Origin of the sequence: Allosphingosinicella deserti (genome assembly GCF_003012735.1) — a bacterium.
GTDB lineage: Bacteria > Pseudomonadota > Alphaproteobacteria > Sphingomonadales > Sphingomonadaceae > Allosphingosinicella > Allosphingosinicella deserti.
The window spans coordinates 391272-505039 of sequence record NZ_PXYI01000002.1; the positions used below are offsets into that span (position 1 = coordinate 391272).

Annotated in this window: 106 protein-coding genes, 1 tRNA gene and 1 pseudogene (1 of these 108 only partly in view); 53 read left to right on the forward strand and 55 right to left on the reverse strand. The window is 65.8% G+C overall.

Features of this window, described 5'->3' with window-relative positions; translation table 11 throughout:
- Positions 1-42: 42 nt before the first annotated feature.
- Positions 43-2118 carry a S9 family peptidase gene (locus C7I55_RS06155; protein ID WP_106512452.1) on the reverse strand — a complete coding sequence of 692 codons (2076 nt, stop codon included), beginning with the start codon at positions 2116-2118 and terminating at the stop codon, positions 43-45.
- Positions 2119-2284: 166 nt separating this feature from the next.
- On the opposite strand from C7I55_RS06155, the gene C7I55_RS06160 reads away from it, so the two are divergent.
- From C7I55_RS06160 to infA, 4 genes are all read left to right on the forward strand, one after another.
- Positions 2285-4078 (forward strand): aminopeptidase P family protein, encoded by a 1794-nt coding sequence (locus C7I55_RS06160; protein ID WP_106512015.1) that lies wholly within the window; start codon positions 2285-2287, stop codon positions 4076-4078.
- A 259-nt stretch (positions 4079-4337) separates the two neighbouring features.
- A tRNA-Thr gene (locus tag C7I55_RS06165) sits at positions 4338-4412 on the forward strand.
- Between the two features lie 578 nt (positions 4413-4990).
- Positions 4991-5200: a cold-shock protein gene (locus tag C7I55_RS06175; RefSeq protein ID WP_106512017.1), complete on the forward strand. Its 210-nt coding sequence runs from the start codon at positions 4991-4993 to the stop codon at positions 5198-5200.
- Positions 5201-5203: 3 nt separating this feature from the next.
- The gene (infA, locus tag C7I55_RS06180) at positions 5204-5467 is read left to right on the forward strand and encodes a translation initiation factor IF-1 (RefSeq protein WP_106512018.1); all 264 of its coding nucleotides are present in this window, start codon (positions 5204-5206) and stop codon (positions 5465-5467) included.
- A 163-nt stretch (positions 5468-5630) separates the two neighbouring features.
- Here the strand turns inward: infA and C7I55_RS28040 are convergent, their stop codons facing one another.
- The 3 genes from C7I55_RS28040 to C7I55_RS06190 all read right to left on the reverse strand — a co-directional run bounded on the left by C7I55_RS28040 (position 5631) and on the right by C7I55_RS06190 (position 6459).
- Positions 5631-5804 carry a hypothetical protein gene (locus C7I55_RS28040; RefSeq protein WP_158266302.1) on the reverse strand — a complete coding sequence of 58 codons (174 nt, stop codon included), beginning with the start codon at positions 5802-5804 and terminating at the stop codon, positions 5631-5633.
- A 166-nt stretch (positions 5805-5970) separates the two neighbouring features.
- Positions 5971-6171, reverse strand: coding sequence for a hypothetical protein (locus C7I55_RS06185; RefSeq protein ID WP_106512019.1), 201 nt, complete (start codon positions 6169-6171; stop codon positions 5971-5973).
- An 81-nt stretch (positions 6172-6252) separates the two neighbouring features.
- On the reverse strand, positions 6253-6459 hold the full coding sequence (locus tag C7I55_RS06190; protein ID WP_106512020.1) for a cold-shock protein: 207 nt from the start codon (positions 6457-6459) through the stop codon (positions 6253-6255).
- A gap of 380 nt (positions 6460-6839) precedes the next feature.
- Here C7I55_RS06190 and C7I55_RS06195 point away from each other — a divergent pair, with 380 nt between their 5' ends.
- Together C7I55_RS06195 and C7I55_RS28045 are read left to right on the forward strand one after the other, a co-directional pair.
- Positions 6840-7568: a Crp/Fnr family transcriptional regulator gene (locus tag C7I55_RS06195; protein WP_106512021.1), complete on the forward strand. Its 729-nt coding sequence runs from the start codon at positions 6840-6842 to the stop codon at positions 7566-7568.
- A 112-nt stretch (positions 7569-7680) separates the two neighbouring features.
- Positions 7681-7857, forward strand: a complete 177-nt coding sequence (locus C7I55_RS28045; protein WP_158266303.1) for a hypothetical protein — start codon at positions 7681-7683, stop codon at positions 7855-7857.
- Positions 7858-7878: 21 nt separating this feature from the next.
- Here C7I55_RS28045 and C7I55_RS06200 read toward each other — a convergent pair whose 3' ends face one another.
- Positions 7879-8202, reverse strand: coding sequence for a PilZ domain-containing protein (locus tag C7I55_RS06200; protein WP_106512022.1), 324 nt, complete (start codon positions 8200-8202; stop codon positions 7879-7881).
- A 3-nt stretch (positions 8203-8205) separates the two neighbouring features.
- Positions 8206-8634 (reverse strand): PilZ domain-containing protein, encoded by a 429-nt coding sequence (locus C7I55_RS06205; RefSeq protein ID WP_158266304.1) that lies wholly within the window; start codon positions 8632-8634, stop codon positions 8206-8208.
- Between the two features lie 155 nt (positions 8635-8789).
- On the opposite strand from C7I55_RS06205, the gene C7I55_RS06210 reads away from it, so the two are divergent.
- Together C7I55_RS06210 and C7I55_RS06215 are read left to right on the forward strand one after the other, a co-directional pair.
- A complete protein-coding gene (locus C7I55_RS06210) occupies positions 8790-9791 on the forward strand; it encodes a threonine aldolase family protein (protein WP_106512024.1) in 1002 nt (333 codons plus the stop codon).
- A gap of 10 nt (positions 9792-9801) precedes the next feature.
- A complete protein-coding gene (locus C7I55_RS06215) occupies positions 9802-10701 on the forward strand; it encodes a DMT family transporter (RefSeq protein ID WP_106512453.1) in 900 nt (299 codons plus the stop codon).
- Between the two features lie 11 nt (positions 10702-10712).
- On the opposite strand, the gene C7I55_RS28050 is transcribed toward C7I55_RS06215, so the two are convergent.
- The 6 genes from C7I55_RS28050 to C7I55_RS06240 form a co-directional block, all read right to left on the reverse strand.
- Complete coding sequence (locus C7I55_RS28050) at positions 10713-10871, reverse strand: hypothetical protein (protein ID WP_158266305.1); 159 nt, start codon at positions 10869-10871, stop codon at positions 10713-10715.
- Positions 10872-10890: 19 nt separating this feature from the next.
- Positions 10891-12162 carry a M48 family metalloprotease gene (locus C7I55_RS06220; RefSeq protein ID WP_106512025.1) on the reverse strand — a complete coding sequence of 424 codons (1272 nt, stop codon included), beginning with the start codon at positions 12160-12162 and terminating at the stop codon, positions 10891-10893.
- Between the two features lie 54 nt (positions 12163-12216).
- On the reverse strand, positions 12217-13275 hold the full coding sequence (gene recF, locus C7I55_RS06225) for a DNA replication/repair protein RecF (protein WP_106512026.1): 1059 nt from the start codon (positions 13273-13275) through the stop codon (positions 12217-12219).
- A gap of 106 nt (positions 13276-13381) precedes the next feature.
- The gene (locus C7I55_RS06230) at positions 13382-14041 is read right to left on the reverse strand and encodes a hypothetical protein (RefSeq protein ID WP_106512027.1); all 660 of its coding nucleotides are present in this window, start codon (positions 14039-14041) and stop codon (positions 13382-13384) included.
- Between the two features lie 116 nt (positions 14042-14157).
- Entirely contained in the window at positions 14158-15270 is a 1113-nt protein-coding gene (gene dnaN / locus C7I55_RS06235) for a DNA polymerase III subunit beta (protein WP_106512028.1), read from the reverse strand.
- Between the two features lie 142 nt (positions 15271-15412).
- Positions 15413-16090, reverse strand: coding sequence for an outer membrane protein (locus tag C7I55_RS06240; protein WP_106512029.1), 678 nt, complete (start codon positions 16088-16090; stop codon positions 15413-15415).
- Between C7I55_RS06240 and C7I55_RS06245 the strand changes: the two genes are divergently transcribed.
- From C7I55_RS06245 to C7I55_RS06270, 6 genes are all read left to right on the forward strand, one after another.
- Positions 16089-16709 carry a hypothetical protein gene (locus C7I55_RS06245; RefSeq protein WP_233222075.1) on the forward strand — a complete coding sequence of 207 codons (621 nt, stop codon included), beginning with the start codon at positions 16089-16091 and terminating at the stop codon, positions 16707-16709. The genes C7I55_RS06240 and C7I55_RS06245 overlap by 2 nt on opposite strands.
- Positions 16706-17356 carry a histidine phosphatase family protein gene (locus C7I55_RS06250; protein WP_106512030.1) on the forward strand — a complete coding sequence of 217 codons (651 nt, stop codon included), beginning with the start codon at positions 16706-16708 and terminating at the stop codon, positions 17354-17356. The genes C7I55_RS06245 and C7I55_RS06250 overlap by 4 nt, the downstream gene beginning before the upstream one ends.
- Positions 17357-17434: 78 nt before the next feature.
- Positions 17435-18619: a 23S rRNA (adenine(2503)-C(2))-methyltransferase RlmN gene (gene rlmN, locus C7I55_RS06255; RefSeq protein ID WP_106512031.1), complete on the forward strand. Its 1185-nt coding sequence runs from the start codon at positions 17435-17437 to the stop codon at positions 18617-18619.
- An 83-nt stretch (positions 18620-18702) separates the two neighbouring features.
- Positions 18703-19578, forward strand: a complete 876-nt coding sequence (locus tag C7I55_RS06260; RefSeq protein WP_158266306.1) for a septation protein IspZ — start codon at positions 18703-18705, stop codon at positions 19576-19578.
- Positions 19579-19705: 127 nt separating this feature from the next.
- Positions 19706-21658 (forward strand): sensor histidine kinase, encoded by a 1953-nt coding sequence (locus C7I55_RS06265; RefSeq protein WP_106512033.1) that lies wholly within the window; start codon positions 19706-19708, stop codon positions 21656-21658.
- Positions 21659-21790: 132 nt separating this feature from the next.
- Positions 21791-23056 (forward strand): SAM-dependent methyltransferase, encoded by a 1266-nt coding sequence (locus C7I55_RS06270; RefSeq protein ID WP_106512034.1) that lies wholly within the window; start codon positions 21791-21793, stop codon positions 23054-23056.
- Positions 23057-23112: 56 nt separating this feature from the next.
- Here C7I55_RS06270 and C7I55_RS06275 read toward each other — a convergent pair whose 3' ends face one another.
- On the reverse strand, positions 23113-23730 hold the full coding sequence (locus tag C7I55_RS06275; protein ID WP_106512035.1) for an EF-hand domain-containing protein: 618 nt from the start codon (positions 23728-23730) through the stop codon (positions 23113-23115).
- A gap of 267 nt (positions 23731-23997) precedes the next feature.
- On the opposite strand from C7I55_RS06275, the gene C7I55_RS06280 reads away from it, so the two are divergent.
- Together C7I55_RS06280 and C7I55_RS06285 are read left to right on the forward strand one after the other, a co-directional pair.
- The gene (locus tag C7I55_RS06280; protein ID WP_106512036.1) at positions 23998-25563 is read left to right on the forward strand and encodes a hypothetical protein; all 1566 of its coding nucleotides are present in this window, start codon (positions 23998-24000) and stop codon (positions 25561-25563) included.
- Positions 25563-26633 carry a glycosyltransferase family 2 protein gene (locus C7I55_RS06285; protein WP_199192743.1) on the forward strand — a complete coding sequence of 357 codons (1071 nt, stop codon included), beginning with the start codon at positions 25563-25565 and terminating at the stop codon, positions 26631-26633. Before C7I55_RS06280 ends, C7I55_RS06285 begins: the two co-directional genes overlap by 1 nt.
- Here the strand turns inward: C7I55_RS06285 and C7I55_RS06290 are convergent.
- Positions 26567-27295, reverse strand: a complete 729-nt coding sequence (locus tag C7I55_RS06290) for a class I SAM-dependent methyltransferase (RefSeq protein ID WP_106512038.1) — start codon at positions 27293-27295, stop codon at positions 26567-26569. The genes C7I55_RS06285 and C7I55_RS06290 overlap by 67 nt on opposite strands.
- Positions 27295-27696 carry a GtrA family protein gene (locus tag C7I55_RS06295; protein WP_106512039.1) on the reverse strand — a complete coding sequence of 134 codons (402 nt, stop codon included), beginning with the start codon at positions 27694-27696 and terminating at the stop codon, positions 27295-27297. Before C7I55_RS06295 ends, C7I55_RS06290 begins: the two co-directional genes overlap by 1 nt.
- 85 nt (positions 27697-27781) lie before the next feature.
- Between C7I55_RS06295 and C7I55_RS06300 the strand changes: the two genes are divergently transcribed.
- On the forward strand, positions 27782-29575 hold the full coding sequence (locus tag C7I55_RS06300; RefSeq protein WP_106512040.1) for a hypothetical protein: 1794 nt from the start codon (positions 27782-27784) through the stop codon (positions 29573-29575).
- On the opposite strand, the gene C7I55_RS06305 is transcribed toward C7I55_RS06300, so the two are convergent.
- From C7I55_RS06305 to gluQRS, 8 genes are read right to left on the reverse strand one after another with little or no spacing between them, the layout of a single operon-like run.
- Entirely contained in the window at positions 29565-30188 is a 624-nt protein-coding gene (locus C7I55_RS06305) for a MarC family protein (RefSeq protein ID WP_106512455.1), read from the reverse strand. The two genes, C7I55_RS06300 and C7I55_RS06305, sit on opposite strands and share 11 nt — an antisense overlap.
- A gap of 16 nt (positions 30189-30204) precedes the next feature.
- Entirely contained in the window at positions 30205-31095 is an 891-nt protein-coding gene (gene folD / locus C7I55_RS06310) for a bifunctional methylenetetrahydrofolate dehydrogenase/methenyltetrahydrofolate cyclohydrolase FolD (protein WP_106512041.1), read from the reverse strand.
- Positions 31096-31102: 7 nt separating this feature from the next.
- Positions 31103-31408 carry a YggT family protein gene (locus C7I55_RS06315; RefSeq protein ID WP_106512042.1) on the reverse strand — a complete coding sequence of 102 codons (306 nt, stop codon included), beginning with the start codon at positions 31406-31408 and terminating at the stop codon, positions 31103-31105.
- 59 nt (positions 31409-31467) lie between these two features.
- Positions 31468-32430: an L-histidine N(alpha)-methyltransferase gene (egtD, locus tag C7I55_RS06320; RefSeq protein WP_106512043.1), complete on the reverse strand. Its 963-nt coding sequence runs from the start codon at positions 32428-32430 to the stop codon at positions 31468-31470.
- On the reverse strand, positions 32430-33695 hold the full coding sequence (gene egtB, locus C7I55_RS06325) for an ergothioneine biosynthesis protein EgtB (protein WP_106512044.1): 1266 nt from the start codon (positions 33693-33695) through the stop codon (positions 32430-32432). The genes egtD and egtB overlap by 1 nt, the downstream gene beginning before the upstream one ends.
- 45 nt (positions 33696-33740) lie before the next feature.
- Entirely contained in the window at positions 33741-34313 is a 573-nt protein-coding gene (locus C7I55_RS06330; RefSeq protein ID WP_106512045.1) for a cob(I)yrinic acid a,c-diamide adenosyltransferase, read from the reverse strand.
- Between the two features lie 3 nt (positions 34314-34316).
- Positions 34317-34520 carry a twin transmembrane helix small protein gene (locus tag C7I55_RS06335; RefSeq protein WP_106512046.1) on the reverse strand — a complete coding sequence of 68 codons (204 nt, stop codon included), beginning with the start codon at positions 34518-34520 and terminating at the stop codon, positions 34317-34319.
- 9 nt (positions 34521-34529) lie between these two features.
- A complete protein-coding gene (gluQRS, locus tag C7I55_RS06340; RefSeq protein WP_106512456.1) occupies positions 34530-35396 on the reverse strand; it encodes a tRNA glutamyl-Q(34) synthetase GluQRS in 867 nt (288 codons plus the stop codon).
- Positions 35397-35562: 166 nt separating this feature from the next.
- Between gluQRS and C7I55_RS06345 the strand changes: the two genes are divergently transcribed.
- Positions 35563-36129, forward strand: a complete 567-nt coding sequence (locus C7I55_RS06345; RefSeq protein ID WP_106512047.1) for an HNH endonuclease — start codon at positions 35563-35565, stop codon at positions 36127-36129.
- A 41-nt stretch (positions 36130-36170) separates the two neighbouring features.
- On the opposite strand, the gene C7I55_RS29420 is transcribed toward C7I55_RS06345, so the two are convergent.
- On the reverse strand, positions 36171-36584 hold the full coding sequence (locus C7I55_RS29420; RefSeq protein WP_408640585.1) for an HNH endonuclease: 414 nt from the start codon (positions 36582-36584) through the stop codon (positions 36171-36173).
- Between the two features lie 48 nt (positions 36585-36632).
- Here C7I55_RS29420 and C7I55_RS06355 point away from each other — a divergent pair, with 48 nt between their 5' ends.
- On the forward strand, positions 36633-37523 hold the full coding sequence (locus tag C7I55_RS06355; RefSeq protein WP_106512049.1) for a DMT family transporter: 891 nt from the start codon (positions 36633-36635) through the stop codon (positions 37521-37523).
- Positions 37524-37556: 33 nt separating this feature from the next.
- Here C7I55_RS06355 and C7I55_RS06360 read toward each other — a convergent pair whose 3' ends face one another.
- The 3 genes from C7I55_RS06360 to C7I55_RS06365 form a co-directional block, all read right to left on the reverse strand.
- Complete coding sequence (locus C7I55_RS06360; RefSeq protein ID WP_106512050.1) at positions 37557-37757, reverse strand: hypothetical protein; 201 nt, start codon at positions 37755-37757, stop codon at positions 37557-37559.
- 109 nt (positions 37758-37866) lie between these two features.
- A complete protein-coding gene (locus C7I55_RS27695) occupies positions 37867-38049 on the reverse strand; it encodes a hypothetical protein (protein ID WP_146150940.1) in 183 nt (60 codons plus the stop codon).
- An 84-nt stretch (positions 38050-38133) separates the two neighbouring features.
- A complete protein-coding gene (locus tag C7I55_RS06365) occupies positions 38134-38880 on the reverse strand; it encodes a Crp/Fnr family transcriptional regulator (protein ID WP_233222077.1) in 747 nt (248 codons plus the stop codon).
- A 419-nt stretch (positions 38881-39299) separates the two neighbouring features.
- Between C7I55_RS06365 and C7I55_RS06370 the strand changes: the two genes are divergently transcribed.
- A complete protein-coding gene (locus C7I55_RS06370) occupies positions 39300-42170 on the forward strand; it encodes a M16 family metallopeptidase (protein WP_106512051.1) in 2871 nt (956 codons plus the stop codon).
- Between the two features lie 66 nt (positions 42171-42236).
- Complete coding sequence (locus C7I55_RS06375) at positions 42237-42482, forward strand: hypothetical protein (protein ID WP_199192744.1); 246 nt, start codon at positions 42237-42239, stop codon at positions 42480-42482.
- A gap of 8 nt (positions 42483-42490) precedes the next feature.
- Here the strand turns inward: C7I55_RS06375 and C7I55_RS27700 are convergent, their stop codons facing one another.
- From C7I55_RS27700 to C7I55_RS06400, 6 genes are all read right to left on the reverse strand, one after another.
- Complete coding sequence (locus C7I55_RS27700) at positions 42491-44374, reverse strand: ShlB/FhaC/HecB family hemolysin secretion/activation protein (protein ID WP_146150941.1); 1884 nt, start codon at positions 44372-44374, stop codon at positions 42491-42493.
- Positions 44371-47622: a two-partner secretion domain-containing protein gene (locus C7I55_RS06380; protein ID WP_158266307.1), complete on the reverse strand. Its 3252-nt coding sequence runs from the start codon at positions 47620-47622 to the stop codon at positions 44371-44373. The genes C7I55_RS27700 and C7I55_RS06380 overlap by 4 nt, the downstream gene beginning before the upstream one ends.
- Positions 47619-49973: a CHAT domain-containing protein gene (locus C7I55_RS06385; protein WP_158266308.1), complete on the reverse strand. Its 2355-nt coding sequence runs from the start codon at positions 49971-49973 to the stop codon at positions 47619-47621. The genes C7I55_RS06380 and C7I55_RS06385 overlap by 4 nt, the downstream gene beginning before the upstream one ends.
- A 152-nt stretch (positions 49974-50125) precedes the next feature.
- Entirely contained in the window at positions 50126-51634 is a 1509-nt protein-coding gene (locus C7I55_RS06390) for an aldehyde dehydrogenase family protein (protein ID WP_106512055.1), read from the reverse strand.
- Positions 51635-51679: 45 nt separating this feature from the next.
- Complete coding sequence (locus C7I55_RS06395) at positions 51680-54151, reverse strand: ABC transporter permease (protein WP_106512056.1); 2472 nt, start codon at positions 54149-54151, stop codon at positions 51680-51682.
- A gap of 149 nt (positions 54152-54300) precedes the next feature.
- Positions 54301-54984: an ABC transporter ATP-binding protein gene (locus C7I55_RS06400; protein WP_106512057.1), complete on the reverse strand. Its 684-nt coding sequence runs from the start codon at positions 54982-54984 to the stop codon at positions 54301-54303.
- Between the two features lie 18 nt (positions 54985-55002).
- Here C7I55_RS06400 and C7I55_RS06405 point away from each other — a divergent pair, with 18 nt between their 5' ends.
- Positions 55003-55659, forward strand: a complete 657-nt coding sequence (locus C7I55_RS06405; protein WP_106512058.1) for an arylesterase — start codon at positions 55003-55005, stop codon at positions 55657-55659.
- A gap of 48 nt (positions 55660-55707) precedes the next feature.
- A complete protein-coding gene (locus C7I55_RS06410; RefSeq protein WP_106512059.1) occupies positions 55708-57306 on the forward strand; it encodes an AMP-binding protein in 1599 nt (532 codons plus the stop codon).
- On the opposite strand, the gene phoU is transcribed toward C7I55_RS06410, so the two are convergent.
- The 6 genes from phoU to C7I55_RS06440 form a co-directional block, all read right to left on the reverse strand.
- Positions 57299-58000, reverse strand: coding sequence for a phosphate signaling complex protein PhoU (gene phoU / locus C7I55_RS06415; RefSeq protein ID WP_106512060.1), 702 nt, complete (start codon positions 57998-58000; stop codon positions 57299-57301). The two genes, C7I55_RS06410 and phoU, sit on opposite strands and share 8 nt — an antisense overlap.
- Positions 58001-58011: 11 nt before the next feature.
- Positions 58012-58809 carry a phosphate ABC transporter ATP-binding protein PstB gene (pstB, locus tag C7I55_RS06420; protein WP_408640586.1) on the reverse strand — a complete coding sequence of 266 codons (798 nt, stop codon included), beginning with the start codon at positions 58807-58809 and terminating at the stop codon, positions 58012-58014.
- A 14-nt stretch (positions 58810-58823) separates the two neighbouring features.
- Positions 58824-60053: a phosphate ABC transporter permease PstA gene (pstA, locus tag C7I55_RS06425; RefSeq protein WP_233222078.1), complete on the reverse strand. Its 1230-nt coding sequence runs from the start codon at positions 60051-60053 to the stop codon at positions 58824-58826.
- Complete coding sequence (gene pstC, locus C7I55_RS06430) at positions 60046-61434, reverse strand: phosphate ABC transporter permease subunit PstC (protein WP_106512061.1); 1389 nt, start codon at positions 61432-61434, stop codon at positions 60046-60048. The genes pstA and pstC overlap by 8 nt, the downstream gene beginning before the upstream one ends.
- A gap of 83 nt (positions 61435-61517) precedes the next feature.
- Positions 61518-62561, reverse strand: coding sequence for a substrate-binding domain-containing protein (locus C7I55_RS06435; RefSeq protein WP_233222079.1), 1044 nt, complete (start codon positions 62559-62561; stop codon positions 61518-61520).
- Between the two features lie 88 nt (positions 62562-62649).
- A complete protein-coding gene (locus C7I55_RS06440) occupies positions 62650-63867 on the reverse strand; it encodes an ATP-binding protein (RefSeq protein ID WP_106512063.1) in 1218 nt (405 codons plus the stop codon).
- Positions 63868-64001: 134 nt separating this feature from the next.
- Between C7I55_RS06440 and C7I55_RS06445 the strand changes: the two genes are divergently transcribed.
- From C7I55_RS06445 to C7I55_RS06490, 10 genes are all read left to right on the forward strand, one after another.
- Entirely contained in the window at positions 64002-65525 is a 1524-nt protein-coding gene (locus C7I55_RS06445; RefSeq protein ID WP_106512064.1) for a porin, read from the forward strand.
- A 17-nt stretch (positions 65526-65542) separates the two neighbouring features.
- Positions 65543-65731: a hypothetical protein gene (locus C7I55_RS06450; RefSeq protein ID WP_106512065.1), complete on the forward strand. Its 189-nt coding sequence runs from the start codon at positions 65543-65545 to the stop codon at positions 65729-65731.
- A 103-nt stretch (positions 65732-65834) separates the two neighbouring features.
- Positions 65835-66110, forward strand: coding sequence for an acyl carrier protein (locus C7I55_RS28055; protein ID WP_233222080.1), 276 nt, complete (start codon positions 65835-65837; stop codon positions 66108-66110).
- Between the two features lie 31 nt (positions 66111-66141).
- Positions 66142-66462: a hypothetical protein gene (locus tag C7I55_RS06460; RefSeq protein ID WP_106512067.1), complete on the forward strand. Its 321-nt coding sequence runs from the start codon at positions 66142-66144 to the stop codon at positions 66460-66462.
- Between the two features lie 88 nt (positions 66463-66550).
- Positions 66551-68005 (forward strand): circularly permuted type 2 ATP-grasp protein, encoded by a 1455-nt coding sequence (locus tag C7I55_RS06465; protein ID WP_106512068.1) that lies wholly within the window; start codon positions 66551-66553, stop codon positions 68003-68005.
- Positions 68005-68934, forward strand: a complete 930-nt coding sequence (locus C7I55_RS06470) for an alpha-E domain-containing protein (protein ID WP_106512069.1) — start codon at positions 68005-68007, stop codon at positions 68932-68934. The genes C7I55_RS06465 and C7I55_RS06470 overlap by 1 nt, the downstream gene beginning before the upstream one ends.
- Positions 68934-69770, forward strand: coding sequence for a transglutaminase family protein (locus tag C7I55_RS06475; RefSeq protein ID WP_106512070.1), 837 nt, complete (start codon positions 68934-68936; stop codon positions 69768-69770). The genes C7I55_RS06470 and C7I55_RS06475 overlap by 1 nt, the downstream gene beginning before the upstream one ends.
- 1 nt (position 69771) lies before the next feature.
- Positions 69772-70515 carry a peptidase gene (locus C7I55_RS06480; RefSeq protein WP_106512071.1) on the forward strand — a complete coding sequence of 248 codons (744 nt, stop codon included), beginning with the start codon at positions 69772-69774 and terminating at the stop codon, positions 70513-70515.
- Positions 70516-70672: 157 nt separating this feature from the next.
- Complete coding sequence (locus tag C7I55_RS06485) at positions 70673-71551, forward strand: DUF2306 domain-containing protein (protein WP_233222081.1); 879 nt, start codon at positions 70673-70675, stop codon at positions 71549-71551.
- An 81-nt stretch (positions 71552-71632) separates the two neighbouring features.
- Positions 71633-72244, forward strand: coding sequence for a GyrI-like domain-containing protein (locus tag C7I55_RS06490; protein WP_106512072.1), 612 nt, complete (start codon positions 71633-71635; stop codon positions 72242-72244).
- On the opposite strand, the gene C7I55_RS06495 is transcribed toward C7I55_RS06490, so the two are convergent.
- Complete coding sequence (locus tag C7I55_RS06495; RefSeq protein WP_106512073.1) at positions 72231-73808, reverse strand: winged helix-turn-helix domain-containing protein; 1578 nt, start codon at positions 73806-73808, stop codon at positions 72231-72233. The two genes, C7I55_RS06490 and C7I55_RS06495, sit on opposite strands and share 14 nt — an antisense overlap.
- 188 nt (positions 73809-73996) lie before the next feature.
- Between C7I55_RS06495 and C7I55_RS06500 the strand changes: the two genes are divergently transcribed.
- Both C7I55_RS06500 and C7I55_RS06505 read left to right on the forward strand, forming a co-directional pair.
- Positions 73997-74293 carry a UrcA family protein gene (locus C7I55_RS06500; RefSeq protein ID WP_158266310.1) on the forward strand — a complete coding sequence of 99 codons (297 nt, stop codon included), beginning with the start codon at positions 73997-73999 and terminating at the stop codon, positions 74291-74293.
- Positions 74294-74634: 341 nt separating this feature from the next.
- Positions 74635-76191 (forward strand): GH12 family glycosyl hydrolase domain-containing protein, encoded by a 1557-nt coding sequence (locus C7I55_RS06505; protein ID WP_158266311.1) that lies wholly within the window; start codon positions 74635-74637, stop codon positions 76189-76191.
- A gap of 81 nt (positions 76192-76272) precedes the next feature.
- Here the strand turns inward: C7I55_RS06505 and C7I55_RS06510 are convergent, their stop codons facing one another.
- From C7I55_RS06510 to C7I55_RS06525, 4 genes are all read right to left on the reverse strand, one after another.
- Positions 76273-76842 carry a peptidase S14 gene (locus C7I55_RS06510; protein ID WP_106512076.1) on the reverse strand — a complete coding sequence of 190 codons (570 nt, stop codon included), beginning with the start codon at positions 76840-76842 and terminating at the stop codon, positions 76273-76275.
- A gap of 370 nt (positions 76843-77212) precedes the next feature.
- Entirely contained in the window at positions 77213-78451 is a 1239-nt protein-coding gene (locus C7I55_RS06515) for a Gfo/Idh/MocA family protein (RefSeq protein ID WP_106512461.1), read from the reverse strand.
- 219 nt (positions 78452-78670) lie between these two features.
- Positions 78671-79552, reverse strand: coding sequence for a LysR family transcriptional regulator (locus tag C7I55_RS06520; protein ID WP_106512077.1), 882 nt, complete (start codon positions 79550-79552; stop codon positions 78671-78673).
- Complete coding sequence (locus C7I55_RS06525; RefSeq protein WP_106512078.1) at positions 79549-79761, reverse strand: hypothetical protein; 213 nt, start codon at positions 79759-79761, stop codon at positions 79549-79551. The genes C7I55_RS06520 and C7I55_RS06525 overlap by 4 nt, the downstream gene beginning before the upstream one ends.
- On the opposite strand from C7I55_RS06525, the gene C7I55_RS28060 reads away from it, so the two are divergent.
- Together C7I55_RS28060 and C7I55_RS06530 are read left to right on the forward strand one after the other, a co-directional pair.
- A complete protein-coding gene (locus C7I55_RS28060) occupies positions 79760-79900 on the forward strand; it encodes a hypothetical protein (protein ID WP_158266312.1) in 141 nt (46 codons plus the stop codon). The genes C7I55_RS06525 and C7I55_RS28060 overlap by 2 nt on opposite strands.
- 455 nt (positions 79901-80355) lie before the next feature.
- Complete coding sequence (locus C7I55_RS06530; RefSeq protein WP_146150942.1) at positions 80356-80670, forward strand: hypothetical protein; 315 nt, start codon at positions 80356-80358, stop codon at positions 80668-80670.
- 170 nt (positions 80671-80840) lie between these two features.
- On the opposite strand, the gene C7I55_RS06535 is transcribed toward C7I55_RS06530, so the two are convergent.
- Both C7I55_RS06535 and C7I55_RS06540 read right to left on the reverse strand, forming a co-directional pair.
- The gene (locus C7I55_RS06535; RefSeq protein ID WP_146150943.1) at positions 80841-81419 is read right to left on the reverse strand and encodes a hypothetical protein; all 579 of its coding nucleotides are present in this window, start codon (positions 81417-81419) and stop codon (positions 80841-80843) included.
- A gap of 72 nt (positions 81420-81491) precedes the next feature.
- Entirely contained in the window at positions 81492-81830 is a 339-nt protein-coding gene (locus tag C7I55_RS06540) for an acyl-CoA thioesterase (protein WP_106512462.1), read from the reverse strand.
- A 221-nt stretch (positions 81831-82051) separates the two neighbouring features.
- Here C7I55_RS06540 and C7I55_RS06545 point away from each other — a divergent pair, with 221 nt between their 5' ends.
- The 3 genes and pseudogenes from C7I55_RS06545 (at position 82052) to C7I55_RS29185 (ending at position 85600) form a co-directional block, all read left to right on the forward strand.
- Positions 82052-83362 (forward strand): NAD(P)/FAD-dependent oxidoreductase, encoded by a 1311-nt coding sequence (locus C7I55_RS06545; protein ID WP_106512081.1) that lies wholly within the window; start codon positions 82052-82054, stop codon positions 83360-83362.
- Between the two features lie 1517 nt (positions 83363-84879).
- Positions 84880-85167: pseudogene (locus C7I55_RS29180) on the forward strand (alpha/beta hydrolase family protein); the annotation flags it as partial.
- Between the two features lie 100 nt (positions 85168-85267).
- The gene (locus C7I55_RS29185) at positions 85268-85600 is read left to right on the forward strand and encodes an alpha/beta hydrolase family protein (RefSeq protein WP_269845198.1); all 333 of its coding nucleotides are present in this window, start codon (positions 85268-85270) and stop codon (positions 85598-85600) included.
- A 28-nt stretch (positions 85601-85628) separates the two neighbouring features.
- Here the strand turns inward: C7I55_RS29185 and C7I55_RS06555 are convergent, their stop codons facing one another.
- On the reverse strand, positions 85629-87530 hold the full coding sequence (locus C7I55_RS06555) for a UvrD-helicase domain-containing protein (RefSeq protein ID WP_106512082.1): 1902 nt from the start codon (positions 87528-87530) through the stop codon (positions 85629-85631).
- The gene (locus C7I55_RS06560) at positions 87527-89872 is read right to left on the reverse strand and encodes an AAA family ATPase (RefSeq protein ID WP_106512083.1); all 2346 of its coding nucleotides are present in this window, start codon (positions 89870-89872) and stop codon (positions 87527-87529) included. The genes C7I55_RS06555 and C7I55_RS06560 overlap by 4 nt, the downstream gene beginning before the upstream one ends.
- 449 nt (positions 89873-90321) lie before the next feature.
- On the opposite strand from C7I55_RS06560, the gene C7I55_RS06565 reads away from it, so the two are divergent.
- Complete coding sequence (locus C7I55_RS06565) at positions 90322-91728, forward strand: 3' terminal RNA ribose 2'-O-methyltransferase Hen1 (RefSeq protein WP_106512084.1); 1407 nt, start codon at positions 90322-90324, stop codon at positions 91726-91728.
- Positions 91725-94265, forward strand: a complete 2541-nt coding sequence (locus C7I55_RS06570) for a polynucleotide kinase-phosphatase (RefSeq protein ID WP_106512085.1) — start codon at positions 91725-91727, stop codon at positions 94263-94265. The genes C7I55_RS06565 and C7I55_RS06570 overlap by 4 nt, the downstream gene beginning before the upstream one ends.
- A gap of 657 nt (positions 94266-94922) precedes the next feature.
- On the opposite strand, the gene C7I55_RS06575 is transcribed toward C7I55_RS06570, so the two are convergent.
- Together C7I55_RS06575 and C7I55_RS06580 are read right to left on the reverse strand one after the other, a co-directional pair.
- A complete protein-coding gene (locus tag C7I55_RS06575; RefSeq protein ID WP_106512086.1) occupies positions 94923-95438 on the reverse strand; it encodes a hypothetical protein in 516 nt (171 codons plus the stop codon).
- A gap of 303 nt (positions 95439-95741) precedes the next feature.
- Positions 95742-96167: a hypothetical protein gene (locus tag C7I55_RS06580; RefSeq protein WP_106512087.1), complete on the reverse strand. Its 426-nt coding sequence runs from the start codon at positions 96165-96167 to the stop codon at positions 95742-95744.
- Positions 96168-96766: 599 nt separating this feature from the next.
- Between C7I55_RS06580 and C7I55_RS27705 the strand changes: the two genes are divergently transcribed.
- Positions 96767-97303, forward strand: a complete 537-nt coding sequence (locus tag C7I55_RS27705) for a hypothetical protein (protein ID WP_146150944.1) — start codon at positions 96767-96769, stop codon at positions 97301-97303.
- A gap of 474 nt (positions 97304-97777) precedes the next feature.
- On the opposite strand, the gene C7I55_RS06590 is transcribed toward C7I55_RS27705, so the two are convergent.
- Positions 97778-98029, reverse strand: coding sequence for a DUF6894 family protein (locus C7I55_RS06590; protein WP_146150945.1), 252 nt, complete (start codon positions 98027-98029; stop codon positions 97778-97780).
- Positions 98030-98253: 224 nt separating this feature from the next.
- On the opposite strand from C7I55_RS06590, the gene C7I55_RS06595 reads away from it, so the two are divergent.
- The gene (locus C7I55_RS06595; RefSeq protein ID WP_106512090.1) at positions 98254-98985 is read left to right on the forward strand and encodes a Crp/Fnr family transcriptional regulator; all 732 of its coding nucleotides are present in this window, start codon (positions 98254-98256) and stop codon (positions 98983-98985) included.
- 710 nt (positions 98986-99695) lie between these two features.
- Here C7I55_RS06595 and C7I55_RS06600 read toward each other — a convergent pair.
- Together C7I55_RS06600 and C7I55_RS06605 are read right to left on the reverse strand one after the other, a co-directional pair.
- Positions 99696-100142, reverse strand: a complete 447-nt coding sequence (locus C7I55_RS06600; protein ID WP_233222082.1) for a hypothetical protein — start codon at positions 100140-100142, stop codon at positions 99696-99698.
- A 469-nt stretch (positions 100143-100611) separates the two neighbouring features.
- Positions 100612-101079 carry an Lrp/AsnC family transcriptional regulator gene (locus C7I55_RS06605; protein ID WP_106512091.1) on the reverse strand — a complete coding sequence of 156 codons (468 nt, stop codon included), beginning with the start codon at positions 101077-101079 and terminating at the stop codon, positions 100612-100614.
- A gap of 224 nt (positions 101080-101303) precedes the next feature.
- On the opposite strand from C7I55_RS06605, the gene C7I55_RS06610 reads away from it, so the two are divergent.
- From C7I55_RS06610 to cysI, 6 genes are all read left to right on the forward strand, one after another.
- Positions 101304-102143: a phosphoadenylyl-sulfate reductase gene (locus tag C7I55_RS06610; RefSeq protein ID WP_106512464.1), complete on the forward strand. Its 840-nt coding sequence runs from the start codon at positions 101304-101306 to the stop codon at positions 102141-102143.
- A complete protein-coding gene (gene cysG / locus C7I55_RS06615; protein ID WP_158266313.1) occupies positions 102143-103540 on the forward strand; it encodes a siroheme synthase CysG in 1398 nt (465 codons plus the stop codon). Before C7I55_RS06610 ends, cysG begins: the two co-directional genes overlap by 1 nt.
- The gene (cysD, locus tag C7I55_RS06620) at positions 103537-104463 is read left to right on the forward strand and encodes a sulfate adenylyltransferase subunit CysD (RefSeq protein ID WP_106512093.1); all 927 of its coding nucleotides are present in this window, start codon (positions 103537-103539) and stop codon (positions 104461-104463) included. Before cysG ends, cysD begins: the two co-directional genes overlap by 4 nt.
- A 139-nt stretch (positions 104464-104602) precedes the next feature.
- Positions 104603-106273, forward strand: a complete 1671-nt coding sequence (cysN, locus tag C7I55_RS06625; protein WP_106512094.1) for a sulfate adenylyltransferase subunit CysN — start codon at positions 104603-104605, stop codon at positions 106271-106273.
- Positions 106274-106313: 40 nt separating this feature from the next.
- Positions 106314-108140 (forward strand): assimilatory sulfite reductase (NADPH) flavoprotein subunit, encoded by a 1827-nt coding sequence (locus C7I55_RS06630; protein WP_106512095.1) that lies wholly within the window; start codon positions 106314-106316, stop codon positions 108138-108140.
- A gap of 16 nt (positions 108141-108156) precedes the next feature.
- Positions 108157-109869, forward strand: coding sequence for an assimilatory sulfite reductase (NADPH) hemoprotein subunit (gene cysI / locus C7I55_RS06635; RefSeq protein WP_106512096.1), 1713 nt, complete (start codon positions 108157-108159; stop codon positions 109867-109869).
- A 54-nt stretch (positions 109870-109923) separates the two neighbouring features.
- On the opposite strand, the gene C7I55_RS06640 is transcribed toward cysI, so the two are convergent.
- The gene (locus C7I55_RS06640) at positions 109924-110355 is read right to left on the reverse strand and encodes a BLUF domain-containing protein (RefSeq protein ID WP_106512097.1); all 432 of its coding nucleotides are present in this window, start codon (positions 110353-110355) and stop codon (positions 109924-109926) included.
- Between the two features lie 219 nt (positions 110356-110574).
- On the opposite strand from C7I55_RS06640, the gene C7I55_RS06645 reads away from it, so the two are divergent.
- From C7I55_RS06645 to C7I55_RS06655, 3 genes are all read left to right on the forward strand, one after another.
- The gene (locus tag C7I55_RS06645) at positions 110575-111222 is read left to right on the forward strand and encodes a response regulator transcription factor (protein WP_233222083.1); all 648 of its coding nucleotides are present in this window, start codon (positions 110575-110577) and stop codon (positions 111220-111222) included.
- A gap of 152 nt (positions 111223-111374) precedes the next feature.
- Complete coding sequence (locus tag C7I55_RS06650) at positions 111375-111761, forward strand: response regulator transcription factor (protein ID WP_106512099.1); 387 nt, start codon at positions 111375-111377, stop codon at positions 111759-111761.
- Positions 111762-111989: 228 nt separating this feature from the next.
- Positions 111990-112625, forward strand: a complete 636-nt coding sequence (locus C7I55_RS06655; protein ID WP_106512100.1) for a response regulator transcription factor — start codon at positions 111990-111992, stop codon at positions 112623-112625.
- Between the two features lie 49 nt (positions 112626-112674).
- Here the strand turns inward: C7I55_RS06655 and C7I55_RS06660 are convergent, their stop codons facing one another.
- Positions 112675-113768, reverse strand: partial view of a sensor domain-containing protein gene (locus C7I55_RS06660; RefSeq protein ID WP_106512101.1) — the 3' end only. It continues 1489 nt past the right edge of the window; only the last 1094 of its 2583 coding nucleotides appear in the window; its start codon lies off the right edge, out of view — the gene reads right to left on this strand; the stop codon is at positions 112675-112677.

Genomic DNA, 113768 nt, shown 5'->3' on the forward strand with positions numbered 1-113768 from the left:
CGCAGGGGACGGCCCGCCCCTCGGCGGGCCGTCCTTGCCCGATCATTTCTTCGTGTCGTCGCCGATCTGGGTCAGCACGAATGCATAGGCTTCCGCCACTTCCTGGAGGCGGTCCCAGCGGCCGGATTTGCCGCCATGGCCTGCGCCCATGTTGATCTTGAGCAGCAGCAGGTTGTCGTCGGTCTTGGTGTTCCGCAGCTTCGCGGCCCATTTGGCCGGTTCCCAATAAGTGACGCGCGGATCGTTGAGGCCGCCGGTGATCAGCATCGGCGGATAGGCTTGCGGCTTCACCTGATCGTAGGGACTGTAGGACCGAATATATTCGAACGCCGCCTTGTCGGTGATCGGATTGCCCCATTCCGGCCACTCGCCCGGGGTGAGCGGCAGGCTTTCATCCTGCATCGTGTTGAGCACGTCGACGAACGGCACGTCCGCGACGACCGCACCCCAAAGCTCCGGATTCATGTTGGCGACAGCCCCCATCAGCTCGCCACCCGCCGATCCGCCCTGGATCCCGATCTTGCCCGGAGCGGTGTAGCCCTCGGCAATCAGGCCCTTGGCCGCGTCGACGAAATCGTTGAACGTGTTGGTGCGCTTGTCGAGCTTGCCGTCGAGGAACCAGCCGTAGCCGAGGTCGTCGCCGCCGCGGATGTGCGCAATCGCATAGGCATAACCGCGGTCGAGCAGGCTGACGCGGGAGGTCGAGAAGCTCGGCGGGATCGCATGGCCGTAGGCGCCATAGGCGTACAGGAACAATTTGCCCTGGCCGCTCTTCTCGAATCCCTTCTTGTAGACGACCGAGACCGGCACCTTCTTGCCGTCGCGAGTCGGCAGCATCAGCCGCTCGGTCGTATATTGGCCGGCGTCGTAGCCGGACGGGATCTCCTGAACCTTCAGCGTCTCGAGCCGATCGTCGGCGGGATGGTAATCGTAGACGGTCTGCGGCGTGACCATCGACGAATAGCCGAGGCGATAGGCGGCGGGCGCATATTCGGCATTGCCGGCGAAGGCGGCGCTGTAGCTCGCTTCCTTGAACGGAATTCGCTCCTCCTTTCCATCATAGGTGCGAAGCACCAATTGATCGAGGCCGTCGACCCGTTCCGACAGGGCAAGATGATCGAGATAGGATGTGACGCCGCGCAGATAGACCCGGTCTGAGCCGGGGATCACCGTCTTCCAGGCATCGGGTATCGCCGGATCGGCTTCGGCAAGTCGGAAATTGACGTGCTCGTCATTGGTGACGATCCACAACTTCCCGTGCGCCGCGTCCACGGAATATTGCCTTTTCTCCTTGCGCGGAGAGATCAGGACGAGCGGCTTCAGCGGATCGGCTGCGGAGACGAAGCGGACCTCGTTGGTGGCATTGTCGCCGGTCGAAACGAAGATCAGGCTGCGATCCTGCGAGCGCGACACGCCGACGCTGAAGCCGAGCTCCTTAGTCTCCTCGTACAGCGTCCTGTCCTCGGCCACGGGGGTTCCGAGTCGGTGGTAGCGTGCCCGATAGGAACGCCAATTGTCGTTCACCTCGGTGAACACGACGCCCTTGCTGTCGCTGGTCCACACCGGCGATCCGATGCCGACGTCGGTGACCGTCTCGATGTCCTTGCCGGTGGCGAGATCGCGGATCCGGAGCTGGAAACGTTCCGAGCCATTATCGTCGACCAGCGTCGCGCCGAGCCGTCCGTCGGGACTGACCTCGAGCGCGCCAAGCCGGTAATATTCCTTGCCTTCGGCCTCGGCGGCCTCGTCGAGGATCACCTGATCGGCGCCGCCGGCGACCGGCTTGCGATACCAGGTGCGATATTGCGCGCCGGGCTTGAAGGCCCACCAATAGAGATAGTCGCCGTCGCGGGCCGGAACGGAGGATTCGTCCTCCTTCAGGCGGCCCTTCATCTCCTCGAACAGGGTCGTCACCAGTTTCTGGTGCGGCGCCATCGCGGCTTCGAAATAGGCGTTCTCGGCCTTGAGGTAGGCGAGCACGTCCGCATCGTCGACCTTCGGATAGCCCTGGTCCTTCAGCCAGAAATAGGGATCTTCGATCGTGTAGCCGTGGCGGCTGTAGCTGTGCGGCCGCTGCTCGGCCTTGGGGGGCGCTGGAAGGTTCGAGGCTGTGGTCATGATGGCTTTCTGAGGCTGCGCGAGCGCCGCGGTCGGCGCGGCAAGCGCAAGGATGGGCAGGAACAAGAGTGGCTTCAAGATGCGATCCCCCGCTGGGCGCCAGACTGGCGCTGCTTCCCGATAGGGCTTACTTAGCGCCGGATCATCAGCCGAGGGAAGATTGCACATGTCGACGTACGAAGCCCGCCTCCAGGCCTTGCGCGAGCAGCTGAAGGCCGATCGGCTCGATGGCTTCGTCGTGCCGCTCACCGACGAACATATGAGCGAATATGTCGGCAGCTACGCGCAGCGGCTCGCCTGGCTGACGGGCTTCCAGGGATCGGCGGGCTCGGCCGCGGTGCTGCCGCAGGAGGCCGCGATCTTCACCGACGGACGCTACACGCTGCAGGTCCGCGACCAGGTCGACGGCCAGCATTGGAGCTATGAATCGGTGCCGCAGACCAGCGTCGCCGACTGGCTCAAGGAGCATGCTCCGAACGGCGCGCGGATCGGCTACGATCCCTGGCTCCACACCAACGACTGGGTCGTCCGGGCCCGCGAGGCGCTGGCCGCCAAGGGCGCCGAACTCGTTGCCGTCGAACGCAACCCGATCGATCGGGTGTGGTCGGATAAGCCGGAGCCCTCCAAGGCGCGGCTCGTCGTCCATGGTGACGATCTTGCCGGCAAGTCATCTGCGGCCAAGCGGCAGGACATCGCCGATTGGCTCAGGGCCGAGCAGGCCGACGCCGCGGTGCTCTCGGCGCTCGATTCGATCGCCTGGACGTTCAACGTGCGTGGTCAGGACGTCGAGCATACGCCGGTCGCTTTGTCCTTCGCCCTCGTCCACCAGGACGGCACCGCGGACCTGTTCGTCGCCTCGGAGAAACTGGGCGAGGACGTCCGCCAGCATCTCGGCAACGGCGTTCGCATCCACGAGCGGAATGCGTTCGAGCCGCATCTGCGCGGCATGCGGGGCAAGACCGTGGTCGCCGATCCTGAACGTGCCGTCTCGGCGATCTTCGGGGCGCTCGAGGCCGCTGGCGCCAGGATCGTCACCAAGCGCGATCCCGCCGTGCTCCCCAAGGCGATCAAGAACCAGGTCGAGATCGGAGGCCACCATGCGGCGCAGGCGCGCGACGGTGCTGCTCTGACCCGCTTCCTCCATTGGCTGTCGATCGAGGCGCCGAAGGGCAGCGTCGACGAGCTCTCCGCCGCGGCAAAGCTGCAGGAATTCCGCGAGGCCTGCGGAGATCTCCGCGACACCAGCTTCGACACCATCTCCGGCGCCGGCCCGAATGGCGCGATCGTCCATTATCGCGTGACCGAGGAGACCAACCGCGCGATCGAGATGGATTCGCTTTATCTCGTCGATTCCGGCGGACAGTATCCGGACGGCACCACCGACGTCACCCGCACCGTCGCGATCGGCACGCCAACCGCCGAGATGCGCGATCGTTTCACCCGGGTGCTCAAGGGTCATATCGCGGTGTCGGCCGCGCTCTTCCCCGACGGCACTCGGGGCAGCCAGCTCGACACGCTGGCCCGGCAATTTCTGTGGCAGGCGGGCGTCGATTATGCCCATGGCACCGGCCATGGCGTCGGTTCCTACCTCGCGGTCCATGAGGGGCCGCAGCGAATTGCGCCCGTCGGCAGCGGCCAATCCGGCGGCGACGAACCGTTGCGCGCCGGCATGATCCTTTCGAACGAACCCGGTTACTACAAGGCTGGTGCCTATGGCATCCGCATCGAGAATCTGGTGTTGGTCGTGCCGAGGCCGGTCGCCGGCGCCGAGAAGGACATGCTCGGTTTCCAAAATCTCACCTGGGCACCGATCGACAGGACGCTGATCGATCTCGCCTTGCTCTCGCCGCAGGAGCGCGCCTGGGTCGACGATTATCACGCCCGCGTTCTGGAGATCGTCGGTCCGCAGTTGAGCGGCGAGGTTCTGGAGTGGACCAGGGCGGCCTGCGCCCCGCTCTGAGTGGAAAGCGGATCGCGCGGGAGCGCGGTCTACTCGCTTCCCTTCGGCCCATCTGCCTCGCTCGGTGCCGGCTCACCACGGGCCTGCGCCTTGCGACGCTTGAGATTGTCTCGGAGCGCTTCGGCGAGGCGGCGGGCGCGGTCTTCGGTGGGTTTCGACATTAGGGAAAAATACGACGGGGCGTGGACTTGGCGCAAGCCGCCTTGACAGGGCGGGCCGCCGCAGCCAATAGGGCCGCCGTCTCCCGACAGGCGATGATGCTGCCGTAGCTCAGTGGTAGAGCGCATCCTTGGTAAGGCTGAGGTCGTGAGTTCAATCCTCACCGGCAGCACCATCGCCCGTCGGAGACACCGCGCCCGCCGCAAGACGCGTTCCGCCGCGAACCTCCCCGTTTTCTGATCCCGCCGCGCCACGGCATGGCTCTCGCCCCCATGATTGGGGGCTTGTGCGACAAATTCGTATTGGCTTTCCGGTCGGCGGAGCCCATCTCCGGCGGATGAGCAGTGTCACCATTCTCGAACGAGCCTTCGCTCTCGCCCGCTCGGGCGAACATACTTCCGTTCAAAGCATCAGAGCCCGTTTGAAGGGCGAGGGCTTCGCCAATGTCGAGGCCCATCTGTCCGGTCACTCGATCAGCCGCCAGCTCCGAAAGATCTGCCTGGAGGCACGCGCGGGGAGCCCCGAACCTACGGCCTGAGGCGATCCCCAAGGCGTGTGGCTGCCGCGAGCGTCTTCCGATCGAAACCCGACGCGGGTCGGCGCATCGCTTGTATCTGGCTGCCTTATGCCCCATCTGGGCAGCGCTATCAGTCGCAACGGACGGTCACTGGCGCTTTGCGGCTCCTTTTCCTTCTTCCCGCTTCTCCTAGCCGAGTGGGCCGGGTGGCGGTCCGCCAAAGAAGGGAAAGTATATTGATCACCGGAACCGTGAAATTCTTCAGTGCCGATCGCGGCTATGGCTTCATCCAGCCGGACGCCGGCGGGGCGGACGCATTCGTTCACATCTCGGCGCTCGAAGCGGCGGGGCTGGACATGCTCTCGCCGGACCAGCGTATCTCCTACGATTTGGAGGCCGATCGTGGCGGCAAGACCTGCGCCGTGAACCTCCAGGCGGCTGCCTGAAGCATGGCCAAGGAAGAATTGCTGACCCTCGAAGGTCTGATCGATGAAATCTATCCGGACGGGCGCTTCGGCGTGAGCCTCGACAACAATCACCGGATCATCGCTTACACAGCCGGCAAGATGCGGAGATTTCGCATCAAGTCCGTGGTCGGTGATCGCGTACACGTGGAAATGACTCCTTACGACCTCAGCAAGGGCCGTATCGTGTTCCGAGAGCGCACTCCGGGTCAGGGACCGGGCGGTCCTCGGCGCTCCTTCCGCCGCTGATTCTGCGCCGCGCTCCAGAGCCTGGTCACGTTCGGGTAGAGCGGCCTGGGGCGGCGCGAGGTCTGGAAAGGGCATTCAGCAAACCCCCGAGACGGGCGCGTCGAACGATCCTTCCTGTGCACGAACGTCGCTGCGGTGAGACATTCTCGCCGCGGCGGCGGCGTCAGGCGCGCTGCACCGGGCCGTGGGCCTGCTCGGGCGCGGACGCCCAACGCGCCTGGCGTTCATAATAAGCTGCGAGCTGTTCCAGCTGCCGACGAGCCTGCGGCGCGATCGCGGCGGCGGCATCCTTGCGGCACTGATCGGCTTGCTGACGATAATAATCGGCTTCGATCATTTGGCGGCCTATGGTGTGAGCTGCCGGCTCAAAGCCTCTTGTTCGAGATCGTTCCATGTCAAGACGCTGCGCCGCGATAAAAGCGCGCTTGGTCCCGCATCTGCGGCCGGGATCGCCTGTCTGATGTGAAGAAAAGTGCGGGTGTGTCCACGCCCGTCCGCCGAGATCACGCGTCGAGACGGGTCGCGGCTTTCTCTTCTTCCTGCTTGGCCCGGAACACTTCGCTGCGATGGGCCCGTGCCGCCATCGCTTCCCATGCCTCGGCGGAGCGAAGACACCGATCGCGGACATTGTCGAGCTTGGCCGAGTTCGCGTCCGCACGCGCTTCGGCGGCGCGTGCGCTGTAGAAATCATGATTGGAGGACATAGTGCATTCGTTCCTTTTGCCCCCCGGTCCTCAAGGACGGGAGCCGCGGCCAGACCGCCGCTCCCGTCAGATCCCTCGGGATCAGGCTGCCTGGATGTTCACAGCGCTGGTCTTGCCGCGACGATCCGTCTCGAGCTCGTAGGAAACACGCTGATCGCGATCGAGCGTGGTCATGCCCGCCGCCTGAACCGCGCTGATGTGCACAAAGGCATCATTGCCGCCGCTCTCCGGCTGGATGAAACCATAGCCCTTGTCGGCATTGAAAAACTTGACGGTTCCGATGGTCATTAGCTTTTTCCTTCTTAGGGGGAGAACCGAACGCCGGCCCTCCGATGCTAGGAGAGGCGAGAGAGAAGGAAAAAGGTGCCGCAAAGCGCCAGAAACCGTCAATTTGCGACTAGTAGCGGGTCCATTTACTCTCTTGATGCGGATTTTGCAACCGAAGGCGATCTCCGGGATCCTTCGATGCAAGGCGGTTTGCGCCTGAAAGGGAGGCCGAGAGCGGCACCGCGGGTTCCGATTCCCCCGGCCGTGCCCGTCACGTGGTGCCTGAAGTCGCCGGTCTCCGGTGCACCGTCTGGCTGTCCCATGCGGAACTTGATCCACATCAATGAGTATCTAACCCTGCAATGTTAGCTTGGGAGAATAGCGCGCCACTAGAGGAGTTTATGGGGCTCGAAGAAGTCGAGGGGATGAACCCTCTCGCCCGTAAGCTTCAACGCCTCGGACGCGTGTCCGAGGAGGATGTGCAGCACGTCCTGGCTTTGCCGGCGATCGTCAAGGCGGTGCCAACCGGGCATTATCTTGTTCGCGAAGGGCGACCGGCGACGGAATGTTGCGTCCTGCTGTCGGGCTTCGCCTGTCGGCACAAGCTCGCTGCCACCGGCGCACGCCAGATCGTGTCCTTTCATCTGCCTGGGGATCTGCTCGATCTGCAGCATTTGCTGCTCTCGGTCGCCGATCACAACGTGCAGACGATCACCGAAGCGGTGGTCGCGTGGGTCCCGATGGCGGCGATCAGGAAGCTCACCGCACAGAGTCAGGCGATCAGCGATGCGCTGTGGCGCGATACGCTGATCGACGCCTCGATCTTTCGCGAATGGGTGCTCAACGTTGGCCGGCGCGATGCCAAGACCCGCATTGCTCATATGCTGTGCGAATTCGCTGCGCGCTGCGAGTCCGCCGGCCTGGGTTCGGCGAGCGCGTTCGAGCTGCCGATGACACAGGAACAGATTGCAGACGCGACCGGGCTGACCAGCGTGCACGTCAACCGGATGCTGCGGGCGCTCGAAGCGGACGGCGCGATCGCTCGCGATCGCAGGCACATTCGGATCGCGGACTGGCAGAACATGCGATCGATTGCGGACTTCGATCCGGCGTACCTGCACGCTGCCTGAGCTCACCCCGTAAGCGCTGTCTTCCGTTCTTGCACCTTGATGTGGATTAAGGTTAGGTGCGCGTGGCTCGGGTGGTTGCCGCCATCGGTCAGATCAGGGCGACGGTTCTCGGATGACTCACGACAATTCCGCCGATTCATTCCGCAATCTGGCGACGGTGTGCCGCCGGCAGGCGGCCGCATCGACCACACCGGGCGTCGCGGAACTGCTGCGCGAAATGGCGGAAAAATACGACAACCGCGCCGAACGGCTGGAGGAGAAGCTGCTTCATCCAAGTCCGCGGGTCTGACCGCACCCGGGATCCGACCGCTCAGCGGGCGATCTTGCCGACCATCATGTCGAGCACTGCGGGGTGGAGCGGTCTCACGAATTCGCATCCGAGCAGATGACCGCGCATCCAGACGACGCGGCTGTGCCACGTCTCCAGTCCAGGCAGCTTCAGCCACACATCGGTACCCTCGGGCAGCTCGAGATGGGTTGCGGCGCGGAAGCCGTGGGTGGAAAGATCCAGGATCTGCACCGTGATGGCGGTGGCGCCGCGCTGCCGCAGGCCGGCGCCGAGCACGATTTCCTTGCGCGCGGCCTTGCGGATCTCGCCATAAGGTTGCGTCGAAAGCTCGCCGATCAGGCCCATAGCTCATTCTCCCGGAATGGAGATGCCCACTGAGACGCCCCACAAGCGGGCGAGCTTCTTGTCCTGCGCGCTCATGTCCTCGCCGAGGGCTGGACGGCGGAACCGGGGCTGGTTCTGGTCGGTGGTGGTGCGCTTCAGCTGCACCAGCACTTCGCTCTCGTCGACCATGTAGGCGAATTCGAGACCCGCTCGGCCCTCGCCGACCCATGCGACCCGCGCAGGGACGGTGAGCGATCCGCGCGTGAACGTGACTTCGGCGCCTTGCGGGGGAACACGCTGCGCTTCAATCAGGGCGCCTTGCCGCGACAGGTCTCGCAATCGCACATCGATCTCGATGGACCCGATCTGAAGCTTTGCGGCCAGCAGGACGCGCGCTCGCTTCGCCGTGCGCTTGCCGGCAACCGAACCGTCCACGAAATTCTGTACGCCCATCCGAACACGTCCTCGAAAAATCCTTGCGAGCAGCGTTACACCTCGCCCACTAACCCATGGTAAACGCGCCATTGGAATTTGCGCGTGGCGCGGTCCGTCGCTCCTGTCGCGGGAGCTCGCTTCCACCACCGGCTTCGAGCCTCTATGCGCGCCTCATGCGATTCTTCTCCGACAACGCCGCTGCCGTCTGCCCCGAGGTCATGGCGGCCCTGGCCGCCGCCAACAGTCTCGACACCGCCTATGACGGCGATCGCTGGAGCCAGCGTCTCGACACCGTCTTCTCCGAATTGTTCGAAACCCAGGTCACCGCCTTGTGGGTGGCAACCGGCACCGCCGCGAATGCGCTTGCCTTGGCCGCCTTGTGCCCGCCCTGGGGGAGCGTCGTCTGCCACCGCGATGCGCACATCCAGAACGACGAATGCGGCGCGCCGGAATTCTACACGCACGGCGCCAAGCTGCTGCTCGGCGACGGCAAGGGCGCGAAGCTGACCCCGGACATCGTTCACGGACTGATCGACACCATTCGCAACGACGTCCATCAGGTTCAGCCCGCGGCGATCTCGATCACCAACGCAACCGAATATGGTCTCGTCTACACGCCGGATGAAGTCGGGGCGCTCGGAAGCCTGGCGCGGGAGCGCGGGCTTGGGCTGCATATGGACGGTGCCCGCTTCGCGAATGCCATCGTCCGGCTCGGCTGCTCCGTGGCGGATGTCACCTGGAAAGCCGGGGTCGATGCGCTGAGCTTCGGCTTTGCGAAGAATGGCGGCATGTCCGCGGAAGTGCTCGTCTTCTTCGGCGACAAGCATCGGCAGACGACGCTCTATCGCCGCAAGCGTGCGGGCCACCTGCTCTCCAAGGGCCGCTTCATGGCGGCGCAGGTCCTGGCCATGCTTGACAACGACGTGTGGCTGCGAAACGCCCGCGCCGCCAACGATGCCGCCACGCGCCTCGCCGCAGCGGCGGGGGATCGGCTCGTCTTGCCGGTCGAGGCGAACGAGGTGTTCCTCCGGGTCGGCGCGGACGAGGCCAGAAGCCTGCGCGATCAGGGCTTCGACTTCTACGATTGGGGAGTCGGCGAGGCCCGCCTCGTCACCAGCTGGGATTCGGATCACGGCGCCGTCGATCGGCTTGCCGCTGCGATCGCCGCCTTATGAAGATCGCGCCGTGAGGGCTGGGCTGCTCCAGCCGAAAGTCCTTTTTCCGTTCCTGCTGGTCACCTGCATTTGGGGTTCGACCTGGCTGGTGATTCGGGATCAGCTGGGCATCGTCCCGGCCGCCTGGTCGGTCACCTACCGCTTCACAATCGCTGCCGCCGCGATGTTTGCTTATGCGCGATGGACCGGCGCGTCGCTGCGGATCGGCCGTGAAGGCCATATGCTCGCCTTGCTGTTCGGCATTCCGCAATTCTGCCTCAACTTCAATTTCGTCTATGCGGCGGAGCATCACATCACCTCGGGGCTGGTCGCGGTGGTGTTCGCATTGCTGCTCGTCCCCAATTCCATCTTCGGCTGGCTGTTCCTGAAGCAGCGCCTCACCGGAGGCTTTCTGGTCGGCTCACTGGTGGCCGTGGCCGGTGTTGCCTTGCTGTTCGTGCAGGAGCTGAGAGCCAGCGCGACGTCGCGCAGCGAGGTGCTGATCGGGATCGGCGTGACGCTCCTCGGCGTGCTGTCCGCGTCGTCCTCCAACGTGCTGCAGGGCACCGAGCGCCTGCGGACCAGGCCGATTTCGGCCATGCTCGCCTGGGGCATGTTCTACGGCGTTCTGTGCGACGCGGCGATCGCCTGGATCCTGCACGGAGCCCCGGTTGTGGAGATGCGCGCCGGTTACTGGGCCGGGCTCGTCTATCTCGGTCTGCTCGCCTCGGCGATCGCCTTCACGCTTTATTTCGGGATCATTCGTGCGATCGGGCCGGCGCGCGCCGCCTATTCAAGCGTGCTGATCCCGATCATCGCGATGGCGCTGTCGACATTGTTCGAGGATTATCACTGGTCGCCTCTCGCCGTCGCGGGAGGCGTCCTCGCGCTCGCCGGCCTTGTCATCGCGCTCAGATCCCGGCCCGCCTGACCGCCGTCGCTTCAGCCCCCATCGCCGGTTCCGGCATGGTCGTTGCCGCTCTTCTGGATTTCCTCCACCGCTTCCCGGGCGGCATCGTCGATCGTGTCGCCGCTGCCTGGCGGCTCGGCATGGACGGCTTCGCCGGGTTTCTTGTCGCCCCCAAGTTTCTGGTCACCCATGCTCGGTCTCCTTTGCCGGTCAACGTGCGGAGGAGGCCACCGTTGCAGGGGCGGGGCGAACAATGGCCCGCTGCTCGGGCGGAAGCTCCGCGAGGTGCGCGGCCTTCCATTCCATCGCGGCTCGCACCCGGGTTCGGCCGGACGGATGATCGAAGAAGATCGCCTCCTCGATCGCGCTCGGCTCGATCTTGCGATATTCGGACAGCTTCATCGCCGTCGACGCGAACGCGTCCGGCTCGCGCGCCGCGTCGAGCCCGAAGCGATCGGCGGAGATCTCTTCCGTCCGCACCAAAGTGTTGATCGCCGGAGTCATTGCCAGGGTGTAGATCGCGAGGATCGCGGTGAAGAGCGGCATGACCGCGGGATCCGAGACGGTCGCGACGCCCCACGCTTTCGCCCGCCGCGCGAGAATGCGCGGGGCCAGCCACCACAGCAGAAGGAAGCCGCCAAGGAAGACCAGGCTGACACAGCCGATCAGCACCCAGATATGGCCGAGCACGTAATGGCCGAGCTCGTGGCCCATCACCGCCTTGACCTCCGCCGAGGTGCCGCGCCGGAGCAGATTGTCGTTGAGCGAGATCCGGATCGTTGGCCCGAGCCCTGAAACGTTGGCCGAGATGCGGTCATGCTGCTTCGACTGATCGAAGACGGTGACGTTGCCCGCGGGCACGTGGTACGCCTTGGCCATGCCGAGGATCTGGTCGCGCAGCGGTCCCGCCGGCATCTCCCGATACGTGTTGAACAAGGGCGCGACAAAGACCGGTGTGATCAGCGCCCCGAACGCGATGAACAACGCCATCGTACCGGTCGCCCACAGCCACCAGCTGCGCGGAGCCTTGCGGATGACCGCGAAGATGATGACGAGCGCAATTGCGGTGACCACCATCGTGAGGGCAAGGCCGATGGCCTGCTCGCCGAGCCACGCCGGGAAGCCCAGGTTCATCAGCCCATATTGCTTCTCGCGATACCAGCCGGTGTAGATCGTCCAAGGCAGCACGATCAGCGTCGAGACCAGCACGAAGGGAAGGGCATAGAGTGCCGGCTGCAGCCAGCGACGGTGGGTCACACGCTGCGCCCAGCGAGACCAGGACGCCGACCAGCCGAAGCGAAGCACGGCCCAGGCACTGGCGATCGAGACCAGGGTTCCCCACAACAATAGCCAGTAGCCGCCTTCGAAATAGGCATCCGAGCGCTCGCGTACGGGCCCGACGAGACTGTCGAGATAGGCGCGAGTCGCCGCGTCCACGTCGAACGGGGCCGCACTCGCGGCGGCAAATAGGTCGATGATCATGTCCAGCCCTCCCGCAGGAAGGCTAGGCCCGAACAGGCCTGAAAGGAAAGGTCATCAATGCGCCTGCACCGCACCGTCGACGACATCGAACCGGCTCGCGATCGGGCCCACCTCGTCGAACAAGGCGGGTTCGGTGCCCGTCATCCACACCTGACCGCCCCCGGCTCGAAGCCGCTCGAACAAGGCGGCGCGGCGCCTCGGATCGAGGTGGGCGGCGACCTCGTCGAGCAGCAGGATCGGCCGGCGTCCGGCACGGTCGGTGACGAGATCGGCATGGGCGAGAACGATCGACAGCAGCAGGGCCTTCTGTTCGCCGGTCGAGCACAAAGCGGCCGGCTGGCCCTTGGCGATATGGGTGACGAGCAGATCGGTGCGGTGCGGCCCCGTCAGCGTCCGACCGGCGGCGGCGTCTCGGGCACGCCCGGCGCGAAGAGTCGTCGCCAGCTTTTCTTCCCCGCCGTCGATCTGCAGGCCGGCGCGGGCGAACGGCCCTTCAGGGGCTTCCGCCAGCCGCGCCCCGAGGGCTTCCACCGTGGCCCGCCGGGCGGCGCTAAGGGCAGCCCCGTGCTCGATCATCCGCGCCTCGAGCGCCGTCAGCCAGTCGGCATCCGGGCGTTCCTCGGCGAGCAGCTTGTTGCGCGCGCGCATCGCCGCTTCGTAGCGCGCGGCATGCACCGCATGTCCGGGCTCCAGCGCGAGCACCAGCCGGTCGAGGAAGCGCCGGCGGCCGCTCGCTCCCTCCTGGAACAGGCGGTCCATCGCCGGCGTCAGCCACAACACCGCGAGCCATTCGGAAAGGGAGGTTGCGGAGGCCGCAACCCCGTTGATGCGGACCTGCCGGCGCTCGGGGGCGGCGGCTGTGGTGCCCGTCCCGATCTCGATGTCGTCGATCCGGGCCGCCACCGCAAAGCCGCCCGATCCCGCCGACCGCGCCATCTCGGAGAGGCTTGCGCCCCGAAGGCCGCGGCCGGGCGACAGCAGGGAGACCGCTTCCAGGATGTTGGTCTTGCCCGCTCCATTCTCCCCGGTGAGCACGACCAGGCCGCAGCCCGGCGCAACGAGGGCGTCGGCATAGGAGCGGAAATCGGTAAGCGAGAGGCGGGTCAGTGGCACGCGCGAGGGATGGGCATCAACGGCGTCTCAGGCAAGCCCCGTGAACCCCTCGAGCCGGTTCTTCGGTGCGCCGTTGCGATGCACTCGAAGCGAGGTACCCGATAGGCTACTCGGCGGATGGCTTGCTGCGGGTGATGAACCCGAGCATCGCCTCCCGCATTATCGTCTGCTGCTTCGCTATCCACGCCGGATCTGGAGCGTTCACGTCCGCCAGGGTGCGCCTCTCAATCTCATTGCGTGCCGCGACGAGCTTCGGGAACCATGGTGTCTGCTGGAACCGCATCATCGTGGCATGCTCGGCAGCCGTGAGCTTCGCCGCTGTCTGGGCGAGCGCCGTCTGCTCGACACGCTTCATCGCTGCCGGATCGACGCTTCCGGTTCCGGTCGCCACAGCGTCGTTCGCCATGCTCGTGCTAAGCGGATCGAGATCTGCCCCTTCGAGAACCGAAAGGAGTATTCTGCGGACCACGGGGTCGCGGTACATGTTCGCAGCCGCCTTCATCTCCGTTGCGGTCAGCCGCTCGGCGAAGATCCCGGCGTTGCGCTCCAGCATTCTTGCCACGAATTGCTCGATGCCGAGCTGCGCGGTTGGTCGGGCCGCGCTCAGCGCCGCGTCGCCAACGCCGGGATATTCCTGTTCCAGCGCCGCCGAAGCCGGATCGATCGCGAGCGCACGCCGAGACGCGACTTCCCAAGACCGCATGTTCATTGCCCGGTACGTCTCGGCCGGATAGGCGAGCCGCGCGAGCTCGCGCGCAATCGCCATTGTCGCATCGGACGCCTGTCCGGGAGATGCCTGCGAAGGCAGGCGCTGAGCTGTCGCCGGAGCCGCGGTCTCAACCCCGGCGAGCGCCGTCAGCGCTCCAAAAAGGAGCGCCCGCCTCACACCCGCATCGGCATCAGCACGTACAGCGCCGGGGCCTTGTCATTCTCGCGCAACAGCGTCGGCGCCGCGGCGTCGGCGAGGTGCATCTCCACGGTATCGCCCTCGATCTGGCCGAGGATGTCGAGCAGGTAGCGCGCGTTGAAGCCGATCTCGATTCCGTCCGACGTATAATCGCCCGACACTTCCTCGGCCGCCGTTCCGTTTTCCGGGCTGGTGACCGAAAGGGTTACCCGGTCGCGGTCGAGGGTCATCTTGACCGCCCGCGTCTTCTCGCTGGCGATCGTGGCGACGCGGTCGACGCCTTCCTCGAAGCTGCGCGGATCGATGCGCAGCAGCTTGTCGTTCGCGGTCGGGATGACCCGGCTGTAATCCGGGAAGGTGCCGTCGATCAGCTTCGATGTCAGGATCGCGGTGCCCAGGCCGAAGCGGATCTTGGTCTCGGAAAGCGACACCTGGACGCTGCCATCGACTTCGTCGAGCAGTTTGCGGAGCTCGGCCACGCATTTGCGCGGGATGATTACGTCCGGCATGCCTTCGGCGCCGCCCGGCCGCGGCACCGTCACGCGCGCCAGTCGGTGTCCGTCGGTCGCCGCGGCCTTCAGCACCGGCTGTGCCTCGTCCGACACGTGCAGGAAGATGCCGTTCAGATAATAACGCGTCTCTTCGGTCGAGATCGCAAACCGCGTCTTGTCGATGATCTGCTTCAGCGTCGTCGCGGGAAGCTCGAAGCGGGTCGGCAGCTCGCCTTCCGCGATCACCGGGAAATCGTCGCGCGGCAAGGTTGCCAGGTTGAAGCGGGCACGGCCGGCGAGCACCTGCATCTTGCCTTCCGACGCGCTGAGCTCGACCTGGCTTCCTTCGGGCAGCTTGCGCGCAATGTCGAACAAGGTGTGTGCCGAAACGGTGGTGGCCCCTGCCTGGAGCACCTGCGCCTCGACGGTCTCGTTGATCTGGAGATCGAGATCGGTCGCCATCAGGCGCAATCCGCCACCCTCGCTCGCCTCGATCAGCACGTTCGACAGGATCGGGATGGTGTTCCTGCGCTCCACCACGGATTGGACGTGGCCGAGGCTCCTCAGGAGCGTAGCCCGTTCGATCGTCGCCTTCATGGAATCCCCCGAAAATGGTACTTGTCCGCGGGTTGTAAAGCGGCGCCGCCTTTCTCGCTAGAGGGTAGTGCGGCGCATGCGAAAACGGCCGGGGATAAAACCCGGCCGTTCGAGTCTCGGCTCCCGAGCCAAGAGCGTGCGATCAGAAGCGGACGCCGAATGCGGCGACGACCTGGTGACGATCGAGGTTGATGTCGGTGTCGAAATTGTCGGCATCGAAATCATCGAGATCGAAATCGTCGCTGAAATCGAGATTGGTGTAGTTCGAATAGCGGTATTCGAGCTTGCCGTAGGCGTTGGGGCCGAACAGCTGCTCGATCCCCGCGCCCAGCCGCCAGCCGTCCGCATTGGTGTCGAACTCGAAGCGATCGTCGGTGGTCCGGAAACCGGCTTCGATGCTCGTGTTGGTGTAACCGCCCTTTGCGTAGAGCAAGGTCCGCGGCGTCACGGCGTAGCCGAGCCGTGCGCCGACATAGATGTCACGCCCGGTGGCGACACGGGAGGTAAAGGCGATACCGTCGAGGCTCTCGTCCGACTCCTGCTTGCCGCTCGAATCCGAATATTCCGCCTCGACACCGGCGACCACGCCGCCAAGATCGAAATCGTAGCCGACGCCGACACCGTAGGTGACGCCTTCGATGGATTCGTCGCCATTGTCGCCGCTGGTGTCGACACTGTCGTCGTTGCTGTCGCCGGATTTCAGCACGTCATAGCCGACGATGCCTTCGATGCGAGGGCCGGTGAAGGGGGACGCTTCTTGGGCAAGCGCGGGGGTGGCGAAGCTGCCGGCAAGAAGGGCGGCGACGAGATAGGTACGCATGGAAACACTCCGTTATGCAAGTTCGTGGGAACGGACCGCCCAGCGTCTCCTTGGGAGAAAGGTTTCATTAACCGTACCTAAACAGCGATTCTTGTTGCATTTGTGCAACAGCCGCGTTCATGCTCCGGTGATGCATCGCCTCACCATGTTTGTCGTTGTTTTTCTGTGTCTTGCGGTCCCCGCCTTGGCGCAGAAAGCGAGCCTCGGGGTGTTCGGCCTGTGGGGCGCCTTCGCGGAAAAAGATCGTTGCTACGCCATTTCAGAGCCGCAGCGGACGGCGCGGAACAATCCTCGGGGCGCTTTCGCATCGATCAGCTGGTGGCCCGGGCGCGATGCCAACGGGCAGGTCTACTTCCGGCTCAGCCAGGCCAAGCGCCCCGGCTCGGCCGTGTTGCTCCGGATTGATGCGCGCACGTTTCAGCTCGCCGGTGGCGCGAGCAACGCCTGGGCGCCGGATGCCCTCGCCGACGCCGATATTCTCGCCACGATCCGCACGGGCGTCGAGATGACGATCGAATCCCGCTCCGAGCGCGGTCTCCTGATCCGCGATTCCTATGCCCTGCGCGGGGCTGCGACGGCGATCGATGCAGCTGCGATCGGCTGCGCGCGTCGGCGATGATTGCCGGCACCTTCTATATCGCACGGCATGGCGAGACCGTGTTCAACGCCGCGATGCGGATGCAGGGCCGCACGGTCCACACGCCGCTGACGCGCGCGGGGTTCGACCAGGCCGAGGAAATCGGGGTTGCCCTCCGCGACGCGCTCGGGGGCGGGCCATCGCTCCACCTGTGGGCGTCCCCCACCGGCCGCGCGCTGCAGACGCTGGCGATCGTCGCCGAGCATCTCGATCTCGATTGGCATTCGGCGCGAATGGATCCGCGGCTCGACGAAATGGACATGGGCGACTGGGGCGGCCGCTCCTACCAGGAGATCCACGATGCCGAAGGGCCGCTCGTCGATCGCCGGAGCGGTCTGTTCACGCGCCGTCCCCCCGCCGGCGAATGGTATGACGACATCGCGCTGCGTTTGTCGCGCTGGCTCGATGATCAGGCTGACGATGCCTGCGACAGGCTCGTCATCATGCACGGCATTTCCTCGCGTGTGCTCCGCGGCCTGCTGACCGGCGGCGCGCCGCGTCCGGAATGCGGCGCGCCGGTGGCCCCCTCGTTGCCGCAGGGATCGATCGTGCGAATCGCCGACGGCGTGGAGACGTTGCTCCACCGCGCCGTCGGCGGCTTCGGCGCGTCGCGGCCACTGACCGCCTGACCTTCCATCGGTGCGGCCCGCGATGGTCTAGAAAAAACCACGTTTCTCGCCTACATAGACGTCCTCATGACAGCTCCCATGCCAATCCCCGGTCTGATCGACCCGGTTCCCGTCCCGCGTCCCGCTTTCGAGAGCGACGACGGTCGCGTCGATCTCGTCGGCCTGCCGCGCGATCAGATTCGTGATGCGCTCGTCGAGGCCGGCCTCGACCTCAGGCAGGCGAAGCTGCGGGCGAAGCAGATCTGGCACCAGATCTATAATCGCGGCGCCACCGAGTTCGATGCGATGAGCGACATCGCCAAGCCGCAGCGCGCCTGGCTTTCGGAACGCTTCAAGGTCGGCCGTCCCGACATCGTCGTCCAGCAGGTCTCGACCGACGGCACCCGCAAATGGTTGCTCAAGACCGACGACGGGCATGATTTTGAAATGGTGTTCATCCCCGATGCGGACCGCGGCACGCTGTGCGTGTCGTCGCAGGTGGGGTGCACGCTGAATTGCCGCTTCTGCCATACCGGCACGATGCGGCTGGTCCGCAATCTGCGTCCGAACGAGATCGTCGGCCAGGTGATGTTGGCGCGCGACGCGCTCGGCGAATGGCCGTCCCAGCCGGAGGGCCGGATGCTGTCCAACATCGTCATGATGGGCATGGGTGAGCCGCTCTACAATTTCGACAATGTCCGCGACGCGCTGAAGATCGTCATGGACGGCGACGGCCTCGGCCTATCCCGGCGCCGGATCACGCTGTCGACGTCCGGCGTGGTGCCGATGATGGCCAAAGCGGGCGAGGAGATCGGGGTCAATCTCGCCGTTTCGCTCCATGCGGTGACCAAGGAGGTGCGCGACGAGATCGTGCCCTTGAATCGCAAATACGGCATTGAGGAGCTGCTTCAGGCCTGCGCCGATTATCCAGGCGCCAACAATGCGCGCCGCATCACCTTCGAATATGTGATGCTGAAGGATAAGAATGACAGCGACGAGGATGCGCGCGAGCTCGTCCGGCTGATCCGCAAGTACAAGTTGCCGGCCAAGGTGAACCTCATCCCGTTCAATCCCTGGCCGGGGGCGCTGTACGAATGCTCGTCGGACGAGCGAGTCCAGCGTTTCTCGGACATCGTCTACGAAGGCGGCATCTCGGCGCCGATCCGCCGCCCCCGCGGCCGCGACATCATGGCCGCATGCGGCCAGCTCAAGTCGGCCGCGGAAAAGAAGAGCCGCGCCGAGCTCGACCGCATCGCCGAGGAAAAGCAGGCGGCGCTCGCTTGAGCGAGGTGCGTGCGCAGGCGTCGCGCGGGATTGCGATCGCCAGGTACCGTCGGCCCTTCAGAGTCGCCGGAAGCGCGTGTCTGGTGGTCTTCACGGTCCGGCTCAGCGGGCTCGACAGCATTCTGTACGTGGACGGCGAAGCCGTCGCCGAGGACTCGACTCCGGCAGCCGGGCTCGAAGCCGTGCGTAACCATCGACTGGCCGCGCGGCTTCCCGACGGAAGCGCGATCGACGTCGAGGCGGGTTATATCAGCTGGGTGAACGTCGGCATCTCGGTGCGCCGCGACGGATATCTCGTCCATCAGAGCCACCCGGGCAGAACGATCGCCTACCCGGAGCGTGCGCGCGAAATGGTGCTAAACGCCAAGGATCCCCAGCTGCCGCCGGGCTACGACCCCGGCGTTCTCAGCCGCAACAAGGTCCCGATTCTCGTCGACGTCGCGCTCGGGTTGCTCTTCTACGTCGTCGCCAAGCTCACCGATCTCAGCACGGCCGCCTTGGTCGGAGCCGCGGCGGGGCTGGCGCTCGTCCTCGTCCAACGCTTCGTGAAGGTGGACTTGCTTGGCGGCCTGGCCCTGTTCGGCGTGTTCATGCTGCTCGTCTCCGCGGGCCTCGCTCTGCTCTTTCAGGACGACATGGCGGTGAAGCTGCGTACCAGCATCGTCGGCGTGATCAGCGCGATCCTGTTCCTCGGCGACGGGCTGCTCGGCGGAAACCGGCTCGGCAAGGGCCTTTGCCGCTATCTCCCTTACAGCGACATCGATCCGGGCCGACTCGGCATCGGCATGGGTACGGTCGGTCTGTTGATGGCCGCCCTCAATTATGCCGTAGCGAAGCTTGCCAGCACCTCCGCCTGGCTATTCTATTCGACGTTCGTCGACTTCTTCCTGATGATGGGCTTGATCATCCTGGTCTTTCGTTACGCTCGCGGACAGATGTTTGCGCGCCATCAGGGTTAATCTTCGCCGCCGTTAGGGGCAAATCTTCTCCGAATGGGGGGAAAGCCCATTCCGGGCTATGTTGGCGCTTTCTCAGCCATTGCGCACCCGCTAGACTGCGGCTCCTGTTCGGGGGAGCGTCGCGTTCATGGCTGTCCATTCGTCTATTCAGCCGGCCTCCCGCGTCTGCAGGATGGGTGAGGCGATCCGCGCCCGCGACTGGGCCGAGACCCCGTTGGGACCGATCGATCAATGGCCCGATCGCCTCCGCTTCGCGCTCGAGATCTGCCTCCGCTCGAGTACGGCAAGCGCCGTCTATTGGGGTCCGGACCTCACCTTGCTCTACAATGACGCCTTTGCGGACGTCCTCGGGCAACCCGAATTGCGACTGCTCGGCCTCCCGGCGGCCGAGGCCTATGCCACGCTTTGGGATTGGCTCGGGCCGCAATTCGCCCAGGTGATCGACACCGGCGAGGGCTTGCTCGTGGCGGAGCAGAGAATCCCGATCGTCCGGAACGGCATCCTCGAGGAGACCTACTGGACCTATACGCTCAACCCGCTCGTCGCCGAAGACGGAACGGTCTGCGGGGTCATGACCCAGCGCGACGACGTCACGCGCGCGGTTCTTGCCGAGCGCAGGCTCTCTTTCCAGATCCGCCTCGCCGATGCGATGCGCGGAGAGGGGGATCCGCAGCAGGTGAAACACGTCGCCACCGCTCTGCTCGGCGAATATCTGAAGGCGCCGCGGGTCGGCTATGCGGAGGTGGACGAAGCCAAGGGACGGGCGATCGTCGGCAGCGACTGGTCGCGTGAGCCTGGTACGGGCCTCGCCGGTCAGCGGGTCGAGCTCGCCGCCTTCGGCGAGGAAGCGCTTGCCTATCTGCGCAGCGGGGAAGTGCTGGTGCTTTCCGACATCCGTCACGTGCCGACCGAGCGCCCGAACATCGTCGGCATGTGGGAGGCGCTGGGGGTCCGTGCACTGATCACCGTGCCGCTGGTCCGCGATGGCGAACTCAAGGCCTTGCTCTACGTCCATGAGCCGCAGCCGCGTCACTGGCGCCGGTCGGAGGCGGCGATCGCCCGCGACGTCGCCGAGCGCACTTGGGCGGCGGTGGAGCGTGCGCAGGCGGAGCGTTCGCTGCGCGAGAGCGAGGACCATTATCGCCGGACCGTCGAGTTCAATCCGCAGGTCACCTGGACCGCTCTGCCGGATGGAACCCTGAACCGGGTGGCGAGCCGATGGGAGGAGTGGACCGGCACCAAGGGGCTTGGCGACACCTGGACCAGCGGGCTGCACGCCGACGATGTCATGCCGTCCCTGGAAGCGTGGGGCCGTTCCGTGGCGACCGGGACTCCCTTTGACGTCGAGCATCGCCTGAAGATGCGCGACGGCAGCCTTCGTTGGGCGCGTTCGCGGGCCTTCCCGCAGCGTGGCGAGCAGGGCGAGATCGTGCTGTGGTACGGATCGACCGAGGATATTCACGAGCGCAAGATCGGTGAGGAGCATCAGCGGCTGCTGATCAACGAGCTCAATCACCGGGTGAAGAATACGCTCGCCAGCGTTCAGGCGATCGCCTTCCAGACGCTGAAGGGCGACATCACGCTTGGCGAGGCGCGGAACCGCTTCGAATCGCGGCTGATGGCGCTCGCGCGGGCGCATACGTTGCTGACCGAGCAGAATTGGGAACGCGCCGGCCTCGAACATGTCGTCCGAGACGCCACCGAGCACCTCGCCGAAAATCCCGGACGTTTCCTGGTCGCCGGCGATCCGCTCTGGCTCACTCCGCGCGCATCGCTGGCGCTTGCGCTGGCGCTGCACGAACTCGGCACCAACGCTGCCAAATATGGTGCCCTGTCCAACGAGACCGGCACGGTCTCGATCGGTTGGAGGATCGAGCGCGGCAGCCTGCTGCTCGATTGGAAGGAGCATGGCGGCCCGCCGGTGACGGCCCCGCTCCGCCGCGGGTTCGGCTCGCGGCTCATCGAGAAGGGGCTTGGCTCCGATCTGAACGGCCACGCGGATCTGATCTTCGAAGCGGACGGAGTTCGCTGCACGATCGATGCGGCACTGCTCACCGTTCGCGCGCCCGAGCTTGGCTGAACAGGGCGGCATCTTCCGAGCGCCAACCTTCGAAGACCGGCCGCGGGCGCGGAAACTTCCGCGCCGATTTACAATAAAGTCCTGAGTAGTTGGCGGGTTGCGCATCCGAAACGTTCGGATATTCTCTTTCGAATGTGGCTGCTCGACAAAATGCTTCGCCGGCTCCTCAAGAAGGGTGAGCTCATCGTCGTCGACCATGACGGCAAGGAATATTTCTACGGAAGCCCGGAGCCCGGCTGGACGCCGTTGCGGATACGCCTGACCGATCGCGGGGCGGCGCTCCATATCGCCAAGGATCCGCGCGTGGGTGCCGGCGAAACCTATATGGACGGGCGGTTGGTCGTCGAGGGCGGCGGTGACATCCGCGACCTCGTCTTGCTGATCCGGATGAACGCGCCGTGGGAGAAACCGGGCGCGCTCCGCCCGCGCGGGCCGCTGCGCAAGGCCGTGCACCGGATGGTCGGGAGGCTCGATCAGATCAACTGGAAAAGCCGGTCGCGCCGAAATGCCGAGCACACCTACAATCTTACCCGCCGCCTCTACGAACTCTTCCTTGACGAGGACCGGCAATATACCTGCGCTTATTATCTTGATCCCAAAGACGATCTCGAGAAGGCCCAGCTCGACAAGAAGGCGCATCTCGCCGCGAAGTTGCATCTGAAACCGGGCATGAAGGTGCTCGATATCGGCTGCGGCTGGGGCGGACTCGCCCTCTATTTGCACCGTCAATATGGTGTCGAGGTGCTCGGTGTCGCGCTCGCGCCCGATCAGATCCAATTCTGCCGGGAACGCGCCGCCGCGGCCGGCGTGTCCGACAAGGTGCGGTTCGAGCTCACCGACTATCGCGACGTAGAAGGAACGTTCGACCGGATCATCAGCGTCGGCCTGATCGAGCATCTCGGCACGCCTCACTATCCCGGCTTCTTCGCCAAGACCCACGACTTGCTCGCGCCGGACGGAGTGATGGTCTCCCATTGCTGCGGACGTATCGGCGGCCCCGGCGTGACCGATAAATGGACACGCAAATATATCTTTCCGGGCGGCTACATCCCGGCGCTGTCGGAATTGGTGGTCCAGGCCGAGAAGCACCGTATGATCGTCACCGACGTCGAGGCGGTGCGATACCATTATGCCCTGACGCTGGAGGAATGGTACCGCCGGACGGTCGCCGCCAGGGAGGAAATCGTTCGGCTGTACGATGAGCGTTTCTATCGGATGTGGCAATTCTATCTGGCCGGCGCCGAAGCGGCGTTCCGCTACGGCGGCATGGTCAATTGGCAGCTTCAATATGTGAAGCGCCGCGACGCGATCCCGATGACCTGGGACTATCTCTACGAGGAGGAGCGGCGCTTGCGCGCGGCCGAGGCGCCGCCGCAATGGCATCTAGCCGCCGAGTGACGGGCGCGTGAAAGAGGGCCGGAGCGTCTCCGCACCGGCCCTTCGCTTTTTCCGTCTCAGCCGCGGCGATTCTGCCCCCGCCGTCCGCCGAACACGTCGCGAGCGGCACGGCGTTCATCCTGGCTGATCGTGCCGTCGCGATCGGTATCGAGCCGGTCGAACAGCGCGAAGGCGCTTTGCCGTGCTTCCGTTTGGGTCAGCCGTCCGTCACGATCGGCATCGGCTGCCTGAAAATGCCGTGCCCCGAGGCGTGCGAACAGACCGCCGCCGCTGCGGTGGCGGCGGCGTTCGGCGCGCGCCCGCCGGTGCTCGGAGCGCGCTTCCAGGCCGCGCTGCGGACGTGCTTCGAATTCGCCGCGGCTCAGCTGCCCGTCTCGATTGAGGTCGAGCCGTGCGAACTGCTCCGCGCGGCGCTCCTGGCGCTGAGCGGTGCGGGCGCCACGCTGCCCCTGGCGCTTGGCGCGGCGCGCTTCGGCGCGCGCACGGAGCTCGTCCTGGGTCAGCGCCCCGTCACGGTTCGCGTCGAGGCGACTGAAGCGGGCGTCGACCTTTGCTGCCACTTCGGCGCGGGTGATCGGCTGGGCCGCGGCGCCGGCTGGCGCCGCGTGCTGGGCGGCGGAGGCAGTCGAAGCCAAAGCGGCCATCGCAGCGCCGGCAAGGATGAGTTTCTTCATGACATTGCTCCTCGAGAACGAAAAACCGTTGCTGCACAGTCCTTTGCCGCATTGAGGCTGTCGCTCGCTTGAACATCCCGGGTTGCTCCGGTTCAGGTCTCGCGGGCATTCCGCCTATCTATGCCGCGTCGCACCAACGATCATCCTGGGCAATCGCCTCGACTGTAGTGACGTGGAGATGCCGCGCCGATTCCACTTTCCGGTTGATCTTCCGTCTGCGCTGGGGAAGTCAGCGGCAGACCTTCCGGAAGAGCAACCTCAAAGATCATGACACGCGTTTCGCCCGAAATCGAGGCTCGGCATTGGTGGGAGCATCCCTGGCTCCTGGCCGCCATCGTCCTCGCTTCGGCCGTCCCTCTGCTCTGGCCGAACATCCCGCCGCTGGTCGATTTGCCCGGACATATGGGCCGCTACCATGTCCAGCTGGAAATCTCCCGCTCGCCGGTGCTCCAGCAATTCTACGATTTCAAATGGGCGTTGATCGGCAATCTTGGCGTAGATTTGCTGGTGGTTCCGCTCGCCAAGATCTTCGGGCTCGAACCGGCGGTGAAGCTGATCGTCATCCTGATCGCGATGATGACCACGGCCGGGCTGCTGTGGGTCGCATCGGAGGTCCATGGACGGATCCCGCCCTCCGCTTTCTTCGCCCTGCCGCTCGTGTTCAACTACCCGTTCATGTTCGGCTTCATCAATTTTGCGCTGTCGATGGGCCTGGCACTGTTGGCTTTCGCGCTCTGGCTCCGGCTGGCACGCCACGAGAGGCTGATGCTGCGCGCGCTCTTGTTCGTGCCGATCTCGATCGTGATCTGGGTGACCCACACCTTCGGATGGGGCACGCTCGGGGTGATGGCCTTCTCGGCCGAATTCATCCGCCAGCTGGACATGAAGCGGGGCTTCTTCCGCGGCGGCTTCCATGCCGGCCTCCAGTGCATCGCCCTCTGCCCGCCGGTCCTGCTGATGCTGGCATGGCGGAGCGGCGACCACGTCACCGGTTATACCGGCCAGTGGTTCCTCTGGTGGCAGAAGCTCAACTGGGTGCTGATGGCGCTGCGCGATCGCTGGGAGATGTTCGACAAGGCGTCGCTGGCGGTCATCGGCCTGGTGCTGCTCACGGGCCTGCTGTGGTGGCGGCGGCTCGAATATTCCCGCAACCTGGCGGCCTCCGCCGTCTTCCTCGCCCTCGTTTATATCTGCCTGCCGCGCATCGTGTTCGGCTCCAATTACGCCGACATGCGGCTCGCACCTTTCGTGATCGCCGTGGCGGTGATCGCGATCCGCTTCCGCCGCAACTGGGGCGGAAAGACGGGGACTGTGCTCGCCGTGGCGGGATTGCTGTTCTTCGTCGTTCGCACAGGCGGAACGACCGCCAGCCTCTACCTCTACGATCGCGCCTATGACGCCGAGCTTGCGGCCGTGCCGCACATTCCGGAGAATGCGCGGGTGGTGTCCTTTGTCGGCGTGAAGTGCCGAAAGAGCTGGGCGATGACCCGCCTCGAGCACCTTCCCGCGATCGGCTTGGTCCGCAAGAGCGCCTTCTCGAACGATCAATGGTCGATGGAAGGCGCGCAATTGCTCACCGCCCGGTATCCCGACGGTGGCTGGTTCACGCGGGATCCGTCTCAGCAGGTGCTCGGGCGTCCGTGCCGCGGCGAGAAATGGTGGACCTTGAACCAGTCGCTCGCACGGCTTCCCCGGTCTGCGTTCGATTATGTCTGGCTGATCCAGCCACCGGGCTACGATCCGCGTCTCACTGCGGGACTGCAGCCGCTCTGGCGCAACGGGGCATCGGTGCTCTATCGGGTGGTCGACCGCACCCAGCCCCGGATTCCTTGATGGCCCTCGCGCTTTCGATCGTCGTTCCCTGTTACAATGAAGAAGCGTGCCTCGGAGAGCTCCATGGGCGGCTGACCCGTGCCGCGCGCGGGGTCGCCGGCGAATCCTACGAGATCGTCCTCGTCAACGACGGCTCGCGCGATCGCTCGTGGGGGATGATGCAGTCCCTCTCCGCCACCGATCCACATCTCGTGTGCATCAATCTGTCGCGCAACCACGGTCACCAGCTGGCTCTCACCGCCGGTCTGGATCTCTGCTCCGGCGCGCGCATCCTGATCATCGACGCCGATCTTCAGGATCCGCCCGAATTGCTGCCCGACATGTTCGCGGCGATGGATGCGCAGGAAGCCGACGTCGTCTACGCGGTGCGCCGTGCGCGGGCCGGGGAGACCGCCTTCAAGCGCTCGACCGCGAAGATCTTCTATCGTCTGCTGTCTAAGCTCGCCGAGATCGAGATCCCGCTCGACACCGGTGACTTCCGGCTGATGAGCCGCCGTGCCCTCGACGCGTTGCTGTCGCTGCCCGAGCAGGCGCGTTTCATCCGCGGCATGGTCGCCTGGGTCGGCTTCCGCCAGGTTCCGATCGGCTACGATCGTGCCGAGCGCCACGCCGGCCAAAGCAAATACCCGCTGTCGAAGATGATGCGCTTCGCGCTCGATGCGGTCACCGGCTTTTCGACCGCACCGCTGCGGATGGCGAGCCATATCGGCCTGTGGCTCGTCGCCGCCTCGGTCCTGCTGCTCGCCTATATCGCGTTCGGCTTTCTCACCGGCAGCGCCATCCAGGGCTGGACCTCGCTGATGCTGGTGGTCGTCATCCTCGGTGCCGTGCAGATGTTCGTGCTCGGGATGATCGGCGAATATCTCGGCCGTCTCTACATCGAATCCAAGCGCCGGCCGCTCTATATCGTGTCCGATATCGCCGGCCATGCCGGCAGCCATGCCAGCCTCGGCCATGTTGCCCATGCCGCCGAAGCGGCGTCGGACGCCGCGCCGGAGCCGGATCAGCCTTTGGAAACGATCGCCACCAGCGACACGCCCGGCGGCAGCGGCATTCGGCCGACGGCGTAGCGCTCCAGTCCGAAGATCACCTCGAACAGGCTGTTCACGGGCTTCGGCGGCAGCGCGTCGTCGCTGTCTTCCTTGCGGGTGATCCGTCCCACGATCCGCGCTGCGGCGGCGAGCGGGAAGAGCAGGCTGTTGAACCAGCTCATCATCTCGAGCTTCAGCCCGGCCTCGCCGATCACCGCCCGCAAGCTGCCGCGCGTGTAGCGTCGCTTGTGGTGGTTGACGACGTCGTGCGCGCTCCACATCCACGGATGGGCGGGTACGGTGATCAGGATCCTGCCGCCGGGCCGCAGCTTGCGGGCGATGCTCCCGAGCGCGGCGCGATCCTCCTCGACATGTTCGAGCACGTCGAGAATGGCGACGAGATCGTAGGCGCCGTCCTCCACCCCTTCCAGCGCCGGTAGCGGCGAGGCGCCGATCGGCCGGCCGAGCCGCTCGGCAGCGAGCGCCCGGGCGGCTGGATCGATCTCGATTCCGTCGGCACGGCCGAATTGCTGGAGCATTTCCAGATTGTGCCCGGTGCCGCAGCCGATCTCCAGAATGCGCGGGTCTGTCGGCAATGCGATCTTGCGCGCGATCAGGGTGCGGAGGATGTCGCGGCGCGCGCGATACCACCAGTGGCGGCTGTCGAGCTCGGCCATGCGATCGTAGACGATGCGTTCCATCAGCCGAATACCCACTGGCGATTGAGTGTGAAGGTGACGAGGGGGGTCACGAACAGCATCGGGATCACCGGCCACCAGGTCGGTCCGTTCATCGGCCCGGTCAGCACCCACACGAACAGGCTGTTGAGTGCAAGGCTGATCAGCGAGACGATCATGAACCGGAATGTCCGCACGCCGGCCTTGTCGCGGCTGCCGTGACCGGCGAAGCTGACCTTGCCGTGCAGTACGAAACCAAATGCGACGGCGATGACATAGGCCAGGAAATTGGCGAGCAGCGGCGGCACGCCCAGGAACGTTGCCGGAAACCAGTAGGCGGCGACGCCGAGCGCGGTTACGAACCCTCCGACCAATGCGAAGCGGATGAGCTGTGTCAGCAGCCCGGCCGCAGTTTGTTCATTCATTTCAGAGAGACACTCCCGAAAGGCTCGCTTGCCCTTTGCAGTGCAGCGATTAATGCCGGAGCCGAGGGTTGGGAAGGGCAGAAAGATGGACGCACTCGACAGGCTGGAAAAGCACTGGCGCTGGTGGCTGCTCCTCGTCTGGCTTCTGACCTGCGTCCTGCTGATCTTCAATCGCTGGGGGCAGATGCGCGGCTTCGGCCTCAGCGACACCGACGATAACATCCGCATGATGGAGGTTCGCGCCCTGCTCAACGGCCAGGGCTGGTACGATCTTCGCCAATATCGGCTCAATCCGCCTTACGGCGCGAACATCCACTGGTCGCGGATCGTCGACCTGCCGATCGCCGGCATCAAGCTCGTGCTCGCCCCGATGGTCGGCGGAGCCGCCGCCGAACGCTGGGCCGTGGCAATCGCGCCCTTGCTGCCGATGGGCTTGGCGATGGCCGCGATCGCCGTCACCGTCCGCCGGCTGATCGCGCCGCACGCTTTCGGTCTCGGGATCGCGCTTCTGCTCTGCGGGCACAGCACGCGCGGCATGTGGTCGCCGTTGCGGATCGATCATCACGGCTGGCAACTCGCTGCTTTGGCGGTGGCGGTGATGGGGCTCGCCGATCCGAAGCGCGCGCGGGGCGGGATCGTGCTTGGCCTCGCAACCGCTTTCTCGCTCGCCATCGGACTCGAGATGCTGCTTTATCTCGGACTTCTCGGTGCTGCGACCGGGCTGATCTGGATCGTCGACGGGGGTCAGGCCCGGCGGCTCGCGACCTATGGCCTCAGCCTCGCCGGCGGCTGCGCCCTCGGTTTCCTGATCTTCGCTTCCGACGCCAATCGCGAGCCGCTTTGTGACGCCCTCACGCCAGTGTGGCTGTCGGTCATGGTGTTGGCCGGAGCGCTCTGCGTCGGGCTTGCGATGGCGACGCCGCAGCGCTGGCCGCTGCGCCTCGGTCTGGCTGCGGCCGCTGCGATCGTCCTCGGCGTTTTCTATGCGCTCGCCTGGCCGCACTGCCTGCAGCGTCTCGAAGGCGTCTCGCCCGAGCTTGCGGCGATGTGGCTCGACAATGTCCGGGAAGCGCGGCCGCTTTATACCCATGGCTGGCAGGTCGCGATCTCGATCGTCGCGATGCCGGTCGCTGGGCTGTTCGGTTATGGTCTGATGATCTGGCGCAACCGCCGCGATCCCGCGGCTTTGGTCGCCTGGGCCTCGGTAGCCGCCCCGGCCCTCCTCGCCATACTGCTCCTGCTTTGGCAAAGTCGCGCAGGCCCCGCGGCCCAGATGCTGTCCGTTCCAGGCGCGACGGCGCTCGCGTGGCTGATCATACCGGGCCTTCGTTCCAGCAAGTGGATGCTCGTCCGCGTGGTCGGAACGGTGTTCGCCTTCCTGCTCGTGTCCGGCATCATTGCGCAGGAAGCCACGCGCTTCATTCCCAAGCCCAAGTCCAAGGTCTCGGCGATCGCCAACAAGGCCAATGGCAGCTGCCCGACCCTCGCCGCGCTCCGCCCGATCGCCCAGCAGCCGCGCGGCTATGTGCTGACCTTCGTCGATCTCGGACCGCGCCTGATCACCGTGACCCACCACGACGCCGTCGCCGGGCCCTACCACCGCAACGGCGCCGACATCCTGGATGTGATGAAAAGCTTCCGCGGCACGCCCGACGAAGCGCATCGGGTGATCGCGAAGCGCGGCATCGATTATGTCCTGATCTGCCCGGGGATGGCGGAATCGACCGTCTATGCGGCCTATGCCAAGAACGGCTTCTACATGCAGCTGGTCCGCAACAAGCTGCCGGCCTGGCTGACGCCGGTGCCCCTGCCGAAGGATTCGCCCTACCGGATGTTCCGGGTAATCGGCGAACCGGTGGCCAAGACGGTCAGACCTTGAAGCTCACCATGATCCCGTCGATGACGAACTGGGCGGCGAGCGCCGCCAGGATGACGCCGAGCAAGCGGGTCAGCATCGCCTCGAGCTTCTGACCGATCAGCCGCATCAGCGGCCCCGCGGCGAGCAGGGCGAGCAGCGTGAGGACCATCACCGAGGCGAGCGCGCCGATCACCACGGCCGTCTCGTGAACCCCGTGGCTGCGTGCCACCAGCAGCATGATCGAGGCAATCGATCCCGGACCGGCGATCATCGGGATCGCCATCGGGAAGACCGAGATGTCGTCGTGGGCGGGATCGGAATTGACTTCCTGCGCGCGGGTTTCGCGCCGCTGGGTCCGTTTCTCGAACACCATCTCGAGCGCGATCAGGAACAGCATGATGCCGCCCGCGATTCGAAAGGCGGCGAGGCTGACGCCCAGCGCCCGCAGCAGATCCTCCCCGAGCAGGCCGAAGAACAGCAGGATACCAAAGGCGATCGCCACCGACCGCCAGGCCATGGCGAAGCGGTGCGTGGCCGGCGTGTCGCGGGTCAGGCCGGCGAAGATGGGCGCGCAGCCGGGGGGATCGATGATGACGAAAAAGGTGACGAAGGCGGAGACGAACAGCTCGATCACGCCATGCAACCCATCGTCACAGCCCCTCTGGTGCAGGAAGGCCGGCGCGGGCGCAGGCCGCCACGAGTGTGTTGCGGAGCAGGACGGCGATAGTCATCGGACCGACCCCGCCCGGAACCGGGGTAATCGCGCCGCCGACCTGCGCAGCGCTCGCGAAATCGACGTCACCGACGAGCTTCGCCTTGCCGCCATCGTCGCCGCCGACGCGGTTGATGCCGACGTCGATCACCGTCGCACCCGGCTTCAGCCAGTCGCCGCTCACCATCTCCGCGCGCCCGACGGCGGCAATCACGATGTCGGCGCGGCGGACGATGTCGGGCAGGTTGCGCGTGCGGCTATGGGCGATGGTGACGGTGCAATTCTCCGCCAGCAGCAGCTGCGCCATCGGCTTGCCGACGATGTTCGAGCGGCCGATGACGACCGCGTCCAGGCCCGACAGGTCGCCGAGCCGGTCCTTCAGCAGCATCAGGCAGCCGAGCGGCGTGCATGGGACGAGACCGTCCTCGCCCACCGCGAGTCGGCCGGCGCTGATCACGTGAAATCCATCGACGTCCTTGTCGGGATCGATCGCCTCGATCACCGCCTTGTCGTCGATCCCCGCCGGGAGCGGCAGCTGGACGAGGATCCCGTCGACGGCCTCGTCGGCGTTCAATTGCTCGACGAGCGCGATCAGTTCTTCCTGGCGGGCCGTGTCGGACAGGCGATGCTCGAAGCTTGCCATGCCCGCGTCCACGGTGGCCTTGTTCTTTGAGCGGACATAGACCTGGCTCGCGGGATCCTCGCCGACCAGCACCACCGCGAGCCCGGGCGCGCGCCCCTGTGCCGCAGCGAAGGCGGGAACCGCTTGGGCAACCCGCTCCCTGAGGCGCGCCGCGAAGGCCTTCCCGTCGATCAGGTCTGCGCTCATCGGGTTCTCACACGCTCGCCCGCAATGCGGAGACCAAAGCGGCGTCGAGGATGTAGTCGCGGAGGATGATGATGAGCAGGATCACCACCATCGGCGAGAGATCGATCCCTCCGAAATCGGGCATGATCTTGCGGATGGGGCGGTAGAGCGGATCGGTCAGTCGGTCGAGGGCGTTCAAAAATTGGCGGAGGCCGTCATTCTGCGTGTTGATGACGTTGAAGGCTATCAGCCAACTCAGAACCGCCTGAAGGACGATGATCCAAAACAGCACCGTCAGGAGCAGTTTGGCAATTCCGATAAGGGCAATCAGCATCATGTTCTCCCCGCGGGTTGCCCTGCCATGTAGGGCGGCGCGCGGGACGGGGCAATGGATCAGGGTGCGAAGCGCAGCGGATCGGCGCGTGCGAGGAGGATCGCGAACGAATCCCCCTCCGCCGTCCACTCGTTGGTCACGGTCCAGCCGCCGGCGGTGAGCAGCAGGCGGGCATCCCGCCGGCCATATTTGTGGCTGTTCTCGGTGTGGATGGTCTCGCCCGCGCGCATCTCGAAGGCGCAGCCGTCCACCTCGAAGCGCACGTCGCGGAGCGCTTCGAGGTGCATCTCGATGCGCGAGAAGCCGTCGTTCCAGACCGCGCGGTGTCGGAAGGCGCCGACGGGAATGCTGCCGTCCAGCTCGCGGTTGATCCTGTGGAGCAGGTTGAGGTTGAACTCGGCCGTCACCCCCTGCGAGTCGTCATAGGCGGCGAGCAGGGTCTCGACCGATTTCACCCGATCCATCGCGATCAGCAGGAAGCTGCCGACCCCGAGCGTCTGTCGCATCGCCCGCAGCAGGTCGACGGCGGTTCCTGGCACCATGTTGCCGATCGTCGATCCCGGAAAGAAGCCGAGCTTGGTCTTCTGCGCTACCGCGTCGGGTAACTGGAACGGCCGCATGAAATCGGCCTCGACCGGGTAGAGCGGCAGGTCCGGGAAGATCGATTGCAGGGCTGCCGACGACTCTCTCAGGAAGTCGCCCGATATGTCGACCGGCACATAGGCGGCCGGGGAGGTCGCACGAAGCAGGATCGGAGTCTTTGTCGACGATCCCGATCCGAACTCGACGACGACGTCGCCGGTCCCGACGATCTCGGCCACCGCGGCCGCATGCTGTTCCAGTAAGGCGGTGTCGGCACGGGTCGGATAATATTCGGGAAGCTGGGTGATCGCCTCGAACAATTCCGAACCGCGGCGGTCATAGAGCCAGCGGGCGGGGATCGCCCGGATCGGCGCAGTGAGCCCGGCGAGCACATCGGCCCGGAACGCCGGGTCGGCCGGTGGGCGACGAAGCACGTCCATCAGATATCCCTTGCAAGGCGCAAACCGCAGAATTGCCAGCGCTGGTGGGGGTAGAAGAAATTGCGATAGGAAGCGCGCGCGTGTCCGCGCGGCGTGGCGCAGCTGCCGCCGCGCAGCACGAACTGGTTGACCATGAACTTGCCGTTATACTCGCCGACCGTGCCCTCCGCGGCGCGGAAGCCCGGATAGGGGCTGAACGGGCTCGACGTCCATTCCCAGACATCGCCGAACATCTGCTTCAGCCGCGCCTGGCCGTGGGCCGGTCGCGGGCGGACGGCCGCGGCGGAATCGAGCTGATTGCCTTCCAGCGGGTCGCACCCTGCGGCGGCCGCTTCCCATTCCGCCTCGGTCGGCAGGCGGGCGCCGGCCCAGCGTGCGAACGCGTCGGCCTCATACCAGCTGACGTGCGCGACCGGCTCCGCCGGATCGACCGGGTGAAGGCCATCGAGGCCGTAGCGGACATAGTCTCCGTCCGATCCGCCGTCCCAGTAAAGCGGCGCCCGGATGTCGCAGCGCTTCACCCATTCCCAGCCGTCGGCGGTCCAGTGCCCCGGCTTCTGATAGCCTCCCGCCTCGATGAAGCGGATCCACTCGCCGTTGGTGACCGCCCGGTCGGCCAGTTCGAAGGGGCGCAGCAGCACTTGATGGCGGGGCGTTTCGCAGTCGAACGCAAAACCCAGGCCGCGATGGCCGATCTCGACGGTGCCTCCGGCGAAGCGGGCGCAGCCCATCGACTCCGCCGCATCCGGCCCTGCTTCCTGCCGCGGCCAGAGGGCGATGCCGAGCGGGTTCTCGGCGAAGGTAGCCAGCAGATCGGTGAGCATCAGCTCCTGATGCTGTTGTTCGTGATGGAGGCCGAGCTCCAGCAGATCGAGTGCCGGGGCCGGCAGCAGCAGGAATGCATTCAGCACCGCTTCCTCAACATGGCTGCGATAGTCGAGGATCTCGCCCAGCGAAGGGCGGCTGAGCATGCCGCGCTTGGCCCGAGGGTGCCGCGCGCCTTCGCCGTCATAATAGGAATTGAACAGATAGGCCCAGCGTTCGTCGTGCGGACGATAGCCGGCGACATGGTCGCGCAGGACGAAGGTCTCGAAGAACCAGCTGGTATGCGCCAGATGCCATTTGGCCGGCGATGCATCCGGAGACGGCTGCAGGGTCGCATCGGCGTCGGAGAGCGGCGCCGCAATGTTCCTCGTCAGCGCCCGGACGGAGTCGAACCGGTCTCGCAGCGACGTCAATTGCAGGTTCGAAGCTCGTGTTGCCATGGCCCTTCCTCCCGGGACAGGGTCTCTATCAGTTGCTGATGCAGATTAGCCGCGTGTCGCGCCCGGCTGCCAGAGAATATCGCCGCCAGCACCCGCGGCGACGAGGCGCGCGAGCACGAACAGATGATCGGACAAACGGTTGAGATAGATGAGGGCGAGCGGGTTGAGGGCGACCTCGGCGGCCGCTGCGACGGCAGACCGCTCGGCCCGCCGCACGATCGCGCGGGCAAGGTGGAGGTGCGCCGAGCCGGCAGCGCCGCCCGGGAGGATGAAGCTGCGCAGCGGCTCGAGCGCCGCATTCATGGAATCGATCTCCGCCTCGAGGCGGTCGATCTGCGGCTGGACAATCCGCAAAGTCATCTCACCCGGCGCGAAATCGTCGCCCGGGGTGGCGAGATCCGCCCCAAGATCGAACATTTCGTTCTGTATCGCCTGGAGCATGCGCCGGTGATCGGCGCCGGTGACGTGAAGCGCGGCGATGCCGATGGCGCTGTTGGCCTCGTCGACGTCGCCGATCGCCTGCGCCCTGGGATGCGCCTTCGAAATGCGCGATCCGTCCGCAAGCCCGGTCAGGCCCTCGTCACCCGTACGGGTGTAGATGCGATTGAGACGGACCAGGGGTCAGGACTTTCCGCTCGCCATCATCAGGAACAGGATGATGAACACGATCGCGATCGCCTGGTACATGATGCGCTTGCGCATCAGCTGCTGCGAGCGTTCGCCCGTCAGATCCTTCTGCTGCGCCATTCCGATCACGCCCTTGGCGAGCACGAACAGGGTCGCACCGGCAGCAACGAGGATCAACAGGAAGAGGAAGACGTCCATGGCCTCTATCTAAGTGCCCGCCGACGAATATCCACCCGGCAATTGGCCCATGCGCAGATCGGCGATCAGCCGCGCCGGATCGGCGCCGGCCTCTCGAAGGCTGGCGAGCGTCGGCGCACCGGTCCGCTTTGCCAGGCGGAGTCCCTCGGCATCGGTCAGCAATGGATGATGGTGATAATGCGGCGTGGGCAGCTCGAGCAGCGCCTGCAGGAGCCGATGCACGTCGGTCGCGGCATAGAGATCGCGGCCGCGAACGATGTCGGTAACGCCCTGGCCGGCGTCGTCGACGGTCACGGCGAGATGATAGCTGGTCGGCGCATCCTTGCGTGCAAGCACCACATCTCCGAACGCCTGGGGCTCGGCAAGGACCTCCGTCTCTTCGTCATGCCAGTAAAGCGGTCCCGCCTCGGCGCTTGCCTTGGCGGTGTCCAGCCGCCAGGCGTGCGGCTCGGCGGCGAGCCGCCGGGCGCGTTCGTCGCGAGAGAGCCGGCGGCAGATTCCGGGATAGAGCGGGCCGTCGGGCCCGTGCGGCGCGGACGCGCTGGCCGCCACTTCGGCCGCGATCTCGGAGCGCGTGCAGAAGCAGGGATAAACCAGGCCGCGAGTCTTCAGCCCGTCTAGCGCCTCGGCGTAGAACGGCAGGCGTTCGGACTGGAACAGGATCTCTCCGTCCCAATCCAGCCCGAGCCACATCAGATCCTCGATGATGCCGTCGACGAAGAGCGAGCGGACGCGGCCCGGATCGATATCCTCGATCCTGAGCAGGAAGGCGCCGTTCCGATCCCGTGCGAAATCGTGGGCGAGCAGGGCGGAATAAGCATGGCCGAGGTGCAATCGGCCGGTCGGGCTGGGCGCGAAGCGAGAAACGATCTGCATCAGTGCTTTGCCCCTTGACCGCGAGTCATCGGCCATGCTGTCATGCGCGTGTCACCTTCTCGTGAAAGGAGGTGCTGGACAGGGGATGCTTCGCTCTCCGTCCTGAGTGCGACAGGCGGGGTCGTTCGAGGTTGTCCCTCGGGACACGGAGGCCGTCGCCGAGCGCATGTACCATCCCGACCTTCTCAGACATCCCGATTCATGCCCTGCGTTGGTGTTGAACGCGGATTATACGCCGTTGAGCTACTACCCGCTCAGCCTGTGGCCGTGGCAGACAGCGGTCAAGGCGGTGTTCCTGGAGCGGGTCGACATCGTCGCCCAATATGCCCGTGAGGTGCACAGCCCGAACCGATCTTTCAAGCTGCCCTCGGTGATCGCGCTCCGCCAATATGTGAAGCCGTCGGAGAATCCGGCCTTCACCCGGTTCAACCTGTTCCTGCGCGATCGGTTCGAATGCCAATATTGCGGCGATCTGCGCGAACTCACCTTCGATCACGTCGTCCCCCGTGCCCAGGGTGGACGGACGACCTGGGAGAATGTCGCGACAGCCTGCGCGCCCTGCAATCTGCGCAAGGGCGGTCGCACGCCGGCCGAAGCGCACATGCACCTCTTCCGCCGGCCCTACCGTCCGACCAGCTGGCAGCTCCAGGAAAACGGCCGCAGCTTCCCGCCCAACTACCTCCACGACAGCTGGCGGGACTATCTCTACTGGGATATCGAGCTGGAAGCCTAGGCGTTCTCGGGCACTGGGGAGCGGACGCGGCCGGATCCAGCTTATTTCCGCTTTCGCTGCCGTGTAGGGACATGAAAGTCCGGATCCTTGTCTCTCACCCAGGTGATGAAGGTGGCGATGTCCGGATGTGCGCGCAGCGCCTCGGCCGAGGCGAAATTGCGTTCAAGGCTCTTATTGTCCAGCGCAGCGTGGATCGTGCGGTGACAGATGGGATGAACGGGCGCCGTTTCCCGGCCGCCCCGGCTCTTGGGAACGGGGTGATGCCGTTCGATCTTCCGACCCATCGGCCGCTCGCACAGAAAGCATGTCGGCGCCGGCTCCGTGGTGGCGTTCCGAGATTTCTGCTGGCGGGCTTTCCTTGACGGCATCGCGTCGGCAGCCTTAGAGCATCGCGCCGAAAAGTGGCTACCGGTTTTCGGCTTTAGCGATGCGATTTCAAGAGCCTGGGGCAGCAAGCGTGGTTCCCGAATCGGGCTCGCTGCTCTAGCCGGAGCCAAGGATTCATGCACGACCCCACTCGCCTTCAGGCCGCACGCGCGGGTCGGTTCGCCTTTCCGGCGCTGCTTCTGTCAAATCTGATGCTCGCGTTCGGCCCGTGGATGGTCCGGCTCGCCGACGTCGGTCCGGTTGCCGCGGGCTTCTGGCGGCTGGCGCTCGCCGCACCCTTTCTGCTGATCCTGGCGCGCCCCGGCCTGCGCGGCGCGTCGTCGCCCTCATCCGGGCTGCTTGCCGTAATTGCGGTCGGCGGCTTGTTCTTCGCCGCCGATCTCGCGGCGTGGCACGTCGGCATCCACATGACCAAGCTTGCCAATGCCACTTTGTTCGGCAATTGCTCGAGCTTCCTGCTGATGCTCTACGGCTTCATCGTCCTGCGCCGGCTGCCCGGCCGGGTGCAGATGGTCGCGCTCGGCCTCGCCGGGGTCGGAGCGGCCCTGCTTCTCGGATCAAGCTATGAAATGTCGCCGAAGAATCTTCGGGGTGATCTGTTCGCGTTGCTGGCCGGTCTGTTCTACGCCTTGTACCTGGTCGTGATCGATCGGGCGCGGCGAACGGTCGCGCCGATGCCGGTGCTTGCGATCGCGACGATTTCCGGTGCAGTCCCGCTGCTCCTCTTCGCCGCTTTGCTCGGCGAGACGATCATGCCGAACGCGTGGACGCCTTTGATCCTGCTTTCGCTCGGCAGCCAGCTCATCGGGCAGGGGCTGCTCGTCTATGCGGTCGGGCACCTCTCGCCGGTGGTGGTCGGCCTCACCCTGCTGACTCAGCCGGCGGCGACGGCGGTGATCGGCTGGTTCGCTTATGGCGAGCGTCTGGGCCTTGCAGACCTGATCGGCGCAGGCTTCATTGCCGCCGCTCTGGTGCTGATCAGACTTCCCGAGCGCCAGAACGGATGAGTCGGAGGGGCGCGCTCGGGCGGAGCGCGCCCCTCAAGCCGCAGCGGAGAGGGATGGGCGCCGCGGCTTATCGATGCCGGCCTCGATCGCAGCGAGGTGGTGCATGCGTTCGAGGTGAAGCTGGGAGAGGCCGAAATGGGCGCGGGCTGCCTGCGTGCAGCCCGCATCGGTCGCGCGTTCCAGCTCTGCCATGGCCCGAAGCGAATGAAAGCGGATCTCGTCGCCGATGCGCATCTTTCACCTGTTCCCCGTTAGTGCAATGTCGATGCTCGTCTTTGGGCAACTGCGCGGCCTCACGCACTTACGTGCGTTAGCTTCTTGTAACTTTTTGAAAAATTTAACCTTAGTTGCGCACGATCTGCAGGTGCGCGGCCGGCGCCTCGGTCAGCGAATGCATCCTGCCGAGGTGGAGTTCGGAAAGCTCCAAATGGGCCATGGCGGCCTCCTCGGTCGACGCGGAGCGGGCCCGTTCCAGTTCTTGGAACGCACGATCGGCGTGGTGGCGGATCGACTCTCTTCTGGACATGGCCGCGCTTTCGACTCGGGATGGAACTCTACAAAGCGAAGCGCCACCGTGACTCCATAGACCCATCACGCGCAACAAGATGGATCAGTTCCGTGCAGCCGCAACAAAATCATGATGCAAGTAGCGCTCGTTGAAATCGCCGGCTTCGCGCAGCCTTTGCCAGTCCTCGATCGTGATCGATCGCCGGTCCCGGCTGATCAATCCTTCCTCGCCCAATTGCCGCAGCACGCGATTGACATGCACCGAGGTCAAGCCGACGGCATCCGCGAGCTGCTCCTGGGTCATCGGCAGCTCGTAGCGGTGATCCTTGGCAAGCCCGGCTGCTTCCAGCCGAAGCGAAAATTCACACAGGATGTGCGCGACGCGGGTACGGCTGTCGCGGCGGCCGACATTGACTACCCATTCCCGGAAGATCGATGAATCGACGAGAGTGTCGACCCACAGCGCCCGTGCGATGCTCGGGTTCGACAGCGTGATCTCGCGGATCGCCTGCATCGGAACGAACGCCACGTCGGCTTCGGTCAGGGTCTGAACGCTATGATCCGAGACTTGAAGAAAGCTGTTCTGGAGATCGACGAATTCGCCCGCCATGTGCAGCGAGACAATCTGTCGGGCGCCTTCCCCGGTGATCTTGTAACGATAGGCGTAGCCGGAAAGCAGCAAGGCGCATTGCTCTGGCGGTTCGCCGTCGCGCACCAGATGCGCCCCGGCCGGCACCTTCCGGACGCTGTGCTGTACGGACAGCAAGGCAAGTTTGTCGGCTTCGGACAGGGGCGAGCGACTGTCGAGCCGCTTGATCATCTTTCCAAATGTCGGATGCGCGTCCGGCACTGTTACTCCTCGCTCGGGCGTGTGGGAATTGGACACGTCGATATCGCCGTGTGCCCCCGTCCGACCGGAGTGCATAAGTGGTGCTGGATTCGTCCGCGTTTACCTAGATTAGCTGCGCGCGTTTCTCCCTCTTTTTCCGCGTCTTGAGGCTTTCTGGGCACCATTGCGGGCGGCGTGGGCATGACCGGCTCATCAACACCGCTTTGGGGAGCACCAGCAAGCTGGACCAAAGTCCACCGAAGGTTGTGGAACCTATCAAGCCTTGCGGCATCGCGTGGGCTGTCAGCCGCTCCAATCGGCATCGGGCAGATTGCGGCGGGAGAAAAGCAAGAAATGCCAACGACCTCCCCGAACGGCTCTGGCCGAGCCGGGCACTTCGACCTATCGATCGCCTACCAGGACGAGGGGAAGGAAAGGCGATGCGTACCAAGGCCGCTTTGCTTGCAGTAACGACATTTTCGGCGCTTGGCGCTGGCGGAACGGCGATCACGGCGGCAGCGCAGCCCGCGGCTTCCCAGCCGCAGCCGGCAGCTATCACGGTGCCAGCGCTTGCCTTCAAGGAACGTCGCCTTTCCAACGGCCTTCGCGTCATCACCCTCAAGGATACGACCACCCCCAACGTCGCGGTGTCGGTCTGGTACGAGGTCGGCTCGAAGCACGATCCGGAAGGTCGCTCCGGATTCGCCCATTTGTTCGAGCACATCCTGTCCCGCAAGACGCGGAACATGCCCTACAACATGATCAACAAGCTCACCGAAGATGTCGGCGGCGTGCGCAATGCGTCGACCTGGTACGATCGCACCAATTATTACGAGATCGTTCCTGCGCGCTATCTGCAGACGATGCTGTGGACCCACGCCGAGCGCATGGCGCTGCCCGTGGTCGACGAACAGGTGTTCGAGACCGAGCGCAACGTCGTCAAGGAGGAGCTGCGCCAGCGGGTGCTCGCGCCGCCTTACGGCCGTCTGCGCCTGCTTTTGAACGAGCAGGCCTGGGACCGCATGCCGCATCGGCGGCCCGGGATCGGCAGCATCGAGCAGCTCGATGCGGCGACGCTCGCCGACGCACGCGCCTTTCACGAAGCTTATTATGGCCCGGATACCGCGACCCTGATCGTCTCCGGGAATTTCGACGACGCGCAGCTGCAACGATGGGTCGACACCTATTTCGCGAAGATTCCGGCCCGGGCCGCGAAGATCCCGCTGGCGATCACCGAGCGTGACACGGCGCCCGCGCGAAAGCGGACGGTGACGATGTACGCCCCGAACGTGCCGCTGCCCGTCGTGGGATCGCTGTGGCGAATCCCCGGCTCCAGCCATGCCGACATGGCCGCGCTCGCAGTGCTCGATACCATTCTCACGGCCGGCGACAGCTCGCGCCTCAACCGCAGCCTCGTTTATGATCGGCAGCTCGCGACCTCGATCAACGGCGATCTCAGCGATGTCGAGGAGCAGGGCTATTATGCGCCTTATGCGATCCTCGCCGGCGGCAAGAGCGTGGAGGAGGTCGAAGCGACCCTGTCCGCGGAGATCGCAAGAGTGCGCGACGCGCCGGTGACCGCCGCCGAGCTCGCCGAGGCGAAGACCGAGCTGCTCGCGGCGGCCCTGCGCGAGCGGGAAACCTTCAGCGGACGCGCATTCGATCTTGGCGAGGCATTGGTCCGCACCGGCGACGCGCGGGCCGCCGACAAGAGGTTGGCCGCCATTCAGAAGGTGACGGCCGGTGACGTTCAGCGGGTCGCACGCACCTATCTCGCGCCGGACCGGCAGGTGGATTTCCGCTATCGCAACGAGGCGGAGCGCCCGGCGGGGCAGGCCGATGCCTGGGCGAACCCGGTGCCGATGCCCCCATTCAAGAGCGTCCCGGCCGCCACCCGGCCGCCCCATGAAGCGGCGGCCGAGGGCGAGCGCCAGCAGCCGCCGGCGCCGAGCGCCGCCGTGCCGGTCACCCCGCCGGCGATTTCGCAGACCAGGTTGGCGAACGGGCTCGATGTCGTCACGGCGCGGACCGGGGCCGTCCCGATCGCCTCGATGGTGCTGGTGGTGAAAGGCGGCGCGTCGACCGATCCGCGCGCGAAGGCAGGGCTCGCGTCGATGGCGGCAACGCTCGCGACCAAGGGCACGCCCACCCGCAATGCCCAGCAGATCGCCGCGCAATTCGAGTCGCTCGGCGCCGAGATCGGCAGCGGTGCGGGCCCCGACGGTGCCTTTCTCTCGGTCTCGGCACCGGTGGCGAACCTCGAGGCGGCAGGACGGATCCTCGTGGATCTCGCGCGCAATGCGACCTTCCCGGAACAGGAACTGGAACGGGAGCGCAAGCGCGCTCTCGACGGCCTGTCGATCGCGATGCGCGATCCCGGCAGCGTTGCCGGGCTCGTCGTCACGCCGCTCGTCTATGGCAGCGCCCCGTACGGCAATCTCGCCAATGGTACGCCGACCTCGCTGCAGGCGCTGACCCGTGACGATCTCGTCGCGCATCATGCCAGATGGTGGCAGCCCGGCAATGCCGCCCTGATCGTCTCCGGCGGGATCGATGCCGCCCGTTCGGCCGCACTCGCCCAAAGCCTGTTCGGAAGCTGGCAAGGTCGGGGGCCGGCGCCCCAGGCGCCGACCGCGCGGGCCGGCGAGAGTCAGATGGTCCGCACGATCGTCATCGACATGCCGGGGTCGGGTCAAGCGGCCGTCACGGCCGCGGTGCCTGCGCTCGCCCGCGGTACGGCCGATTATTATCCGTTGACCCTCGCCAATGCGGTGCTCGGCGCCGGATCGAACGGGCGCCTGTTTCAGGAGGTGCGGGTCAAGCGCGCTTTGTCCTACGGCGCCTACAGCGCGATGCCCGCGCGGCTCGACGCCAGCCTGCTGACCGCAAGCGCGCAGACCAAGAACGAAAGCGCCGCCGACGTCGCCAGGATCTTTCTCGACGAACTCGATCGGCTCGGCAGGGAGCCGCTCGACGCCGATGCCACCGCCAAGCGGATCGCTTTCCTCACCGGCACTTACAATCGGCAGGTGGAGACGAGCGGAGGTCTTGGCGGGGTGCTCGCCAATCTCATCCAGCAAGGCCTCTCGCCGGAGGAGGCCGCAGCCTACGTACAGCGCATGGAGAGCGTCACGCCGCAGGCCGCCTCGGCGGTCGCCGCGCGGATCGCCTCCTCGCAGCGCGCGAGCCTGATCATCGTCGGCGACGCTTCGAAATTCCTCGACAAGGTCAAGGCGATCAGGCCCGACGTGGAGGTGATTCCGCTGGCCGAGCTCGATCTCGATTCCCCGACACTTCGAAAAGCGAAATAGCGTGTTCAGGCGACGATAATCCCTTCGGGACTATCGTCGCCGCGTTTCACCAGGGATTTGCTTCACATGCGCCTCGTTGCCGCCGCCTTGCTCGCCTTCAGCCTCACCGGGTGCGTCGCCAGGACGGCGCTCGACATCGTCACTCTGCCGGTCAAAGTGGTCGGCAGCGGCGTCGATGCGGTCACCACCAGCCAGTCGGAAGCGGATCAGAATCGCGGGCGCAAGATCCGCAAGCGCGAGGAATGCGAAGGGCGCGAAATGCGCCGCGCCGAGAAGCAGGATCGCGAGCCCGATTACTCGCGCTGCGACTGATCCTTCCCTTATCCGCCGATCAGGCGCAGCGGCTGCACCGATATTCGAAAATGCCAGCCTTGGTCCTGCAGATCCTTTGATCCGGAACGGGGTACATCGCGCAGGGCCTCGCCACGTGCGACCGACAGCGTGATCGCGTCCGAAGGCGTCCAGCTCAGGCCGGCGCCGAGGCCGGCGATAAAGCTGCGCGGTGGCTGCGGCGCCGCCTGATTGTCTGCGTAGGCCGCGTCTGCGAACAGCAAGGCGGTGAAAGCGCCCCAGGCAAATCGCTTGCCGTCAGCCGCCTGGCCGGCAAGGTCGAAGCTCCAGGCGAGCTCGGCGGAGCCGATCGCGCCCTGGTCGACGAGGAACGAATTCTCGCGATAGCCGCGCACCGTCCCCTGGCCGCCGATCGATAGCCGCTCGCCCGAATAAAGGATTCCGCTCGCTATCTGTCCCGCAAGCCGGGCACGAAGCTCGAGACCCGGCGGGCCGAGCCTGCGGGCATAATTGGCCTGCACGAGGCCGGCGAGGAAATGCGCATCGGGATTGAGGATGCCGGGGAGGTCCGATCGGGTGCCGCCGAGCCCCATGCTTGCGGTCGCGGAGACCGCCAGGACCTGCTTCACGCCGCGGACGACGTAGTCGCCGGTGAGCCGCACGACGCCGTAGCGGCTGCGCCCGTCCTTCGATCCCGGCGCGAACGAGAATGGCTCGCCGAACAGGAAGCTGCGCTGGCTGCGATAGCCGAAGAGCAGGCCGGCGGAGAGGGTGCGGGACGGAGACCAGCGGCCAGGCACGGCACCGGGCGCGAGCGGCTCTTCGACGAAACGATGGACGAAGCCCCCTTCGACCGCGCGATCCTCGGCACGGATATCGAGCGGGAGGAGCGGGCGATCGATCACCGCCGCGTCGTTGTAGCTGCCGCGCACCGTCAGGCTCGTGCGCGGCGACAGGAACGGCGTCGCGTAACTGATCTGGGCATCCTCCACGCCTTCGGTATAGCCGATCTCGGCGCTGACCAGATCGCCGCTGGTGAAGGCGTTGCGCAGATAGCCGGCGGCGGAAAGCCGGTCGCTGCCGACCGCCGGCGAGCGGTCGTTCGCGTAACCAAGACTGATGTCGCCGCGCCGCTCCGGTTCGACCAGCACATGGAGGCTCGCTTCGCCGGGCCGCGCACCCGGGCGGAGGTCCGCGTTGATCGTCCGGATGCCGGCACTTTCTGCCAGCAACCGGAAATCCCGCTCGATCGCGAAGGCGCTGAGCGGCGCGCCCTGCGCGGACGGGAAGCGGCGGCGCACATACTCTCCGCCGAGACCCTTGTCCTTGCCGCCGGCGAATTCGACGCTGATCGCCTCGCGGTCCGGATCGGGCGGAACGAGGCGGCCCTCGATCAGCCGCAGCTCCAATATGCCATCGGCGATCCGCGACCTCTCCGAAACGAGCAGCCCCGAATTGACGAAGCCGGCGGTGACCAGGGCGCGGTTGAGCAGTTGCACCAGCGCGATTGCAGACGAGATGCGGCCGTCGCGATCAGGGAGGCCGTTCTGTGCGAACTGCCGCTCGATCCATGCGGCGCCGAGGGGCTCCCCGCGGCGATGATCGAGGCGCAGCCCGGCGGTGTCGGCCGCCGGCGGCTGCCAGTGTCGAGGGGGTATCCCGCCGCCGCTCGACGCCTCGGCCGCAACCGCGATCCGGCGGATCCGGTGCGAGTCCGCCGCGGCCGACGGAGGCGTGAGGCGGCTCGCCGGTGGCACCAGCGGCAGGCTCTTGGGCGCGGTCCAGTCGGGCAGGGGCGGCGGCTCGGCCTGGGGACCGGTGCGCTCACGCACGGCTTCAGGGCCCGTCTGCGCCTGGGCAAGCCCCGCCGGCGCAAGGCCTAGGACGAGCCCGCCGAAGCGGGCGAGGCTCATCGGCATGGTGCCTGCCCGGGTGTCGGCACCGTGCCGCTCGGCGTGCCTGCGGCATAGGGCCCGGTCGGCCGGATCGAGAGCTGGCTGAGCGCGCCGCTGGCGCGCACGGCTGGGCATTGGCCGCGCAGGATTGCCGAGGCATCGATCAGGGACAGATCGGGCGAGACGGTTCCGGCGCTGACGTCGTAAATGGCATTGTCGAACTGAAGATCTCCGTCGACTTCGACGCGGTTGAGGCGGTCGGCCGAGGCGATGAAATACTTGCTCGAAATGAGCACGTTCGCCCCGCCGCTTTGACCGAGCGCAAGGATGTCGCCGCCGTGCGACACCACGGCGAACGGACTGGCGATGACGATCAGCCCGCCCGTGCCGGGGCCGGAGGATGTTTCGAGGACGCCTGGTGCCGTGACGCCGCGCAGGATGAGGAACCCGTCGGACGGCATGTCGAGCAGGATGTTGCCGGCGGACCCATTGGCGGAATTGGTGGAGATGCGACCCCCTTCGGCAAGCGTGATGTTGCGGCCGCTGACGAGCACGCTTCCGGCCGGGCCTTCGAAGTCGCTCTCATTCTCGCTCGAAATCTCGGATCCCGCTCCGGAGACGAGCAGGTTCGTCGCCTCGATGACGACATTGCCCGCCGGGTTCGGGTTAGAAAGCGACGTGGTGACGATCGACCGTTCCAGAATTGCGAAGTCGCCGGTCTTGATGTCGATGTTGCCACCCGCGCCCGTGGCGAGCTCGAGCGCCTTCGAGCTGATCGCGCTGCCGTCCGACATCCGGATTGCGCCGGCCTCGATCGTGACGTCTCCCGCAGCACCCGCGCCGAGGGTGTTGGTGCCGATGCCGGCGTTGCGCAGGGTCAAGGTGCCGGCCACCTTGACGTCGACTGTTCCCGAATCCCCGCCTTCGATCGCCTCGGAGCTGATCCCGCTCCGGAACATGTCGAGCGCGGCGACATCGACGGTCACGGCCCCGGCGTCGCCGGAGCCGAATGCGTCCGAATTGATCGATGCATCGGTGAGGCTCGCCGTCCCACCCTGCAGGCTCACCGATCCGGCGTGCCCCACGCCGAGCGTCAGCGACGAAATGCTCGAGCGGCCGGCCATTGCGAGGCGCCCGACGCTCACTGCAACATTGCCTCCGTCGCCCTCACCGCGCGCGTCGGAGGTAATCGCGCTCAACGTCTCCATCGAAAGCCTGTCGGCCTTGACGCTCACGTCGCCGCCGTTGCCGGTGGCGGTCTGCGCGCCGTCGGCGGAAATGAAACCGAGGCTCATGTCGATGGTGCGGGCGGTGACGGTGACGCCGCCACCCTTTCCGGTGCCGCTGACGTCGGCGGAGATGCCGCCGTCGTTGAGGGTCAGCTCGTTCCCCACCGCGATATCGAGGCTGCCACCGTCTCCGCTGCCGAGCGCGTCCGACGAGATCCGGCTTTGCCCGGCGATGCGCAGATCGCCGGCGGTCAGCGAAACGCCGCCGGCCTCGCCGCTGCCATATGTGTCCGAGCTCAACGTGGCACCGTCGTCGAGAGAAACCGATCGTGAGGCTTCGATCGACACCAGCCCGCCATCGCCCTCGCCCAGGGCTTCGGAGCCGATCGCGCTGGCGACGAGCTCCACCTGCGGCGCTTCGATCAGGATTCCGCCCGCCGCGCCGCGGCCCAGCGTGTTGGAAGCGATCCTGGCGCCGTTCTCGAGGCGCAGGCGATCACGGAGCTCGATCGCCACCACCAGGGCTTCACCGTCCCCGGAGGCGCTGGCGAGAATGCTGCTGCGGTCGAGCAGCAGCGCCCCGCCGCCGATCAGCACGCCGCCCGAATCGCCCGACGCATAGGCATTCGAAGTGACATAGGATGCGTCGTGGAGGGCAAGGGTTCCCGGTACCGTCAGCTCGACCAGCCCGCCGACGCCGGTGTTATAGGAATCGGAGGTGATGTAGGATCGGACGAGCGTCGCGTCGCCCGCCTCCACCGCCGCGCCGCCCGCATCGCCGTCCCCCAGCGCGTCGGCCGAAATGTAGCTGTCGGTGAGATCGAGGCGCGGCGTCTGGACCAGGACGGCGCCGCTGTCGCCGGAGCCGTTGGAGTCCGTCGAGATCCACGAGAAATCGTCGAAGCGGATGGCGCGCGTGGCAGCAAGTTGAACGATCCCGGCATCGCCGCTGCCGAATGCCTCGGAGACGATGCCGCCGTTCGCAAGCCGGATTTCCTCTCCGGCAAGAGAGATCGTGCCCGGCGCACCGACTTCGCTGCTGCGCGAGGCAACCACCGAGCCGCCAAGCAGTTCGATGCTCCGGGCGGTGATGGTGATGTCGCCTGCCGAGGTCCCATCATTGCCCGTCGTCATGATGTTGGAAGCGCCGTTCAGCGCCAGCGTGTCGGCCAACAGTCCTATTGCGCCGCCTTGCGCCGCGGGCGACGAGTAAGCTGACAGGGCGCTGCTCTCGAGCGACACCGCCCCGCCGGCGACCGAGATCGATCCGTCGGCGCGGGCGGCGGCGGTCGTGATCAGAAAGGAATTCTCCAGGATGACGGCTCCGGTGCCGACCGAGCCGCCCTCGAGCCGGGCAATCCCCGCGTCGGTTCCGGCCGCATGGAGGCGAAAGCCGCCGCCGGTCAGCGTCGCGTCGCGGATGTGGATCTCGGAAGCGTCCAGCGACAGCGTCGAGTCGTCGGGCAGCAGCGCTGCATTGGTTCCGTCGACCAGGATCACGCCTTCGCTGCCGAGGAATCCGAACGCCTCCGGCGCTGCGACCGACAGGGTGGATCCCGCCGGCGTGGTGACGGCAAATGCAGAGCCGTCGGAGAAATGCAATGTGCCGGCGGTTGAGAAATGTGCGGCGGCCGGGACGTTCAGCTGTGCCTCGGGGCCGAAGATCACGCCGGCCGGGTTGAGAAAGTAGAAATCGGCGCTGGGCAGCGCGCTGCTGTCGAGCGTCCCGAACAGGCGCGAGGGAGCGCCGCCGGTCACCCGATTGACCACGTTCGAAATCGCGCCCGGATCTCCGGCGCTGAACGTCCACCGCGCAGCGTCTCCGGCGGCGAGATCGAATTGGGCGAAGCTGTGGAACAGGTTCGTTCCCGCCACCCGGCCACCGTCGATGGTCGTCACATTGCCGTTGGTCGCGACTTGGGTGCCGAGCGTGGAGGATGCGGTCTGATCCGGATCGATGACCGTTGCGGGAGGCGCCTGCGCGACCGAAGCGCCGGCGCAGCCGAGCAGCAGGGCCGCAAGCAGGCGGGGGGTCACCGCCACGCCCCCAGCAAGGTGAAGGCGGCCCAGATGTGGGGGCGAGCCTGCGCGCCGCCGCCGCGGATCATCGCCAGCTGGGCGTCGCGCAAGGCGTCCGATCGGGAGCGCCCGCTGCCGTAAGCGGCGTAAAATCGGCGCATCAATTCTCCGGTGCCGGAATCGTCGACCTGCCAAAGCGAGGCGAGGGCGCTGACCGCGCCGGCCTGAACCGCCGCTCCGGCGAGACCCATGCTGGCTTCGTCGTCGCCGACCGCGGTCTCGCAGGCGCTGAGCACAAGCAGATCCAGCGATTCGCCCCGCTTGTGATTGCCGCCGATGATGTCGCGCAGCTCCCGCAGTCGAATCAGTTCGCCGTTGGCGACGATGAAGGCGCGGTCCGATCGGCCGTCGAACGACGCGTGGGTGGCGAGATGGAGAATGTCGACGTCTCCCGAACCCATCGCCTGCACCAGATCGGCGCGTTTGAAATTGGCGAGGTGCTCGCCGGGCGCACCGTTGGCGGCGGCGATGTCGGCTTCCGCGGCCGTGCTGGCCAGCGCCGCGAACGAACCGGCCGGGAGGCGCACCCTGTGCTGGAGCGAGGCCGCGACGATGCGGGCCGGCCGGCGTCCGCGGATCTCGCCGGGCTGGAGATAGGCGAGCGCCGGCGCGACGACGACCCGGGTCCGCTCGGCAAGAAAGCGGCCGTCGGCGTCGACGAGGGCCGCGAAGGGCAAAGCGCGCAGCGGCCCGTCGGGAATGATGGCGATTACCGATCCGGCCCCGAGCTGATCCTCGATCGGTGCGATCAGCAATTGGTAGAGCCGCCGTGCCGGTGCCCGCCATGCCTCGTCGTCGCCATAGGTGGTGGACAATACCATCGCTTCGACCAGCCGGCCGACCGCATCCCGGTTGGCGCTGCGATCCGGTGCCAGCCTGCGAAAGGTGCGGGCGCCGCCCGGCTGGTCACCCGAAAGGATGAGCAATTCGATGCGATCGGGAAGCAGCAGCGGGTAGAGTACGATCTCTCCGGCGGCGAGATCCTGCGGCTTCAGTGCGTCGCGCGGCGGCAGGCATTCGCTGCCGACGGCATTTTGCAACTCGGCCTGGCGCGAGGCTTCGACGATGATCTGCGCGGCTTCGATGCGGGCGGGGTCCCCGCCGGCAAGGGCGACGTCGGCCGCCTGTTCGAAGACGTCGCGCATGTACAGAGCGAAGGTCGATTCCTCGGTCAGCGGATCGAGGCGCGGCAGCAGCGGCCGCAGAGTCTCGAGCGCTGCCAGTGCCGCGGCGCTGTACCGCTCACGATTCACCGGATCCGCGGCCGCGAGCAGCAGATACAGGCCCGGCACCCGCGCGGGGAGCGGACGGCGGCTTTCCAGCAGTAGCGCCTGCTCAGCGAGCGTGATGGCACGCGCCGGCTCACCTTGTGCAAAGGCAAGCCGCGCCTCGATTTCGGCGGCAAAGGCGAGTGCGTCCGAATCCGGTTGCTGGCTCTCGCGCATCGCGGCGATACCGCGCTCCACCGCCCCGGCCTCGGTGCCGCCGAGCTCGATCACGACGGCAAGCAGCCGCCCCATCACCTCGCCGCGGAGCGCCGGCGCGGTAATCGCGCCGGCCGCCGGCATCGTCCGAAGCGCCGCTTCGATCCCCGCCTTGCGCATCGCTTCGCGATCCTCCGCCGGGCTGCGGCTGAGCGTGAGCCAGAAGCGCGCGAGCCGCAGGCCGGCCAGGCTCGACAGCGTCGCGTCGCCGTTGCGAAGCGCGCGGGCGGCGGCACATTGCAGCGCGATCATCGACAGATAGGCGTTGGTGGTTCTCGCCAGGTTGCGGTCCGAAAGATCCCCGCAACTGTCGATTTCGCTTCGCTCCGCCGCCGCCAGTTCGGCGGCGGTGACCTCGCCGCCCCCACGCGGCAGACTCGCCTCATCGCTGCTGCCGCGGGTCGTACCCGATCCCGGGCCGGCAAGCGCGACCAGCCCAAGCCGATAAGCCGCCAGCGCCGAAAGGTCCGGAGCCTCGGCGCCGGCGGCGCGGAAGGCGGTGGTCAGGAACGCCTGTGCCTGTGCCTGGCTGCCGTCGGGCGAGCGCCGCATCGTCTCGCCGGCCGCGGCGCAATAGAGCGCCAGGCTGCGGCGGGTCGGGCGCCCGGCGCCGTTCGCCTCGATGTCGAGGGTGCGAACGGCCTGGTCAAGCGAGGAGCCGTCGCCGATGCGAAGGTGCTGCTCGACCTGCTCCGCCGCCGACACCAGGGCTTGCTCCGGCGGAAACGCGGGCCGTGCGACAGTGGCGGCGCACAGGTCATCGGCGGTGGCGGCCATTGCCGGTGCGGACAGCGCCACTCCGGCAAGGCCGAGCGCAAACCGCATCAGTCGACCGGCCCATCCTCCGGTCGTCAGCGCATCTCGGCGATCGTGGACTCGCGCGCGAATAGAAGCCTCCCCCAAAGGCGAGGCCATCGTGCCTCACCGCAGAAAGCGCCGCAACCAGCCAATTGCGACCGTCTCCCGCGGCGAGACGGTCAAAGCATGATGCCGACGGTCTTGAGCTCGGTATAGGCTTCGATGCCGATCCGTCCGCCCTCGCGGCCGAGGCCGGATTGCTTGACTCCGCCGAACGGCATCGAGCTATCCGCCGCCGAGGTGCAATTGCCCCACACCATGCCGCTCTTCAGCTTGGCGGCAAGGCGGTGCATCGCCGAAAGGTCGCGGGTCCAGATGCTGGCGGAGAGGCCGTACACGGTGTCGTTCGCAGCCTTGGCGACTTCGTCGAGATCGTCGAAGCGCTGGGCGGCGAGGACGGGACCGAAAATCTCCTCGCGCACCACCTTCATCTCGGGCGTGACGTCGACGAGCACGGTCGGGTTGACGAACCAGCCGTCTCCACCGGGCGTGTCGCCGCCGACGAGCACCGAGGCGCCTTCCCGCCGGCCAGAGTCGATATAGCCGAGCACGCGCTCATGCTGCTCCGCCGAGACCAGTGGGCCCATCCTCGTGCCGGGCGCAAGGCTCGGGCCGACCGTCCAGCCGGCGGCATCTTTCGCGACCGCCTCGATCAGCCGATCGAAGATGCTGCGATGGGCGAACAGGCGCGATCCGGCGATGCAGACCTGCCCGGCATTGGAAAAGATCGCCCGCGCGGCGCCGTTCGCGGCCTGCCCGATGTCGACGTCCGGCAGCACGATCACCGGCGACTTGCCGCCGAGCTCCAGCGTGACCCGCTTCAGCGTGTCGACGGCGGCGCGGCTGATCAGCTTGCCGACATGGGTCGAGCCGGTGAAGCCGATCTTGTCGACGTCGGGATGGCGCACCATGCGATCGCCGGCGGTCTCGCCATAGCCGGTGACGATGTTGATCACACCCGCCGGAATTCCGGACTGCACGATCAGGTCGGCAAGCCGCAACACGGTCAGCGGCGTCTGCTCGGCGGGCTTCAGCACCATCGTACAGCCGGCGGCGAGCGCCGGCGCGATCTTCTGCACCGCCATCATCAGCGGATAATTCCACGGCACGATCTGGGCGCAGACTCCGACCGGCTCGCGGCGGATGTAGGCGTGGACGGCGCCCGACGGGAAATTGGCTGGATCGAGATGCTCGCCGGTCAGCCGCGTCGCCCAGCCCGCCATGTAGCGCAGGGTCGAGACCGACCGGGGAATGTCGTACCCGGCGCTCGACGCCAGCGGCTTGCCGTTGTCGATCGATTCCAACTCGGCGAGTTCCGCGGCATGCTGCTCGATGAGATCGGCCAGGCCGTGGATCAGCCGCTCGCGCTGATACGGCGACAGCCCCGTCCAGCGGCCGTCGTCGAACGCCCGGCGGGCCGCGGCGACCGCACGGTCGATGTCGTCCGCGGTAGCATCGGCGATCGTCGCGATCTCCCGCCCCGTCGAGGGGTCATGGACGGCGATGGTCGCGTCGCCGGTCGACGCGGTCCACTCCCCATCGATGAACAAAGCCGGCGCGCGGGCGAGGAGCCTTTGGGCGCTTTCGGAATATGCCGGCTGGGCGGCGGTGCGGAGCGTCTCGTTCATCCCGCGCCTTTACACGCTCCGGCGCGCGAGGCGAAGGGGGGGTGATCAGAGGCTGCGCAATGCCCGTGCCGGACGTGCCGCAAGTGCCGGAAGCGATCCGAGAAGCCCGAGCACCAGGGTCACCAAGGCGCCGGCACCCAGCGTTCCGGCGACGATCGCCCAGTCGGGAGTCCATTCGAGCTCCAGCACTTCGACCACGACATACCAGCCGGCGCCGGTGCCGATCGCGAAGGCGATGACGCTGACGATCAGCGCCAGCGCCGCAAATTCGAGTGCCTGGGCGGCGAGGATGCGCGGGCGGGTCGCGCCGAGCAGCTTGAGGATGACGCTGTCATAGGTGCGGGCGCGCCGGCTGGCGGCAAGCGCGCCGACCAGGACTGCGATCCCGGCAAGGATCGCGACCGAGGCAGCAGCGCGGACCGCCACCGACAATTGGCCGAGCATGTCGGCGACAGTTTCGACCACGTCCTTGACCCGGATCGCCGAGACGGTCGGGAACTGGCGCGAGACTGCATTGGCGAACGGCCTTTCCTCCGCCGCAGGCATCGACAGGGTCGCCATGAAGCTGTGCGGCGCGCTCTCGAGCGCACCGGGCGAGAAGACGATGATGAAGTTGAAGCCCATCGTGTCCCAGTTGATCTCGCGCAGCGACGCGATCTTCGCCTCGATGTCGCGGCCGAGGATCGAGACGGTCATGCTGTCGCCGAGCTTGAGCCCCACCGAGCGCGCCGCCTCGACGTCGAGCGAGACGAGGGGCGGTCCCTGATAATCACGCGGCCACCATCGCCCCGAGACGATCCGCGAGCCTTCCGGAAGATCGGCGGCGTAGGTGAGCCCGCGGTCGCCGCGCAGGAACCAGGCTTCCGGCGGCAGATCGGTCATGTCGGCGACTCGCTTGCCTGCGACCGCGACGACCGCGCCGCGCAGCGACGGGATGGTGACGAGGTCGCCGCGCGGCGCGGCGCGTTCGGCCATGGTGCGGAAGCGGCCGACCTCCTCCGAGGGGATGTCGAGCATGAAGAAGCTCGGCGCCTTGGCCGGGATGGTCGATCGGATCTGTCCCGAAAGCGCGCTTTCGATCACGGCCAGAGTCGTGAAGAGGGTCAGGCCGAGGCCGAGTGCAACCACCAGCCGCCCTGTCTGTGCGCCGGGCCGGTGGAGGTTCGACAGGGCAAGCCGGAGCAACGGATTGCGCGGCCGCGGCAGCTTCGAGGCGAGCCAGCGTATCGCGCTGCCGAGCAGCACGAGCAGCAGCAGCAGGCCGAGCGCCGCACCGACGAAGCCGGCGGCAAAGCCGGGCTCGCGGGCGGTGCCGATGGCAAGCCCGGCGATCGCGGCTGCGGCAAGCGCCGCGCCGGCGATCGAGAGCCAGCCGGGCCGCCGCAGCGGCTCGAGGCTGCCCCGGAACAGGCTCGCAGCCGGCACTGTCCGGGCGCGGGCGAGCGGCACCAGCGCGAAGACCAGGGCGATGAGCAGGCCGTAACCGGCGCTCGCCAGCAGTGGCAGCGGGTACAAGGAGAGTGTCGGCGGCACCGGCAAGGCGTCGCCGGCGATCTGCAGCACCACGGCCGGAACGAGCGCGCCTGCGGCGAGGCCGGCGACGATCGCCACCGCCGCGACGACGGCGATCTCGATCAGGTAGGACAGGAAGATCGTGCCGCTCGATGCGCCGAGCAATTTCAGCGTCGCGATCGTGCCGCGTTTCTGATCGAGCCACGAGGTGACTCCGTTGCCGACGCCGATGCCGGCGACGATCAGCGCGGTTAGCCCGACCAAAGTGAGGAACTGCCCTAGCCGCTCGATGAACCGGCGGGTGCCGGGGGCGCCGTTGGAACGGTCCTGGACCTGGAAGCCGCCATCCTTGAACCGGTCGGCAAGCCGCTTGGCCACGGTCTCCGGGTCGGCGCCGGGCGGCAGACGGAGACGGTAGGCGCTGGTGAACAGGCTGCCGGGCTGAACGAGGCCGGTCGCCTTGAGCCCGTCGCGGTCGACCAGCGCGGTCGACCCGAGGGTGAAGCCCTGGCCGACGCGGTCCGGCTCCTCGGCGATGAAGCCGACAACGATCAGGCTCGCCTCGCCGATGCGAATCCGGTCGCCGGTGCGGACGGAGAGGCGATCGCCCAATTCTTCCCCGATCGCGACCTGGTTGCCGTGCGGGCGCGCAGCGATCGCGCCGGGCTGAAGGCGAAAATTGCCGAACAGGGGATAGGCCGCATCGACGCCCTTGAGCTCGACGAGGACGCTCTCGGTGCCGTCGAGACGTGCCGCCATTGCCCGCATCCGGGTGATCTGGCTGAGCTGCCCGGCACCGGAAAATGCGCGAATCTCCTCCGCCGTCGCCTCGCGTCCGCCGACGCTCAGCTGAACGTCACCACCGAGAATCTCCTGCCCGCGATCGGCGAGTGCGGTGACGATCGCCGCCGACAGCGAGCCGACGCCGGCAAGCGCCGCAACGCCGAGGAACAGGCACACGGCGAGCAGCCGCAGCCCGGCCAGCCCGCCGCGCAGATCCCGCAATGCAAGGCGAAGTGCAACGAATCCTCCACGGGACGAGGAGGGGGACTGCGCGGGGCGCGGTAGAGGGGCTGCGCCGGATTCCGTGCCGGCCCCACCGCCATGCTGCGCACCGTCCCCCTCGCTGTCCTGGGGAGGATCCGAGCGCAAGGTCACTGGCTGTCCCTCGCGATCCGTCCGTCCTGCATCTCCAGAACGCGTTCGCAGCGTTCGGCGAGGGTCGGATCGTGGGTGATCACGAGCAGGGTCGCCGCGGTCTCGCGCTGGCGGTCGAAGAGCAGATCGAGGATGGCATGGCCGGTGGCCGCGTCGAGATTGCCGGTCGGCTCGTCGGCGAACAGGAGCTGCGGCCGCGGCGCCATCGCGCGGGCGATCGCCACGCGCTGCTGCTCCCCGCCGGAGAGCTGGGCCGGATAATGGGTGACGCGGTGGCCCAGTCCGACCGATTCCAGCTCCGCCCGTGCGGTTTCGAACGCGTCGGCGCGGCCGGCAAGCTCCAGCGGCACCGCGACATTTTCGAGCGCGGTCATCGTCGGCAGCAGGTGGAACGCCTGAAGGACGATGCCGATCCGGCCTTGGCGCGCCTTGGCGAGGCCGTCCTCACCCAATCGGGTGAAGTCTTCGCCGGCGATCCTGATCGTCCCACCGGTTGCGCGTTCCAGGCCGGAAAGCACTGCCATCAAAGAAGATTTTCCGCTTCCGGAGGGTCCGAGCAGTGCAACGCTTTGCCCGCTCGGGACTTGAAGGCCGATGCCGCGCAGGATTTCGACCCGGCCCGCGCCGGAGCCGAGCGACAGCGTGACATTCGAAGCGTCGATAACGTAGGAGCCGGTCATGTTGGGGAGAAAAATCCGATGTCGTTACGCTTCGCATATGGTGTGCTGTCGCGGCTTGTCTACGCGCTGCTGCTGATGAGCGCCGGAATAGCGACCGAAGCTGCGGCGCGGGACGTTCATGTTCTCGCGTTCGGCGACAGCCTGACGGCCGGTTACGGCCTGCCCGCGGGCCAGGGTTTCGCACCGCAGCTCGAGGACGCTTTGCGCCGCAACGGCGTGCGCGCCTTTGTCACCAATGCCGGGGTTTCGGGCAACACCGCCGGTCAGGGCCGGGCGCGGCTCGCATGGACGCTCGACGGTCTCAAGCAGAAGCCGGATCTGGCGATCGTCGCGCTCGGGGCAAATGACATGCTGCGCGGCCTGTCGCCGCGGCAGACGCGCGAGGATCTCGACGCGATCCTGGCCGAGTTCAAGCGTCGCAACATTCCGGTGCTGGTCGCCGGCATGCTGGCCCCGCCCAACCTCGGTGCGCAATTCCGGCGCGATTACGACACGATCTTCCCCGATCTCGCCCGCAAATACGGCGCCCCGCTCTATCCCTTTTTCCTCGCCGGCGTCGCCGGCGATGCCGCGCTCAACCTGCCGGACCGGGTCCACCCCAATTTCCAGGGCATCAAGCGGGTGGTCGGCGGGATCACGCCGGCCGTGCTGAAGGCGCTCGGCGCCGCCAAGTAGGCCTGTCCTCCGGCCTGCATTCGCGATAGCCTCCCCGCCGGAGGGGAGATGGCGGAAGAGCCGGTCCAGGATGTGTTTCTCGGCTGCGGCCTCGCGGACGTGTCGCTGCGCGGTGCCGACCGCGCTGCGCGTGCCGTTGCTGCCGACGTCCCGGATCTGATCCGCAAGCGTGCGTCGCTTGCCCCTGCCGACGTGGCGCTGGAGGAGATCGAATCCGGTCGGGCGCTGACTTATGGCGCGCTCGATACGCGCGCCGCCAGGGTGGCCGGCTTGCTTGCCGCACGGGGCATTCGGGCCGGCGATCGGGTGGCGACCCTCTGCCGCAATCGCATCGCCTTTTTCGAATTGCTGTTCGCCTGCGCCAAGCTCGGCGCCATCCTGGTGCCGCTCAACTGGCGGATGCCGCCGCCCGAACTCGATCTGTTGCTCGCGGATTGTGCGCCGCGCCTGCTGTTCCACGATGCCGAGGGCGCCGGGCCGGTTGCGGGTCTTCGCCACGCGCCGGACGGGATCTGCCTGGACAGCGAGTATGAGGCGGCCGTCGCGGCGGTGTCCGAACTCGACCTGCGCGATTCCTGGCCGAGCGAGAGCATCTGGTATCTGATCTACACGTCGGGCACGACGGGAACGCCGAAAGCCGTGATCTACACCTACGGCATGGCAGTCGCCAACTTCGTCAACATCGGCACTGCGATCGACATTGCCGGCAGCGACCGCACCGTCAATTTCCTGCCCAATTTCCACACCGCCGGTATTAATCTCCACAGCTTGCCGACGCTGATCCAGGGCGGCCGCGTGCTGATCCTGCCCACCTTCGACGCCGAGCAGATCGTACGATTGCTCGAGGCCGAGCGGATCGACACCTTCTTCGCCGTCCCGACCGTCTATCAGGCCTTGCTCGATCATCCCCGCTTTGCGGCGGTGCCGCTGGGACGGGTGCGACATTGGGGCTGTGGCGGTGCGCCGCTACCGGACAGGATTGCGCTGCGCTGCCGGGATCTCGGCCTGCGTCTGTGCAACGGCATGGGGATGACGGAGACCGGGCCGACGGCATTGCTGTCCTCGCCCGCCGAAGCCTGGGAGCGGATCGGGAGCGTCGGCAGGCCGCAATTGCTGGTCCGCACCCGCATCGTCGATGCCGACGGCAACGACGTCGCGGACGGGCAGGTCGGCGAATTGCTGTTCGCCGGACCTGCGGTCACCCCCGGCTACTGGAACGATGCCGTCGCAACGCGCGCAGCCTTCACCGTGGACGGCTGGCTCCGGTCGGGCGATCTCGCGCGGCGCGATGCCGACGGCTTCTTCCACATCGCCGGGCGGCGGAAAGAGATGTTCATCTCCGGGGGCGAGAATGTCTTTCCGGCCGAGATAGAGAGCGTGCTCGCGCTGCATCCGACGATCGCCGAGGCGGCGGTGGTGCCGGTCCCGCACGAACTCTGGGGCGAGGTCGGGATCGCCTTCGTCCTCCTCGCCGCGGGTGCAGTCGCGCCGGCGAAGAGCGAACTCGACGACCACTGTCGGGCGCGGCTGGCCGGTTACAAGGTCCCGAAGAGCTTTATCTTCGTCGCAGACTTCCCGCGAACCGCCGCGGGCAAGGTGCAGAAGCACCTGCTGCGGGCACAGGGAGCCCCGCCGGGGATCAGCTGAGCCCGACCGGATCCTCGCCACGCTCGCGCTCACCGAGATGGGTACCGGTGGCCGCGAAATAGACCATCTCCGCGACATTGGTGGCGTGATCGCCGATCCGCTCCAGATTCTTGGCCACGAACAGAAGATGGGTGGCGGCCGTGATGTTCTGCGGATCCTCCATCATGAAGGTCAGCAGGGTGCGGAACAGGCTGTTGTAGAAATCGTCGACCGCACGGTCGCGCTCGCACACCTCCACCGCCTTTTTCGAATCGCGCTGGACGAAGGCGTCGAGCACCATGTGGACCATCTCGCCGGTGATCCGCGCCATTTCGGGCAGCAGCGACAAGGGGCGGAGCTCGGAGCTGCCCTCGATCGCGTGGACACGCTTGGCGATGTTCTTGGCGTAATCGCCGATCCGCTCGACAAGGCCGGCGATCTTCAGCGCCGCCACCACTTCACGCAGATCGTCCGCCATCGGGGCGCGCAGCGCGATGATCTGGACGGCCAGGCGCTCGACCTCGACCTCGAGCGCATCGAGCTTCGCGTCATTCTCGATCACGATCCGGGCGGCATCGGGATCGCGGCGGACCAGCGCGCGCATTGAATCCGCGATCGCGGCTTCGGCGAGGCCGCCCATCTCGGCGATGTTCGCGCGCAGCTGGTTGAGGTCCTGATCGAACGCCTTGATCGTGTGACCGGTCGTCGTGGCCATTCAAACTCTCCTCAGCCGTAGCGGCCGGTGATGTAATCCTTGGTCCGCTCGACCCGAGGATTGGTGAAGATCTCCGACGTCTCGCCATATTCGACGAGGTTGCCGAGGTGGAAAAAGGCGGTGCGCTGCGAAACGCGCGCCGCCTGCTGCATGTTGTGGGTCACGATGACGATCGCGTAGCGGCCGCGCAGCTCGTGGATCAGCTCCTCGATCTTGGCGGTGGCGATCGGATCGAGCGCCGAGCACGGCTCGTCCATCAGGATCACCTCGGGCTCGACCGCGATTGCGCGGGCGATGCACAGGCGCTGCTGCTGGCCGCCCGAAAGCGCGGTGCCGCTCTCCTGCAGGCGGTCCTTGACTTCCTCCCAAAGGCCGGCACGCTTCAGCGACTGCTCCACGATCGCGTCCATCTCCGATCGCCCGGCGGCGAGGCCGTGGATGCGCGGCCCGTAGGCGACATTTTCGTAGATCGATTTCGGGAACGGGTTCGGCTTCTGGAACACCATGCCGACGCGGGCGCGGAGCTGCACGACATCCATCGAGGGCGCGTAGATATTCTCGCCGTCGAGCTCGATCGCGCCGTCCACCCGGGCATTGGCGATCGTGTCGTTCATCCGGTTGAGGGTGCGCAGGAAGGTCGACTTCCCGCAGCCCGACGGGCCGATGAAGGCGGTGACATGTTCCTGGCTGACGTCGATCGACACGCAGTCGATCGCCTTTTTCGCGCCGTAATAGACGCTGACGTCGCGCGCCGTCATCTTGGGCGCGGCATCGTTGGAGAGGCGAGTCTCCGCGGTCATGGTCTGCATATCGTTCATCTCTGTCACCAGCGGCGTTCGAACTTGTTGCGGAGGTAGATGGCGAGGCCGTTCATCGCCAGCAAGAACACCAGCAGGACGATGATCGCTGCGGACGTCTTCTCGACGAAACCGCGGCTGACCTCGTCCGACCAGAGGAAGATCTGGACCGGAAGCACGCTTGCCGGCGCGGCGATGCCGGCCGGCGGCGTGGCGATGAAGGCGCGCATGCCGATCATCAGCAACGGCGCGGTCTCCCCGAGTGCGCGGGCCATGCCGATGATGGTGCCGGTGAGAATTCCCGGCAGTGCGAGCGGCAGCACGTGGTGGAAGACCACCTGGACCTTGCTCGCGCCGATGCCGAGCGCCGCGTCGCGGATCGACGGCGGCACCGATTTGATCGCATTGCGGCCGGCGATCACGATCACCGGCATCGTCATCAGCGCCAGCGTGAGGCCGCCGACGATCGGCGCCGAGCGCGGCAGATGCAGGGTGTTGAGGAAGACGGCGAGGCCGAGCAGACCGAAGATGATCGACGGCACCGCGGCCAGGTTGTTGATCGAGACTTCGACGAAATCGGTCCAGCGGTTCCGCTTGGCATATTCCTCGAGATACACGGCGGAGAGAACGCCGATCGGGAAGGCGAGCGCAAGCGTGACGATCATCGTCAGCAGCGAACCCTTGAATGCGCCCCAGATGCCGACCGAAGCCGGATCCGTCGCGTCCGCCGAGACCAGGAAATCGGTGTTGAACGAGGTGCGCAGGACGTCACGTTGGTCGAGCCGGGAGACGATCGCTTCCGATCCTGCGTCGCCATTGCCCTTGTAGGCGGTGTCGACGTTGGTTGCCGCCGCAAGCCACAACGTCTCCTTGCGCTGGAGCAGCGAGGGATCCCGCTCGATCGCCCTTTCCACCCGGGTCCAGGCGGAGTCCGACAACAGCCGCGCGCCGTCCGGGCCGAACTGCGCGTCCGCCGCCGCCGCGACCGCGCCCTCGATCTCGCCACCGGTGCTGGATGCCAGCAGGCCGGTGCGCGGAAAATCGAGGTCGAGCCGGATCTCGGTCTGGCGGAAGCCACCGGCGCCCTTGCCGATCATGGTCACCAGCAAGAAGGCGAGAAAGGCAGCGGAGATCAGGATCGCGCCCAGGCCGAGCCAGCGGAAGCGGCGCTCGGCGGCGTAACGACGGCGGATCCGTCGCTGCATCGCATTGCCCTTCCAGTCGGTCGGGGCGCGCGGAGACGCGGTCTCACTCATAGGCTTCGCGATACTTTTTGACGACGCGCAGGGCGACGATGTTGAGGAGCAGGGTGACGATGAACAGCACCAGGCCGAGCGCAAAGGCGGCAAGCGTCTTGGCGCTGTCGAATTCCTGATCGCCGGTCAGCAGCTGGACGATCTGAGTGGTGACCGTGGTCACGCTGGCAAAGGGATTGGCGGTGAGATTGGCGGCGAGGCCGGCGGCCATCACCACGATCATCGTCTCGCCGATCGCGCGGCTGACCGCGAGCAGCACGCCGCCGACGATCCCCGGCAAGGCGGCGGGAACGATGACCTTGCGGATCGTCTCCGACGTCGTGGCGCCCATCGCCAGCGATCCGTCGCGCATCGCCTGCGGTACCGCCGTGATCGAATCGTCGGCCATCGACGACACGAACGGAATGATCATGATGCCCATCACCAAGCCGGCGGCCAGCGCGCTCTCGGATGTCGCGCTCGCAATCCCGATCGCCTTGCCGAAATCCCGAATCAGCGGGGCGACGGTCAGAGCGGCGAAATAGCCGTAGACGACGGTCGGAACGCCCGCGAGCATCTCGAGCAGCGGCTTCATCCACTTGCGCACCGCGGGCTTGGCATATTGGGTGAGATAGATGGCGCTCATCAGGCCGAGCGGGATCGCGACGATCATCGCGATGATCGCGCCGATGAAGATCGTGCCCCAGAACAGCGGGATCGCGCCGAAGCCGCCGGACGAGCCGGCCTGATCGGCCCGGATCGCGATTTGCGGGCTCCAATGGGTTCCGAACAGGAATTCCAGCGGATTGACCAGCGAGAAGAAGCGGACCGATTCGAACAGCAGGGAGGCGATGATCCCCGCCGTGGTTACGATCGCGATCGTCGATGCGCCCAGAAGGGCGGCCATGACGAGGCGTTCGACCTTGGTGCGGGCGCGGAAATGCGGGGAGACGCGGGTGAAGGCGAAGGCGCCGCCGGCGAAGGCGAGCAGCAGCGCGACCACCGCCCCGATCATCCGGTACCGGCCAAGCGCGCTCTTGTAGACGGTCGCGATCTCGCTCGATTGCGGGTTGAAGCCGCCGGGACGGTCGCCTTCGGCGATCTCCCGCGCCTCGCGGAGAATTGCCATTCGCTGCATCTCGAACGGCGGCAGGCTGGATGCTGCGGGGCTCGACATCACCTCCTCGGAGACCAGATTGCCCGAGACCGGGGTCCAGATCGCGATAAAGAGCAGGGCCGGAAGGGCCGCCCAGAGCGCAACGTACCAGCCATGGTAATTGGGCAGCGAGTGCGCACGCTGGCCCCCGGCGACGCGCCGGAAGGCCATCGCCCGTGCGCGTGCCATCAGCCAGCCGAGCGCGGCCAGACCGAGGACGATCAGGAAAAGAGCGAGCGACGACACCTTCGAACGCGGTCCTTCTTAACGAGCATCTGCGGAAAGGCGGCTAGCGCCTTTCCGCGACAGAGATGCGACAGTGGCGCGACTTACTTGAGCTCGGCGCCATTCAGCGGCGTCAGCTGGGTGGCCGCCTGCACGGCCTTTGCCTGCACGTCGGCGGGGGACGGGATCAGCCCACGACGTTCGAGATAGCCGCCCTTGGCCCAGGCGCGGCTATATTCGGCGAGGAACTCCTTCATGCCTGGGACGGCGTTCACATGCTCGCCCTTGGCGTAGAGATAGACCTGCCGGGCACCGGGGTAGGTGAGGCTGGAAATGGTCTCGGCGGTCGGCGCGGTGCCGTTCAGCGGAATGCCGCGGACCTTGTCGGTATTCTCCTCCAGGAACGAATAACCGAGAACGCCGATTGCACCCGGATCCTGGGTGACCTTCTGGACGAGCAAATTGTCGTTCTCGCCGGCATCGACCCAGGCGCCGTCCTCGCGCACCTTGGTGCACAGATCCTTGTGCTTGTCCTTGTCGCTGTCCTTGAGTGCCTTCATCGCGGGATCGCTCTCGCAGCCTTTCTCCAGGATCAGCTCTGCGAAGCTGTCGCGGGTGCCCGACGTGCTCGGCGGACCGAAGACCCGGATCGGCACGGCCGGCAGCGACGCATTGACGTCCTTCCAGGTCTTGGCCGTGTTCGGCTTGCCGAACGGATTGGCGGCGACGGCCTTGTAGACGTCGGCGGTGGTGAGCTGGAAGCCGGGCGCGTTGTTCGCTTCGATGAGGGCAAGACCGTCGATGCCGACCGGAACCTCGATGATCGTCTTGACGCCGTTCTTGGCGCAATCGTCGAACTCGGATTTCTTGATCCGCCGCGATGCGTTGGTCATGTCCGGGAAGGTGTCGCCGACGCCTGCGCAGAACAATTTCATGCCCGCGCCCGTGCCGGTCGATTCGACGATCGCGCTCATTCCCTGGTTGGCGCGCTGAAACTGCTCGGAAACCGCAGTCGTGAACGGATAGACGGTCGAGGAGCCGACGATCTGCAGCTGCTGTCCGCCGCCGCTACCGCCGCTCGATCCATTGCCGCCGCAGGCCGCGACTGCCAGTGCCGCGAGTGACGCTGCGATAAACCGCTTGTTCAAGTGAACCTCCCATACGTGCCCCCCAACCGGGACCTGTGGCCTGACTAGGCCTCTTCGGAGAGTCTCCTGTGACACTTGCATGACACTTTCATGACATGATCTGCCCGTCCGCCGGAGGCCGCGGCAACAACACGTGCACGGACGTACCTTCGCCCAGCATGCTGCGAATGTCGAGACGACCGCGATGGCGCCAGACGATATGTTTGACGATCGCGAGGCCCAGTCCGGTCCCCCCCTGGGCGCGGCTGCGGCTGGCATTGACCCTGTAGAAGCGCTCGGTGAGGCGGGGCAGGTAGGCCGGGTCGATCCCTTCGCCGCGATCGGTGACGATCATCCGCACCATCTCGCGCGCGTCCTCGAAGGTGACGGTGATGGGCGTGTCCGGATTGCCGTATTTCACGGCATTGACGACGAGGTTGCGGATGAGTTGAAGCAACTGGCCGTGGTCGCCCGCAACGATCGTGCCATGGCTCATGTTCTCGATCTCGAGGCGATTGCCATGCTCCGCCAGAAGTGCGCCGCAGCCCGAGCGCACTTCCTCGACCAGCGGCACGAGGTCGAGCGGTTCCGTCGGCGGGCGGAACCGCTCCGCCTCGATTCGGGACAGTGACATCAGATCGTCGATCAGCGTCTGCATGCGCTTGCCCTCGGCGTCCATGATTCCGAGGAAGCGCTCGCGCAAATCCTTGTCGCCGCCGGCCGTCTCGTCCCGCAAGGTCTCGATGAAGCCGAGCACGGTGGCGAGCGGCGTCCGCAGCTCGTGGCTGGCGTTGGCGACGAAATCCACGCGCATCTTCTCGGCCGCCACCGCTTCGCTGCGATCGGCGAGGCGCACGAGTCGAAGTCCGCTCGGCAGGTTGGCGATCGTCATCAGCCAGCGCCGGTCCGCTTCGCCGAGGCCGGTCACCTCGATCTGCTCGACAGTCTCGCCGCGATTCGCCGCCAGGCGCTCCAGCACTGCGGGATGGCGGACGGCCAGCCGGACATCCTGGCCTTCTACCCACTCGCCGAACAGCTGACGCGCGGCTGGATTGGCCACCAGCACGCGTCCGTTCTGCAGAAGGATCATCGGCTCCGGCAGCGGCTGGACGATCTCGCGGGCAAGACGCTCGACATCCTCCGCGCCGGCTTCCGGCGCACGGATCGGATCGGGGAAGAAATAGGCGTTCCAGCAGATCAAAACGGCGACTGCACCCGCAAGCACGCCCAGCAGAGCCGCGCCGACAGGCAAGTCGACACTTTGGGATGCTAGAAGGGCAACCGCAATGACGGCCGCGGCAGCGGAAAGGCGAAGGGGAAAGCGCATCGGCGCCCTCCTAGCGTGCTGCGTCGCACCGTACAAAGCGTAGCGACCGTCATATTAGTGTCATCATCCCGTCTTCGAACCGCAATTCGACTGTCTTATCGCTGTCCGAAAGCCCTGCAGAACAGGAGACGTGCATGCTCAGGAAGATCTTCGTCGCCGGCCTTCTTGCCACCGCCGTTACGTCTCCGGCCCGTGCGCAGGGCGGCGGAGGGGTGGCAGCGATCGAGGCGGAGCTCGCCGCCATGCGCGCAAAGATCGCGCAGCTCGAAGCGGAGGTGTCGGCTCTCAAGTCGGCACAATCCGGCCAGAGTGCGGCAGCCTTGGCCGCGCCTGCCGCGCAGCCTCCAGCCGCTGCCGAGGCCGTGGCGACGAACGTTGCGCCGGCGCCCGAGTCGCCGACCTGGCGGGGGGCGCCGCAATTCGCCGACAAGAACGGGTTCAGCTTCAAGCCGAGAGGCTTCCTCCAGTTCGATGCCGGCCATGTCTCCACGCCCGGACCGGAATATGCAGGCACGGTGGGTGGGTTGAACTACAACAATCTCGGATGGAACAGCCGCGGACGAAGGATCGTCGTCGGCGTTCAGGGAACGCTGCCCGGCGGCTTTGCCTATAATGCCGAATTCAACTTCGCCCAGGCCCAGGTCGATTATGAGGACATCATCATCACCTATCAGCGGCCGAAATCGCCACTGCTGGTGACGATCGGCAACTTCTTCCCCTATTCCGGTCTCGACTCGGTGACGAGCTCGCGTGTCACCAGCCTGCTGGAACGCGCCTCTGCGACGGACGCGTTCAGCTTCAACCGACGCCTCGGTGTCGGCATCGCCTATCTCGATCCGAAGAACGATTCCTACCTGCTCACCGCCGGTATTTTCGGGCAGGAGATCAACAACAGCAATGTCGCCCGGACGGGCTGGCAGGCGAGTGCCCGTGCCGTCTATTCTCCGAAGATCGGAGATGACACACGGCTCCACCTCGGCGCCAACTTCCAGCATCGCGTGGCCCAGCAGGACGCGCAGAACGTGCAATACCGGGTTCGTCCCCTGACTCAACTGACCGATCAGCGGTTCATCGACACCGGTGCGATCGCTGCCGATGGCGACGATATCTTCGGGCTGGAATTCGCTGCGATCAGCGGCCCGTTTCACGTTACGGCGGAGGCGCAGCGTGTCTGGGTAAGGGGCTTCCGGCCGGGGCGTACCTTCGGGCCCAATGACGGCGCAGGCAATGGGCTTTTCTATTCCGGCGATCCGGTGTTCGGCTCCGCCTACGGCGAGATCGGCTTCTACTTCACCGGGGAAAGCCGCGGTTATCGCGGCGGGCGCTGGGACCGGGTCAAGGTCAAGCGTCCCTTCGACAAGGGCGGCTGGGGCGCGCTTCAGGCCAATTTCCGGGTCGAGCATATCGATCTCAGCGACCGCGCCGACGGCGCCACCCTGCTGGCACCGGATTTCGTCAACGGCGGACGCCAGCTCGCTTATGCCGGAAGTCTCATCTGGAACCCGACCGATTATCTGCGGTTCATGGCGCAATATACGCACATCGCCTACGAAGGGGGCCCGCGGGCAGCGACGGTGGTGCCCGGCTCGGCGGACCCGCTGGACGAACGCAGCTTCGACGTGGACACGTTCGGTGTGCGTGCCCAGGTGGATTTCTGAACGAGAGGCGAGACGCCATGGCCGACGAACCCGAAGACCTGCCGCTCCACGCCGAAGCGCAGGCGCGCGCGAAATGGCGTGGCGGCGAGACGATCATCGCCAAGGGCGAGGAAGAGGGGCTGCCGGCCAGCGAAGTCGACAATGCCGCGGAGGAGGCAAAGGCGGACAGCAGCGCCGGCAGGGCGGACCTTCTGCCGCCGGATTGACGGCGCACGAAGGAGGCGGGGCGAAGATTTCACCTCGACCGACTCCCTGTCCCTCTGCAACGCTCCAGCCTCCGCATATCCGCTGCCCGAGGCCTTTTCTTTGTTGGACGAGACACTTGCCCGCGCCCTTGTCGCAGACCATCTCGGCGTCGCGCCGGCGATGGTCGTCGACGCGGCCTCGCTCGTCGATCTCGGCGCCGATCCGCTCGATGTGCTCGCGCTCGTGCTAAGATTGGAAAAGGCGTTCGGCATCGGCATCAGCGATGCGCAGGCCGACGGCTGCCGCACTGTCGCCGATCTCTTGCAGGTCCTCAGGCTGTCCCTGAACTGCAAGACGGAGGCTGTAAGCGCGGGCGTTCCGGCTGGAGCCCGCGTCTAGTGCGGGTCAGAAGAAGAGACTCTGGAGTACCATGCTTTTCGAGAATGATAACGAGGCCGAAGCCGCACTTCGTGAGGGCATCGCCAGGAAACGCTGCGTGTCCGCAGTGTACAACAAGCGCACTGTGATCGTCGCGCCGCACCAGATGTTCGAGCGCCACGGCGATCTGTTCATCCGCGCGGTCACCGTCGAGATCGACGGCCAGAAGCCGAAGGAAGCCAAGCTCGGCACGTTCAAGCTTGCCGGCTTGAAGGACGTCGAAATCACGCGCAAACTGTTCCGGCCGCAGGCGGATCTGCTCGCGGCGGCCGAGCCGCACGTCGCCGACAACGTGCTCACGGCCGTCAGTTGATCGGAGCAGGGCACAACTCCGCGTCGCGGGCGTATGGATGGAATGCCGTGGGTAAACGGCCATAAGTCAGCGGAGACAATCTCGATCGGTGGCAGCCAGACCGGCTTTTGACGAACTCTGGGGCGCAAGCGCGGGCGAGGAGGTGCGCGCCGGCTTCGAGCCGCTCGGCGAGTGGCTGCGCGAAACCAGCGCCGCGGAGCTCGATCGCCGCCAGCACGCCGCCGAAGCGGCCTTTCGAAGCCTCGGCATCACCTTCAACGTCTATGGTGAGGATGAGGCGGCCGAGCGGATCATCCCGTTCGATATCATTCCCCGCATTCTTTCGGCCGGCGAATGGGCGCGGCTTTCGGCCGGGCTCGAACAGCGCGTGCACGCGATCAACGCCTTCGTCGACGACGTCTACGGCGCGCGCAAGATCCTCGCGGACGGCGTGGTTCCGGCCGATATCGTGCTCGGCAACGAGCAATTCTGCGTTCCTGTCGCCGGCGCACGGCCGCCGCACGGCGTCTATGCCCATATCTGCGGGATCGATCTCGTCCGCACCGGCCCGGACGAATTCTACGTGCTGGAGGACAATGCCCGGACTCCGTCCGGCGTCTCCTACATGATCGAGAATCGCGAGGCGATGCTGCGCCTGTGCCCCGAATTGTTCGAGCGGCTCGCGGTGCGTCCGGTCGATACCTATCCCGAATTGCTCCGCGACACCTTGCAGTCGGTGGCGCCCGACGGCGCCGTCCAGCCGCGCTGCGTGCTGCTGACGCCCGGCCACTACAATTCGGCCTTTTACGAACACAGCTTCCTCGCCAACAACATGGGCATCGAGCTGGTCGAGGGGCGCGATCTCGAGGTCGACGACGATATCGTCTGGATGCGCACCATCGACGGACGGGTGCGGGTGGACGTCATCTACCGGCGGATCGACGACGCGTTCATCGATCCGCTCGTCTTCCGCCCCGATTCGATGCTGGGCGTTTCCGGGCTGATGGCGGCCTATCTCGCCGGCAACGTCACCCTGGTGAATGCGCCCGGCACCGGCATCGCCGACGACAAGGCGATCTACAGCTACATGCCCGACATCGTCCGTTACTATACCGGCGAGGAGCCCCGGCTTCCCAATGTCGAGACCTGGCGCTGCCGCGAGCCGGCGTCGCTCCAATATACGCTCGATCATCTCGACGAACTCGTGGTGAAGCTGGTCGACGGCTCGGGAGGCTACGGCATGCTGGTCGGGCCGACAGCGTCTCGGGCCGAAATCGAGGCCTTCCGGGCCGCCCTGATCGCGCAGCCGCAGCGCTACATCGCGCAGCCGACCCTCGCGCTGTCGACCATCCCGACCATCACCGACAAGGGTATCGTCCCGCGGCACGTCGACTTCCGTCCCTTCGTGCTCACCGGGTCTTCGGGAGTCACCACCGTCCCTGGCGGCCTCACCCGGGTGGCGTTGCGCGAAGGATCGCTGGTCGTCAATTCCAGCCAGGGCGGCGGCACCAAGGACAGTTTCGTTCTCGATGGCGAGCGTGCCGCCACCGCGGGCAGCACCTGATGCTCTCCCGCACCGCCGCCAATCTCTACTGGATCGGCCGCCACATGGAGCGGGCCGAATTCACCACCCGGCTGATCGAGGCGACGATCCGGCTCGATTCGCTGCTTGCCCAGCCCAAGGTCGAGGAAGCGTGGAAGAGTGCGCTCGCCGTGGTCGGCAGCGCCCCCGACCCGTCGAGCGAAGCACTTGGTGCGTTCGGCGGACGGCGCTTCCTGGCGCTCAGCCTCGACAATCCGAGCTCGGTCAAATCCTGCCTGTCCGCGGCGCGCGACAATGCTCGGGCAGCGCGCAACGTGCTCACCCAGGAGATCTGGGAAGCGATCAACCGCGCCTGGCTGCTGATCCGCGATCGGGCGAGCCCAGGCGGCACCCAGTCGACCCTCAACATGGTCGAGGAGTTGAAGGCGGAGACTCGCGGCTTCGAAGGTGCGCTTGCCCGCATGCTCCGCAACGAGGCCTATTGGTTCCTGCGTCTCGGTTCGCTGGTGGAGCGCGGCGACAACACCGCGCGCCTGCTCGACGTCAAATACTTCCTGTTGCTGCCGGACGGCGAGCAGGTCGGCGGTCTGCGCGACCGCGATCAGTGGATGACCCTGCTCCACGTCGTCTCGGGCCGCACCGCCTACCGTACCATCTATCGCCAGGCCCTGCAGCCGTGGCTGATCGCCGACCTGCTGATCTTCCGCAAGGAATTGCCGCGCTCGCTCGCCGCGGCCGCCACCGAGACGGTCGCGATCCTGGCCGAATTCGGCGACATGTCGGGCCTCCAGGGGGAGGCCGACCGGCTCGCACGCCGCCGGCTCGGCCGGCTCGAGGACGGCACGATCGAAGAGCTGCTGGCGGAGGGGCTCCATGAATCCCTGGGTAGATTCATGCGTGAAAATGCCGCACTCGATGCAGCCATCGCCAATCAGTTCCGGTTCGCCTGATGCGCCTGTCGGTCAATCACACGACCACCTACCGCTATTCGGAGCCGACGCGCCGGATCATCCAGCTGCTGCGGGTAACCCCGTCGAGCTTTCAGGGCCAGACCGTGCTCAGCTGGCGGATCGACGTCGATTGCGACGTTCGCCTGCGCGAAGGACGGGACGGGTTCGGCAACGTCACCCACATGCTCTACGTCGATCAGCCTGTGCAGGTGCTGACCCTCGCTGTCTCGGGACGGGTGCTGACGGAGGACAATGCGGGTGTCGTCCGGGCCGTCCCCGGCGATCTGCCGCACCAGGTGTTCCTCCGCGAGACCCCGCTCACCGCGGCCGGCAATGCGCTGGATTGGCTGGCGATGGACATATCCGAGGAGGGCGGGGCCAAGCTCGATATCCTGCACGGGCTTAATCGCCGGATCCATGATCGCATGCGGTTCGACGTCGCCGCGACCGGGGTCGGCACCAGTGCCGAGGATGCGTTCGGGGCGGGACACGGCGTGTGCCAGGATTTCGCCCACATCTTCATTGCCGTTGCCCGCCGCCTCGGCATCCCCGCGCGCTACGTCTCCGGCCATCTGTTCCGCCGCGACGGCGCCCATCAGCAGCCGGCGGCCCATGCCTGGGTCGAAGCGTTCGTCGACGATCTCGGCTGGGTGGCGTTCGATCCGACCAACGGCATCAGCACCGACGACGCCTATTTGCGCGTCGCCTGCGGGCTCGATTACCGTGAAGCGGCGCCGGTGGTCGGCGCCCGCTCCGGCGGCGGCACCGAGGAGCTTTCGGTCGAAGTGGCCGTTCACCAGGCGCGGTCGCAATCGCAGTGGCAGGTACAGAATTGAAATGACCTATTGCCTGGGCATGCTGCTCGACGAGGGGCTGGTGATGATCGCCGACACCCGCACCAATGCCGGGGTCGACAATTTCTCCTCCTACCGCAAGCTCCATTGCCTGATCGACGAGCCGGAGCGGCAGGTGTTCGCGGCCGCCGCCGGCAATCTTTCGATCACCCAGACGGTGATCAGCCTCATCCAGGAAGGCCTGCCTGCGGAGGAAGATGGGCGGCTGGCCCGCAGCCTCGCCGGCGCGACCAGTATGTTCCGCGCCGCCCAGCTCGTCGGCGAAGCGCTGCAGATCGCCAACCGCACCGTCGGCGAAGCGCTCAATTCGCTGAAGATCGCCGGCGGCTCCAGCCTTCTGCTCGGCGGCCGCATCGGGTCTGGGCCTCCAAGCCTGTTCCTGATCTACGAGGCGGGCAATTTCATCGAGTGCAAGTCGGAAATCCCGTTCTTCCAGATCGGTGAAACCAAATATGGCCGCCCGATCCTCGATCGCGTGATCCGCGCCCACACCCCGATCCCCGAAGCGGTGAAGATCGGCTTCCTGTCGTTCGACAGCTCGATGCGCTCGAACCTCGCAGTGGCGCGGCCACTCGACATGATGGTGATGCGCCGTGATGCGACGGTTCCGGTCCAGACCCGGCGGATCGAGAGCAACGACGCTTATTTCAACGATCTCTCCGCCCGCTGGTCGGATCTCCTCCACGACGCCACCCTGGCGATCCCGGATCCGCCCTTCCTCGGTTGAGGAGCGTGACGATAGGCGGCGTCGCATCGCCCCGATCGGGCCTGCTTCCGATTCGTGTACATCCGGGTTCGGCCAGATCGGCGGAGCGCGAACGTGCGATCTGTGCCGCCTCCAACATGTTGCCGCGCGCCAATTGACGGAATTCCTCGACCAACCGATGTGCAGCCTTATGTTCCGCTGCGTGATGGCGACCTTGCGATCTTGGGCACCGGGCGGTGCGGACAAGCCGTTCCCGGCCTCGGCGTTGCGCTGGAGCGCATTGCTGCTGGTCGCCGCAAGCTGGGTCAGCGGCGCCATCTTCGGCGCCTACATCCTCGCTTTCTTCGGCGGCACGGCCTGGCAAGGTCTCGCCGCCCGCTGGAACGAGTCGCTGCCGGCCCTGCACGATCCCGCGACGCCGCTGGCAACCGCGGCGATCGGTGCGCACTTCGTCGCCGGCGGCATACTGTTGCTGCTTGGCCCGGTGCAGCTGATCGGCCGCCTCAGGCGGGCGCTTCCGGCGGTGCACCGATGGCTCGGACGGGTCTACGTGCTGTGCGCGGGTGCGGCAGGGCTCGGCGGCCTCGCCTTCATCCTGGCCAAGGGCACGATCGGCGGACCGGTGATGAGCGGCGGTTTCGCGCTCTACGGACTGCTGATGCTGGTCGCTGCCATCGCCACCTACCGGCATGCGCGTGCCGGCCGTACCGATCGCCATCGCGCCTGGGCGATCCGGCTGTTCGCGCTGACCGTCGGATCATGGCTGTACCGGATGGAATATGGTTTCTGGTTCATGGCGGTGGGCCGCGTCGGCCACAGCAGCGATTTCAGCGGCTGGTTCGACGCGATCATGTGCGTGTTCTTCTACCTGCCCAATCTCGCCGTCGCCGAGCTGTTCATCCGTGCCCGGCGCCCGGCAAGCCGGCCGGCGCTTTCCGTCGCCGCAACCCCGGTTCTTCTCGCGGCAAGTGCGTTCGTCATGGTCGCGACCTGGTTCTTCACCACCCGCTACTGGGGTCCCGGCATGGTGAGCGGCTTCACCGGCGCGCGTCTGTAGAAGCGCACCGACCTGCGCTACACAATCCGAGCCTGTCGAAGCTGGATGGCCGGGCATCGTCGACATCCTCGGGAGGGGCGGATGGATAAACTGGATCTGAAGAAAATCAGGAAGGCGCTGTTCACCGCGCCTCTCAATCGCTTCGTGCCGGTCGACGTGCCGCCGGTCCGCTATCTCATGGCCGACGGCCATGGCGATCCCAACGCTGCACCCGAATACCGGCACGCTGTCGAAAGCCTCTATGCCAGTGCCTACACGCTCAAGTTCATGGCCAAGGCCGCGGGGCGTGACTTCGTCGTGGCGCCGCTGGAGGGTCTGTGGTCGGCACCGGATCCGGAAAGCTTCACCGCCCGGCGCAAGCACGAATGGGACTGGACGATGATGATCATGGTCCCTGACGAGGTGACCGAAGAGGAGTTCACTGCCGCCCGCGCCAAGGCCGCGCAGAAGCTCGGGAAGGTTTCGCCAAGTCTCAGGCTCGAAATTCTGGATGAAGGGCTCAGTCTGCAGGCACTCCACGTCGGCAGCTACGACGACGAAGGGCCGCTGCTCAAGATCCTTCACGACGAGGTCATGCCACAGGGCGGTTATCGCTTCGCCGGTCCCCACCATGAAATCTATCTCGGCGATCCCCGCAAGACGGAGGCCGCAAGGCTCAGGACCATTCTTCGGCAACCGGTCAGCCGGTGCTGACGGATCCTGCGTGGCGCCGGTAATCGGGCGTGGAGCCGGTCGCCGCCCAATAATGTTCCAGGCCGAGGCGCCGAACCAGCGCCTCGAAGCGCCGGTCGCGGCGCACATTGGCGGTCGACGGCACGAACAGGAAATTGGTCTGGCGCTCCTGCCGCGGCGTGTAGGTTCCCTGCTCCGGACTGAAGCGTATCTCCGGCACGGTGAAGCCTTCGTCGAAATAATAAGCGCGCAGGATTTCGAATGCCGCGTCGACGCGGCCGAGCGACGCCGCGAACTGGGCGGCGTTTTCGGCGAGGCCGGCACCCCGGCGGGCATAGCCCATCTGCTCGCGGATCACCGCGTCGATCCGCGCCGGCTCCGGCGACTGGAGCGCGCCGGCGACACGGACGATCGCGTCGAATTCCTCGGCATCGATCCCGGTCGGCCGGCCATCCGCATTCTGCGCGAGCGCGATCGCCTCCGCCGGGCGGCCGCTGTACATCAGGATGTAGAAGCGGGCGAACCACAAGGCGAAGTGGGTCGGGTACAAGGTCGCGGCTTCGGCGATCAGGCTGTCGACCTCCTCCAGGCGGCCTGCGGCCCAGTACATCATGATCCGGCCGTAAAAATATCCCGGCGTGGGACCGCGAAACTGCCGGCCGACCTGGTCCTGGAGCGTGGCCGCTTCGCGCGCGCGGCCGACTGCGGCCAGGGTCATCGATAGCGCGGAGGCGAGCACCGGATCGCGCGGCCGGGAGGCCAACGCTGCGCGCAACGCCCGGTCCATCTCGAGCCATCCGCCAAGCCGCGGCCGCGCGAGCGCCAGCGCGGCGAGGGCGAAACTGTTCTGCGCCTCCAGGTCGATGGCCCGCCGCGCCGCTTCGACCGCGCGCTGGCGCAGCATGCGGCCCTCCCCGCTCGCGCGGAACGGCGCGGCCGCGGCATAAGCCAGTGCGAGCGCCCCCCAGCCGTCGGCGAAATCGGGAGCGCGCATGACGACACGTCGATAGAGGCCGAAGGCCTGGTTCTGCCCCTCGCGCGTATCCTGCCGCATCGCCAGCGCCGCCTGGCCCATCAATGCCTCGATCTCGCCAGACGGGCCGATGCGGTTGAGGCCGAGCAGCAGCGCGCCGCCCGCTGTGCCGACAAGCGCCGCCGCGCCCGCACCGATTAACAGCCTTCGGCTTGGTCGCCAGACGGGGGACGTGCGCCGCGCGGCCCCGTCCGGAGCGGGATTCTCCGCGCCCGCATTCGGTCCGACCAGCCGGTACCCGACCTTGGTCACCGTCTCGATCCTGAAGCTGCCCTGGCCGATTCCATCCGCAAGCCGGCGGAGCCTTGAAATGACCCGGTTGATCGCGTCCTCGCCAACGACGCGGCCTTCCCAGCACCGTTCGGTCAGCGTGTCGCGCGCAACGATCCGGCCGTCCGCGGCGGCGAGGGCGACGAGCACCTGCATGATCCGCGGCTCGACGATCTCCTGCCTGCCGTCATCATGGTAGAGCTCGCGCGTCGACGGCCTGACGCGCAGCCGCCCGAGGCGGAAATCCGCCTCATGCGCCAGCTCGATCCGGTCCCCGCCCATCACGTCTCCTTATCATCGCCGGCGGGATCTCGACATCACGAAACGCGGGCGGCGCAGTTCATCGGCAGATGATCAGCCGTCCATCAGCCGAACATCAGCGTCTCATCCTGTCGGTGGCGCCGACCGCGCCTCAATGTCGAGACCTCCGATGCGAACGGCGCAGCGGACGCGACCAAAAGGATGAAATGATGAACATTGCTCAGGCGGCTATTTGCGCCGCGCTGCTGATCGGCACAGCGCCAGGACATGCGCACGATTCCAGCACCGTCGTGAGGATCTCGGATCTCGATCGCCGCAATCCGCGGGATGCGGCAATTCTCGAGCGCCGGCTCGCCGCCGCCATCGAACGGGTGTGCGGATCCTATGCGTCGGTCGATGGGCTCGCCATGGACGAAGTGACGCAATGCCGCCGGAACGCGAAGGCCGGCATCGCACGCCAATTGGACTCGCGGTCGGCGCGGACGAGTGAGGTCGCCGGCCACTGAGCCAAGGGGGTCCGTAAGCGGCGGCCGGCGATTGCAGCCCCGTCGCCGCTTGGGCCTGATCACGTGTCGGGGCGGGGCTCACCGGACTCGATCATGTCGGCTACAGCATGCCCTGCGTGCGGCTCTCCGGACAAGTGCCTGGGATGCAAGTAGAATACCGGATGCCGATAGGTACTATTACGAAATCACCTTGAAGATGGTTAATCGCTACAAGCTTCCCGTCCCAGGGGGGTTGTTTTGCGATGTATCTCACAGTCACTGGCGTTGAATTGAAGCTCTCTACGCGGCCCCTCAACTGGGTCTCTGGATCCGGCAGCAATGTTTACCGGCCCGGAACCGGGGTGGCGGACGCTTTTCAGGGGATGGCCGGCGACATTCTGTCGGGCGGCCTTGGCGACGACACCTATCACATGTGGAACAGCACTGCGACGATCGTCGAGGGCGGGGGCCAGGGCATCGATACGGCCTATGCTTATTATTGGGGCTCGGCCGGCCTTGCGGCCAATGTCGAAAACCTGGTGCTCAGCGCCAGAGGGCTCACCTCCGGCTCGGGAAACGGGCTCTCGAACATCATCATGGCGGGCACGAGCGGTGCGACCCTCAATGGCTTGGGCGGCAACGACGTCCTGGTCGGCGGCGCCGGCAGCGACATCTTCGTGGTGACCGCCGGCAATGGCTCCGATGCAATCTACCAGTTCAGGCCAGGCTACGACGTTGTCCGTCTCGGCGGCTACGGGATCACCAATTTCGATCAGATCGTTTCGCGTGCCCAGCAGGTCGGCAGCGATCTCAAGATCGCCTTGCCGACCGGCGAAAGCCTCGTTCTGCGCAACATCAATCTCGAGTGGCTGGACCCGACGGATTTCGGTTTCAGCCTTCCCAAGGCATCGGTACCGACCGGCTACGCGCAGATGTATGGCGCGGCGCGCGGCCACAATGCCGAGGGTTGGTACGTGCTCACCAACGCCTGGGGCGCAGGCTCTCTGACGTTCGGGCAGGATTACAGCATCGACGCGATCTACAGCAGGAGCGACATGACGAAGAGCACGACCTTCAACTGGTCGTTCCCCTACATGACGCAGGTTGCTGCGCCGATCAAAGCGTATCCGAACGTGCTGTTCGGTGTCTCGCCGCAGGGCGAGCAGGTCAACCCGACCGACACGACGCATGTCTTTCCCGTGCGGGTGGGCAGCCTCGGCGGATTGACCGCCACATACGACGTCACGATGAAGGGCAATGTCGGCGGCTATAATGTGTCCTACGACATCTGGTTCACGACCAAACCGGACGGAGGCAAGCCGACGATCACCAACGAGTTGATGATCTGGGTTCACAAGGGGGATGTGCAGCCGTTCGGAAGCGTGATCGGAACCTACACGGACGGAGCGTTCACCGCCACGATCTACCGCGACGGGGATTACACCGCAGTCGTCTCGGACAAGGACGTCGTCGCGGGCACGCTCAATATCGGCCGGGTCGTCGCCCATCTGCAGTCACTCGGCATCGTCACCGCCGACGAGTATCTCAGCTGCATCAGCTTCGGTGCCGAGGTGATCTCGGGTAACGGTGCGCTCAGGATCAACAATCTCGACATGAACGTCGATACCATCACATCGAGCGGAATGGTCCATACGACGATCACGGGCGCCGGATCGTCGTCGGTGGCGGCCGCTGCCAGCCCCGCCGAGATGCTGGCCGGCGACAGCACGGAATTCGTCTTTTCGGATAGTGCGGTCGGCTTGGATCACACCGATCAACCCGCGATCCTGGAAGACACGTCGACCCCCGCAAATTGGTTCGCTCAGGACGGTTCGTTCGTTGACGCCTCGCTCGCCTCGACGAGCGTCGGCTTGAACGGGCTGCATGCAAATCTCAGTGCAGCCGACTTCCTTTTCTGAATTCTGCCCAACGCGCAGGATCCGGAGATCGGGCGACCTCGACCATCATGTGCAGGCTCGGTTCGGACGAACCGGGCCGCATCAGACGACGGCTTCGATGAGCCCGAGCGCCTCCGCCTCGGCCGCCTCGATATACCAGTTGCTCGGCGCCCGCTCGAGCACCTCCTCCATCGTCACCATCGATCCGGCGACCAGATTCTGAAAGCCCTCGTTCTGGATGTCGATCGAGGCGCGGATCTCGTTCAACGTGGCTTCCAGGCTTGCGATACAGGTGGTGAGCGGTCCTTCCACGGTGAGCGTCTTGTCCATCTTGCGCTCGTGGATCATCAGCCTCGTGCCCCGGGTGAGATAGCGGTTTTCCCGTGCGAAGAAGCTCATGAAGGTCGTGCCGGCCGAATAGATCGCCGCCTTGCCGAGGAACACGAAGCGCCGTCTTGGTTCGGCCTCGCTGTGGAAGCGGACGTCCTCGCCCATCATCCGCGCGACCTCCGGATCCCCGCCGAGCGTGGAGAGTTCGACGACGATCAAGCCTTCCGTCGGGGCGTTGATCAGCTGTCCACGGAAATTGGCGTACATGGCATAATCCACCGTTCCCGCGAGTAGGATCGCGGGATACCGGAAATCGGCGGGCGTGAGGCGCGGCGCTGGCAAGGATAAGCTCCCATTCTTACGCCTCCGTAACGCTACCGGGCGCTCGCCGTTCCGGTCAATCCTTCGCCGGTGATGCGGCGGCGAGGCCTTGCCGTTCAGCCCGCGGACTCGGCGTTCTGGACCGGCAATCGGGGCGGCCGCGCCTGGAGCTGAACACCAGGATGGCGGCGATCACGAGCCCGACGATGATCGCCGCGCCCCTGCGCCGCGGGAATTTCGGTCGGGATCTCCGCCGTGCCGTCCTTCAGCCGGCAGGAGCGCAAAACCTCGAGCGCGATCTTGCGGTCGCGGATGACGCGTTCACCCTGTCTAGGCGCATCGTTGAAGCGCGTCTTCCTCGTGCAGCCTTCGGGCGAGCGCCGCTTCCGTCTCAGCCTTTCATCGTCCCATCGGGATTCAGCCGCATTGTTCGGCCCGCCGCGGCGGAAGCGTAGATGGCTTCGATCAGGCGGACATCGCGGAGGCCCATCTCGCCCGGGGTCCTGATCGCGGCCCCGTCGCGAATGGCGTCGGCGAGATGATCGAGCTGGCGCGCGAACTGGACACTGGGATCCCCCGGCGAGAGGTCCCGCGGCTCGGCGCCCTCCAGTCGCATCTTCTGGCCGGAATAGCTGGTCGCCGGATCCATGATCAGCGCGCCGGCGGTGCCGCGCGCGTGGACACTGTTGGTGCCGGCCGAATCGTAGGACGTGGCGAGCTGCGCGACCGCGCCCGACGGAAAGCGCAATTGCGCGCCGACATGGGCGAAAATCTCCGCGAAGCGCGGGTCGCCGGTCGGCCGGAAGGCAGTGGCGCTGATGCTCTCCGGCATCTCTCCGGAAAGATACAGAGCGGCCTGGAGTCCGTAGAGCCCGTAATCCTCGAGCGGCCCGCCTCCGGCCAAGGCACGGTTCGCCCGCCAATTCTCGCTCGGCCGCGTCGGGCCCATCCGATAGGATTGCTCGGTGCGGATCAGCCGAAGCTGTCCGATCGCCTTCCGCTTCATCAGCGCCATCGCTTCGACATTGTGCGGTTCGAAATGCGAACGATAGGCGATCATCAGCTTGCGATCCGCCCGCCGCGCCGCGGCGATCATCCGCGCGCAATCGGCGCTGGAAAGCGCCATCGGCTTCTCGCACAGGACATGCTTGCCGGCGGCGAAGGCACGGATCGCCCATTCGGCATGGAGCCCGCTCGGCACGACGATATAGACCGCGTCGATCCGTTTGTCGGAGGCGATGTTCGCGAAGCTGTCGTAGGAATGCCGCGCGTCGGCCGGCAGGCCGTAAGCATCGCCGACGCGGCGCAGTTTCTCCGGATTTCCCGACACCACGGCCGCAAGATGCGCGCGCTCCGCCTCGGCGAACCGTGGCATCATCTGGTTCAGCGCATAATTGCCGAGGCCGACAACCGCGAAGCCGACGCTGTCTTCGCGTTTGCGCCGCGGCGGAGTGGCGGGAAGGGCGACGCCGTCGGGCATCGGCTGGCCGGCCGTACGGCCCGGCGCACCACCCGCCGCAATCGCCTGAGCGAGCGCCGCGGCCGGCTTCGCGGCCATCGCGAGCGATGCTGCGGCCACCCCTCCGCCGACCGCGAGGAAGTCTCGCCGATCCAGGTCACGTGCGGTCATCAGCATCTCCCATCGATATGCGCACCTCTGCCGCGGTGAGGATGCCACAATCGTCCGGCGCCACAAGCCCGAACTGGCCTCTTCCGGCCGGGCGCACCGGCCGCAATGTCGCGGGATAGGCGGATTTGGCCGGCGGCCGGTGGAGTGTGACTGCATCCGTCGTTGCGCCTGCAGCGGTGCGAGCCAAGATCGCTGAACGATCCTGTCCGGGTAAGGCTGTCATGCCGGGCGTGTCGCCCTGACATGGTCGACGAATCTCGAAGCCGCGGGTGAGAGTCGTTCCGGCTGCCAACTCATCCAGAAGCTGACGTCGAGCGGATCGGCGGCAAGATTGCGGTAGACGATCCCCGGCACGGTGATCCGGCTGAGCAGATCGGTTCCGAAGGCGAGCGCAAGGCGACCGCCGACGAGCCCCAGGCTGGCCATCCAGCTGTCGGTCGCGCGGGTGAAGATCGGGCTCAGTCCGGCATTGTTCGCCCAGCGCATGATCCGGTCGTGATAGTCGGGCGCCGCAGAGCGGGGGAAGAGCGTGAACGCTTCTTCGCGAAGGCACTCGGGGGCGACCGGATCCGTCGTTGTTGCGGGGTGGCCGGCGGGCAGGATGATGTTGATATGATCCAGAGCGAAGCGAACGCTTTCGGTGGTCTCGTCCTGCTCGGCTTCCCGCGTGATGATGACGTCGACCGAGCCCTGGTCCAGACGGCGACGCAATGGCGCTGTCGTGCCTTCGCAAAGATCGAGTTCGACGTCCGGGTAGGTCTCGGCGAAGCTGCGCAGAACGTGCGGCAGGTCGCTGCACATCGCGACTGGCGAAAAACCCAGGGTAACTCGCCCGATACGGCCGGCGGCGATGGCGCGGGCCCGCTCGGTGCCTGCCTCCAGCGTGCCCAGAACCTCGCGTGCGGTGTCGACCAGCGCCGCCCCCCCGGGCGTAAGCCGGACGTGGGGCCGGCGCGTGAAGATCGTCACGCGCGTGTCCGCCTCGGGGCGGCGGATCAGCTCGCTCAATTGCGGCTGCGCCATGCCGAGCCGGTCCGCTGCCCGGCCGAAGTGCAGCTCCTCCGCGACGGTGACGAGGGCTTTCAGCTCGCGAATCTTCATGCGGTGAGATCCTGATCGCAGATCGTCATAAGAGAAAGCCTATGAGCTGACTTGCACTTAGGGCTTTTCGCGAACGCCGCGGAAGCCGAAAAGACCATGTGCTGCGGGATGAGCGGCAGGAGAAGTAGAATGACGAACAGCGACGCGCCGCCCAGAGCGTCATGCGCCGGGCGCCCGGCAAAGCAGGCCGTAGCAAGAAGCGCGGCCATGCTGACGCATCTGGCCGCGGCCGCGGCGGTGTTGACCGTTGCGCCGCTCGTGCTCGGATCCTTGCTGCGTGTTCCGGCTGGGCTCAGCACCGGCGATCCGGTTTCGGCGCTTCTCCTGCTCAGCGCGGTAAGTCTCTGACCGCAGCTGCCGCAGGCTGTTCGTTTCTGCGAAGAACGGGAGCGGCCTCGAACGACCATTTCTGGCGCTGAGCCGACGGCGTGTCCACAGCAAGTTTTAGAGACGTAATACTCAAGCCAGCCCGATTATCAGACATGATCGGGTGCACAGGCGGGCGCGCGTCGCCTGCCTTCTCCTCGATCGCTGTCTGCCCAAGTGCGCGCGAGTTCGGTATCATGTCCCCGGCGCCCGATGTCCCCGGAGCTCATGGCCCCGGAGCTCACGGGGCGCGGCGAGAAACCGGCCCGCGCCTGCGGGGCCGGGGCCACCGCGCTGCCGCGGCAGGCTGGAAGGCAGGCATGGCGGATGCTAGAAATGCGCGTGTGAAGGGACTCGGCAAATGGCTCCTCCCCCTCTTGCTCGTCGGATGCGATTCGTCTGATCCTCGGGAAGAGGCGTCCTCCCGATTCACCGCCATGCCAACCATCGCCGACGTCTCGGGTGGGCCGCTCTGGTATTATGATCGCTCCTGTACATGTCTCCTCGCACCCGAGAATGGCTGTGCCAATCTGCTCGATGCACGGCCGGGGCGGGTCGAGGTGGACACTCTGGTCTGTCGCACCGTCGACGCGGCGCAGAGGACGGTGTCCTGCACCTATCGCGAGCGCTTTGTCGAAACGCCACCAGGCGTGCCGGAGCGCAGCTCCGCTTGGACGACCCGCCGGACGACCTTCCGCAACCATGCTGAAGACGCCTGGTGTATCGAAGACGCTGATCCGCCTGCTTCTTAAGCCTGGGCAGGCCGGCCACGGACGACCAGCCTGTCCCTATCGGCGGTAGGCGATCTGTGGGGACAGATGTCTCGTCCACTCGGAACGACATCTTGGAACGTCAGCGTTCTGCGCTGTCGCCATGGCAGCGACATGCGCAACCAGCCGCATGCCCGTTCTCCGCGAACGTTTCAGGCCAATCCCTCGCAAACGATAATCCCATCATCCAGCGTGAACCGGCCATCCGTGCGCGGGGGACCGAACGGCCTGGCGAGCAGGGCGGCTGGCGCCACGATTCCGGGGGCCACTTCCCCATTCTGGATGATCGCAAGGCATTTCCGGCGCTCCCCGTCGAAGTCCCGGTCGAGCCCCAGAGCGTCGTTGACGAACCCGATCCCCTGGCTGCGGGCACAGACTGCGCCGAACAGTTCCAGCATTTTGGCACCCGCAACATGATCGAGCGGGAAATCCGTTTCTCCCCGCAGATAGAGCGATCCTTCTGCCCACAGGAAGATCCACCCTGCCGTCGCGCGGTCCGTTTCCGGTTGCTGCAGCACCCAGGGCAGGAAATCGTGCGGATCGCCGCGATAGGCGAGCGCCGCCATCGCCGCTTCATGCCAGAGCGCCGGATCGCCGCATGATTTCACGCCGGCAACATCAGCCGCGTCCGCAATGTCGATTTCGCCGTCGAGCATATTCCTGTCCCCCATTTGGTTGCGCAGACTAGAAGATAATGGGCCGAGGTAAATCCGGTCGCCCGACGGCTTCATGGTGCCACGCCTCTCGCCCCCCCCCCCGGCGGCAAGCGTCCCCGATCGCGCCAGCCGGCGGGTCGAGCACGCTCAACCCGCTTGTGGAACCGGTCGCGGACGCCCGCCTTCATCGATGGCGACGAAGGTGAAGACGGCCTGCGTGACCTGGCTGCTGTCCGATCCGTCGCGCGGGCGCCGCCATGCCTCGACCTTGATCCGCATCGAGGTTCGTCCGACATCGAGGATATCGGCATAGACGGAGACCTCGTCCCCGACCCGGACCGGCTGAAGGAACGACATCGATTCGACCGCGATCGTCGCCGCACGACCGGCCGAGCGCCGCGCCGCGACGTTGCCGGCCGCAAGATCCATCTGCGACATCAGCCACCCTCCGAAGATGTCGCCGGCCGGATTCGTGTCCGCGGGCATGGCGATGACGCGGATCGCTGGTTCGTCTCTGTCCACGATGGTTGCTCCCGACGGCGATGAAGTGGCGCCATGGCGATAGACGATCGCCCGCGGCCGCGACAGGTGGCGAGCACCGCGCCGCGGCGCGTCGACATTGGCGAAAGCCGCGATGCCGCTGGCCGATCCGGCCGCGGTCGATTATCGTCCGGAGCGGGCGCGATCCACGGCAGCAGGGGGCCAGCATGACGCCGAAATGCCAGATCGTCGTCGTCGGGGGCGGCGCAGGGGGCCTCGAGCTCGTTCGCAAGCTCGGCGCGCGCTACGGACGCCGGCGCCACGACATCATCCTGGTCGAGAAGAACCGCACCCACATCTGGAAGCCGCTGCTGCACGAGGTCGCGGCGGGCTCGCTCGACGCCAATCTGGACGAGGTCGGCTATCGAAGCCACTGCCATCGCTGGGGATACCGCTTCTTCTGCGGTACCTTCGCGGGGATCGACCGCAGCGCGCGCGAGGTGATCATCGCGCCTTTGCGCGACGAGGATGGCAGCGAGCTGATCGGCGAGCACCGGATCCGCTACGATCATCTCGTCCTCGCGCTGGGCGCCGTCAGCAACGATTTCGGCACGCCCGGCGTCGCCCGTTACGCGCTTACCCTCGACGACCGCGCCTCGGCCGACCGGTTCAGGCACAAGCTGCTCAACCATTGCCTGCGTGTTTCGCGGGCGATGCGCGCCGATCCGGCGGTCGATGCTTATGTGAGGATCGTCGTCGTCGGCGGCGGCGCGACCGGCGTCGAACTCGCCGCCGAGCTGTACAATGCGGCCGCGGCCCTGCGCCATTACGGCCTCGAAGTGTTCGACGAATCCCGTCTCGAGGTGACCCTGATCGAGGCGGGGCCGCGGATCCTGCCGGCGCTGCCCAAGCAGCTTGCCGACGCGGCCAGGGTCGAGCTCGAGGCGCTCGGCGTCCGCATCCTGACGGATGTCAGGGTCGTCGAGTCGACCGCGCACGCGATCGTCACCGGGACCGGGGAGCGGATCGAGGCCGACCTCCAGGTCTGGGCCGCCGGCGTCCGGGGTGCGATCCCCGGGGACATGGACGGCCTCGAACTCGGCCGCAGCAACCAGCTCGTCGTCCGCCCCACCCTGCAGACCAGCCGCGACGACCGCATCTTCGCGATCGGCGACTGCTGCCTGTTCGTACCCGAGGGGAGCGACCGTCCCGTCCCGCCGCGCGCCCAGGCCGCGCATCAGATGGCCTCCGTGGTGCTCGACAATCTGGCGCGCGCCCAGAAAGGAAAGACCCTGCGGCCGTTCGTCTATCGCGACCATGGCTCGCTGGTTTCGCTCAGCCGTTTCTCGACCGTCGGAAGCCTGATGGGCAATCTGATCGGCGGCCGCATGGCGATCGAGGGCCGGCTCGCGCGCTTCGTCTACAAGTCGCTCTACCGGATGCACGTCGTCGCGGTGCACGGCTGGCTGAAGGGCATCATGCTCCTCGCCGTCGGGCGGGTGAACGCGATCATCCGTCCGAGATTGAAGCTTCATTGAGCAAATCCTCGGGACACGGACGTTCCGGAGAAATGATACGCAACTCCGTCCGGTGATCAAACCTGACCGGGTGCACAGGCGGGCGCACGTCACCGGCTTACTCTTTGATCACTATCAGTCGAAGCGCCCGCGAGTTGCCTATTACGTCGCCGGAACTGGCGTTCCCACGCTGGGCCGATGGCAAGCGGCCGTTGGTGCGATGCCGTCCCGGGCCCCATCGCCCATCCCTTGGCGACGTGCCGTAAGGCCTTGCCCCCGGCTCACGGCTTGCATAGCCTCGAACCCGAAGGGGGAAGACCATGCGCTTATGTCTGCTGACGATCACCCTGTTGGCCGCCGGCCAGGCGCTCGCCGCGCCGGTGCCGACCCCGATCTCGCAAGTCACGGATCCGGCAAGTCTCACGTCGCCGGTGAATGCAGCGGCCAAGCCGGTCCCGCTGGCCGATCTCGCGGCGGTGCGCGGCTCCGCCGGTGCGGCCTGGGCCGCCAACGGGTCGCTGGTGGTGGCACCGAACCTGACCGGCCGCTACAATCTCTGGCGGGTCGATCGCGGCGGCAATTTCCCGGTTCAGCTGACGACGTCGGACGAGGCCCAGTCCCCGGAACTGGTCACGCGGGACGGACTGGTGCTGTTCACCCAGGATCGCGGCGGGGATGAACTGTACGATCTGTTCACCGTGCCGCTCACCGGCGGCGAGATCGTCAACCTCACGAACACGCCGGACGTGACCGAGACGCAGCCGCGCCTCACCCCGGACGAGACCGCCATCGTCTTCGCGCGCCGGGCGAAGACCGGAACCTCGGTCGATCTCGCGCTCCTCGATCGCGCGAGCGGCAAGGTGCGGTCGTTAACCGCCGAGAAGGATCCTTCGCGGATCTGGTCCTCGGCCGGCTTCGCCGATGATGGCCGAACGCTCATCGCCAATCGGCAGGACATTGTCGGCAGCCGGTCGACCATTTACGCCATCGATCTTGCCGGCGGGCAGGCGCGCGCTTTGACTCGCGAGGCAGCGGGTCTCGCGATCAGGGCCGAAGCGGTGAGCCCCGACGGGCGGATTCTGGCGATCAGTTCCAACGAGAAAAGCGGCCAATATCGCGCCGGCTTGATGGGGCTAGGGACGGCAAGGACGCGCTGGCTGCGCGACACGCCGTGGGAGCAGACGGCCGGCACCTTCTCTCCCGACGGGCGACTGCTCACCGTACAGACGAATGCGGACGGCCGCTCCGATTTGTCGATCGTGGACGTTGAGAGCGGCACGGAGCGGCCGCTGCCCTTCCCGCCCGGGGTCAACACCACGCCCAATGCGGTGCAATCCTGGGCCGCCGACGGGCGCTTGCTGGTCTTGCGGAACGGAAGCGACTCGCCCGGCGATTTCTGGTCGGTGGATCCGGGCACGGGCGCCGCCGAGCAGCTGACCAGGCTGGCCACGGCAAGCCTCGATTCCAGGAACCTTCCGAAGAGCCGGCTCGTCGCCTTCCGCAGCAGCGACGGAACGCCGATCAGCGGCATCCTGACCATGCCGTTCAACCTGAAGCGGGACGGCTCAAACCCGGCGATCGTCATCCCGCATGGCGGGCCCACCAGCCAGGCCCAGGACAGCTTCTCGCAACTGGCGACGATGTTCGCGAGCCGCGGCTATCTCGTCCTCCGTCCGAACTTCCGGGGCTCGACCGGCTACGGCAAGGCGTTCCAGGATGCCAATGTCAAGGATCTGGGCGGGGCCGACCTCGAGGATGTCGTCGCCGGCGCGAAGTTTCTCGCCGGCACCGGCTTCGTCGACCCCAAAAGGATCGGGATCACCGGGGGAAGCTATGGCGGGTTCATGACCCTGATGGCGCTGGGCAAGCGCCCCCGACATCTTCGCCGCGGGCGTGAACCAGTACGGCATCATCAACTGGTTCTCGATGTGGGAGAATTCGGTCGGCGGCCTCCGCGAATATCAGCGTGCCCTGGTCGGAGACCCGGTCGCGGACAAGGCCGCCTACGAACGGCAGTCGCCCTTGACCTATGCGAAGCAGATCCGGGCGCCCTTGCTCAACCTGCAGGGGGAGAATGACGTCCGGGTTCCGCGCGGACAGACGGAGGAGGTCGTCAAGGCCGTGAAGGCCAATGGCGGCGTTGTCGAGGCCATCTATTATCCCGCCGAGGGGCACGGCTTCTCGAAAGCCGAAAACCAGCAGGATGCCCGCCGCCGGACGCTCGACTGGTTCGACCGATATTTGAAGGCTGCGCGGTGAGGGCGAGGTCGCACGATGTGCTTTGGTCCTATGCCGGCAGGCCAAGGTGCACCTCATCCTCGTCAAAAAGGCCTGACTGGATCACATGCGTTTTCATCGCGCCTGGATCGGTCGAGTAAGCGACGAGCGCCAAGCTAGATTTTGCCCGACTACAGGTGACGTAAAACAGTCGTCGGGTGCGATCGAGTGAGGAATCTTTGCCCTCCTCCGCATTCTTCAAATCGCTCGCGCTCGGTGCTTTGGCTCCAAGCAGCTTGTCGTAACCGAAGAGAAAGCCGCGAGAGTCGCCATCATCCATGAGAACCATCACACGGTCGAACTCGAGGCCTTTGACCCCTTGGTGCGTGTCAAAGGACGCTTCGCGTGCCACGTATGAGGCGTAGGCCGCAATCATCGAGAACGGGCAATCCAGAAGGGTCAATAGGGCGGCCACACTCTCGCCAACCGGATCAGCCTCCTCGTCGCTTTCGGTACCGACTGCCTCAGTGCTCAAGGCTGCCAGGGCGGCTTTGAGGCTGTCGGGCACAACGAAAAGATCGGTACTCGCAACATTTTTCAGAACGGCACCGCATGTCGGATCACCGTTCGCCCACAGCGACATCAGACTGTCGATCGCCGCCTGCGCTATGCGCAACTGATCCAGCGGCTTTTCTGAGCCCTTCAACACGTCCTTGCGCAACAGCGGCGACGCTTCACGGACGAGCTTGGTCGCCAAGAACTTGTCGCCGCGCTGAGTGGCGGCAACCAGCGGAAGGACGCTATGCGTGAAAAAGCGCGTAGGCGCGAAACTGCCATCGAGGAAGGCCGTGCGAAATGCCTCGATCGGCGCAATGGCGTCGAACAGTTGCTCAAACCCCATCCGCTTGGCGGCCATGTGGTGCTCCAGCGTGAGGATTTTACATTGGTCGCGATCGATCCAACTCGCATCGCCGGTGAGATCCGCCATGTAGGCGCGAACACCATCCTCAACTGCAGGCTTATCCGGGGTGTCGACGGGGAACGCGAACAGCCGCGCCCATCCTTCACTCGCGTCGTCGCGGGGCTCCTGAAGCTGCTCGTCTGCGCCCGAGCGAATGGCGTTGATCAGACGCACGATACGTCGTGGGCTGCGATGGTTCAGTACCTTTTTGGGTGTTTCCCAACCCCGCGGCAACGCTCTTTCGATGTTCTCTTTGCCATCCAGATAGATGCGCTGCATCGTGTCGCCGATTAGGCCCAAGCAGAAACGGCGTGCATGCGCCTGTTGAACCGTGAGGAACGCGTCGATGAGAGTCTTATTCGTGTCCTGACTCTCGTCAATAAGCAGGAAGGGATACCTTTCGACAAACATGCGCTGCATCAGAGATTTCTCAAGCAGGAAAGTCGCAAAAATTTTAATAACTTCGCTGTGATTAAGAGCGTTGCGCTCGCGGTTCTCGCTGCTAGGATTATAGGTGAATGCCTTGATCTCATCGAGGCGCCCCAGACGACGCTGTTTTGATTCAATCGACGCCAGCCGCGCTGCGGATGCCTTCGTACCGGCTCGTCCTTTCGCCTCCTCGGCCGTCAAATCGGCGATTTCTGTTTGCAGATTTGAGCGCAGCCATTCCCGTATGTCGGAACTAAACCCCTGTATTTGCGACCACGCAAAACTATGGATGGTTTGGACGACGAATAGTGGATCATATTCTAACCGACGCGTGATCTCTTCGCAGGCGGCGTTGGTATAGGTTATAACCGCAACATGCCTCGCCCGTAGGCGAAGTGTATCCCGGTATTTTGTAGCAATGTGCCGAAGTGCATTCACGAGTGACCGGGTCTTTCCGGCGCCAGCCCCGGCAAACAGGAAGAAGCTTGAGGGATTTTCAAGGTCGAGATACGAAGCGATCTCAGCTTCGACGTCATCGTCGAGCGTTACGTTCGATTGGGGTGGAGCGTTGTCGACGTTCACGCGGCGACCTGGTCGCCAGAACCAGCCTCAGCCGCAGCCTCTGTATAATCTTTCACTGGGGCCGACGTGACCAGCCCCAACTCTGTCTGTTTACGGGAAAGTTGCTCTGCCAGCCACAACAAGCCTTCGCGGATATATTTGGGCGGCTTCAGATCGCTGGGATTGTCCATTTCAAGCAGGTCAAGCGCGAACTCGGCTTTGCCGCCGCCCTTTAACGTTTCTTTCATGGCAGCACTAAGTGCCGAAAAATTGACGCTATTATCTATGTCTGACCGGAACTTTGCAATGAGGCCGCCGCCCGGGAGAGTGGCGAATAGCTCAATGTTCGAGACTACGATCGCGTCTTCCAGCGTATATGCCAATGCCTCGGTCTTTGTACCTTTGAAATCGATCTCGATCGGACATTGATAAGCGACGCGAAGCATGAACTTTTCGGCGTCATAAGCCTTCGACTTCTCGGCCTCGGACTTGTCTAGCAGCGCATCCAGATCCGCAATCTCAGGCCACCAAGTTTTCAGCGTGTGGTTACGCGTAGTGTAGTTCGCTCCGCGCACCGGCACCGCACTGGAGCCCGCCGCGTCCTGAGAATCTATGTCGGTCACGACGAGTGTCGTCAGCCCGATCTTCTCGATGAGACTGCGCAGCTTGTGGGCATGGCTTCCTCCGATTTCGAGCCAGGTGATGTAGCTCTCCGCAAGTTTGTCAAACTCTGCGTGCGAGTTCACGAAATGAGGAACGAGAATACGCTCGGCTGGTCCTTCGATCAGCACAGCGGCGTCGGCGAAGAAGAGATCGCAGTGGGTCACTTTCAAGTAGCGGGTCACAAACCGCTTGGTTTCCTGCTCGTCGCCGAAAGCTTGGCCAACGTTCACCACGCACGATGTTGGGATGGCATGCTCACTGGCTGGTAATCGGCGAAAGTAGCGCAGAGAATCGAAGTTGCATTCATGGGCGATGTGGCTGGAATGGGTGCTCACCACCATTTGTGTCACGAAGTCAGAACCTGCCCCTAAGTGGCCGTGGTTACGAAGAATCTTATGAGCTTGCCGGATAAATACCTGCTGCACCTGCGTATGCAAATGAACTTCGGGCTCTTCAATGAGAACAAGGTGCAATGGCGGAATAATTGCCTCATCGGAAGTCCTATTTTTGGCCTTTCCAACCCTCATCCAGCTGTCGCGAAACGCCATCAGGCGGAACACCATGGAAATGAGGTTCTGATAACCAAGCCCGTTGGAATCTTCCGGCAGATACAGATTTATCGGGGCTCCGGCCGCCCGGATCGGCACGACAAATTGCACCGCTGCGTCGTGGTTGAGTCCCTCAACGGGCCTCAGCCGTGTCGAAATGTTGAGTTTGGGATCTGTGACGCCCGGGTAGCCGAGCGTATGCATTTCCTTGAGGGGGCTTTCAAAGCCGTCGCTGAGGCGAACGTTGAAAGCCTCTTGGGCTTCCTCTATCGCCTTGAGCGCGAGAAGATCTCTGGCATCCGGACTCTCATATGGATCAAGGTGGCTCTTGTAGTATTGGCGAAGCTGAGATGAGAGTTTTCGAGACGTTGATGCCGATCCAGACGCTTCACCGTCGTCCATGTTGCTTTCGCCGGCATGCCCGAAGCCACGCTGCGCACTGATCTCGTCAATCCGGATCAGCCCCTTAAACGGATCGCCATCGATCGGCTCGCTTCCGTTTAGCGCTTGAGGTTGGGCCCGCCCATGCTGCGGATCGACACAGGCGGCCGGGTCCAGCACGTAAGTTTTGATCGTAAAGTAGCGCGTGACGCGACGTTGCAGAAACTCGACCAGCGTTTGCGGCCAGATCGCGACTTGAAACTTTGCCGCCTCCTGGCCTTTCTCCTGCGCAAGCGCGGCGCCCGCCGTTTGCAGATCACGGGCATCGGAGCGCGCCGTCAGGTAATCCTTCTGGAGTTGTTCTTGATCCTTTGGTTCGTACCTGACACGAACCCCTAGGCGGCCACCCGCCCAATCTAACGTCGGCAAGATACCTTGAACGTAGTGCACTTCGTTCTCTTCAACGTGCATCCAAACGTCAAGAGACGGAAGGAATGCGTCCCATTCCGATTCCGGCAACGGTTGTTGAGCGACGTGCGCTGCCTCCCAGGCTGATCCCATTGCGTCGATACCCGGCCAATAGGACAGCGTAAAGTCATTGAAGCAAAAACTTGTGCGTTCCCGATCAACGAGAAAGTATCGCAAGGCGGTAATCGCTGACGTCTTTCCGCTATTGTTCGCGCCCACAAAAACGGTCTTGTCAGCAGAGAGGCCAATTCTCGTTGAGATCAGCTTTCTGAAGTTGGCAATTTCAACAAACTCGATGCGCATAACCCCTCCGGAGCCGGACCATATCTCAACATAGTGCCACCTGCAATCTGAGGTAGTATGTTCAACATGGTGAGCTCTTAGCCTTCCCGGTTACCCTAGCTCATGAGCCATTTGGACCTGCTCCGACGAGATTCGCCGCCCTTGCGATGTGTTCGTCTACCTGGTCGTAGTGTGACCGGTCCGGTTTGCAGACCTATGGCCATAAAGCAGTCACTCTGCTCCCACCCAATTCCCGCCCTTGACGCCACCCCCCACGCACGCGATGCTAAGCCATGGCCCAGGCACCGACCCGCAGCCCCTTCCGCAGCGCGATCCGCGCCGCGACGTTGCGCGCCTTCGCGCCCTATCCCCATGCCCGCGCTGCGCCATAGTCGAACCGTCCCGCGCGCCGACCATGACCGCAGCCCCGTCGAGCCTCTCGATGGGGCTTTTTCATATCCGGACCTGATATGCTCCTGACCATCACCACCACCCACCGTCCCGCCACCGATCTCGGCTTCCTGCTGATGAAGCATCCGGACAATGTCCATTCGGTCGAGCTCAGCTTCGGCACGGCGACGCTCTTCTATCCCGAGGCGACCGAGGAACGCTGCACCGCGGCGATCACGCTTTCCGTGGATCCGGTCGAGCTCGTCCGGGGCAAGGGGCGGATCGAGGACCAATATGTCAACGATCGGCCCTATGCCGCCTCGTCTTTGCTGTCGGTGGCGCTGGCCCGTTTGCTGGGCACTGCGATGGGCGGCCGATCCAGGCACCGGCAGGACCTCGCGGAGCAGCCGATCCCGCTGGAGGCAAGGATCACGCCGCTGCCCGCGCGCGGGGCCGCCGATCTGCTCGCCAGCCTGTTCGAGCCGCTCGGCTATGCCGTGCAGGCAGAGCCGATCCCGCTCGATCCGGCGCATCCCGAATGGGGCGACAGCCCCTATGTCGCGCTGACGCTGCGCGGCCGGGTGCGGCTCGCCGCCTTGCTGACGCACCTGTTCGTGCTCGTGCCCGTCCTCGACAATGACAAACATTATTATGTCGGCGAGGCCGAGGTCGAGAAATTGCTGCGCAAGGGCGCGGGCTGGCTCGAGACCCACCCGGCGCGCGAGCTGATCGTCCGCCGCTATCTGCGCGGCCTCGGCGGGCTCGTGCGCAAGGCCAGGTCCCAGCTCGACGAGAGCGTCGCGGCGGAAGAGGCGGAGGAACATGCCCGGCGCGATGCGGCCGAGGAGGTGATCGAAAAGCCGATCCGGCTCAACGACCAGCGCATGGACCGCGTCGTCGCCCTGATCCGCGAATTGGGCGCGATGAGCGTGCTCGATCTCGGCTGCGGCGAAGGCCGCCTGCTGCGCGAACTGCTGAAGCTGCCCGGCCTCGGCCGGATCACCGGCGTCGAGGTCGCGCCGCGGGTGCTCGCCGGCGCCGGCGACCGCCTGAAGCTCGATCACATGCCGGACATCAAGCGCAAGCGCATCGAATTGCTGCAGGGCTCGCTCGTCTATCGCGACGACCGGCTGAAGGGCTTCGACGCCGCCGCGGTCGTCGAGGTGATCGAGCATATGGAAGCGGAGCGCCTGCCCGCCTTCGAGGCGGCGATCTTCGGCCATGCCCGCCCCGGCGCGGTGATCGTCACCACGCCCAATCGCGACTACAATGCGCTGTTCGAGAACATGGCGCCGGACGCGCTGCGCCATCCCGACCACCGCTTCGAATGGACCCGCGCCGAATTCCGCCATTGGGCGGAAAGCGTCGGCTTGGCGCATGGCTATGGCGTCCGCTTCGAGGGGATCGGGGCGGAGGATCCGGTTCACGGCTGCCCGACCCAGCTGGCGCTGTTCACCCGCGCCGAGGACGTGAAGGTGGCGGCATGAAGATCGAGATTCCCGAATTCGCTCTGGTGCTGCTGGTCGGCGCGTCGGGCACCGGCAAATCGAGCTTCGCCGCCAGGCACTTCCTGCCCACCGAAGTGGTCTCGTCGGACCGCATGCGCGGCTGGGTCGCGGACGACGAGAATGATCAGAGCGCCACCGTCGAGGCATTCGATCTGCTCCGCACCGTGGTCGAAAAGCGGCTGAAGGGGCGGCGCTTCACCGTCGTCGACGCGACCAACGTCCAGCCGGAATCGCGCAAGGGGCTGATCGCGCTCGCCAAGAAATGGCACGCGCTCGCCGTTGCCATTGTCTTCGACCTGCCCGAAGCGGTCGCGGTCGAGCGCAACGCACAGCGGCCGGATCGTCAGTTCGGGGCCGGGCCGGTGCGCCGCCACATGCAGGCGCTCAAGCGCTCGCTCGGCGGCATGAACCGGGAGGGCATACGCTACGTCCATCGCCTGCGCTCGGTCGAGGAGGTCGACGCGGTCGAGATCGTGCGCACCCGGCTCTGGAACGATCGCCGTGAGGAGGTGGGGCCGTTCGACATCATCGGCGACGTCCATGGCTGCGCCGACGAGCTCGAGACGTTGCTCGACAGGCTCGGCTACCAGGTCCGCTGGAACGGCAAGGCGGTGACGGTCACGCCGCCCGAGGGACGCCGCGCGATCTTCGTCGGCGATCTGGTCGATCGCGGGCCGCGCTCGCCCGACGCGCTGCGCATCGCCAAGCACATGGTCGACAGCGGCACCGCCATGGCCGTCGTCGGCAACCATGACGACAAATTGAAGCGCCACCTCGACGGCCGCAACGTCAAGCCGAGCCATGGCCTCGCCGAGACGATCGAACAGTTCGCGCAGGAGCCGCCCGAATTCGCGGCGGAGATGCGCACCTGGCTCGATGGCCTGATCAGCCATTATGTGCTGGACGGCGGCAGACTGGTCGTCGCCCATGCCGGCCTGAAGGAGGAGATGCAGGGACGCGCCTCCGGCGCGGTGCGCAGCTTCTGCATGTATGGCGAGACCACCGGCGAGATCGACTCGTTCGGCCTGCCGGTGCGCTGGGATTGGGCGGCCGACTATAAGGGCAGGGCCAAGGTCGTCTACGGCCACACGCCGGTCGTCGAGGCGAACTGGGTCAACGGCACCTTGTGCATCGACACCGGCTGCGTGTTCGGCGGCAAGCTGACGGCCTTGCGCTATCCGGAGCTCGAACTGGTCGATGTGCCGGCCCGGCGAACCTATTACGAGCCGGTCCGTCCGCTGGCCGCGCCGGCCGCGGACACCGGCATGGCGCCGCACCAGCTCGATCTCGCCGACGTGCTCGGCAAGCAGGTGATCGAAACGCGGCATTATCACCACGTCACCGTGCGCGAGGACAATGCAGCCGCGGCGCTCGAGGTGATGAGCCGCTATGCGGTCGATCCGCGCTGGCTGATCCATCTGCCGCCGACCATGTCGCCGGCGGAGACCAGTGCGCAGGAGGGCTGGCTGGAGCGCCCCGAGGAAGCCTTCGCTTATTACGGCAGCAAGGGCGCGAAGATCCTCGTTGCCGAGGAAAAGCATATGGGCTCGCGCGGCCTCGTGCTGCTGGCGCGGACGCAGGAAGTCGCCGCCAGGCGCTTCGGCGTGCACGATGGCGCCCGCGGCGTCATCGTCACCCGCACCGGCCGCCGCTTCTTCAACGACTCCGCCCTCGAAGCGGCGGCGATGCACCGGATCGATCTGGCGATGGAGAGCTCCGGCCTGTGGTCCGAACTCGCGACCGACTGGGTGCTGTGGGACGCGGAGATCCTGCCGTGGAGCATGAAAGCCGGCGCGCTCGTGCGCGGGCAATATGCGGCGGTCGGCGCGGCGGCGGTCGCGGGGCTCGGCGCCTTGTCCGAGGCCCTCGCCGCCGCCCAGGCGCGCGGCGTCCCGATCGACGATCTTGCCGCCTCGGCTGCGGCCAGCCTCGCCGACGCGACCCGCTATCGCGCCGCCTACAATCGCTATGTCGCGCCGTTCGGCGGGATCGAGGATTTGCGCATCGCGCCCTTCCATCTGCTCGCCAGCGAAGGGGCCGTCCACGACGGCAAGGATCATCTCTGGCACATGGCGGCGGTGCACCGCCTGGCCGAGGCGGATCCGGCGCTGCTGCTGGCTACGAAGTTTCGCCGCATCGACCTCGACGATCCGGCGGAGGTCGCCGACGCGATCGCCTGGTGGGAGGCGATGACCGCGGCCGGCGGCGAGGGCATGGTGGTGAAGCCGCTCGATTTCGTCGCGCGCGGTGCCAAGGGGCTGCTCCAGCCCGCGATCAAATGCCGCGGGCGCGAATATCTGCGGATCATCTACGGTCCGCATTATGATCGCCCGGAGAACCTCGAACGCCTGAAGAAGCGCGGCCTCGGCCACAAGCGCTCGATGGCGCTACGCGAATTCGCGCTCGGCCTCGAAGCCCTGCACCTGTTCGTCGAACACGCGCCGCTGACCCGCGTCCATCAGGCGGTGTTCGGGGTGCTGGCGATGGAAACCGAACCGGTCGATCCGCGGCTGTGATGCGACGCCGGGGCGCCCGACCATGGGATCACCGGCCAGCCCCACACGCTGGCCGGCGATCCCGGAGGATCTGTGCCCAGGAAAGGCCCGTTCGTCCTGAGCCCGTCCAAGGACTTCCTTCTTCGCCCACGCTCCGTTCGCCCTGAGCGCGTCGAAGGACTTTCCTTCTTCTGTTCGGGATGGACAAGGAAAGGGCTCAGGCTGATTCAGCCTGAGACGATCTTGGTCTGGATCGCCATCAGCCAAAGCGCGCGCGAGTTAAACATTAGGTCCCCGGAACGGGCAATGTCCAAAGAACGGGCATGTCCCCGAAGCGGACCGCACGGCTGCCTCTGGGCCATTCCTGCCGTCAACGACGGTGGCGACGAACGACCTTTTTTCTACCCCGAAGCGGTCTTTCGCGGTGCGCCCCTGCGAATGACTGCTTCGGGGGATATGAGCGGACCTTGCGTGCCGGTCTAGCGAATGTCGGCTTTGGAGCACGTGATGGATGCGCTCGCGTGCGCCGCTGACCCGATCCGCGCTGTAGCGCACTGGTCCTCATGTTGGCGGCGCGATCGTCAACCTCGCGGGCGAGAGCGGATGTAGCCCGCGCCGGAGCTGGCTGCCAGCCGGAACAGCTGAATCGGGTGGAGAGCGGACATCTCCCTGCGCAAGCTAGTTGGCGAACATACCTTTTTTCTGAGCGCGGAGGGCAATGAGGAGTAGCGGGAGGAAGTCGGCGAACGTTCTTCCAGCGGTGAAGGCCGACAGCGCGAGGGCCACCAGGCCAAGAGTGCCTGCCATCGCAGGCACGAACCCTGCCCATATGCCCAAGCCGTACCGGGTCGACCACAGCAGCAAGTAGACCGTGAGCGGCAGTCTCGTGGCTGCATAGTGGAAAACCCAGCCGTGCACATGCGACGGCCGCGGGACCGTGCGGATGGGCCCGCTCAGTGCGCCACCTAAAAAGGCCAAGGGCCAGGCGATACTCGCTGCTGCCTTGTCCCCGCCGAAGAACAACAACGCTGCGGTGGCCACACTCCAAACAAAAAAACTCGCTGGCGCTAGCGCCGCGAGGGCCAGATGCGTGCGCCTTTCCTTCAGTCGACGAGCGCCGAGGAAAAGCAGGAGCACAAGAAGGACCCAAACGTAGAGCGGCGTGTGCGTCAGAATGATGTAAGCGGTGCCCATCCTGCGGCATCGTCGCACCTGCTCTCAAGGCCCGCAATGGTCGATCCGCGCTGTAGCGCCTTGATCCCGCGCGCGATGGCGCGATCGTCTGCCTGCTTGGTGAAACCGGACGTAGCCGTCGCCGGCGTGAATTCGCGATCCGAACAGCCGGGGAGGGTGGAAACACGACATTCGCGTGTCAGGACGGGCTGTTCGAACAATTGACGCACCATAAGCTGGGCGGCCGGAGCGGATGCTCAGCGACCTTCCACCTTCGTGCACGCCTGGGCGAAGCTGGCAATCGCACTCTGATCCTTCAGCAGCTTATCCTTCAGCAGCGGCCACGCGGCCTTTCGTGCCGCGACCGCATCTTCGGGTCGCATTCGCGCCGCTTGCACTTTTGTCGCGGCAAGCAGCCGCCGGGCTTCGGGCACAATGCGCGGGCGAAGCGATCTCCGTCATTGACACCAGCAGGCTGAAAGCGATCTCGCAATGCGCCGGATTGGCCGGATCGAGGCTGCTTTGGCCGAGCGGGGCGGACGAGCCTTCCTCCGTGCTCCGAAGACTGGCTCGATCGGTCCGTATTTGCGCCAACATGGACATGAACCTCGGCTTCGCCTGCGCCGTCATGGTGCGGAAGGCGTCGGCTGCCTGTCGGGGCGACAGCTGATCCTTGAGCGCTGCGGACAGCCGTCCGTGAAGGTCCGAGCATGATTCGAGCGCCTGCACGAATATGGCCTCATCGCTCATGCTCGTCCTCGTTAAGCGGACCCCCTGCGTTGCCATGCACCGATCGTAAGCTTGAGCGAGGATATGAGGATCGCTCGAGCCAGGCTGCCCCGGATTGCCCTGTACTGGAGTCTGCTGCGCACCGATCAAGCACGCGATCATCGCCACCCAAGTCCGAATCTTCATGTCGTCTAACCTTCCGCCGGAATAAGCAGACCAGGGCGACACCTGATCGATGCGCAGTGTTGCACATCCTCCTTTCGAAGCCGTGAACTCGAGGTGCTGCGGGAACTCATCCTGCGTGCGGCAACGACGAACCGATGTCTGCGATGGCGGGTGTAGGGCGCGGGCAAGCCCGTCGAGGCACGAACGTCGGCCTATCGCGCGAAACCGGACGTTCGCCGCCGCGGCGTGCGATCGCGCCGGCAACAGCTGAATCGGTTGGAAAAGCGACATTCCGCTCTTGTCGCAACGGCGGCGAAGATTGGCAGGCGGCTTAGTGGGTCTTCCGGCGCCTCAACGCTCCCACATCTCCTGCCCCGGCGATGAATAGGAACGGCCCCGGGTCGTATACGTTCTTTGTGCCGGGTCTAGGCCCGATCACTCAGTATGGAGCTTATATGAACCACCTCATTTCCGTCGTCTTCGATACCCAGGCCGAGGCCGAACGGGCAGTTACTGAATTGCGGGCCGCCGGCGTACGCGACAGTGCACTTTCGGTAATTGCCCGTCATGAAGGAGCATCTGGCGACTACGGTGGAGCGAACACGCATGAGGTGAAGGAGAAGGGTGAAGGCCTTCTCAAGGGCGCTCTCGCTGGCGGAGGTGTCGGTGCACTCCTCGGCATCGCTGCGCTCGCGATCCCAGGAGTTGGTCCTCTGGCGGCTGCTGGCGCGATCGCTGCATCGGCCGTCCCCGAAGCAGCTGCGATCGGTGCAGGAGTTGGCGCCCTTGCCGGCGGCCTGAGCGGACTTCTCAAGAAACATGGCGTGAGCGACGAAGACGCTACCTACTACGAGGGACGCATCAATGACGGCGGGGTATTTGTTTCCGTCGACACGAGAGATGCAGGCATCAGCGCGGAGGCCGTGCAGGAGATCCTCTATCGCGCAGGGGGCCATAACGCATCCCGGTCGAAGGTGACTTCAGCCATCTGACGCCGTTGGAAGGGGCGCTCCGATAAACGTGTCGGAGCGCCCACTCCTCCTAGTCGCGTCATTAGAATTGATTCGAGGGGTGCGAAGATCCGCGCGTCGGCGATTGAAGCCTCACGCGAGCCGGCCTTCCCACGTTCAACCTGTCTCACACGACTTGGTGCACGAGTAGAACTTGGTCAGCCTGCCGCCAGTAAGCCGACCTTTGCCATCTCAGCTACCGATCGTAGCGGCAACAACGAATCGGGTCGCTTCACGACGTTTCGATCGGCTCGGGATCACCGCAGAAGCGGACATTCAGCCGATGGCCGACAGCCAAGCCCTTGCGTACGTTCCTACCCGGCTCCGCGGCACGCGTAGGAAGCTCGTCTGCAATCAAGATCGCGCTGGTGCTGACCAAGCCAGGGACAGCGGCGCAGGGATGCAGAACGCCGACACGCCTCCGTGCGACATTCAGAATGCGGCCGCGCGCGCAGGTCAGGGTCTCAGATCAACAGCCTCATCAAACCGCACGGTGTCGACCACTACACGGTTCTCGTCCTCGATCTCGATCCGATTTGAAGCTATGAAATAACCATGGAGAACGCATTCAGCTGCAAGGCTGCGGGCGTTCTTTACGGCATGTGCACGGGCAGCCTGAGCATCGACCAACTCGGCGCCTTCATCATCCATGGTGACTGCATCGTTGAAAACGTTGAAAAAAAACAGGGGCATGAGGGTGTAAGCCACACAGGGCCCCCTGGTTCCGGGCATATTGATGCAGGTTGTGCAATTGGCGGCTGGGCCTCATTCGCGACCAGAGGCGGAGATGAAGCATTCTTCGCACCATCATTCGTTATATCAATGACTTATAAGAGATGGTAGGGGAGTTCATTGCCAACCGAGCTACGCGCTTTGGCACCTGAGAGTCCCCCACATGCTCCCGCGCCATCCTGACCTCGGGAGCTTCTGCCATGATTAATCAGCCCGTTTTCGATCGTATGGTTCGCAAGCTCGCCCGGCGGGCACCCCTCGACGAAGCGGATCGTGAGGCGCTCATATCGCTACCGTTCAAGACAAAGGTCTTCGCACCTAGTAGCTACCTCGTTCGTGAGGGGACGCCGTCCGAAGATTGCACCCTCATTCTCAACGGCTTCACGTATCGGCAGAAACTAACCCAGGGCGGGGGTCGGCAGATTCTTAGTGTCCATATACCGGGCGACTTTGTTGACCTTGAAGGCTCCCTGCTCAATGTGTCAGATCACAACCTGCAGGCGCTTACCGTCTGCGAAGTCGCGGCCATTCCGCGCAAGGCGGTGAGGACCCTCATCGACACGCATCCCCGGATTGCCCGCGCCCTGTGGGTCGATACACTTATCGATGGCTCTATCTTCCGCGAGTGGATCCTGAACGTTGGCCGTCGCGATTCAAAAGAGCGGGTCGCACACCTCCTTTGTGAGTTTGCCAAACGCTTGGCGTTGGCAGGTCTCGGCGACGAGCATGGCTACACTTTGCCGATGACGCAGGAACAACTCGCCGACTGCACCGGCCTAACTCCGGTTCACGTGAACCGCACCTTGAAAGCGCTTGATGCCGCTGGCGTCATCGTTCGCAGTGGCCGGTCAGTGTCCATTCCGGACTGGCAGCGTTTACGGGATGTAGCGGGCTTCAGTGAGCTGTATTTGCACCTTGATCAGGCGGCTTGAACCAAGAAGTGGAGCCCGAACGAGGCCCGCCTTTGAGCGCGGTGAGGTCCTGGTCTATGTCAGCCTTGGGTCGATCCACGCTGTAGCCGGCGCGCAAGGCGCCTGCGAGCACCAACGTCAGGTTTGTGCGCGGAAGCTGACCTTCGCTGACGAATGACCAAGTTTGTCGCAAGCCGACGTTCACGCCGGTACCGGCGAAGGACCGGACTGGTCGAGAGCCACCGCACGGATTTGCGCCTGCGAACGGCAGCTATTCACGCGTTCGATACTGAAAATCGCCAGACCGCGCCGGGCCATTCCGGCCTTGCCGCCACCACCCGCGGACGCGATGCCAAGCCATGGCTCACGGATTGACCCGCACCCTCATTCGCAGCGCGATCCGCGCCGCACAATTGCGCGCCTTTGCTCCCTATCCCCACTGCTCCCTATCCCCACGCCCGCGCTGCGCCATAGTCGATCCGCCCCGCACATCCGGCAGTCTTTCAGTCTTCAGCGTCGCTGGACCGTGGGCGAGCCACGGCGATCCGATCGTCGAGGATCATGCCATGGGGTGGCTCGGTGACTTCGAGGATTGGGAACCGAAAGACGGGGACGACGAACACGGATGTCGGTCCTGAGCACCGCTTGCGGTCTCCGGCGGCCGGTGCGCGATCATCCCGGTGGCGGCCGCCGTCAGCCTGCTCGGCATGACCCATCCGGCCGGCCCGCGCTCAGGTCCGGTCCAGCGTCTTCAGATGTTCCTCGAGGGCGGTCATCCTCCGTTCCAGCAATTCGCATTCCACGATCGTCTTGTGCTTGACGAGCACGGTCATCGCCCGTGACGCCTCCATCGGGGTGACCTCGCCTTCTGCCATCGCGGTGATCACCGCGCTCGATGCCTCGAGCGTCTCGCGGGCATCGCGCACCGAATCCAGATCCAGGGCGATCGGCACGTCCCGCGGCGGCGGCGCGATGCGGGCGAGGCAGAGGCGCATCGCCGTCATGTCGCCGTCGAGCGCGCGGGCGATCAGCGTGTCGGTCAGTCGCTCCCGCGCCCCTTCGAACGTCGCTTCCAGCGCCAGGGTCGCCCGGTTGCGCGCGCCCTTGGGACGGCCGGGATTGCCCGGCGGAAACGGCCTGCCGCGCGGCTTGCCGATGCCATCGATGCCGGTCGCCATGGTGGACCTCCAGGTTGACAAATGAGCAGAACAAACATAGAACATTGGCGCTGCAAAGTCAAGCCGGATGCACGCTGGAGCGCGCTACGCGCCACCAGTGGCGTCGCAAAAACGGAAGGTCGCAAGACCGGAAAGTCGCAAGAACGGGAAGTCGCTGGGACACGAGAGATCGCTGCAACAGGGAAGATCGTTGCAACCGGGAGAAGAAACTCACGACCGTATCGCGCCTGGACGCCCGCGTCTCGAAGCGCCGGATTGCCGGCGGCTCTTCGCGGGTCAGGAAGGGCGGTTTGCGGGGGGGGGGGCGTTCTTCCGGTGCATGTGTGGGGGCGATCCGCTGCAGCGGGGGAGGGGGCGGCGCGGTGCCCGCCGGCCCGAGGACAAGGAGGCGAATTTGCGTATTTTCAGCGTATTTTACGCAGATTGCCGCGGTGCGACCAGGATCTGCGCGGGCGATCGGCGCCTGGCGTCACCCCTTCTCCGCCTCGCCGAGCGGGTAGGCGGTGGTGAACTTGACCCGTTCCATCGCGAAGCGGCTGGTGACGTTCTTGAGCGGCAGCAGCGCGACCAGGCGGCGGTAGAAATGGTCGTAGGCCGCCATGTTGGCGACCGCGATCCGCAGCAGGTAATCGACGTCGCCGGCCATCCGGTAGACTTCCATCACCTCCGGCATCGCCTCGACCGCGCCGGCGAAGCGCTCCAGCCATTCGGCGCTGTGATCGCCGGTCTCGATCTCGACGAACACGGTGAGGCCGAGGCCGATCGTATCAGGGTCGACCAAAGCCACCCGGCGCTGGATCACGCCGGCTTCCTCCAGCCGCTGGATCCGGCGCCAGCACGGAGTCTGCGACAGGTTCACCCGCGCCGCGATTTCGGCGACCGGAAGTGACGAATCCTGCTGAAGGATGGCGAGGATCTTGCGGTCGGTGGCGTCCATCCAAAAAACTCCGGCTCAGGAGCATAATCTTCTACTGCGGCGGCAAGCCTGCGCAAGAACTCTGTTATCTCCCGCAGCTGCGTTGATCCCTCTGACAAAGCCGCATATCTGAGCGCTTCCAGTACTTCCTAGATGCGCGTCGGCCGCGGAGGCTCCGGTTTCCGTGGTCGGCGTCGCTTGGAAGATTCTTCTAAGGTACCCCGCACGGGGCCCAGGTGAGCATCATGGTCGAAGCACAAGGTCCGTTCGACGATCGCCGCGAGACGCTCGACGCGATCGATCCGGTGCTTGCGGACGTGGCGCAGCCTGCGCTGATCGCCCGCATCGGCGGCGAGACCATCCCCGATCGCCTGCGTGCCGCCTGCGCCGCCATCGACGGCCGCCTCGTCTTCACCACCAGCTTCGGCATCGAAGACCAGCTGATCGCGCACCACATCTTCACCGAGAAGCTGCCGGTCGAAATCGTCACCCTCGACACCGGCCGGCTGTTCCCGTCGACCTACCAGCTCTGGCAGGAAACCGAGGAGCGCTACGGCGTCCGCATCAAGTCCTTCCATCCGGATGCCAATTCCGTCGCGGCGATGGTCGCCGACGCCGGGATCAACGGCTTCTATCATTCCAAGGACGCGCGCATTTCCTGCTGCACCGTCCGCAAGGTCGAGCCGCTCGGACGCGCATTGTCGGGCGCCGCGGCCTGGGTGACCGGCCTCCGCGCCGATCAGTCCGGCCAGCGTGCGGCGGTCGATCTCGCCGCCTGGGATCGCGAGCGCGGCCTGATCAAGCTCGCGCCGCTGTTCGACTGGACCCGCGACCGCGTCGCCGCCGAATGCACATCGCTCGGCATTCCGGTCAACGCGCTCCACGCCAAGGGCTTCCTGTCGATCGGCTGCGAGCCCTGCACTCGCGCGCTACAGCCGGGCGAGCCGGAACGCGCCGGGCGCTGGTGGTGGGAAAGCGACGAGGCCCGGGAGTGCGGCCTCCATGTCGGCGCCGACGGCCGCCTGGTGCGGAGCAAGGCCGCCGCCGCTGCGCCTGCCGAGGCCGTCGTGTCAGGGGCCGCATGATGAGCGACGAACGCACCCCGATCGAGACTCCGGCCCGGATCGCACCGCTGCCGAACCTGCCGGTCTTCCACAAATTGACCGGCCGCAAGGTCGTCGTGGTCGGCGCCTCCGAGGGCGCGGCGTGGAAGGTCGAGCTGCTCCAGGCAGCCGGGGCCGACGTCGTCCAGCTCACCGACACCTGGGTGCCCGGCGATCTCCAGGGCGCGGCGCTCGCCATCGCCGACATGCCCGATCGCAAGGAGGCGCTGCGTTTCGTCACCGCCGCCCGCGCCGCCGGAGCGCCGGTCAACATCATCGATCAGACCGATCTGTGCGATTTCACCTTCGGCACGATCGTCAACCGCGCACCGGTCGTGCTCGCCATCTCCACCGATGGCGCCGCGCCGATGTTGGGACAGTCGATCCGTTCGCGGATCGAGAGCGTGCTGCCGCTCGGCCTGTCCGCCTGGGCAAAGGCGGCGGCGGAATGGCGGCCGTTGCTCAAGGCGCGCATCCCGGACTTCGGCGCCCGCCGCGGCTTCTGGCAGCGTTTCACCGACGCCGCCTGGCGCGGCGTCGATCGCACGCCGTCGGCCGAAGATTTCGAGGCTTTGGTCGCCGACACGCCCGCGGCGCGGGTGGGCAGCGTCACCTTGGTCGGCGCCGGCCCCGGCGACCCCGAATTGCTGACCCTCAAGGCGGTGCGCGCGCTCCAGAACGCCACCGTGATTCTCTATGACCAGCTGGTCACGCCGGAAGTGCTCGAGCTCGCCCGCCGCGAGGCGAAGCGGCTCGCGGTGGGCAAGACCGGCCACGGCCCGTCCTGCAGCCAGAGCGAGATCAATCGCACGATCGTCGAGCTCGCGCTCGCCGGCGAGACGGTGGTGCGGCTGAAGGGCGGCGATCCGCTGATCTTCGGCCGCGCGACCGAAGAGATCGATGCCTGCAAGGCCGCAGGCGTGCCGGTGTCGATCGTGCCGGGAATCTCGGCCGCGCAGGGCGCCGCCGCCTCGCTCGGCATTTCGCTGACCGAGCGCAACACGGCACGCCGCATCCAGTTCGTCACCGGCCACGGCGCCGACGGCAAGCTCCCGGCAGACATCGATTGGGGCGCGATGGCCGATCGCAAGGCGACCACCGTTCTCTACATGCCGCGCAAGACACTCGGCGAGTTCGTCCGCAAGGCGCTCGCCAAGGGCCTCGATCCCGCGACGCCCGCGGTCGCCGTCGCCAACGCCAGCCGCGCCGACGAGGCCCGCGTCGGCGGCACGATCGCCACGATCGATGATCTTGCCCAGGCGCTCACCCCCGGCGCGCCCGTCACCGTCTTGATCGGCTGGGTCGCCCGCGACCTTGCCGAAATCCCCAGTCCGTTGTCCGCGGAGCTGATCGCCTTTCCGAGAGCCATCGCATCATGAATGCTCCCGCCACCTTCAAGACCCGCACGCTGACCCATCTCGAGCAGCTCGAAGCCGAGAGCATCGAGATCATGCGCGAAGTCGTCGCCGAAACCGAGAAGCCGGTGATGCTCTACTCGGTCGGCAAGGACAGCGCGGTGATGCTCCATCTCGCGCGCAAGGCCTTCTACCCGGCGCCGCCGCCTTTCCCGCTGCTCCATGTCGATACGACCTGGAAGTTCCGGGACATGTACGCGCTGCGCGACCGCGTTGCCGAGGAAAGCGGCATGGAGCTGCTCGTCTACCGGAATCCGGAGGCGGAGCGGCAGGGCATCAACCCGTTCGATCACGGCGCGCTCCACACCGACATGTGGAAGACGGAGGGGCTGAAGCAGGCGCTCGATCTCTACGGCTTCGACGCCGCCTTCGGCGGCGCCCGCCGCGACGAGGAGAAGAGCCGCGCCAAGGAACGCATCTTCTCCTTCCGCTCGGCAAGCCACCGCTGGGATCCGAAGAACCAGCGGCCGGAATTGTGGAGCCTCTACAATGCGCGCAAGGCGCCGAAGGAGACGATCCGGGTCTTCCCGATCTCCAACTGGACCGAGCTCGACATCTGGCAATATATCTATGCCGAGAACATCCCGATCGTGCCGCTTTATCTCGCCGCGCCGCGACCGACGGTGGAGCGCGACGGCCTCATCCTGATGGTCGACGACGATCGCTTTCCGCTGCGCGAGGGCGAGGTGTCGGTCGAGCGCTCGGTACGCTTCCGGACGCTCGGTTGCTATCCGCTGACCGGCGCGGTCGAGAGCGAAGCCTCGACGCTGGCCGAAGTGATCCAGGAAATGCTCGTCGCGACCACCTCCGAGCGGCAGGGGCGCGCGATCGACAAGGACGGCGGCGGCGCCAGCATGGAGCGCAAGAAGCAGGAAGGGTATTTTTGACATGATTCCTGTTCGCCAATCCTCCCCCTTGGGGGAGGGGGACCGCGCGAAGCGCGGTGGAGGGGCTGGCACTGCGCCGGGAGTCCCTGCCAACCCCTCCGCCGCCGGCGGTCCCCCTGCTCGTACCGGGGAGGAATAGATGGCCACCGCCCACAAGCTGAACGACGCAGCCGAAGCGGCGCGCGCCGAGATCGAATCCTATCTGGAAGCGACCAGCCGCAAGTCGCTGCTCCGCTTCATCACCTGCGGCTCGGTCGACGACGGCAAGTCGACCCTGATCGGCCGGCTGCTCTACGATTCCAAGATGCTGTTCGAGGACCAGCTCGATGCGCTGGCCAGCGACAGCAAGCGCTCGGGCACGCAGGGCGAGAAGCTCGATCTCGCCTTGCTCGTCGACGGCCTCGCCGCCGAGCGCGAGCAGGGCATCACGATCGACGTCGCCTATCGCTTCTTCACCACCGACAAGCGCAAGTTCATCGTCGCCGACACGCCCGGCCACGAACAATATACGCGCAACATGGTGACGGGGGCCTCGACCGCCGATCTCGCCGTGATCCTGATCGACGCCCGCAAGGGCGTGCTGACCCAGACGCGGCGGCACAGCTTCCTGGTCCACCTGCTCGGCATCCGCAACATCGTGCTTGCGGTGAACAAGATGGATCTGGTCGGCTTCGATCAGGGGCGGTTCGATGCGATCGTCGCCGATTATGCCGCCTTCGCCCGCGAGGTCGGCCTCCAAAGCTTCACCGCCATTCCGGTGTCGGGCCTCGATGGCGACAACGTCACCAGCCGCTCGGACGCGATGCCCTGGTATGACGGCCCGGCCTTGCTCGAGCATCTCGAAACGGTGCCGGTCGAGGCTGCCTCCTACGCCGAAGAGCCGTTCCGGATGGCCGTCCAGTGGGTCAATCGACCGAACCAGAATTTCCGCGGTTATGCCGGTCGAATTGCCTCGGGCCGCGTCCGGGTCGGAGACGCGATCTCCGTGCTTCCGGCCGGGCGCGCCTCGCATGTTGCGCGGATCGTCACCTTCGACGGCGATCTCGACGAGGCGGTTGCGGGCCAGTCGGTGACTTTGACCCTTGCCGACGAGGTCGATTGCTCCCGCGGCGACATCATCGCGTCGGCGGCCGCCGAGCCGGAGCCGGTGTCGCGGCTCCAAGCGACCCTCGTCTGGATGTCGGACGAGGCGATGGTTCCGCACCGCTCCTACTGGCTCAAGATCGGCAGCCAGACCGTCACGGCCGCGATCGGCGGCATGGGTCCGATCGTCGACGTCAACACGATGGAGCAGCGCCGCGGCCTCACCCTCGCGCTCAACGATATCGGCCAGGTCGACATCGATCTCGATCGCCGCATCCCCGCCGTCCGCTACGCTGACAATCGGCGGCTCGGCGGCTTCATCCTAATCGACAAGGTCACCCATGCGACCGTGGCGGCCGGCCTCGTCCAAGCCTTCCCGAAGAGCGTGCTCAAGGCCAGCGACGCCGAGGATGAAAAGGGATCGATCCAGTGGATCGCCGGGTCCGGACGGCGGGCGCATGCCGCGCGGGCGGCGGAGCGCCTGGCGGCGCTCGGCCGTCCCGCCTTCGTGCTCGACGAGGCGGCGATCGCCGATCTTGCCAGCGACCTCGGCGAAGAGGCACAGGCGGAGCGGATTCGCCGCGCCCGCGAAGTCGCCAAGCTGATGGCGCGGGCCGGCGTGCACGTGCTGGTGACGCTCGAGGCTTCGGACGAACAGGCGCAGCCGGGCCGGCGGATCGACGCCGGCAGCAACGACGACGAAGGAGCGGACGAATGGGTGATCTGACCCGCGCCGCAGCGAAACACGAACGGGGACGACACGCGCGATGACTGCCTTCAACTCCTTCGCCGAGGGGGCGCTCACCCTCGAACAATGGCAGCATGTCGAGGCGCTCGCACGGACGCTGACGCCGGCGCAGGCGCGCTGGATCAGCGGCTATTTCGCCGGCCTCGACGCCGGCCTGCTGCGCGGCGGCGCCCCCGCAGCGGACATCGCTGCGCCGGCGGCGGCGCAGGGCCGCACCCTCACCATTCTCTACGGCACCGAGACCGGCAACAGCCGCGACCTCGCCAAGGCGCTTGCGGCGGCGGCGGCCGAACGGGGCCTGTCGCCCCAGATCGCCGACATGTCCGATTACAAGACTCGGCTGCTCAAGGACGAGCAGGATCTGCTGGTCATCGTCAGCACCTATGGCGAAGGCGACCCCCCGCAGCCGGCGGTCGGCTTCTTCGAATTCCTCGAAGGCAAGCGCGCGCCGAAGCTGGAGAAGGTTCGCTTCTCCGTGCTCGCGCTCGGCGATTCGACCTACGAGAAATATTGCGAGGCCGGCAAGCGGATCGATGCGCGGCTCGAGGAACTCGGCGCCACCCGCATCGGCGGCCGCGTGGATTGCGACATCGACTATGACGATCCCGCCGCGGCGTGGAGCAAGGCGGTGGTCGACCGCCTCGCCGCCGATCTCGCGCAATCGGCAACGGCCCTGCCGGGCATTGCCGTCCCTTCCGCGATCCCGACCGGCGCCGGCACGCCCGCCTACGACAAGAAGAAGCCGTTCGGCGCGACCGTGATCGAGAATATCGCGATCGTCGGCCGGTATTCGTCGAAGGAAACCCGCCACATCGAGCTGGATCTCGCCGGCTCTGGTCTCACCTACGAGCCCGGCGACGCGCTCGGCATCGCCGCCGTCAACGATGCCGCCGTCGTGGGTCAGCTGCTGGAAGCAACCGGCCTCTCTGCGGACGCCGAGATCACCGTCAAGGGCGAGACCATCGCGCTTGCCGAGGCGCTCGAGAACAGGTTCGAAGTGGCGATCGCGTCGCCGCGTTTCCTCGATCAATGGGCCAAACTGACCGGTGCCGCCGAGCTCGAGGCATTGCGCGGGGAGGAGCGCGCCGCCGAGCGCCTGCTGTACCTGCGCAACCATCATGTCGTCGACATCGTCCGCAAATTCCCGTTGCCGGGAGTCGATGCCGACAGCCTGCTCGCCGGCCTGCGTCCGCTTCAGCCGCGCCTCTATTCGATCGCCTCGAGTCTCGCCGCGGCCCCGGACGAAGCGCATCTCACGGTCGCACCGGTGCGGTACACCTTGCATGGCGAGCCCCGCTCCGGCGTCGCGTCCAGCCAGCTCGCCGACCGGATCGAGATCGGCGACACCGTCCCGGTCTACATCCAGCACAATCCGCATTTCGGGCTGCCCAAGACCGACGCCCCGATCATCATGATTGGGGCCGGCACCGGCGTCGCGCCCTATCGCGGCTTCCTGCAGGAATGGGAGGCGACCGGCACGGAAGGGCGATCCTGGCTGTTCTTCGGCGAGCGCAATTTCCGTTCGGATTTCCTCTACCAGACCGAGTGGCAGCAATGGCTGAAGGAGGGCGTGCTCACCCGCATGGACGTCGCCTTCTCGCGCGATCGCGGCCAGCCCAAGACCTATGTCCAGCACCGCATGCTGCAGCAGGCGAAGGATCTCTACGCCTGGCTGGAGGAGGGCGCCCATGTCTATGTCTGCGGCGACGAGAAGAGCATGGCGCGCGACGTGCACGAAACTTTGATCCAGATCGTGTCCGAGCAGGGCCGCGTCGATCGCGACACCGCCGAAGACTATGTCCGCCGCCTGGCGAGCGACCATCGCTACCAGCGCGACGTCTACTGATTTTCAGGAAGAGACCATGACCACCGACACCCATGACGTCGATCGCAGCACCGATCTGTCGCAGCCGCTCGATCGCCTTGGCCCCGACGAGACGCTGAAATACAACAGCGACTATCTCCGCGGCTCGATCGACCAGGGCCTGCTCGATCGGATCACCGGCGGGGTCAAGTTCGAAGACAACAAGCTGATGAAGTTCCACGGAATCTATCAGCAGGACGACCGCGACATCCGCGACGAGCGCCGCCGCCAGAAGCTCGAGCCGGCTTATACCTTCATGGTCCGGGTCCGGCTTCCGGCCGGTGTCTGCACGCCCGAGCAATGGCTCAAGATCGATGCACTCGCCCGCGCCCATGGCGGCGATCAGATCCGCCTGACCACCCGCCAGACCTTCCAGTTCCACTGGGTGGTGAAGGAAGATCTGCGGCCGACGATCCAGGGCCTGCACGAAGTGTTGCTCGATACGATCGCTGCCTGCGGAGACGACGCGCGCACCGTGATGGCGACCGCGAACCCGGAGGATTCGGCGGTGCATGCCGAAGTGGCGGTGCTTTCGAAGCAGCTCAGCGACCATGTCATTCCGCGCACCCGCGCCTATCACGAAATCTGGTATGGCGAGCAGAAGGTCGCGACCTCCGAGGAGCAGGAGCCGCTCTACGGCAAGACCTATTTGCCGCGTAAGTTCAAGATCGGCTTCGTCGTCCCGCCGTCCAACGATATCGACGTCTATTCGCAGGATCTGGGCTTCATCGCCGTGTCGGGCGCGAACGGCCTCGAAGGCTTCAACGTCACGATCGGCGGCGGCATGGGCCGCACCGACAACGAGCCGCGCACCTATCCGCGGCTTGGCGACGTGATCGGCTTCATCGCCAAGGACCGGCTGCTTGCCGCGGCCGACGCGATCATCTCGGTCCAGCGCGATTTCGGCAACCGCAAGGAACGCGCCCGCGCCCGTTTCAAATACACGGTCGACGACAAGGGCGTCGAATGGGTGAAGGCCGAGATCGAGCGCCGGATGGGCGCGCCGTTCGAACCGACCCGGCCGTTCGAATTCACCTCCAACGGCGATGTCTATGGCTGGCAGCGCACCGACAACGGCCGCTTCAACTATACCTTGTTCATCGAGAACGGCCGGATCATCGACCGACCTGGCAAGCCGCTGCTGGAGGCGATCCGCGCGATCGCCCACATCCATCGCGGCAAGTTCCGCCTCACGCCGAATCAGAATCTGATCGTCGCCGACGTGGAGGCGGGAGATCGTGCCGGCATCGACGCGATCCTCGCCGAACATGGTCTCGCGGAGAATGGACGGACGAGCGCGCTCCGGCTGAATTCGATGGCGTGCGTGGCGATGCCGACCTGCCCGCTGGCGATGGCGGAAGCGGAGCGCTACCTCCCGGATCTGATCGGCAGGCTCGAGACTTTGCTCGCCGCTCACGGTCTCGCCGATGAGCCAATCACGATGCGCATGACCGGCTGCCCGAACGGCTGTGCCCGTCCCTATGTGGCCGAGATCGCGTTCACCGGCCGTGCGCCGGGCAAGTACAATCTCTACATTGGCGGCGGTTTCCACGGCGAGCGCCTCAACCGCTTGTACCGCGAGAATATCGGCGAGCCGGCCATTCTCGAGATTCTCGGTGAGATGCTCGGCCGTTACGCGCGGGAGCGCGCGGCCGGCGAGCATTTCGGGGATTTCGTGATGCGATCGGGTTATTTCGCCGAGCCGGCGTAGGGGCTGCAGCTGTCCACGCTTCGGGTCGGGCGATCGTCCGACCCGGGAGCCCCTCTACCGTTTCGAGGCGAGGGTGAGTTCCTGGATCAGATAGAGAAGCTGCGGCGCGAGCACGGAGCGCGCCGGTGCCTGCGCGTCTTCGTCGAGCAGCGGCGCGATATGCCGGTCGACGTAAAAGGAATTGCCGCAATAAGCGAGGCTCATCGTCCAGCCTTCGAATTGACGGTGGGGCGTGATCCGGTCCAGCACCAGGGTGACGCGGCGATGCCGGGTATCGCGGCCGATGCTGTCCATCACGGCCGCCACACCCTCGGGCGGTCCTTCCAGAACCTGGGCGAAATGGCCGCGCGCGGCGATCAGCGCGCCGGTCACGCCCAGGGTCGCGTTGCGCTCCCGCGAGACATCGAGGATGTTCTGCAGCCGCCCCGCCTCCTCGGGGAGCCGCAACAGACTCTCGCTGACGTAGAGAAGCGTCTTCAGGCTCATGCGGCGCTTTGATCCGGAAGGGGCAACGGGGCCAGGCGAGGCTCCGACCACTTGTATCCACAACGGAATAAATGGTTAATCAAGAATTTCAAGGGGCTGCGCGCGTCGTTTGGAGGAGCCGAACGCTCCGTGCGGGTGACTCAGGATTAGTACAGTATCGTTCTCCAACGGCCGGCGGGTTATAGGATGAGTCCTGATTTGCGCGGGGAGTCCACAATCTTGCAGCCGGTTGTCCATATCATCGACGATGATCCTTCCGTCCGCGCCTCGACGAGCTATCTCCTGCGCAGCCACGGCTTCGCCACCCAGATTTACTCGGGCGGCGAGGAATTCTTCGTCGAAGCCAGGCTCGGCATGGGCTGCATCCTGCTCGATCTGCGCATGCCGGACATGGACGGGTTCGCAGTTCAGGCCGAGCTCCTCCGCCGCGGCGTCGATCTGCCGCTGATCATCATGAGCGGCCACGGCGACGTCCGCTCCGCCGTCAAGGCGGTGAAGCTCGGTGCGTTCGAATTCCTGGAGAAGCCGTTTCAGGAGAACCTGCTCGTGGCGACGATCGAACAGGCGATCGCGATCTCGTTGCGCGATCAGAACCGCCGCGCTCAGCGCAGCGAGGCCACCGCACGGCTGGCGCGGCTTTCCAAGCGCGAGACCCAGATCCTGCGTGGCCTGCTCGCGGGCATGACCAACAAGGAAATCGCGCGCCGTTTCGAGATCAGCCCGCGGACCGTGGAAATGCATCGCGCCAACATGATGCGCGACATGAACTGCGACGCGTTGTCCGACGTCATCCGTCTGGCGATCGAGGCCGAGCTCGAACCGCTCGAGCGTGCCGGCGAGGCCGATGCCCACGAGCTCGCCGCCTGATTTTCGGACGCGCGACAGGAGGCGAACGGTCGCCTGACGCTTGAGCGAGCCGATTTTCTCACGAATTCAGCGATAAAGCCTCGTTATCGACGCTGCAGCACTTGCGGAGTGGAGGGCGTGGGCTATGCTCCTCCCACTAGGAAGGGGGCTTCATGGTACCGGCGACGGTCTACCTGGTCGAAGACGACGATGCCGTGCGGGCGTCCCTCTGCGCATTGCTCCAGCTTGCCGATATCGATGTCGCCGAATTTGCATCCGGCGGCGCCTTCGTGGCGGCACTCGGCAGGCTTTCGCCCGGCTGCGTCGTCCTCGACATGCGCATGCCCGGGATGGACGGTATCGCCGTTCTGCAGCACATGGCGGACCAGGGCGTGGATTGGCCCGTGCTGGTGATGACCGGCCATCCGGATCCGGGCATCGCCGCGGCCGTACTGAAGCGCGGCGCGATCGAGTTTCTGGAAAAGCCCTGCCGCGAAGAGGAGTTGTTCGCTGCCCTGACGCGCGGCTTCGAGGTTCTCGGCCAGGAGGTTTCCCTCTGACCTGCGGTTCTCGTCCGCTTCGGAGCAAATTGGGCGCGCACGCGGTTCGCGGCCGCGGCAAAGGCACCGCGGTGATGACGGCGATCGTGCACGGGGGGCAGCCTGCGGCGGATCGTTATCGCACAGACAGGATGAAGCCGCTTCAGCCGGAGCGCAGCGTCGGGTATCTCGGTGCCTGGCGTTCGCGCGTCCGGAGCGGAGATCGAGCCGCAGCAACGGGGGCCACCGATGGACGATCAGTATCCGATTTACATCGTCGATGACGATGCGCAGATCCGGACATCGCTCGGCGTATTGCTGGACGTCAATCGCTTGCCCTGCCGCGGCTTCCAGAGTGGCGATGCCTTCCTCGCCGCTCTGGCCGAACTGGAGCCGGGCTGCATTCTCCTGGACATCCGGATGCCGGGCTCCGACGGGCTGGCCGTTCTCTCCGAACTTCACGAACGCCAATATCGCTGGCCCGTGATCGTGATGACCGGCCATGCCGAAGTGGCGATGGCGGTCACGGCGATGAAGCTCGGGGCGATCGAGTTCCTCGAGAAGCCGTTCCGCGAAACCGACCTTCTCGATGCGCTGTCGCGCGCGGCGACGGCGCTCCGCGAGGTGCAGGAAGATGAGGCAAGCCGCGGCGAAGCGCTGACCCTGGTCCGCAGCCTCACGCCGCGAGAGCTGCAGATGCTTCAGGCCCTGCTCAATGGATCGTCGAACAAGCAGATTGCCGACGAACTGGGAATCAGCATCCGCACGGTCGAGATGCACCGGGCGAGCGTGATGCGGAAGCTCGACGCCAAGTCGCTCGCCGATGCCGTGCTGCTCGCGGCAACCGCAGGCATGCGGCGCGTCGCGGTCGACGGTCGGAGCTGAGCGGGCGCTCGGCAAACCGCGCTGCGACGATCACTCCCCTCGCGTGCGATCACGCCGCATGGGGATCGGCGCGCGGCGCGCTTTGGCAGGATGCGGCGGCCCTCTGGATTGCGGCGGCATCGGGCCAGCGCTCGATCAGCTGCTTTGCCAGGGCGGCCGGCATCGGACGACCGAAATGGTGGCCCTGGCCGATGGTGCAGCCCTGGGCGGTCAGACACAGCGCCTGTCGCTCGGTCTCGATGCCTTCCGCCACGGTCTTGAGGCCAAGGCTCCGTCCGAGTGTGATCAACGCGCTGACGATCGCGGCGTCTTCCGGATCCTCCTCGATGTCGCGGATGAAACTGCGGTCGATTTTGATGATGTCGACCGGGAAACGCTTGAGGTGGGACAGCGAAGCATAGCCGGTGCCGAAATCGTCCAGTGCGATCTTCACGCCCTCGGAGGAGAGCAGGTTCAATGCACGGTCGACCAGTTCCGAACCGCGGCCGAGGAACACGGTCTCGGTGACCTCGAGCTCCAGCCGCGACGGGGGCACGTCGCCTGCGCGGAGCAGCGCCAGCACCCGCTCGGCGAAATTGTCCCGCCGGAACTCGGCCGCGGAGGCGTTCACGGCGACGTGGCCGAATTCCAGCCCCGCTTGCAGCCAATGGCGCATGTCGGCGATCGTCCGCTCGAACATGCGGTCGCTGATGCTGGTTGCGAGCTCATTGTCCTCGAACGCCGCCGCGACGCTGCCGGGAAGCTGCAGGCCCAGCCGGGGATGGCGCCAGCGCAGCAGCGCTTCGAACCCGATCAGCCTGCCCGATGCCAGCTCGACCTGAGGCTGGTAGAACGGCTCGATCAGATTCGTGGTTAGGGCGTTGCGGGCGAGGCTGAGCATTGATGCCCGCTGCTGGATCACGGCGCGCATCTCCGGCCTGAACAGGGTCACCCGGCCGCGGCCCGCCCCTTTCGAGACGTAGAGCGCGATGTCGGCATGCTTGAGCAACTCCTCGGCGTCGCAATCTCCCTGCGAGCAGGTGGTCGCGCCGACGCTTGCGCGGATGTCGACCAGCTGGCTGTTCACGCGAAGCGGGGCGCCGAGCGCCGCGAGGATCGCTTCGGCGATCTCCACCGCTTCGTCGTCCGATCCGAGCTGCGAAA

Coding starts and splice junctions, on each gene's coding strand:
- C7I55_RS06155 (WP_106512452.1), bottom strand. CDS start 2,118: ATGACCACAGCCTCGAACCTTCCAGCGCCCCCCAAGGCCGAGCAGCGG.
- C7I55_RS06160 (WP_106512015.1), top strand. CDS start 2,285: ATGTCGACGTACGAAGCCCGCCTCCAGGCCTTGCGCGAGCAGCTGAAG.
- infA (WP_106512018.1), top strand. CDS start 5,204: ATGGCCAAGGAAGAATTGCTGACCCTCGAAGGTCTGATCGATGAAATC.
- C7I55_RS28040 (WP_158266302.1), bottom strand. CDS start 5,804: ATGATCGAAGCCGATTATTATCGTCAGCAAGCCGATCAGTGCCGCAAG.
- C7I55_RS06185 (WP_106512019.1), bottom strand. CDS start 6,171: ATGTCCTCCAATCATGATTTCTACAGCGCACGCGCCGCCGAAGCGCGT.
- C7I55_RS06190 (WP_106512020.1), bottom strand. CDS start 6,459: ATGACCATCGGAACCGTCAAGTTTTTCAATGCCGACAAGGGCTATGGT.
- C7I55_RS06195 (WP_106512021.1), top strand. CDS start 6,840: ATGGGGCTCGAAGAAGTCGAGGGGATGAACCCTCTCGCCCGTAAGCTT.
- C7I55_RS28045 (WP_158266303.1), top strand. CDS start 7,681: ATGACTCACGACAATTCCGCCGATTCATTCCGCAATCTGGCGACGGTG.
- C7I55_RS06200 (WP_106512022.1), bottom strand. CDS start 8,202: ATGGGCCTGATCGGCGAGCTTTCGACGCAACCTTATGGCGAGATCCGC.
- C7I55_RS06205 (WP_158266304.1), bottom strand. CDS start 8,634: ATGGGCGTACAGAATTTCGTGGACGGTTCGGTTGCCGGCAAGCGCACG.
- C7I55_RS06210 (WP_106512024.1), top strand. CDS start 8,790: ATGCGATTCTTCTCCGACAACGCCGCTGCCGTCTGCCCCGAGGTCATG.
- C7I55_RS28050 (WP_158266305.1), bottom strand. CDS start 10,871: ATGGGTGACCAGAAACTTGGGGGCGACAAGAAACCCGGCGAAGCCGTC.
- C7I55_RS06220 (WP_106512025.1), bottom strand. CDS start 12,162: ATGATCATCGACCTATTTGCCGCCGCGAGTGCGGCCCCGTTCGACGTG.
- C7I55_RS06230 (WP_106512027.1), bottom strand. CDS start 14,041: ATGGCGATTGCGCGCGAGCTCGCGCGGCTCGCCTATCCGGCCGAGACG.
- dnaN (WP_106512028.1), bottom strand. CDS start 15,270: ATGAAGGCGACGATCGAACGGGCTACGCTCCTGAGGAGCCTCGGCCAC.
- C7I55_RS06245 (WP_233222075.1), top strand. CDS start 16,089: ATGGAAACACTCCGTTATGCAAGTTCGTGGGAACGGACCGCCCAGCGT.
- C7I55_RS06240 (WP_106512029.1), bottom strand. CDS start 16,090: ATGCGTACCTATCTCGTCGCCGCCCTTCTTGCCGGCAGCTTCGCCACC.
- C7I55_RS06250 (WP_106512030.1), top strand. CDS start 16,706: ATGATTGCCGGCACCTTCTATATCGCACGGCATGGCGAGACCGTGTTC.
- rlmN (WP_106512031.1), top strand. CDS start 17,435: ATGCCAATCCCCGGTCTGATCGACCCGGTTCCCGTCCCGCGTCCCGCT.
- C7I55_RS06265 (WP_106512033.1), top strand. CDS start 19,706: ATGGCTGTCCATTCGTCTATTCAGCCGGCCTCCCGCGTCTGCAGGATG.
- C7I55_RS06270 (WP_106512034.1), top strand. CDS start 21,791: ATGTGGCTGCTCGACAAAATGCTTCGCCGGCTCCTCAAGAAGGGTGAG.
- C7I55_RS06275 (WP_106512035.1), bottom strand. CDS start 23,730: ATGAAGAAACTCATCCTTGCCGGCGCTGCGATGGCCGCTTTGGCTTCG.
- C7I55_RS06280 (WP_106512036.1), top strand. CDS start 23,998: ATGACACGCGTTTCGCCCGAAATCGAGGCTCGGCATTGGTGGGAGCAT.
- C7I55_RS06285 (WP_199192743.1), top strand. CDS start 25,563: ATGGCCCTCGCGCTTTCGATCGTCGTTCCCTGTTACAATGAAGAAGCG.
- C7I55_RS06290 (WP_106512038.1), bottom strand. CDS start 27,295: ATGGAACGCATCGTCTACGATCGCATGGCCGAGCTCGACAGCCGCCAC.
- C7I55_RS06295 (WP_106512039.1), bottom strand. CDS start 27,696: ATGAATGAACAAACTGCGGCCGGGCTGCTGACACAGCTCATCCGCTTC.
- C7I55_RS06300 (WP_106512040.1), top strand. CDS start 27,782: ATGGACGCACTCGACAGGCTGGAAAAGCACTGGCGCTGGTGGCTGCTC.
- folD (WP_106512041.1), bottom strand. CDS start 31,095: ATGAGCGCAGACCTGATCGACGGGAAGGCCTTCGCGGCGCGCCTCAGG.
- C7I55_RS06315 (WP_106512042.1), bottom strand. CDS start 31,408: ATGCTGATTGCCCTTATCGGAATTGCCAAACTGCTCCTGACGGTGCTG.
- egtD (WP_106512043.1), bottom strand. CDS start 32,430: ATGGACGTGCTTCGTCGCCCACCGGCCGACCCGGCGTTCCGGGCCGAT.
- egtB (WP_106512044.1), bottom strand. CDS start 33,695: ATGGCAACACGAGCTTCGAACCTGCAATTGACGTCGCTGCGAGACCGG.
- C7I55_RS06335 (WP_106512046.1), bottom strand. CDS start 34,520: ATGGACGTCTTCCTCTTCCTGTTGATCCTCGTTGCTGCCGGTGCGACC.
- gluQRS (WP_106512456.1), bottom strand. CDS start 35,396: ATGCAGATCGTTTCTCGCTTCGCGCCCAGCCCGACCGGCCGATTGCAC.
- C7I55_RS06345 (WP_106512047.1), top strand. CDS start 35,563: ATGTACCATCCCGACCTTCTCAGACATCCCGATTCATGCCCTGCGTTG.
- C7I55_RS06355 (WP_106512049.1), top strand. CDS start 36,633: ATGCACGACCCCACTCGCCTTCAGGCCGCACGCGCGGGTCGGTTCGCC.
- C7I55_RS06360 (WP_106512050.1), bottom strand. CDS start 37,757: ATGCGCATCGGCGACGAGATCCGCTTTCATTCGCTTCGGGCCATGGCA.
- C7I55_RS27695 (WP_146150940.1), bottom strand. CDS start 38,049: ATGTCCAGAAGAGAGTCGATCCGCCACCACGCCGATCGTGCGTTCCAA.
- C7I55_RS06370 (WP_106512051.1), top strand. CDS start 39,300: ATGCGTACCAAGGCCGCTTTGCTTGCAGTAACGACATTTTCGGCGCTT.
- C7I55_RS06375 (WP_199192744.1), top strand. CDS start 42,237: ATGCGCCTCGTTGCCGCCGCCTTGCTCGCCTTCAGCCTCACCGGGTGC.
- C7I55_RS27700 (WP_146150941.1), bottom strand. CDS start 44,374: ATGAGCCTCGCCCGCTTCGGCGGGCTCGTCCTAGGCCTTGCGCCGGCG.
- C7I55_RS06385 (WP_158266308.1), bottom strand. CDS start 49,973: ATGCGGTTTGCGCTCGGCCTTGCCGGAGTGGCGCTGTCCGCACCGGCA.
- C7I55_RS06390 (WP_106512055.1), bottom strand. CDS start 51,634: ATGAACGAGACGCTCCGCACCGCCGCCCAGCCGGCATATTCCGAAAGC.
- C7I55_RS06400 (WP_106512057.1), bottom strand. CDS start 54,984: ATGACCGGCTCCTACGTTATCGACGCTTCGAATGTCACGCTGTCGCTC.
- C7I55_RS06405 (WP_106512058.1), top strand. CDS start 55,003: ATGTCGTTACGCTTCGCATATGGTGTGCTGTCGCGGCTTGTCTACGCG.
- C7I55_RS06410 (WP_106512059.1), top strand. CDS start 55,708: ATGGCGGAAGAGCCGGTCCAGGATGTGTTTCTCGGCTGCGGCCTCGCG.
- phoU (WP_106512060.1), bottom strand. CDS start 58,000: ATGGCCACGACGACCGGTCACACGATCAAGGCGTTCGATCAGGACCTC.
- pstB (WP_408640586.1), bottom strand. CDS start 58,809: ATGCAGACCATGACCGCGGAGACTCGCCTCTCCAACGATGCCGCGCCC.
- pstA (WP_233222078.1), bottom strand. CDS start 60,053: ATGAGTGAGACCGCGTCTCCGCGCGCCCCGACCGACTGGAAGGGCAAT.
- C7I55_RS06440 (WP_106512063.1), bottom strand. CDS start 63,867: ATGCGCTTTCCCCTTCGCCTTTCCGCTGCCGCGGCCGTCATTGCGGTT.
- C7I55_RS06445 (WP_106512064.1), top strand. CDS start 64,002: ATGCTCAGGAAGATCTTCGTCGCCGGCCTTCTTGCCACCGCCGTTACG.
- C7I55_RS06450 (WP_106512065.1), top strand. CDS start 65,543: ATGGCCGACGAACCCGAAGACCTGCCGCTCCACGCCGAAGCGCAGGCG.
- C7I55_RS06460 (WP_106512067.1), top strand. CDS start 66,142: ATGCTTTTCGAGAATGATAACGAGGCCGAAGCCGCACTTCGTGAGGGC.
- C7I55_RS06470 (WP_106512069.1), top strand. CDS start 68,005: ATGCTCTCCCGCACCGCCGCCAATCTCTACTGGATCGGCCGCCACATG.
- C7I55_RS06475 (WP_106512070.1), top strand. CDS start 68,934: ATGCGCCTGTCGGTCAATCACACGACCACCTACCGCTATTCGGAGCCG.
- C7I55_RS06480 (WP_106512071.1), top strand. CDS start 69,772: ATGACCTATTGCCTGGGCATGCTGCTCGACGAGGGGCTGGTGATGATC.
- C7I55_RS06485 (WP_233222081.1), top strand. CDS start 70,673: ATGTGCAGCCTTATGTTCCGCTGCGTGATGGCGACCTTGCGATCTTGG.
- C7I55_RS06490 (WP_106512072.1), top strand. CDS start 71,633: ATGGATAAACTGGATCTGAAGAAAATCAGGAAGGCGCTGTTCACCGCG.
- C7I55_RS06495 (WP_106512073.1), bottom strand. CDS start 73,808: ATGGGCGGGGACCGGATCGAGCTGGCGCATGAGGCGGATTTCCGCCTC.
- C7I55_RS06500 (WP_158266310.1), top strand. CDS start 73,997: ATGAACATTGCTCAGGCGGCTATTTGCGCCGCGCTGCTGATCGGCACA.
- C7I55_RS06515 (WP_106512461.1), bottom strand. CDS start 78,451: ATGACCGCACGTGACCTGGATCGGCGAGACTTCCTCGCGGTCGGCGGA.
- C7I55_RS06520 (WP_106512077.1), bottom strand. CDS start 79,552: ATGAAGATTCGCGAGCTGAAAGCCCTCGTCACCGTCGCGGAGGAGCTG.
- C7I55_RS28060 (WP_158266312.1), top strand. CDS start 79,760: ATGCTGACGCATCTGGCCGCGGCCGCGGCGGTGTTGACCGTTGCGCCG.
- C7I55_RS06525 (WP_106512078.1), bottom strand. CDS start 79,761: ATGGCCGCGCTTCTTGCTACGGCCTGCTTTGCCGGGCGCCCGGCGCAT.
- C7I55_RS06530 (WP_146150942.1), top strand. CDS start 80,356: ATGCCAACCATCGCCGACGTCTCGGGTGGGCCGCTCTGGTATTATGAT.
- C7I55_RS06535 (WP_146150943.1), bottom strand. CDS start 81,419: ATGAAGCCGTCGGGCGACCGGATTTACCTCGGCCCATTATCTTCTAGT.
- C7I55_RS06540 (WP_106512462.1), bottom strand. CDS start 81,830: ATGCCCGCGGACACGAATCCGGCCGGCGACATCTTCGGAGGGTGGCTG.
- C7I55_RS06545 (WP_106512081.1), top strand. CDS start 82,052: ATGACGCCGAAATGCCAGATCGTCGTCGTCGGGGGCGGCGCAGGGGGC.
- C7I55_RS29185 (WP_269845198.1), top strand. CDS start 85,268: ATGTGGGAGAATTCGGTCGGCGGCCTCCGCGAATATCAGCGTGCCCTG.
- C7I55_RS06560 (WP_106512083.1), bottom strand. CDS start 89,872: ATGCGCATCGAGTTTGTTGAAATTGCCAACTTCAGAAAGCTGATCTCA.
- C7I55_RS06565 (WP_106512084.1), top strand. CDS start 90,322: ATGCTCCTGACCATCACCACCACCCACCGTCCCGCCACCGATCTCGGC.
- C7I55_RS06570 (WP_106512085.1), top strand. CDS start 91,725: ATGAAGATCGAGATTCCCGAATTCGCTCTGGTGCTGCTGGTCGGCGCG.
- C7I55_RS06575 (WP_106512086.1), bottom strand. CDS start 95,438: ATGGGCACCGCTTACATCATTCTGACGCACACGCCGCTCTACGTTTGG.
- C7I55_RS06580 (WP_106512087.1), bottom strand. CDS start 96,167: ATGAGCGATGAGGCCATATTCGTGCAGGCGCTCGAATCATGCTCGGAC.
- C7I55_RS27705 (WP_146150944.1), top strand. CDS start 96,767: ATGAACCACCTCATTTCCGTCGTCTTCGATACCCAGGCCGAGGCCGAA.
- C7I55_RS06595 (WP_106512090.1), top strand. CDS start 98,254: ATGATTAATCAGCCCGTTTTCGATCGTATGGTTCGCAAGCTCGCCCGG.
- C7I55_RS06600 (WP_233222082.1), bottom strand. CDS start 100,142: ATGGCGACCGGCATCGATGGCATCGGCAAGCCGCGCGGCAGGCCGTTT.
- C7I55_RS06605 (WP_106512091.1), bottom strand. CDS start 101,079: ATGGACGCCACCGACCGCAAGATCCTCGCCATCCTTCAGCAGGATTCG.
- C7I55_RS06610 (WP_106512464.1), top strand. CDS start 101,304: ATGGTCGAAGCACAAGGTCCGTTCGACGATCGCCGCGAGACGCTCGAC.
- cysG (WP_158266313.1), top strand. CDS start 102,143: ATGAGCGACGAACGCACCCCGATCGAGACTCCGGCCCGGATCGCACCG.
- cysD (WP_106512093.1), top strand. CDS start 103,537: ATGAATGCTCCCGCCACCTTCAAGACCCGCACGCTGACCCATCTCGAG.
- cysN (WP_106512094.1), top strand. CDS start 104,603: ATGGCCACCGCCCACAAGCTGAACGACGCAGCCGAAGCGGCGCGCGCC.
- C7I55_RS06630 (WP_106512095.1), top strand. CDS start 106,314: ATGACTGCCTTCAACTCCTTCGCCGAGGGGGCGCTCACCCTCGAACAA.
- cysI (WP_106512096.1), top strand. CDS start 108,157: ATGACCACCGACACCCATGACGTCGATCGCAGCACCGATCTGTCGCAG.
- C7I55_RS06640 (WP_106512097.1), bottom strand. CDS start 110,355: ATGAGCCTGAAGACGCTTCTCTACGTCAGCGAGAGTCTGTTGCGGCTC.
- C7I55_RS06650 (WP_106512099.1), top strand. CDS start 111,375: ATGGTACCGGCGACGGTCTACCTGGTCGAAGACGACGATGCCGTGCGG.
- C7I55_RS06655 (WP_106512100.1), top strand. CDS start 111,990: ATGGACGATCAGTATCCGATTTACATCGTCGATGACGATGCGCAGATC.